Annotated in this window: 124 protein-coding genes and 1 pseudogene (2 of these 125 cut by a window edge); 21 read left to right on the forward strand and 104 right to left on the reverse strand. The window is 38.8% G+C overall.

The window, feature by feature from the left end; genetic code table 11:
• The 8 genes from TY15_RS01155 to TY15_RS01190 all read right to left on the reverse strand — a co-directional run.
• Window positions 1-504, reverse strand: the 5' portion of a protein-coding gene (locus tag TY15_RS01155) for a spore maturation protein (protein WP_040208284.1). Its footprint begins 33 nt before the window's first position; 504 of the gene's 537 nt are visible here — the first part of the coding sequence; the start codon lies at window positions 502-504; its stop codon lies beyond the left edge, outside the window.
• Between the two features lie 7 nt (window positions 505-511).
• Window positions 512-1,099, reverse strand: a complete 588-nt coding sequence (locus TY15_RS01160; RefSeq protein WP_040208282.1) for a nucleoside recognition domain-containing protein — start codon at window positions 1,097-1,099, stop codon at window positions 512-514.
• Window positions 1,092-2,237: a D-alanyl-D-alanine carboxypeptidase family protein gene (locus TY15_RS01165; RefSeq protein ID WP_096911899.1), complete on the reverse strand. Its 1,146-nt coding sequence runs from the start codon at window positions 2,235-2,237 to the stop codon at window positions 1,092-1,094. Before TY15_RS01165 ends, TY15_RS01160 begins: the two co-directional genes overlap by 8 nt.
• Before the next feature lie 162 nt (window positions 2,238-2,399).
• The gene (locus TY15_RS01170) at window positions 2,400-3,290 is read right to left on the reverse strand and encodes a superoxide dismutase (RefSeq protein ID WP_040208281.1); all 891 of its coding nucleotides are present in this window, start codon (window positions 3,288-3,290) and stop codon (window positions 2,400-2,402) included.
• A 169-nt stretch (window positions 3,291-3,459) separates the two neighbouring features.
• A complete protein-coding gene (locus TY15_RS01175) occupies window positions 3,460-3,948 on the reverse strand; it encodes a YpuI family protein (RefSeq protein ID WP_040208280.1) in 489 nt (162 codons plus the stop codon).
• A gap of 30 nt (window positions 3,949-3,978) precedes the next feature.
• The gene (locus TY15_RS01180) at window positions 3,979-4,398 is read right to left on the reverse strand and encodes a hypothetical protein (protein ID WP_040208278.1); all 420 of its coding nucleotides are present in this window, start codon (window positions 4,396-4,398) and stop codon (window positions 3,979-3,981) included.
• A gap of 104 nt (window positions 4,399-4,502) precedes the next feature.
• The gene (gene scpB / locus TY15_RS01185; protein ID WP_040208277.1) at window positions 4,503-5,090 is read right to left on the reverse strand and encodes an SMC-Scp complex subunit ScpB; all 588 of its coding nucleotides are present in this window, start codon (window positions 5,088-5,090) and stop codon (window positions 4,503-4,505) included.
• Window positions 5,077-5,847: a segregation/condensation protein A gene (locus tag TY15_RS01190; RefSeq protein WP_040208275.1), complete on the reverse strand. Its 771-nt coding sequence runs from the start codon at window positions 5,845-5,847 to the stop codon at window positions 5,077-5,079. The genes scpB and TY15_RS01190 overlap by 14 nt, the downstream gene beginning before the upstream one ends.
• A 207-nt stretch (window positions 5,848-6,054) precedes the next feature.
• On the opposite strand from TY15_RS01190, the gene TY15_RS01195 reads away from it, so the two are divergent.
• Together TY15_RS01195 and TY15_RS01200 are read left to right on the forward strand one after the other, a co-directional pair.
• Window positions 6,055-6,144: a YjcZ family sporulation protein gene (locus TY15_RS01195; RefSeq protein ID WP_040208273.1), complete on the forward strand. Its 90-nt coding sequence runs from the start codon at window positions 6,055-6,057 to the stop codon at window positions 6,142-6,144.
• A gap of 122 nt (window positions 6,145-6,266) precedes the next feature.
• The gene (locus TY15_RS01200; protein WP_040208271.1) at window positions 6,267-6,788 is read left to right on the forward strand and encodes a DUF309 domain-containing protein; all 522 of its coding nucleotides are present in this window, start codon (window positions 6,267-6,269) and stop codon (window positions 6,786-6,788) included.
• Window positions 6,789-6,810: 22 nt separating this feature from the next.
• On the opposite strand, the gene TY15_RS01205 is transcribed toward TY15_RS01200, so the two are convergent.
• Complete coding sequence (locus TY15_RS01205) at window positions 6,811-7,161, reverse strand: GNAT family N-acetyltransferase (RefSeq protein ID WP_040208269.1); 351 nt, start codon at window positions 7,159-7,161, stop codon at window positions 6,811-6,813.
• 480 nt (window positions 7,162-7,641) lie between these two features.
• Between TY15_RS01205 and TY15_RS01210 the strand changes: the two genes are divergently transcribed.
• Complete coding sequence (locus TY15_RS01210; protein WP_040208268.1) at window positions 7,642-8,505, forward strand: DUF1002 domain-containing protein; 864 nt, start codon at window positions 7,642-7,644, stop codon at window positions 8,503-8,505.
• A 55-nt stretch (window positions 8,506-8,560) separates the two neighbouring features.
• Here TY15_RS01210 and lysA read toward each other — a convergent pair whose 3' ends face one another.
• From lysA to TY15_RS01300, 18 genes are all read right to left on the reverse strand, one after another.
• Window positions 8,561-9,865 carry a diaminopimelate decarboxylase gene (lysA, locus tag TY15_RS01215; protein ID WP_040208267.1) on the reverse strand — a complete coding sequence of 435 codons (1,305 nt, stop codon included), beginning with the start codon at window positions 9,863-9,865 and terminating at the stop codon, window positions 8,561-8,563.
• Window positions 9,866-10,017: 152 nt separating this feature from the next.
• Window positions 10,018-11,508, reverse strand: coding sequence for a spore germination protein (locus tag TY15_RS01220; RefSeq protein WP_040208266.1), 1,491 nt, complete (start codon window positions 11,506-11,508; stop codon window positions 10,018-10,020).
• Complete coding sequence (gene spoVAEA, locus TY15_RS01225) at window positions 11,492-12,070, reverse strand: stage V sporulation protein SpoVABEA (protein ID WP_040208465.1); 579 nt, start codon at window positions 12,068-12,070, stop codon at window positions 11,492-11,494. The genes TY15_RS01220 and spoVAEA overlap by 17 nt, the downstream gene beginning before the upstream one ends.
• Window positions 12,071-12,188: 118 nt before the next feature.
• Window positions 12,189-12,611, reverse strand: a complete 423-nt coding sequence (locus TY15_RS01230; protein WP_040208264.1) for a stage V sporulation protein AB — start codon at window positions 12,609-12,611, stop codon at window positions 12,189-12,191.
• On the reverse strand, window positions 12,601-13,221 hold the full coding sequence (locus tag TY15_RS01235; protein ID WP_040208463.1) for a stage V sporulation protein AA: 621 nt from the start codon (window positions 13,219-13,221) through the stop codon (window positions 12,601-12,603). Before TY15_RS01235 ends, TY15_RS01230 begins: the two co-directional genes overlap by 11 nt.
• 94 nt (window positions 13,222-13,315) lie before the next feature.
• Window positions 13,316-14,074 carry an RNA polymerase sporulation sigma factor SigF gene (sigF, locus tag TY15_RS01240; RefSeq protein ID WP_040208262.1) on the reverse strand — a complete coding sequence of 253 codons (759 nt, stop codon included), beginning with the start codon at window positions 14,072-14,074 and terminating at the stop codon, window positions 13,316-13,318.
• Window positions 14,075-14,086: 12 nt separating this feature from the next.
• Entirely contained in the window at window positions 14,087-14,527 is a 441-nt protein-coding gene (spoIIAB, locus tag TY15_RS01245) for an anti-sigma F factor (protein ID WP_040208261.1), read from the reverse strand.
• Window positions 14,528-14,878 carry an anti-sigma F factor antagonist gene (spoIIAA, locus tag TY15_RS01250; protein WP_040208260.1) on the reverse strand — a complete coding sequence of 117 codons (351 nt, stop codon included), beginning with the start codon at window positions 14,876-14,878 and terminating at the stop codon, window positions 14,528-14,530.
• 147 nt (window positions 14,879-15,025) lie between these two features.
• Entirely contained in the window at window positions 15,026-16,198 is a 1,173-nt protein-coding gene (locus TY15_RS01255; RefSeq protein WP_040208257.1) for a D-alanyl-D-alanine carboxypeptidase family protein, read from the reverse strand.
• Between the two features lie 144 nt (window positions 16,199-16,342).
• On the reverse strand, window positions 16,343-17,647 hold the full coding sequence (locus TY15_RS01260; protein WP_040208256.1) for a pyrimidine-nucleoside phosphorylase: 1,305 nt from the start codon (window positions 17,645-17,647) through the stop codon (window positions 16,343-16,345).
• A 37-nt stretch (window positions 17,648-17,684) separates the two neighbouring features.
• Window positions 17,685-18,503, reverse strand: coding sequence for a purine-nucleoside phosphorylase (locus TY15_RS01265; protein WP_040208255.1), 819 nt, complete (start codon window positions 18,501-18,503; stop codon window positions 17,685-17,687).
• Between the two features lie 15 nt (window positions 18,504-18,518).
• A complete protein-coding gene (gene deoB / locus TY15_RS01270) occupies window positions 18,519-19,703 on the reverse strand; it encodes a phosphopentomutase (RefSeq protein ID WP_040208254.1) in 1,185 nt (394 codons plus the stop codon).
• A gap of 237 nt (window positions 19,704-19,940) precedes the next feature.
• A complete protein-coding gene (gene xerD / locus TY15_RS01275) occupies window positions 19,941-20,834 on the reverse strand; it encodes a site-specific tyrosine recombinase XerD (protein WP_040208253.1) in 894 nt (297 codons plus the stop codon).
• Between the two features lie 5 nt (window positions 20,835-20,839).
• Window positions 20,840-21,067: a YqzK family protein gene (locus TY15_RS01280; RefSeq protein WP_040208252.1), complete on the reverse strand. Its 228-nt coding sequence runs from the start codon at window positions 21,065-21,067 to the stop codon at window positions 20,840-20,842.
• Window positions 21,068-21,216: 149 nt separating this feature from the next.
• A complete protein-coding gene (gene fur, locus TY15_RS01285; protein ID WP_040208251.1) occupies window positions 21,217-21,675 on the reverse strand; it encodes a ferric iron uptake transcriptional regulator in 459 nt (152 codons plus the stop codon).
• A gap of 108 nt (window positions 21,676-21,783) precedes the next feature.
• A complete protein-coding gene (spoIIM, locus tag TY15_RS01290; RefSeq protein WP_040208249.1) occupies window positions 21,784-22,431 on the reverse strand; it encodes a stage II sporulation protein M in 648 nt (215 codons plus the stop codon).
• 140 nt (window positions 22,432-22,571) lie between these two features.
• Window positions 22,572-23,738 (reverse strand): endonuclease Q family protein, encoded by a 1,167-nt coding sequence (locus TY15_RS01295; protein ID WP_040208248.1) that lies wholly within the window; start codon window positions 23,736-23,738, stop codon window positions 22,572-22,574.
• Window positions 23,735-24,289 (reverse strand): NUDIX hydrolase, encoded by a 555-nt coding sequence (locus TY15_RS01300; protein WP_040208247.1) that lies wholly within the window; start codon window positions 24,287-24,289, stop codon window positions 23,735-23,737. The genes TY15_RS01295 and TY15_RS01300 overlap by 4 nt, the downstream gene beginning before the upstream one ends.
• A 74-nt stretch (window positions 24,290-24,363) precedes the next feature.
• On the opposite strand from TY15_RS01300, the gene mciZ reads away from it, so the two are divergent.
• The gene (mciZ, locus tag TY15_RS23390; RefSeq protein ID WP_074432755.1) at window positions 24,364-24,495 is read left to right on the forward strand and encodes a Z-ring formation inhibitor MciZ; all 132 of its coding nucleotides are present in this window, start codon (window positions 24,364-24,366) and stop codon (window positions 24,493-24,495) included.
• A gap of 64 nt (window positions 24,496-24,559) precedes the next feature.
• Window positions 24,560-25,471 carry an aldo/keto reductase gene (locus TY15_RS01305; RefSeq protein ID WP_040208245.1) on the forward strand — a complete coding sequence of 304 codons (912 nt, stop codon included), beginning with the start codon at window positions 24,560-24,562 and terminating at the stop codon, window positions 25,469-25,471.
• Between the two features lie 31 nt (window positions 25,472-25,502).
• Here TY15_RS01305 and TY15_RS01310 read toward each other — a convergent pair whose 3' ends face one another.
• The 3 genes from TY15_RS01310 to TY15_RS01320 all read right to left on the reverse strand — a co-directional run bounded on the left by TY15_RS01310 (window position 25,503) and on the right by TY15_RS01320 (window position 27,255).
• Window positions 25,503-25,757 (reverse strand): YqkE family protein, encoded by a 255-nt coding sequence (locus TY15_RS01310; protein WP_040208242.1) that lies wholly within the window; start codon window positions 25,755-25,757, stop codon window positions 25,503-25,505.
• Between the two features lie 118 nt (window positions 25,758-25,875).
• Entirely contained in the window at window positions 25,876-26,544 is a 669-nt protein-coding gene (locus TY15_RS01315; protein ID WP_040208240.1) for a 3-oxoacid CoA-transferase subunit B, read from the reverse strand.
• A 21-nt stretch (window positions 26,545-26,565) separates the two neighbouring features.
• Window positions 26,566-27,255: a CoA transferase subunit A gene (locus TY15_RS01320; RefSeq protein ID WP_040208239.1), complete on the reverse strand. Its 690-nt coding sequence runs from the start codon at window positions 27,253-27,255 to the stop codon at window positions 26,566-26,568.
• Between the two features lie 169 nt (window positions 27,256-27,424).
• Between TY15_RS01320 and TY15_RS01325 the strand changes: the two genes are divergently transcribed.
• From TY15_RS01325 to TY15_RS01330, 3 genes are all read left to right on the forward strand, one after another.
• A complete protein-coding gene (locus TY15_RS01325; RefSeq protein WP_040208237.1) occupies window positions 27,425-28,330 on the forward strand; it encodes a hydroxymethylglutaryl-CoA lyase in 906 nt (301 codons plus the stop codon).
• A gap of 78 nt (window positions 28,331-28,408) precedes the next feature.
• Window positions 28,409-28,549 carry a hypothetical protein gene (locus TY15_RS24580; RefSeq protein ID WP_179301835.1) on the forward strand — a complete coding sequence of 47 codons (141 nt, stop codon included), beginning with the start codon at window positions 28,409-28,411 and terminating at the stop codon, window positions 28,547-28,549.
• A gap of 132 nt (window positions 28,550-28,681) precedes the next feature.
• Window positions 28,682-29,602 (forward strand): alpha/beta hydrolase, encoded by a 921-nt coding sequence (locus TY15_RS01330; RefSeq protein WP_040208236.1) that lies wholly within the window; start codon window positions 28,682-28,684, stop codon window positions 29,600-29,602.
• 46 nt (window positions 29,603-29,648) lie between these two features.
• Here TY15_RS01330 and TY15_RS01335 read toward each other — a convergent pair whose 3' ends face one another.
• The 7 genes and pseudogenes from TY15_RS01335 to TY15_RS01365 all read right to left on the reverse strand — a co-directional run bounded on the left by TY15_RS01335 (window position 29,649) and on the right by TY15_RS01365 (window position 36,040).
• Window positions 29,649-29,981 (reverse strand): iron-sulfur cluster biosynthesis family protein, encoded by a 333-nt coding sequence (locus TY15_RS01335; protein WP_040208233.1) that lies wholly within the window; start codon window positions 29,979-29,981, stop codon window positions 29,649-29,651.
• A 43-nt stretch (window positions 29,982-30,024) separates the two neighbouring features.
• Entirely contained in the window at window positions 30,025-30,909 is an 885-nt protein-coding gene (locus tag TY15_RS01340) for a metal ABC transporter permease (RefSeq protein ID WP_040208232.1), read from the reverse strand.
• Window positions 30,846-31,562: a metal ABC transporter ATP-binding protein gene (locus tag TY15_RS01345; protein WP_040208231.1), complete on the reverse strand. Its 717-nt coding sequence runs from the start codon at window positions 31,560-31,562 to the stop codon at window positions 30,846-30,848. Before TY15_RS01345 ends, TY15_RS01340 begins: the two co-directional genes overlap by 64 nt.
• A gap of 128 nt (window positions 31,563-31,690) precedes the next feature.
• Window positions 31,691-32,677: a metal ABC transporter substrate-binding protein gene (locus TY15_RS01350; RefSeq protein WP_096911898.1), complete on the reverse strand. Its 987-nt coding sequence runs from the start codon at window positions 32,675-32,677 to the stop codon at window positions 31,691-31,693.
• Window positions 32,678-32,863: 186 nt separating this feature from the next.
• Window positions 32,864-33,420 (reverse strand): annotated as a pseudogene (locus tag TY15_RS01355) (CobW family GTP-binding protein); the annotation flags it as partial.
• A gap of 382 nt (window positions 33,421-33,802) precedes the next feature.
• Window positions 33,803-34,447, reverse strand: coding sequence for a YcnI family copper-binding membrane protein (locus tag TY15_RS01360; protein WP_040208229.1), 645 nt, complete (start codon window positions 34,445-34,447; stop codon window positions 33,803-33,805).
• Between the two features lie 18 nt (window positions 34,448-34,465).
• On the reverse strand, window positions 34,466-36,040 hold the full coding sequence (locus tag TY15_RS01365) for a copper resistance CopC/CopD family protein (protein ID WP_040208228.1): 1,575 nt from the start codon (window positions 36,038-36,040) through the stop codon (window positions 34,466-34,468).
• Window positions 36,041-36,223: 183 nt separating this feature from the next.
• Between TY15_RS01365 and TY15_RS01370 the strand changes: the two genes are divergently transcribed.
• Complete coding sequence (locus tag TY15_RS01370; protein WP_040208227.1) at window positions 36,224-37,015, forward strand: sensor histidine kinase; 792 nt, start codon at window positions 36,224-36,226, stop codon at window positions 37,013-37,015.
• Entirely contained in the window at window positions 37,015-37,659 is a 645-nt protein-coding gene (locus tag TY15_RS01375) for a response regulator (RefSeq protein ID WP_040208226.1), read from the forward strand. Before TY15_RS01370 ends, TY15_RS01375 begins: the two co-directional genes overlap by 1 nt.
• 112 nt (window positions 37,660-37,771) lie before the next feature.
• On the opposite strand, the gene TY15_RS01380 is transcribed toward TY15_RS01375, so the two are convergent.
• From TY15_RS01380 to TY15_RS01390, 3 genes are all read right to left on the reverse strand, one after another.
• Window positions 37,772-40,960 carry a DEAD/DEAH box helicase gene (locus TY15_RS01380; protein ID WP_040208225.1) on the reverse strand — a complete coding sequence of 1,063 codons (3,189 nt, stop codon included), beginning with the start codon at window positions 40,958-40,960 and terminating at the stop codon, window positions 37,772-37,774.
• 173 nt (window positions 40,961-41,133) lie between these two features.
• The gene (locus TY15_RS01385; protein WP_040208222.1) at window positions 41,134-41,931 is read right to left on the reverse strand and encodes an SDR family NAD(P)-dependent oxidoreductase; all 798 of its coding nucleotides are present in this window, start codon (window positions 41,929-41,931) and stop codon (window positions 41,134-41,136) included.
• Window positions 41,932-41,971: 40 nt separating this feature from the next.
• Complete coding sequence (locus TY15_RS01390; protein ID WP_040208220.1) at window positions 41,972-42,928, reverse strand: MBL fold metallo-hydrolase; 957 nt, start codon at window positions 42,926-42,928, stop codon at window positions 41,972-41,974.
• Between the two features lie 485 nt (window positions 42,929-43,413).
• Between TY15_RS01390 and proC the strand changes: the two genes are divergently transcribed.
• The 3 genes from proC (at window position 43,414) to namA (ending at window position 46,600) form a co-directional block, all read left to right on the forward strand.
• Window positions 43,414-44,256, forward strand: a complete 843-nt coding sequence (gene proC, locus TY15_RS01395) for a pyrroline-5-carboxylate reductase (RefSeq protein ID WP_040208459.1) — start codon at window positions 43,414-43,416, stop codon at window positions 44,254-44,256.
• 98 nt (window positions 44,257-44,354) lie between these two features.
• Window positions 44,355-45,503 carry a glycosyltransferase family 2 protein gene (locus TY15_RS01400; protein ID WP_040208219.1) on the forward strand — a complete coding sequence of 383 codons (1,149 nt, stop codon included), beginning with the start codon at window positions 44,355-44,357 and terminating at the stop codon, window positions 45,501-45,503.
• A 77-nt stretch (window positions 45,504-45,580) separates the two neighbouring features.
• Window positions 45,581-46,600, forward strand: a complete 1,020-nt coding sequence (gene namA / locus TY15_RS01405) for an NADPH dehydrogenase NamA (RefSeq protein ID WP_040208217.1) — start codon at window positions 45,581-45,583, stop codon at window positions 46,598-46,600.
• A gap of 56 nt (window positions 46,601-46,656) precedes the next feature.
• On the opposite strand, the gene rnz is transcribed toward namA, so the two are convergent.
• Window positions 46,657-47,580, reverse strand: coding sequence for a ribonuclease Z (gene rnz / locus TY15_RS01410; RefSeq protein WP_040208216.1), 924 nt, complete (start codon window positions 47,578-47,580; stop codon window positions 46,657-46,659).
• Window positions 47,581-47,825: 245 nt separating this feature from the next.
• Here rnz and zwf point away from each other — a divergent pair, with 245 nt between their 5' ends.
• On the forward strand, window positions 47,826-49,289 hold the full coding sequence (gene zwf, locus TY15_RS01415) for a glucose-6-phosphate dehydrogenase (RefSeq protein WP_040208458.1): 1,464 nt from the start codon (window positions 47,826-47,828) through the stop codon (window positions 49,287-49,289).
• A 110-nt stretch (window positions 49,290-49,399) separates the two neighbouring features.
• Here the strand turns inward: zwf and TY15_RS01420 are convergent, their stop codons facing one another.
• The 4 genes from TY15_RS01420 to mce all read right to left on the reverse strand — a co-directional run bounded on the left by TY15_RS01420 (window position 49,400) and on the right by mce (window position 53,945).
• A complete protein-coding gene (locus TY15_RS01420; RefSeq protein ID WP_040208215.1) occupies window positions 49,400-50,677 on the reverse strand; it encodes a DNA polymerase IV in 1,278 nt (425 codons plus the stop codon).
• Window positions 50,678-50,742: 65 nt separating this feature from the next.
• Window positions 50,743-51,864 carry a tripeptidase T gene (locus TY15_RS01425; protein WP_040208213.1) on the reverse strand — a complete coding sequence of 374 codons (1,122 nt, stop codon included), beginning with the start codon at window positions 51,862-51,864 and terminating at the stop codon, window positions 50,743-50,745.
• Between the two features lie 115 nt (window positions 51,865-51,979).
• The gene (locus tag TY15_RS01430; RefSeq protein WP_040208210.1) at window positions 51,980-53,530 is read right to left on the reverse strand and encodes an acyl-CoA carboxylase subunit beta; all 1,551 of its coding nucleotides are present in this window, start codon (window positions 53,528-53,530) and stop codon (window positions 51,980-51,982) included.
• A gap of 1 nt (window position 53,531) precedes the next feature.
• Window positions 53,532-53,945: a methylmalonyl-CoA epimerase gene (gene mce / locus TY15_RS01435; protein ID WP_040208209.1), complete on the reverse strand. Its 414-nt coding sequence runs from the start codon at window positions 53,943-53,945 to the stop codon at window positions 53,532-53,534.
• Window positions 53,946-54,106: 161 nt separating this feature from the next.
• Here mce and prli42 point away from each other — a divergent pair, with 161 nt between their 5' ends.
• Complete coding sequence (gene prli42 / locus TY15_RS25075) at window positions 54,107-54,205, forward strand: stressosome-associated protein Prli42 (protein ID WP_157042250.1); 99 nt, start codon at window positions 54,107-54,109, stop codon at window positions 54,203-54,205.
• A gap of 54 nt (window positions 54,206-54,259) precedes the next feature.
• On the opposite strand, the gene TY15_RS01440 is transcribed toward prli42, so the two are convergent.
• The 17 genes from TY15_RS01440 to TY15_RS01520 all read right to left on the reverse strand — a co-directional run bounded on the left by TY15_RS01440 (window position 54,260) and on the right by TY15_RS01520 (window position 74,589).
• The gene (locus tag TY15_RS01440) at window positions 54,260-54,772 is read right to left on the reverse strand and encodes a L,D-transpeptidase (protein WP_081799319.1); all 513 of its coding nucleotides are present in this window, start codon (window positions 54,770-54,772) and stop codon (window positions 54,260-54,262) included.
• A gap of 23 nt (window positions 54,773-54,795) precedes the next feature.
• Window positions 54,796-55,785 carry an aromatic acid exporter family protein gene (locus TY15_RS01445; protein WP_040208206.1) on the reverse strand — a complete coding sequence of 330 codons (990 nt, stop codon included), beginning with the start codon at window positions 55,783-55,785 and terminating at the stop codon, window positions 54,796-54,798.
• 63 nt (window positions 55,786-55,848) lie between these two features.
• The gene (locus tag TY15_RS01450; protein WP_040208204.1) at window positions 55,849-56,571 is read right to left on the reverse strand and encodes an amino acid ABC transporter ATP-binding protein; all 723 of its coding nucleotides are present in this window, start codon (window positions 56,569-56,571) and stop codon (window positions 55,849-55,851) included.
• Entirely contained in the window at window positions 56,564-57,223 is a 660-nt protein-coding gene (locus TY15_RS01455) for an amino acid ABC transporter permease (protein WP_040208203.1), read from the reverse strand. The genes TY15_RS01450 and TY15_RS01455 overlap by 8 nt, the downstream gene beginning before the upstream one ends.
• Before the next feature lie 119 nt (window positions 57,224-57,342).
• Window positions 57,343-58,125: a transporter substrate-binding domain-containing protein gene (locus TY15_RS01460; protein ID WP_040208201.1), complete on the reverse strand. Its 783-nt coding sequence runs from the start codon at window positions 58,123-58,125 to the stop codon at window positions 57,343-57,345.
• Between the two features lie 274 nt (window positions 58,126-58,399).
• Window positions 58,400-58,837: a BrxA/BrxB family bacilliredoxin gene (locus tag TY15_RS01465; protein WP_040208199.1), complete on the reverse strand. Its 438-nt coding sequence runs from the start codon at window positions 58,835-58,837 to the stop codon at window positions 58,400-58,402.
• A gap of 99 nt (window positions 58,838-58,936) precedes the next feature.
• The gene (gene meaB / locus TY15_RS01470) at window positions 58,937-60,052 is read right to left on the reverse strand and encodes a methylmalonyl Co-A mutase-associated GTPase MeaB (RefSeq protein WP_040208198.1); all 1,116 of its coding nucleotides are present in this window, start codon (window positions 60,050-60,052) and stop codon (window positions 58,937-58,939) included.
• Window positions 60,053-62,254 carry a methylmalonyl-CoA mutase gene (gene scpA / locus TY15_RS01475; protein ID WP_040208197.1) on the reverse strand — a complete coding sequence of 734 codons (2,202 nt, stop codon included), beginning with the start codon at window positions 62,252-62,254 and terminating at the stop codon, window positions 60,053-60,055.
• Window positions 62,235-64,124, reverse strand: coding sequence for a methylmalonyl-CoA mutase subunit beta (locus tag TY15_RS01480; protein WP_040208195.1), 1,890 nt, complete (start codon window positions 64,122-64,124; stop codon window positions 62,235-62,237). The genes scpA and TY15_RS01480 overlap by 20 nt, the downstream gene beginning before the upstream one ends.
• Window positions 64,125-64,256: 132 nt before the next feature.
• Window positions 64,257-65,555, reverse strand: a complete 1,299-nt coding sequence (locus TY15_RS01485) for a dihydrolipoamide acetyltransferase family protein (protein ID WP_040208193.1) — start codon at window positions 65,553-65,555, stop codon at window positions 64,257-64,259.
• A gap of 50 nt (window positions 65,556-65,605) precedes the next feature.
• On the reverse strand, window positions 65,606-66,589 hold the full coding sequence (locus TY15_RS01490; protein ID WP_040208191.1) for an alpha-ketoacid dehydrogenase subunit beta: 984 nt from the start codon (window positions 66,587-66,589) through the stop codon (window positions 65,606-65,608).
• A gap of 12 nt (window positions 66,590-66,601) precedes the next feature.
• A complete protein-coding gene (locus TY15_RS01495; protein ID WP_040208190.1) occupies window positions 66,602-67,597 on the reverse strand; it encodes a thiamine pyrophosphate-dependent dehydrogenase E1 component subunit alpha in 996 nt (331 codons plus the stop codon).
• Window positions 67,598-67,698: 101 nt separating this feature from the next.
• On the reverse strand, window positions 67,699-69,120 hold the full coding sequence (gene lpdA / locus TY15_RS01500) for a dihydrolipoyl dehydrogenase (protein ID WP_040208188.1): 1,422 nt from the start codon (window positions 69,118-69,120) through the stop codon (window positions 67,699-67,701).
• Between the two features lie 22 nt (window positions 69,121-69,142).
• Window positions 69,143-70,261, reverse strand: a complete 1,119-nt coding sequence (gene buk / locus TY15_RS01505; protein WP_179301833.1) for a butyrate kinase — start codon at window positions 70,259-70,261, stop codon at window positions 69,143-69,145.
• A gap of 81 nt (window positions 70,262-70,342) precedes the next feature.
• Window positions 70,343-71,446, reverse strand: coding sequence for a branched-chain amino acid dehydrogenase (bcd, locus tag TY15_RS01510; RefSeq protein ID WP_040208185.1), 1,104 nt, complete (start codon window positions 71,444-71,446; stop codon window positions 70,343-70,345).
• A 29-nt stretch (window positions 71,447-71,475) separates the two neighbouring features.
• Complete coding sequence (gene yqiS / locus TY15_RS01515) at window positions 71,476-72,381, reverse strand: phosphate butyryltransferase (RefSeq protein WP_040208182.1); 906 nt, start codon at window positions 72,379-72,381, stop codon at window positions 71,476-71,478.
• Between the two features lie 132 nt (window positions 72,382-72,513).
• The gene (locus TY15_RS01520) at window positions 72,514-74,589 is read right to left on the reverse strand and encodes a sigma-54 interaction domain-containing protein (protein WP_040208180.1); all 2,076 of its coding nucleotides are present in this window, start codon (window positions 74,587-74,589) and stop codon (window positions 72,514-72,516) included.
• A 200-nt stretch (window positions 74,590-74,789) separates the two neighbouring features.
• On the opposite strand from TY15_RS01520, the gene TY15_RS01525 reads away from it, so the two are divergent.
• A complete protein-coding gene (locus TY15_RS01525; protein WP_040208178.1) occupies window positions 74,790-75,026 on the forward strand; it encodes a DUF2627 domain-containing protein in 237 nt (78 codons plus the stop codon).
• A gap of 12 nt (window positions 75,027-75,038) precedes the next feature.
• Here TY15_RS01525 and TY15_RS01530 read toward each other — a convergent pair whose 3' ends face one another.
• Window positions 75,039-75,767 carry a glycerophosphodiester phosphodiesterase gene (locus TY15_RS01530; RefSeq protein ID WP_040208177.1) on the reverse strand — a complete coding sequence of 243 codons (729 nt, stop codon included), beginning with the start codon at window positions 75,765-75,767 and terminating at the stop codon, window positions 75,039-75,041.
• A 36-nt stretch (window positions 75,768-75,803) separates the two neighbouring features.
• Here TY15_RS01530 and TY15_RS23395 point away from each other — a divergent pair, with 36 nt between their 5' ends.
• Complete coding sequence (locus TY15_RS23395) at window positions 75,804-75,944, forward strand: YycC family protein (RefSeq protein WP_074432757.1); 141 nt, start codon at window positions 75,804-75,806, stop codon at window positions 75,942-75,944.
• Between the two features lie 75 nt (window positions 75,945-76,019).
• Here the strand turns inward: TY15_RS23395 and spo0A are convergent, their stop codons facing one another.
• From spo0A to spoIIIAA, 24 genes are all read right to left on the reverse strand, one after another.
• Complete coding sequence (gene spo0A / locus TY15_RS01535) at window positions 76,020-76,811, reverse strand: sporulation transcription factor Spo0A (RefSeq protein WP_040208175.1); 792 nt, start codon at window positions 76,809-76,811, stop codon at window positions 76,020-76,022.
• A 294-nt stretch (window positions 76,812-77,105) separates the two neighbouring features.
• Entirely contained in the window at window positions 77,106-78,395 is a 1,290-nt protein-coding gene (spoIVB, locus tag TY15_RS01540; protein ID WP_040208174.1) for a SpoIVB peptidase, read from the reverse strand.
• Between the two features lie 267 nt (window positions 78,396-78,662).
• Window positions 78,663-79,631, reverse strand: coding sequence for a peptidoglycan recognition protein family protein (locus TY15_RS01545; RefSeq protein WP_052353677.1), 969 nt, complete (start codon window positions 79,629-79,631; stop codon window positions 78,663-78,665).
• A gap of 208 nt (window positions 79,632-79,839) precedes the next feature.
• Entirely contained in the window at window positions 79,840-80,358 is a 519-nt protein-coding gene (locus TY15_RS01550; protein WP_096911897.1) for a hypothetical protein, read from the reverse strand.
• 220 nt (window positions 80,359-80,578) lie between these two features.
• Window positions 80,579-82,267 carry a DNA repair protein RecN gene (gene recN, locus TY15_RS01555; protein WP_040208172.1) on the reverse strand — a complete coding sequence of 563 codons (1,689 nt, stop codon included), beginning with the start codon at window positions 82,265-82,267 and terminating at the stop codon, window positions 80,579-80,581.
• 15 nt (window positions 82,268-82,282) lie between these two features.
• Entirely contained in the window at window positions 82,283-82,732 is a 450-nt protein-coding gene (gene ahrC / locus TY15_RS01560) for a transcriptional regulator AhrC/ArgR (RefSeq protein ID WP_040208171.1), read from the reverse strand.
• Window positions 82,733-82,901: 169 nt separating this feature from the next.
• Window positions 82,902-83,741: a TlyA family RNA methyltransferase gene (locus tag TY15_RS01565; protein ID WP_040208169.1), complete on the reverse strand. Its 840-nt coding sequence runs from the start codon at window positions 83,739-83,741 to the stop codon at window positions 82,902-82,904.
• 3 nt (window positions 83,742-83,744) lie between these two features.
• Window positions 83,745-85,640, reverse strand: a complete 1,896-nt coding sequence (gene dxs, locus TY15_RS01570) for a 1-deoxy-D-xylulose-5-phosphate synthase (protein ID WP_040208168.1) — start codon at window positions 85,638-85,640, stop codon at window positions 83,745-83,747.
• A 185-nt stretch (window positions 85,641-85,825) separates the two neighbouring features.
• The gene (locus TY15_RS01575; RefSeq protein ID WP_040208166.1) at window positions 85,826-86,719 is read right to left on the reverse strand and encodes a polyprenyl synthetase family protein; all 894 of its coding nucleotides are present in this window, start codon (window positions 86,717-86,719) and stop codon (window positions 85,826-85,828) included.
• A 2-nt stretch (window positions 86,720-86,721) separates the two neighbouring features.
• Window positions 86,722-86,952: an exodeoxyribonuclease VII small subunit gene (locus tag TY15_RS01580; RefSeq protein ID WP_040208164.1), complete on the reverse strand. Its 231-nt coding sequence runs from the start codon at window positions 86,950-86,952 to the stop codon at window positions 86,722-86,724.
• The gene (gene xseA, locus TY15_RS01585; RefSeq protein ID WP_040208453.1) at window positions 86,942-88,300 is read right to left on the reverse strand and encodes an exodeoxyribonuclease VII large subunit; all 1,359 of its coding nucleotides are present in this window, start codon (window positions 88,298-88,300) and stop codon (window positions 86,942-86,944) included. Before xseA ends, TY15_RS01580 begins: the two co-directional genes overlap by 11 nt.
• A 156-nt stretch (window positions 88,301-88,456) precedes the next feature.
• Window positions 88,457-89,314, reverse strand: coding sequence for a bifunctional methylenetetrahydrofolate dehydrogenase/methenyltetrahydrofolate cyclohydrolase FolD (gene folD / locus TY15_RS01590; protein WP_040208161.1), 858 nt, complete (start codon window positions 89,312-89,314; stop codon window positions 88,457-88,459).
• 35 nt (window positions 89,315-89,349) lie between these two features.
• Window positions 89,350-89,748 carry a transcription antitermination factor NusB gene (gene nusB / locus TY15_RS01595; RefSeq protein WP_040208159.1) on the reverse strand — a complete coding sequence of 133 codons (399 nt, stop codon included), beginning with the start codon at window positions 89,746-89,748 and terminating at the stop codon, window positions 89,350-89,352.
• Window positions 89,749-90,009: 261 nt separating this feature from the next.
• Window positions 90,010-90,417 carry an Asp23/Gls24 family envelope stress response protein gene (locus TY15_RS01600; RefSeq protein WP_040208157.1) on the reverse strand — a complete coding sequence of 136 codons (408 nt, stop codon included), beginning with the start codon at window positions 90,415-90,417 and terminating at the stop codon, window positions 90,010-90,012.
• Between the two features lie 18 nt (window positions 90,418-90,435).
• Window positions 90,436-91,791, reverse strand: coding sequence for an acetyl-CoA carboxylase biotin carboxylase subunit (gene accC / locus TY15_RS01605; RefSeq protein WP_040208154.1), 1,356 nt, complete (start codon window positions 91,789-91,791; stop codon window positions 90,436-90,438).
• Window positions 91,792-91,805: 14 nt separating this feature from the next.
• Window positions 91,806-92,318: an acetyl-CoA carboxylase biotin carboxyl carrier protein gene (gene accB, locus TY15_RS01610; RefSeq protein ID WP_040208152.1), complete on the reverse strand. Its 513-nt coding sequence runs from the start codon at window positions 92,316-92,318 to the stop codon at window positions 91,806-91,808.
• A 294-nt stretch (window positions 92,319-92,612) separates the two neighbouring features.
• On the reverse strand, window positions 92,613-93,164 hold the full coding sequence (locus TY15_RS01615) for a SpoIIIAH-like family protein (protein WP_040208150.1): 552 nt from the start codon (window positions 93,162-93,164) through the stop codon (window positions 92,613-92,615).
• Window positions 93,165-93,179: 15 nt separating this feature from the next.
• A complete protein-coding gene (spoIIIAG, locus tag TY15_RS01620; protein WP_040208149.1) occupies window positions 93,180-93,827 on the reverse strand; it encodes a stage III sporulation protein AG in 648 nt (215 codons plus the stop codon).
• Window positions 93,820-94,449 (reverse strand): stage III sporulation protein AF, encoded by a 630-nt coding sequence (gene spoIIIAF, locus TY15_RS01625; protein WP_040208148.1) that lies wholly within the window; start codon window positions 94,447-94,449, stop codon window positions 93,820-93,822. Before spoIIIAF ends, spoIIIAG begins: the two co-directional genes overlap by 8 nt.
• Window positions 94,450-94,461: 12 nt before the next feature.
• Window positions 94,462-95,661 carry a stage III sporulation protein AE gene (gene spoIIIAE / locus TY15_RS01630; RefSeq protein ID WP_040208147.1) on the reverse strand — a complete coding sequence of 400 codons (1,200 nt, stop codon included), beginning with the start codon at window positions 95,659-95,661 and terminating at the stop codon, window positions 94,462-94,464.
• Between the two features lie 25 nt (window positions 95,662-95,686).
• Window positions 95,687-96,076, reverse strand: coding sequence for a stage III sporulation protein AD (spoIIIAD, locus tag TY15_RS01635; RefSeq protein WP_179301891.1), 390 nt, complete (start codon window positions 96,074-96,076; stop codon window positions 95,687-95,689).
• 16 nt (window positions 96,077-96,092) lie between these two features.
• The gene (gene spoIIIAC / locus TY15_RS01640) at window positions 96,093-96,296 is read right to left on the reverse strand and encodes a stage III sporulation protein AC (RefSeq protein ID WP_040208144.1); all 204 of its coding nucleotides are present in this window, start codon (window positions 96,294-96,296) and stop codon (window positions 96,093-96,095) included.
• An 11-nt stretch (window positions 96,297-96,307) separates the two neighbouring features.
• Window positions 96,308-96,823 (reverse strand): stage III sporulation protein SpoIIIAB, encoded by a 516-nt coding sequence (gene spoIIIAB, locus TY15_RS01645; protein ID WP_040208142.1) that lies wholly within the window; start codon window positions 96,821-96,823, stop codon window positions 96,308-96,310.
• Complete coding sequence (gene spoIIIAA / locus TY15_RS01650; RefSeq protein WP_040208141.1) at window positions 96,824-97,747, reverse strand: stage III sporulation protein AA; 924 nt, start codon at window positions 97,745-97,747, stop codon at window positions 96,824-96,826.
• Between the two features lie 278 nt (window positions 97,748-98,025).
• On the opposite strand from spoIIIAA, the gene TY15_RS01655 reads away from it, so the two are divergent.
• Window positions 98,026-98,709, forward strand: coding sequence for an SIMPL domain-containing protein (locus tag TY15_RS01655; protein WP_040208140.1), 684 nt, complete (start codon window positions 98,026-98,028; stop codon window positions 98,707-98,709).
• Between the two features lie 57 nt (window positions 98,710-98,766).
• Here TY15_RS01655 and TY15_RS01660 read toward each other — a convergent pair whose 3' ends face one another.
• The 16 genes from TY15_RS01660 to TY15_RS01730 all read right to left on the reverse strand — a co-directional run bounded on the left by TY15_RS01660 (window position 98,767) and on the right by TY15_RS01730 (window position 110,972).
• Entirely contained in the window at window positions 98,767-99,279 is a 513-nt protein-coding gene (locus TY15_RS01660; RefSeq protein WP_244440865.1) for a TlpA family protein disulfide reductase, read from the reverse strand.
• 73 nt (window positions 99,280-99,352) lie between these two features.
• Window positions 99,353-99,484 (reverse strand): CcmD family protein, encoded by a 132-nt coding sequence (locus TY15_RS23400; RefSeq protein WP_081799322.1) that lies wholly within the window; start codon window positions 99,482-99,484, stop codon window positions 99,353-99,355.
• Window positions 99,485-99,496: 12 nt separating this feature from the next.
• A complete protein-coding gene (locus TY15_RS01665; protein WP_042373978.1) occupies window positions 99,497-100,258 on the reverse strand; it encodes a cytochrome c biogenesis protein in 762 nt (253 codons plus the stop codon).
• Window positions 100,259-100,261: 3 nt separating this feature from the next.
• Window positions 100,262-100,942 carry a heme exporter protein CcmB gene (locus TY15_RS01670; protein WP_040208137.1) on the reverse strand — a complete coding sequence of 227 codons (681 nt, stop codon included), beginning with the start codon at window positions 100,940-100,942 and terminating at the stop codon, window positions 100,262-100,264.
• The gene (locus TY15_RS01675; protein ID WP_040208136.1) at window positions 100,939-101,643 is read right to left on the reverse strand and encodes an ABC transporter ATP-binding protein; all 705 of its coding nucleotides are present in this window, start codon (window positions 101,641-101,643) and stop codon (window positions 100,939-100,941) included. Before TY15_RS01675 ends, TY15_RS01670 begins: the two co-directional genes overlap by 4 nt.
• 24 nt (window positions 101,644-101,667) lie before the next feature.
• Window positions 101,668-102,666, reverse strand: coding sequence for a hypothetical protein (locus tag TY15_RS01680; protein WP_040208135.1), 999 nt, complete (start codon window positions 102,664-102,666; stop codon window positions 101,668-101,670).
• Window positions 102,663-103,037 (reverse strand): hypothetical protein, encoded by a 375-nt coding sequence (locus TY15_RS01685; RefSeq protein ID WP_040208134.1) that lies wholly within the window; start codon window positions 103,035-103,037, stop codon window positions 102,663-102,665. The genes TY15_RS01680 and TY15_RS01685 overlap by 4 nt, the downstream gene beginning before the upstream one ends.
• A 12-nt stretch (window positions 103,038-103,049) precedes the next feature.
• Window positions 103,050-103,553, reverse strand: coding sequence for a cytochrome c-type biogenesis protein (locus TY15_RS01690; RefSeq protein ID WP_040208133.1), 504 nt, complete (start codon window positions 103,551-103,553; stop codon window positions 103,050-103,052).
• A gap of 1 nt (window position 103,554) precedes the next feature.
• Window positions 103,555-105,537, reverse strand: a complete 1,983-nt coding sequence (locus tag TY15_RS01695; protein WP_040208130.1) for a heme lyase CcmF/NrfE family subunit — start codon at window positions 105,535-105,537, stop codon at window positions 103,555-103,557.
• 26 nt (window positions 105,538-105,563) lie between these two features.
• Window positions 105,564-106,016, reverse strand: a complete 453-nt coding sequence (locus tag TY15_RS01700) for a cytochrome c maturation protein CcmE (RefSeq protein WP_040208128.1) — start codon at window positions 106,014-106,016, stop codon at window positions 105,564-105,566.
• Window positions 106,017-106,029: 13 nt separating this feature from the next.
• Window positions 106,030-107,085 (reverse strand): hypothetical protein, encoded by a 1,056-nt coding sequence (locus TY15_RS01705; RefSeq protein ID WP_040208127.1) that lies wholly within the window; start codon window positions 107,083-107,085, stop codon window positions 106,030-106,032.
• A gap of 323 nt (window positions 107,086-107,408) precedes the next feature.
• Window positions 107,409-108,092, reverse strand: a complete 684-nt coding sequence (locus TY15_RS01710) for a c-type cytochrome (RefSeq protein WP_040208125.1) — start codon at window positions 108,090-108,092, stop codon at window positions 107,409-107,411.
• A 10-nt stretch (window positions 108,093-108,102) separates the two neighbouring features.
• The gene (locus tag TY15_RS01715) at window positions 108,103-108,546 is read right to left on the reverse strand and encodes a PCYCGC motif-containing (lipo)protein (RefSeq protein WP_052353678.1); all 444 of its coding nucleotides are present in this window, start codon (window positions 108,544-108,546) and stop codon (window positions 108,103-108,105) included.
• A gap of 210 nt (window positions 108,547-108,756) precedes the next feature.
• Window positions 108,757-109,314, reverse strand: coding sequence for an elongation factor P (efp, locus tag TY15_RS01720; protein ID WP_040208123.1), 558 nt, complete (start codon window positions 109,312-109,314; stop codon window positions 108,757-108,759).
• A gap of 19 nt (window positions 109,315-109,333) precedes the next feature.
• Complete coding sequence (locus TY15_RS01725) at window positions 109,334-110,395, reverse strand: M24 family metallopeptidase (protein WP_040208122.1); 1,062 nt, start codon at window positions 110,393-110,395, stop codon at window positions 109,334-109,336.
• 79 nt (window positions 110,396-110,474) lie between these two features.
• Window positions 110,475-110,972: a YqhR family membrane protein gene (locus TY15_RS01730; protein ID WP_040208121.1), complete on the reverse strand. Its 498-nt coding sequence runs from the start codon at window positions 110,970-110,972 to the stop codon at window positions 110,475-110,477.
• Between the two features lie 271 nt (window positions 110,973-111,243).
• Between TY15_RS01730 and TY15_RS01735 the strand changes: the two genes are divergently transcribed.
• Window positions 111,244-112,188, forward strand: a complete 945-nt coding sequence (locus tag TY15_RS01735) for a DUF1385 domain-containing protein (RefSeq protein WP_040208120.1) — start codon at window positions 111,244-111,246, stop codon at window positions 112,186-112,188.
• Window positions 112,189-112,245: 57 nt separating this feature from the next.
• Window positions 112,246-112,638 (forward strand): SA1362 family protein, encoded by a 393-nt coding sequence (locus TY15_RS01740; protein WP_306454196.1) that lies wholly within the window; start codon window positions 112,246-112,248, stop codon window positions 112,636-112,638.
• Between the two features lie 63 nt (window positions 112,639-112,701).
• Here the strand turns inward: TY15_RS01740 and TY15_RS01745 are convergent, their stop codons facing one another.
• Window positions 112,702-113,586, reverse strand: a complete 885-nt coding sequence (locus TY15_RS01745; RefSeq protein WP_040208116.1) for a patatin-like phospholipase family protein — start codon at window positions 113,584-113,586, stop codon at window positions 112,702-112,704.
• Between the two features lie 238 nt (window positions 113,587-113,824).
• On the opposite strand from TY15_RS01745, the gene TY15_RS01750 reads away from it, so the two are divergent.
• Window positions 113,825-115,343: the 5' portion of an urease accessory protein UreH domain-containing protein gene (locus TY15_RS01750; RefSeq protein WP_040208115.1), read on the forward strand. Its footprint extends 278 nt past the window's final position; 1,519 of the gene's 1,797 nt are visible here — the first part of the coding sequence; its start codon is at window positions 113,825-113,827; its stop codon lies beyond the right edge, outside the window.

Genomic DNA, 115,343 nt, shown 5'->3' on the forward strand with positions numbered 1-115,343 from the left:
GATGGAAACGATGATACCAACTACGTCTGCAAGGAGTCCCACTTTTAAAGCATCGCCCATCTTTTTAATCCCAACTGCACCGAAGTAAACCGTTAGTACATAAAAAGTGGTATCCGTACTTCCCTGCAGGACTGACGCAAGCCTGCCAATAAAGGAATCAGGTCCATACACAGCAATTAAATCACTTGTCATCCCCAGAGCTGCCGTACCTGAAATTGGCCGAATGATTAGCAAAGGTACAATTTCAGCAGGGACACCAATTGACTTCATGATTGGTCTAATTGCATTCATTAATGCATCGAGAGCGCCTGATGCCCGAAAAATAGAGATTGCTACAAACATTCCGACGAGAAAGGGAATGATGGAGACTGCTATCTTAATTCCTTCTTTCCCACCTTCAACAAAGCTCTCATAGGTGGGCACTTTCTTAAAGGTGCCATATAAAAGTATAAATCCAATTAATAACGGAATAAAAGTTAACGAGATATAGGTGATTATCGCCATCCTCTCATCATCCTTTTCGGCTTCTACGATAATAAAAATAACGGTCGATCAGCATCGCCCCGATTGCTGAAAGGAGCGTAGCAATGATGGTGGGTACCACAATTTCAGTGGGAGATGCAGAATGATAATTCATTCTTATTGCAATAACAGTGGTTGGAATGATGGTAACACTAGCTGTGTTTATAGCCAAAAAGGTAACCATCGATCTACTTGCCTCTGTTTTACCACCATTTAACTTTTTTAATTCTTCCATAGCTTTGATCCCAAGTGGTGTAGCTGCATTCCCTAACCCAAACATGTTCGAAATCATGTTTGATAGAATGTAGCCCATTGCGGGATGATTAGCTGGTACGTCAGGAAATAATATTTTCACTAGTGGCCGAAATAATTTGGATAGCTTCTCAAGGAGTCCCGACTCCTCAGCAATCCGCATCATACCAAGCCAGAAAACAAGAACACTTATAAGACCAATACAAAGAGTAACCGCTTCTTTTGCTCCATCAAAAATTGCTATATTTACCTCATGCCAGGTACCGTTAATGACTGCAAATAGTAAACCAACAATCGTCATAAACACCCATATATAGTTAACCATCTGTACTCACACCTATAATTGAAAGGAAAATATCCTTTACAAAGTCAAACATACCCTTCTTCTTTTTAGTTTGGTTGTTTTCATAGTAGATAGGTGTTTCTAGGACAACTCTCCCATCCAGGTAAACAGCCGCCTTACCAACTTTTACCTCATTTTTGGAATCCTTTAAATCTTTAGTAGGCTTGCTTAACTTATACTTTACAGAGAACTTCTCCATTTCTTCATTTGTTGCTGGATATATTATTGATTTTTTCACGTATAAGTGATCCTTATAATATTTATTTTTTGATATATCTAACTTGCCCTTCGTCACTATTTCTGTCATATCAAACCCTTTAAACCCACCCTCATACATGGATATATGATCATTCCAATCATTTGGACCATTTAAGGTGACAGCGATTAAATTCATATCGCCTTTTGTAGCCGTGGTGACAAGTGTTCGTTTCGCTAGTTTCGTATAGCCCGTTTTTCCACCAGTCGTATATTTATATTTGGTTAATAATCGATTCTTGTTTTTCCATACCCGATCCCAATTTTCTGTTGGATTAGGGGCACGATATACCTTGGTTCCGGATATTTTTTGAAAGGTTTTATTTTGCATTGCATAACGCATAAGGATTGCCATGTCATAGGCAGTTGAATAATGGTCTTCATGATCATCAAGGCCGTGGGGATTGGCGAAATGGGTATCATACATTCCAATCTCCCTTGCCTTTTGATTCATTAAATAGGCAAACCCATCAATACTGCCACCTACATATTCAGCAATTGCTACTGCGGTATCATTCCCAGATCTAAGCATTAACCCATAGACCAGATCATTAAGTTTCAATTTTTCTCCTGGCTTCAAATAGACCGACGATCCTTCGGTATGTGTGGCTTTTTCACTCACTTTTACGAACTGGTCCATTTTTCCCGACTCAATGGCTAGAATGGCTGTCATAATTTTTGTGATGCTTGCAATTCTTCTTTTCGTATGGGCATCCTTCTCAAACAAGACCCGTCCAGATTTTTGCTCGATAAGAACAGCGCTCGCCGCACTAACTCCAAGGGAAGCATCAACCTTTTGAGGAATGTTTACGATTAGTAGTGAGACCATGAGGGAAAAAATTATTAGCTTTGAAATCATTCTCATCAGATTAACCTCGTCTCCTTCTTATCTCAACTTGTCTACATTTACGCTTTGTACAAGTCTATGCAAGTCCCCATCTGATATGACAAATAATTAGTAAAGCCAATGCTCCATGTTAGCAACGAAAAAAACTCGTCATTTGACGAGTTTGCTGGTGTAATACAATTAAACCGCAGGCCATTTTATATCTGCTGCTTTTTCAAACCTCATTTCAACATCATGCCAGTTTACAAGATTCCACCAATGATCCACATATTCTGCTCGGTTATTCCTGTATTGAAGATAGTAGGCATGCTCCCAGACGTCCAGTACAAGGAGCGGTATGGTGTCCCATTGAGTTAGCAACATATGTCGCTCAGATTGTAACACTTCCAAATGCCTTGCACGTGGTGACCAAACCAGCAGTGCCCAACCTACCCCCTCAACTTGCTTTGCAGCTTCAGAGAACTGTTTTTTAAAGGCATCAAAGCTGCCAAAATAACGTTCTATTTCTCCTTTTAAGAGACCCTCAGGACTTCCACCACCATTTGGGCTCATATTTCTCCAAAAAATAGTGTGAAGGTAATGGCCAGAACCATGAAAAGCAAGCTCTCGTGACCAATGCTTAATAAGTGAGAAATCATTGGTTTCCCTGGCCTTTTTTAGATTAAGTTCAGCCTTATTTAATCCCTCCACATAGGCACGATGATGTTTATCATGATGCAATATCATGATTTCCTCTGAGATATAGGGTTCTAAGGCATTATACGGATAGGGTAGTTCTGGTAATGAATGTCCTCCCGGTGAAAGCACCTTTTCTACCACCCAAACATTTCCTATTTCTTGTTTCCTTTTAAAATACTGTTCTAATTCCTCATGAATGAGCTCAGCCTTTGCCTGAAGACTTAGTAATTCTTCATTGGATAACTCTCGGTTTGTGCTTTCGATTAATTCAGTGAAATGATCAAGCTTTCCCCATAATTCAGAATCCTGGCCAACTTTTTCTGATTGCAGAAATTGTTTCATTTGCTCATTCCAAACAAATAATTCATTCACATAATGGCTAAACCGATCCATATCCTTCCCTCATTCCATCTTGCTTATTTAATTTTTTCTTCAAGTAATCCTCCTAAAAGGTATGAGGGAGTGCAGTTGTTAAGAACAAGAAAAGACTGCCAATATGGGCAGTCTTTCATTACTAATTTTCATTTTCATGTTACCTCAGTACGATATGTTACAACAGCATTTATTTTGATTGGATCATTTTTGTTCGATAATCTGTTTCATAATACTCTAGTTCTTCACGAATTCTTTGAAAATCACTTTCTAGACTCTTAATGAGCTGGACGACATTTTCTGAAACACTACGATAAAATTTAATCGAATTTCTTCCGGTATAAGCGGATCTGCTATCTTCAAACCAGGCATCATTCTTTGGAGAGAAAAACTCTTCAATACATTGATGATAGATTTTATATAGTGTTTTTTCAGCCGCTGCTTTTTGAAAAGGATCGTTTTGTAAAATAACAGCGCATGTCTCTAAACTTTCTTCACTATAGACAACTAACTTTCGTAAATTTGAAAAAATCAACTTATTATACAAACGCTCTTCATCTGTCGTTAAATTCAATTGTGCAATGGTCGTTTCATTTAAAAAATCCTCAAGTGTCGAAATGGCTTTCGCTAAAAAATCTTTTACGTCATTTAGTTGTGTTTTTACTAACGTATTCCCCATGGTTTCCTCCTACTTTATCCTAGTTTTTAATTATTGCGGCTGCTTGATGAACTCAAGTGGAGAACGAAGTTCAAATTCTTTCTTTTCCTTAAGCGTCAATAATATCTCTGGTAACTTATTGTAGTTTATATCTTGAAAATAGGAAGCAAAGTCATACTTAGAATTAATATATAGACGTTTACGGCTGCGAAGACCTGGATTTTTCAAAAGACAAACAAGTGCAACGATTTCTTTAAAGGTGACTTCCATTTCCGGCTGCAAAATAATCGGGTCTTGTTCATATGGAGTAAACTCATGAAGGAATTCGTCGAAATATCTTACATATAACACATGAAGTGTTTTTTCTTCTCCATCTTCCACGAAAGTAACTTCACTTCTGTTAAAAAAATCCTCAGAAGTATTTGATTTTTCTTTTTCTAATTCAAATCCCTTACACTCTTTAATTAGCAATGTAATCCCGCTCCTTATCCAACTGTTTAGTCCTTTTCGCATGACAAACTCATTCATTAAAGCGTATTTTTATTTTAGCATAAATTCCTACACAAGATTGTATTTTAGGAGTTAATCGTTTCCTGAAATTTCTCGAAAAATAAATCAGCTTCTTCTTGAATAAACTCTTCCTCATCCTTATCCGGAAGCTGTGGAAGTTCCTTTAGACTTTTCAGTCCAAAATAATCCAAAAATTCTTTAGTTGTTCCATATAAAATAGCCCTTCCTGTCCCCTCAGCTCGGCCAACTTCTTTTATCAATACCTTTGAAACAAGTGTATGTAGTGGTCGTTCCGTTTTTACTCCACGAATTTCTTCTATTTCAGTTCGGGTGATAGGCTGTTTATAGGCGATGATCGCTAATGTCTCTAATGCAGCCTGTGACAAGGTTGATGTATGTGGCGAATCAACTAACTTCTTTAAATAAGTGGCATTTTCCTTTTTCGTGGCAAGTTGAAATGTCCCAGCAAGCTGAACAATCATAATCCCCCTTTGATTATTCTGGTCATATTCTTGTCTTAAATTTTCAATGATTTCACTTGCCTTAAATTCATCGACTTCTAAAACTTCAGCTAATTGCTTAAGGGAAAGCCCTTCATCTCCTGCCGCAAACAAAAGGCTTTCAAGTATACTGTTCCAATTAATTATTTCCAACTACTTTCCCCTCTTCCTTAACAGCCTCAACAAAAATATCACCAAAGTTTTCTTTTTGTTCCACGTCAACCACTTTTCTTTTAATAAGTTCTAAAATAGCTAAAAAGGTCACCACGATATGATCTTTAGCCGGAAAAGGGAATAAATCATTAAAGTTTTTCCGTCCAGATAACTGTTTCAATTCATTCATGATTTCAGTCATTCTTTTCTCAATCGATATTTCCTGGCGAGCAATTTTTGTCGCCATTGGACGCTGCAACTTCTTTCTTCGTAACAATTTTTGAAAAGCTGCCAGCATATCATATAAGGAGACATTGCTCTCCGTTCTTTCTGGCTGTTTTTCTTTCGCAAAATCGGAAAGATCACTAGGCGGCTTCGTATACATGAGCCCTCGTTCTTCCTCCATTGCCTTTAGATCATGTGCTGCTTCTTTATATTTTCGATATTCAATCAAGCGCTCAACTAGCTCGTCCCGAGGATCCTCCTCATATGACATTTCATCATCTACCTCATCGTAAAGCTCTTCATGCTTTGGTAAGAGCATTTTACTCTTAATCACAAGCAATGTAGCTGCCATAACTAAAAACTCACTGGCAACATCCAACTGTAACTCATTCATCGTTTTAATATATATTAAATATTGCTCAGTAATTTCAGCAACGGGAATATCATATATATCAATCTCGAGCCGATTAATTAAATGAAGAAGTAAATCTAACGGCCCTTCAAAAGCATCAATCTTTACCTGGTACGGCATGTTTATTCACCAAAATCCTTAAAAATAAATTTCAATTATCATTCATTATGACTATTAATAGTATAGTGGATTCATGTGACGTTATCCAATAGAAAAATCAACCTTTATCTGCATTATTAACAAATCATGATGTTTGCCCATAGCAGTGGACAACTATCCTACATATGATGACAAGGTAAACAACATTAATTTTAGGAGGTCTTTATTATGTCAGAAGGTGGATTTGGAGCTGGTTTTGCTTTAATCGTCGTTCTATTCATTTTGTTAATTATCGTTGGTGCTTCTTGGGTTTACTAATTAAAAAATGAGAGCGAACTTTAGCGGTAGGAACCCGTCAATTATGACGGGTTTTTTTCTTCCTATTGGAGTTACCTTATTATGATAAAATAAAGATACATAGATCTGTTAGGGGTGATCATTTGTATCCTATCGAGTATATTCAATTTTTAGCCCATTTTCATGGTGATCGTGATTATTTTGAATGCCATGAGATACTCGAAGAATATTGGAAAGAAACAGATAGTCGGAACAAATCATCTATCTGGGTAGGTCTCATTTTACTTGCTGTTTCAACTTACCATCATCGCAGAGATAACTTTAGTGGTGCAATCAAAACATTAGAAAAAGCAGTGAAGATTTTCGAAGTGCAGTCGGATTCACTCACTTCACTCGGTTTGGACATAAATCAGATGAGAGATTTATTAAATGAACGTTTATCGTTAATAGCAAAAAATAAAGCCTACAAAAGCTTTATTTTACCTATTCGTGATCCAAACCTTGAAAAATTGGGCAAAAACTATTGTCAACAAAAAGGGTTTCAATGGGGAAAAGATAGTAATAACACTGATAATCATCTCATCCATCGTCATTTATTACGGGATCGATCCAGTGTGATTGAGGAAAGACAGCAATCTTTAAAAATAAGAAAAGGCAACGAATGAATTCGCTGCCTTTTTAGTCGAGCTAGCACACATCACATTTTTCGATGAATGCAGCCGTATTTTCATTTGAAATTATTTCTTTATCCGTATGCATTTCTCGCAGTGCCTTCACCATTTTTTTCCCAATTCCCTGAAAACGATGGGACGGGTTAACAGAAATATGCTGAATGACTAAAGTATTGGTATCATGTTCATCAATGACCCCTAACAAACCAATGATATCTTCTTCTTTCCAAAGAAAAAGCTGCCAATTCTCTTCTGTCTCATATTCCTTCATGGTTACCTGAAGCTTCTTTAAATCCTTTTCACTTGGCATAAAGGACAATAAGCCCATAGCTATTTTTTCGAATGTCTTCTTATAACGAATTAACATTTTGATCCCTCATTATATGAAATAAACCGACGTATATCTTGGTTTAGCAATAGTATATTTTTCAAAATTGATGAATAATAAACATGTATTCATTATATGTTGTCGCCCTTATTATGTTTCACTAAACACAATCATACATAAAAAATAGAAAATCATCAATTAAATTCGTCATTTTATCAGTGCACGATAAAAATCCAGTAGATTAATCCCCAAATAATAGAAAGACCAATCAGGATAGCAAATAAAATCCAGTTCCTTTTCATGAAAAAATTTCCCCCATACGAGTTCTTCCCTGTCCACCATTCTACACCAAATTACAAAAATAATCTATTTTCTCTTATAACTGTTACATATTCTCCACTAGAATTTCAAAACTATGAAACTTTCGGATGAAAAATTTCGTTTATATAAAAGGTTTCGGTTATATTATTAAATGAGCTTAAGTTTTTTTGGCGAACTTAGACATCAAGGAGGAAAAAAATGAAAAAAATACTCATACTTCTTCTATTAGCCTCTATTCTCTTCTATCCTGTCCGTAGCTTTGCTGACATGGCTGAAGGAGATATGATTGTCACACTAGGTGAAAATTTAACAGAAGAACAGAAAAATACCTTACTAGAAGAAATGGGCGCACCCACTGACGTTCAAATTGTCACCGTTACAAATGAAGAGGAGCATCAATATTTAGGTAAATACGTCTCGAAATCATTAATTGGAACTAAGGCCATCTCCTCTTCTGCCATTACCATCGCACCTGCGGGTTCTGGAATCAAAGTCAAGACCAAGAATATTAACTGGGTAACCGATGAAATGTATGTTAATGCCTTGATCACAGCAGGAGTCAAAGATGCCAACATTTATATCACTGCACCGATTTCCGTGTCTGGAACGGCTGCCTTAACAGGGATTATAAAGGCCTATGAAATCTCAGCGGATAAAACCATACCCGAAGAAGTGAAACAAGCAGCTAACCAGGAAATGGTTGAAACAGCTAAACTTGGTGATTCCATTGGAAATCAGAATGCCGCTGCCTTAATTGCCAAAGTAAAAGAAGAAATAGCCAAAAACAAGCCAAAAAATGATGAGGAACTGCGAAAGATTATCGAACAAGCTGCAAAAGAATTAAATGTTACTCTTACAGATGAACAAATGCAAAGGTTAATTGACTTTTTTAACAAGCTCAAGGATTTAAATATTGACTGGAACCAAGTTGGTGACCAGTTGAATAAAGCAAAAGACCGGATTTCTAAATTTCTTCAATCAGAAGAAGGACAAGGTTTTCTGGATAAAGTCAAACAATTTTTCATTTGGCTAATTGATGCTATAAAATCAATTTTTTCTTAAGCAGAGTAGAAAAAAAGCTATCGCACTTTTTTGCGACAGCTTTTTTTCTTAGCAATTATTTTAATGGTAAGTCTAATCTTACTAAGTCTTCATATGATTCTCTTTTTACCACCAGGGTCGAAATTCCATCTTCTACAAACACAACTGCTGGACGAGGAATCCTGTTATAGTTATTTGACATTGAATAGCCGTAGGCACCCGTACAAAATACAGCTAAAATATCCTCTTCTCCAGCTTCAGGGAGCGGTAAATCCCAAATCAACATATCCCCCGATTCACAGCACTTTCCAGCTATTGAAACAGTTTCACTGGCTTTTGCTAACGGTTTGTTGGCAAGAACTGCTTCATATTTTGCCTGATATAGGGCAGGACGAATATTATCACTCATTCCACCATCTACAGATAAATATTTCCTGACCCCTGGAACATCCTTTGAAGAGCCAACTTGATAAAGGGTAATTCCTGCATCACCAACAAGAGAGCGACCCGGTTCTATCCAAATTTCTGGCATTGTTAAGGTATATTGTTCCGTTAACTGTTTTACTTCAGTTATAATTTCACGTACATATTGCGATGGTGGAATGGGTTCATCCTCGTTTGTATAGCGAATCCCAAAGCCTCCTCCTAAGTTTAATACCTTTGCTTCAAAAGATAATTCAATCTTCCAGTGGACCATCTTTTCTACTATTTTCTTCGCCGCAAGTAGAAAACCTGTTGTTTCAAATATTTGTGAACCTATATGGCAATGAAGGCCAAGCACATCAAAATATTCAAATTGAATCGCTTCTTTTAGGGCTGCTTCCGCCTGTCCGTTTTGAAGGTCAAAACCAAATTTCGAATCTTCTTGCCCTGTTAAAATATAATCATGGGTATGGGCTTCAATTCCAGGAGTGACTCTTAATAGAATACTGACTATTACCTTTTTCTCTTGGCAAATTGTTTTTAATAATTCCATTTCCGTAAAATTATCTACTACAATACATCCGATTCTCTGGTCTAGGGCCATTTCTAATTCCTGTCGACTTTTATTATTTCCGTGAAAATGAATTCTTTCAACCGGAAATCCTGCTACTATGGCTGTATATAGTTCACCACCAGATACAACATCGAGGGATAATCCCTCTTCTTCTGCTAATTGAATCATCGCAATTGTCGAGAAGGCTTTACTCGCATAGGCCACTTGAGATTTAACCTGTAGATCATCAAATGTTTGTTTAAAACCCCTCGCTCTTTCTCTCATTAACGCAACATCATACACATACAAGGGGGTCCCAAATTGCCGTGTTAACTCAACTGCATCCACCCCACCAATTTCTAAATTCCCCTGTTTATTCACACCTGTTGACCCGTAAAAATACATTCGCTTTCCCTCTCTCCGAAGCAGCACATTATAGTTTATGTAGACCATTATAATAATAAATAGACAGAATCTACATAAGATACTGCCTATTTTAGATATTAGCCTGCTAATAGAATTAAAATCACTTTAGCATAACTAAAAAAAATCCGCAATCATTTCTCATTCTCCTTAGGCGGCTGTCGATAACGGTTTCGTGGGTGAACAATACTTGGTCTTAGCAAGGAACCAGGTATTGCCCGACGAACAACAATTTGCATAAATCCTTTTGGGTCAAAAGGAAGAAATGGCCAAAAGTAAGGCGTGTTAAGTGCCCTCATATGGACAACAAAAAGAAACATTACCGTACTGCCGATGATAAAGCCAGGCGTATGGAACATAGCTACCAATATAGTAAGGATAATTCTGGCAATTTTATTTGCTACCCCTAACTCGTAGCTCGGTGTTGTGAATGTTCCGATACCTGCCACTGCAACATAAAGTATGACCTCTGGCACAAAAAGACCAACATCAATGGCAATTTGTCCAATCAATACCGCGGCAATCAATCCCATGGCCGTGGATAATGGGGTAGGGGTATGTATGGCTGCCATTCTTAAAAATTCAAGTCCGAAATCAGCTAAAAGTAATTGAACGACAACCGGAATATTCGTTTGTTCATTCGGCCCTATAAAGGCAATCTCCTTAGGTAATAGGGATGGTTCCAACACAAAGAGGAGCCATAAAGGAAGTAGTAAAATGGACGCCAATACTCCCAAAAACCGGGTCCAGCGCACAAACGTACCCATCGCAGGCGATTCCCTGAATTCTTCGGCGTGCTGGACATGATGGAAGAAAGTGGTTGGCGTAATGATAACACTTGGTGAAGTATCACAATAAATTATGACATGTCCTTCTAAAATATGTGCTGCAGCTACATCCGCTCTTTCTGTATATCGAACCAATGGAAAGGGATTCCAGCCCTGTTTCAAAATAAATTCCTCAATCGTTTTATCCCCCATTGGGATCCCATCCGTCTTAATTGCTTTAACTTCTTTTCTCAGGATTTTAAGTAAGTCAGGGTCTGCTATGTCCTCTATATAACCCAGTGCAACATCCGTCTTCGATCTTTCTCCCACCTTTATCATTTCAAAGCGAAGGCGTTCGTCGCGAATTCTCCTTCTCGTTAAGGCCGTATTTAAAATGATATTCTCGACAAACCCGTCGCGTGCACCTCGAACCACTTTTTCAGTGTCAGGCTCCTGAGGAGACCGTCCTGGGTAACTCCTGACGTCCACTGCTAATGCCGTATGCTCACCCTCGATAACAACGACAATCTGTCCTGAAAGAACTAAATCTACAATTTCATCAAGTGTTTGAATCGGTTGAACAGATTGATTTAGCAAACGATTGTACACGAGTTGATACAGGTTGGTTGATTGTTTTTCATGATCATTAATTTGGACTAATTCTTCAATCAATTCAATAATAAAACGTGTATCACAAAGCCCATTACAGTAATAAATTTGGACATCCTTTTTGAGAACCTTCAGCTTTCTAACCCCTAAATCGAAGCTAATTCCGAGCCCTACCCTTTGTTTCATATAATTTTCTATTTCTTGAGTTGATTCAGGGATTGGCCATTTTTGTTCATTGCTTCTCGACATGAAAGCCACTCCTTTCAAGTATTAGTTCAACTGCCTTTTTGGTGATCGGCGCCCCAAGTTTGTATGAGTCACGTCTTGCCATTTTCCCAATATCACCCACCCCAACAATAATTGGGATCGTTAATTCATCTAGACAATATACGGTATCTCCATTTAATCTGCCAAGTTCATGTTCTTCTAAACCAAATTTATCTACCCCAAAGGGCGTCAAAACTCCATCACGATCAATACACACATCAACCCTTGTCCATTCTTCATGTCTTGACTTGGCGGCAACGGCAATGACCCCTAAAACTTCAATATCTTTGTGTGAGGCAACATATTTCAGTGCAGTTTCACCAGCACCTTCCCCCACTATGCCACTATCATCAAACATCACTAGGACCGGATCTTGTGGCGCCTTTTTTATTAGCTTGACGATCTCTGGTCCTGTTAGGGTTGATGGATTTCCATATGAACTAGAAATACAGCGTCCACCAATCTCTCTGGCTACGTGCTCAACAGCCCGTTTTGCATATTCATCACCGTCGGTAACTAATATGACGCGCCTCCGAATACTCATACTTTGATGTCCCTTCATTTAGAAAAGATTAACACCTAAAATCTGATTTTCCGTAAAAAATGAGTTCTTCTCCTTTATTCATGCGTGGCTTCCAAGGCTTTTTTTAAACAGTCCGATATTATTGATGAACAAAATAAAGCCATTGAAAGATTGATCCAAAAATTTTTCCCAATACAATAGCCATCACTAAGATGATTATTTGCCCATCTACACGAATTCTTTTAGCCAATATTGGGAAAACGTTCACTACTTCTGTTAAACCAGCAGCTAACATTCCAACGAACACTCCACCTGTGAGTCCAAGGGGGATTAAAATGTATGCTGAAATATGTAATAATGGGTCCCTTAGGCTTGCCCACACTCCAACGAGAACCCCACATACGACTGCCCATTCATAGTATTGAATCAACCCCATTGTTTTTGACAGTTGGGTCAGTCTCGGAATAACCCCAAGTACTGTTAAAAATGCAACAAAACCTGCCCCCACCGATAGTCCACTTGCTAAACCTATAAATAAAACTAATAGGATTTTAATCGTCATTTACTGGCTTCATACTTTCCTTATTTTCATGGATGACTACATAATTATCTAAATCTAGCTGATAATTAAATATTTCTACTTCAAGTGGACTTGGTTCTTCATTTAACCGCTTTTTGAAAACATGATTAAAAAATAGGATCATTCCGAGTCCTAGTCCGATCGAATAAGGGATTTGAAAGAGTAATGGTTTTGTTGCCTTTTTATCTGTAACAATGGTATATATCTTTTCTTGTACGCTCCTCATACTTACATCATCATGGAAATTCATAATTGTCATGGCCGAACCAAAAAACAATAAAAACCATATTAGAATAAAAAAAGCGATCGAAACCTTTTTTTTCTCAAAAATTACTTCTACTATCGTCTGAGCAGGACCAATGGATTGAACTTCTACATCTTCAAATTCGTTGATGATCTTTTTGATTACTTCCATGACATCAATTACGATGATATTTTGATCCCCTTCCGTTACCTGATGGATCATTAATGATCGTAAATTTGATAGGGCCGCTTCTGGAGCAATGATTTGGGCGACATCCTTTAATAAAATTTTTTCTTCTGGACGGACATGTGCACGGTGCCGCATGCGGATGTAGATTGTTTTTTCCAAAACATTCACTTCCCACACAATGATTTCCTCGTATGAGTAGTATGGATAATCTGGCGTTTTTTCATGTATTAAATCAACAAAAAGACCGTATGGATTAGAGATCCATACGGTCTTTCATTTGTTGTAAAATCTTCTTTTCCAGTCTTGAAACCTGTACCTGGGAAATCCCAAGCCTAACAGCTACTTCTGACTGGGTCTGATCTTTATAATATCTTAAATAAACAATAAGCCTCTCACGTTCATCCAATTCACGAATAGCTTCTTTCAGAGCTATTTTATCAAACCATTTTCCTTCATTACCGTCATCAATTTGGTCTAGTAAGGTAATCGGATCTCCATCGTTTTCATAAACTGTCTCATGTATGGACGAAGGGGTTCTGCTAGCTTCCTGAGCAAGGATCACATCCTCTGGTGAAAGCTCAAGATGGGCTGAAATCTCGTTAACAGTTGGGATTCTTCCAAACGTTTTCGATAATTCATCCTTTGCTTTCCGGATTTTATTTCCCATTTCTTTCAGTGATCGGCTCACCTTCACAGTACCATCATCTCTGATAAATCGTTGGATTTCACCGATGATCATTGGCACAGCATAGGTTGAAAACTTGACATCGTAGGATAGGTCAAATTTATCTACAGACTTTAATAATCCGATACATCCAATTTGAAACAAGTCATCTGGGTCATACCCTCTATTAAGAAACCGTTGGACAACAGACCAGACGAGACGCATATTTTTTTCGACAATTATATCTCTTGAGTCCTGGTCTCCTGCTTGGCTCTTTTTAATGAGCTCCTTCACTTCATGATCCTTTAAATACGTTTGACTTTTATCGTTCTTGACCTCCACATCCATCGGCAAGTCTCCTTAATTGCAAAGCATTTTGTTAAGTTTTAAATGCTTCAGTAATCTAACCTCGGTTCCTCGACCTGGCTGTGAATGAACCTCTACCTCATCCATGAAATTTTCCATGATGGTGAAACCCATACCGGATCTCTCTAAGTCCGGCTTCGTTGTAAATAATGGCTGACGAGCTTCCTCCACATCGACAATCCCCAAACCAACATCTTTTATGGTCATATCAATCAGACTATCTTCAATAGAAACTTGAATATACACAATACCATTTGGATCGTTCTCATAGCCATGAATAATGGCATTTGTCACGGCTTCTGACACGACGGTCTTAATTTCAGTCAGCTCATCCATTGTTGGATCTAGCTGAGCAATAAATGCAGCAACAGTGACACGGGCAAACGACTCATTTTGACTTAAAGCACTGAATTGAAGGTTCATCTGATTCTTCATTCAGGCCACCCCCAATCTTTGCAATGCAAATTCCTCAGTCGGTTCTAATTTGATAATTTTAAATAAACCAGACATATCGAATAGCCTTTGTATTGCAGGGGAAATTGCACAAACGACCATTTCACCGTGCACCTGTTTTATTTGTTTGTATCTCCCTAAAATAACTCCTAATCCAGAGCTATCCATAAAGGAAAGGTGTTCTAGATTTAAGACAATATGACGAATATCGTTTTTTTCAATCACTGCTGTCGCTCGCTCGCGAAGTTCATCCGCAGTATGGTGATCTAATTCACCGCCTAAGCGTATACATAAAACATCGTGTTTTGTTTCCATATCAATGCTAAGACTCACTATCCCGTCCTCCTTCATCTGGTATAGTGAGTCAATTCGCCTCTTAAAAGCTGATTTCCTTCTTTACATACAAAACTAGTCGTATTTCGCTAAAATTAGTAATGTAATGTAAAGTTTCGACACTACCTAGGCGTCGTTACACTTCTTTTATTTTCCTGCTTTTGTAAACATGCCGAAGGAACGCTTATAAAGGGTCCACCAGCCTGCTTCCTTAACAGCTTTATTAGCGACAAGCGGACTTTCAAGAATGACTTTTCCATTCTTAATAAACTTAAGACTCCCTACTTTATCCCCCTTTGAAATAGGGGCATTTAGCGTTTTTTCTAAGATTACCTTTTGTTTAACATCCTCAGTTTTTTCACCTTTTTTTGTTAGTAAGGAAAGTGGTTCACTTGTAACTGCATCAATAGATTTTAAGTTTCCTTTACTAACTTTGGCTTGAGCAATTGTTTGATTTCGTTTGTAGATTGGATGTGTTTGATATTGGGCAAAAGCAAAATTTAACATTTTGGTTACTTGAGCATTTCTTTCCTTTGATGTCGGGGCACCAAAGACGACAGCAATGACACGCATTCCGTCTTTTTGGGCTGTTGCTGTTAAACAATATTTTGCTTCCGCTGTAAAGCCTGTCTTTAGCCCATCCACTCCTGGATAAAACCGAACTAATTTATTTGTGTTGACAAGCCAGAATTTTTTATCTGTATTTTCACGAAGATATGCTTCATACAACCCTGTAAATTTAGTGATGTCTTCATACTTTAGTAACTCTTTTGCCATTACAGCCATATCTGCTGCTGAACTGTAATGTCCACTCACGGGTAGACCCGTTGTATTTTTAAAGAATGTATGCTTTAATCCTAATTCTTTAGCCTTTTTGTTCATCATATCAACAAATGCCTCTTCAGAGCCTGCAATTCTTTCAGCCATTGCAACAGATGCATCGTTTCCAGAACCAATGGCAATTCCTTTTAACATTTCTTTCGTCGTCATTTCTTCGCCAGGCTCAAGAAAAATTTGCGATCCTCCCATTGAGGCCGCATACTCGCTTGCCCGGATTTTTTCATCCCATGTCAGCTTCCCTTGATCCAGTGCTTCCATTATTAAGAGCATCGTCATAATTTTGGTCATACTAGCAGGGGGCAGCTGTTCATTACTATTTTTCTCATAGAGAACTGTTCCAGTATCACGTTCAATTAAAATGGCGGAACTTACATTGCTAACAATATCAGTACTCTGCTTTTCCTCTGCAGCAAACGCAGCAGGATTCAATAAACCGGTAAACATTAATAATGTCACTAAAATAGAAACAAAACGTTTCATTCGCATAACCCTCCATTCTTTATAATCTCCATTTTTTCCAATTTACATAACTTTATACAATTATTACCTCCAACCCCAAATAAAAAAGGTGTCAGGCACCATGTGAAAAATTCACATGGTGCCTGACACCCAATTTGTATAACTTTATTCAGTTATTTCTCCATGAACAAGGATCGGTGCCTCTACTTTGGTTGCTGAGATTTTGATACTTTCGTAAAGTTTGGCTTTTACTTCTTCTACATTTTCAAAGTTGCTATAGATGGTGACTAATGAATCGCCTTTTTTCACTTCATCGCCGATTTTCTTCCTTAATACAAGACCTACAGCTAGGTCAATGATGGATTCTTTCGTTGCTCTTCCTGCGCCTAGTATCATCGCAGCTGTTCCCACTTCATCCGCCACGATTTCCGCAACATATCCGTCTTCCTTCGCTTCAAGTTCGAAGGTATATTTTGCTTGTGGCATTTTTGATGGATCATCAACAACCGATGCATCTCCACCTTGAGAACTTAAAAATACTTTTAACTTTTCAAGTGCAGAACCATCTTTGATTACATTTTCAAGTAAGGTTCGGGCTTCTGCTAATGACCCAGCTTTTTCAGCTAGGTAAACCATATGGCTTCCAAGCGTTAAGCAAAGTTCTGTTAGGTCTTCTGGTCCCTCACCTTTTAAAGTATCAATCGCTTCTTTTACCTCAAGCGCATTTCCGATTGCGAAACCAAGCGGCTGGCTCATATCCGAAATAACAGCCATCGTTCTTCTACCGACATTATTTCCGATTCTAACCATCGCTTTAGCTAATTCTTTTGAATCGTCTAGCGTTTTCATAAAGGCACCAGCACCAGTTTTAACATCTAGAACAATTGCATCTGCCCCTGCTGCAATTTTTTTACTCATAATAGAGCTTGCAATAAGCGGTATGCTATCCACAGTGGCCGTAACATCTCTAAGCGCATACAGTTTTTTATCGGCAGGCGTTAAGTTCCCACTTTGCCCAATTACGGCAATCTTGTTTTTATTCACTAACTCAATAAATTCTTCATTCTTAATTTCAACGTGGAAGCCACTAACAGCTTCTAATTTATCAATGGTGCCTCCTGTATGACCTAAACCACGGCCAGACATCTTAGCAACAGGAACATCTAGTGCAGCCACTAGCGGCCCAAGAACCAAAGTAGTTGTATCTCCAACTCCGCCCGTTGAATGTTTATCCACTTTAATCCCTTTAATGCCTGACAAATCAATTTGATCGCCAGATTCAACCATCGCCATGGTTAAATCGGCTCTTTCTTTTTCTGTCATTCCCTTAAAATAGATCGCCATTGTGAATGCACTTACTTGATAGTCCGGAATTGAACCATCTGTATATCCGTTTATAATAAATTTAATTTCTTCGGTTGAAAGTTCTTGCCCATCTCTTTTTTTCTCTATTAAGTCAACCATTCTCATCCAATATCACCACTTTTTATTATTATGAAAAACTTTATTATGCAAAACTTTTAACAATTTCTTTAATATATCGTAGGAAATCTGCCTTCACTATTTCAGTTGTTTCAATTACTTCATCATGCGTTAATGGCTGGTCAAGAATACCCGCCGCCATATTGGAAATACAAGAAATCCCGAGAACCCTCATCCCACTATGTTGAGCAACAATGACCTCAGGTACAGTAGACATTCCAACAGCGTCACCGCCTAAGACACGTACCATTCTTATTTCTGCAGGTGTTTCATATACAGGTCCTGGATTCCCGAAATAGACTCCCTCTTGAACTTTAATGTTTAAGCGGGTCGCAATTTCTTTGGCCTTTATACGCAATTCCTTCGTATATGCTTCTGACATATCTGGAAAACGGACACCCAGTTTAGAATCATTTGGCCCAATTAACGGATTTGTGCCCATATTATTAATATGATCAGTAATAATCATCAAGTCTCCTGCAGAGAAGCTTTCATTTACACCACCAGCAGCATTGGTAACGATTAATATTTCAACACCTAGGTCTTTCATAACACGAACTGGGAAGGTTACTTTATCCATGCTGTATCCTTCATAGAAATGAAATCTCCCCTGCATGGCTACAACTTCTAGACCACTTAGTAACCCAAATACAAGTTGACCGGCATGCCCTTCAACTGTAGAAACTGGAAAATCTGGAATTTCATTGTATGGTATTTTTACAGCATTCTCGATTTCATCAGCTAAAACACCTAATCCAGAACCCAAAATCAGACCAATTCTTGGCGTGTTAGGATATTTTTCTTTTAAAAAACTAGCTGCATTGAAGATTTTTTCTACATTCATGCTTATTCCCCTTCCTTATTTCAACTCATTTAAGAAGCTTTTTCCGTAATTCGGCATTTTCACTTTAAAGTTATCTGAAACAGTTGCTCCTAGGTCTGCAAATGTTTCTCGCAATGGGAGTTCTTTCCCTTCATTGAACCTTTTTGAGTAAACCAATAATGGCACATATTCACGAGTATGGTCTGTACCTGGTGCAACTGGGTCATTTCCGTGATCTGCCGTAATCATTAGGAGATCATCCTCTTTCATCTTTGCAAACACTTCAGTCAGGCGTGCATCATATTCTTCTAGTGCCTTTCCATAACCTTCTGGGTCACGGCGATGTCCATATAAGGCATCAAAATCAACCAAATTTAAAAAGCTAATGCCTGTAAAATCCATATCTAATGTTTCCACTAATTTATCCATACCGTCCATATTGGAAACAGTTCGAAGTGATTTCGTTACGCCTTCTCCATCGTAAATATCAGAGATTTTGCCGATGGCGATGACATCAAATCCGGAGTCTTTTAATTCACTCATAACTGTGCGGTCAAATGGTTTTAAAGCATAATCATGTCGATTTGGTGTACGTTTAAAGTTCCCTGGTTCACCCAAGAACGGTCTGGCAATGACACGACCTACCATGTATTTTTCATCAAGCGTCATTTCACGGGCTATTTTACAAATGTGATAAAGTTCTTCTAGAGGAACAATTTCTTCGTGTGCTGCAATTTGGAGCACAGAATCTGCAGAGGTATAGACAATCAATGCCCCAGTTTTCATATGCTCTTCGCCTAGTTCATCAAGAATTTCTGTACCGCTTGCAGGTTTATTACCGATAATCTTTCGACCAGTACGTTTTTCTAATTCAGAAAGAAGCTCATCTGGAAACCCCTCTGGGAAAACGCGGAAAGGTGTTTGGATATTTAAGCCCATGATTTCCCAGTGGCCTGTCATTGTATCCTTACCGTTCGATGCTTCCTTCATTTTTGTATAGAAAGCTAATGGCTTTTCCGCTTTAGGAATCCCTTTTATTTCACGAATATTACTTAAACCTAAGGCTCCCATGTTTGGCATGTTTAGTCCGTTCATCTTTTCAGCAATATGTCCAAATGTATCGGCACCTTTATCACCAAATTTCTCAGCATCAGGTGCTTCCCCAATACCAACTGAATCCATTACGACAATAAAAATACGTTTATATGTATTTGTAGTCATACCATTTTCCCTCCTTCTATCATCAGAAAACGTTTGCAAATAAAGAACCAGATAATTATATAATGTCCGCATGTAATAAGATTATGAAATCTTACTTTTAATTTATTTGTCGGAAGTCTGACATCTCTATTTTACTAAAAGTTTATAAAAATACAAGAAAAAAGCCATCAATTTTATTGATGACTTTTTACATCTCTGTGAATTTTATATAAATGATAAGCAGAATCTATGATTCTATCATGCTCGTGGATGAAACTTACTATAAACATCCTTAATCTTCGTTTTTGTCACACTTGTATATATTTGTGTGGTTGAAATATCTGCATGTCCAAGCATCTCTTGGACGGACTTTAAATCAGCACCATTTTCCAGTAAATGTGTGGCAAAAGAATGTCGAAGTGTATGAGGCGTAAGCTCTTTTTGAATACCAGCCTCTTTGGCTAGCTTTTTTAATATTTTCCAAAATCCTTGTCTTGTTAAACGATGTCCTTGATGGTTTAAAAACAAGGCATTATCGCGATGCTTGGTTGTGACAAACTGAGACCTTCCGTTATCTAAATAATGCTTGATCGCCTCTAAAGCTGCCCTTCCAATTGGAAGAATTCGCTCTTTATTTCCCGTTCCCGAACAGCGAATAAATCCCATTGTTAGGTGAATATCCTCTATTTCAAGAGCTATTAATTCACTAACACGTATACCCGTTGCGTAAAGAAGCTCAATCATGGCCTTATCCCTTATCCCATAGTGGTCATCTAGATTAGGAGCATCTAATAGAACCTCTACTTCCTGTAAACTCAATACCTTAGGGAACGTTCTTTCCTGCTTAGGGGTATCAATTTGAACTGATGGATCTTGGTTTGTTGCTCGTTCCCGTAACAAAAACTGATGAAAGGCACGAATGGAAGCAATATGTCTTGCTAATGTTTTCGATGATTTCCCCTGTTCCTTTAAAAAATTTAAAAATTGTACAATATGAAACCGTTGCACTTCATTTAATGTGCCAATAGCTTCAATTTTGTTTAAGTAATTTAAATAGCTTTTTAAATCACGTTCATACGACATGATTGTATTTTTCGCTAGACCTTTTTCAATGATCAAGTATTGCATAAATTCCTTTAAGTGCTCTTCCATCGCCATTACTCCCCATTTAAATAAAACAACATCAGCCGATCTAACAAGGAAGAATTGTCTTCATTCGCTGCATTTGAAACTTTCAGTGCAGCTCCTTCCGGTCCATCGTAGCGATGATAATTTTGGTATTCTTCAGATACCCACATGATACCATAATAAAAGAGAATCGTGCACCCAGTGAATAAGATAAAAACCTTAAAGGTTTGCCATGCTATTTTAATAAAAGAGATCATCTAACTTCCCCCAATTGCCATTGTCTAGTAAAAGGTATGCCAAAAAGGACAAGTTTTATACCTATTCCTCGAGATTCGGGATATTTTTGTTTCTATAATATTGTATTAGACAAAGAAAAAAGCCCCTCGTTAAAAAGGACTTTCGTTTTTTATTCTGTTTTATCTTCTTCTTTGCCTTGGCAACGGTAACAGATTCCATGAAATGTAAGGCGATGGTCTTTTATTTTAAAATTCCATCTGCGTTCCACCACTGCTTCCACATCTTCAAGTAAATCTTCCTGAATCTCATCCACAGCACCACATTCGATGCAAACAAGATGATGATGAAAATGTACGGCACCTTCTTGGCGAAGGTCATAACGAGAAACACCGTCACCAAAATTTATTTTATCGACAATTTTCAACTCCGTAAGTAATTCCAATGTTCGATAAACAGTTGCTAAACCAATTTCAGGCGATTTTTCTTTTACGAGGAGGTACACATCTTCTGCACTTAAATGATCCTCTTCATTTTCAAGTAAAACTCGAACAGTTGCTTCGCGCTGGGGTGTTAATTTGTAACTCGCTGAATGCAAAAGTTTCTTTATTCTTTCAATTCTAGTTTCCATCCTGAATGCCCTCCCTCGCCACTGTTAGTTTTCATTATAACAGATGACAATAGAGATTCAAAATAAAATTATTATAAATAAGAGTCTATAGTTTATATTAAATAATAATTATTTTAAACTAGAACTACTAATAATCGTCTTCATTAACCATGGGGATAAATAGGCTTCCACTGCTGATGCTGCAGAAATAAAAATCACTGCCGCAAGCAAGGCAAAAATATAACGTTTAAAAAATGGCATAATCGGTTGGGCATATTTTTTCATAAATTGCTTTTTAATCATTCTTATTGAGAAGATTACCGAGAACGCAGCTATTAAGATAAACACCGGAATAATAATCAAATTCTGTGGCAAGATTGAAACAAAAGCTAATAGAAAACCATTCCAGCCCATTTGACTAACAAGGAAACCAACAGTAAAACCAACAACCATTCCTTTAACAAATAAGAGGATCAGAATGACTGGTAAGCCAATAATGGATATTCCTAGGATCCAGATAAGACCTATAAATTTACTGTTGTGAAAGAAGCTTTGCAAGAATAAATCATTGTCTTCTGCGACTTTATCATCAGAAACTTGGCCGAAAAATTGGGATAAATAATAGAATAAATCTTCCTTCTGTGTAATACTCATGGAATTGACCACAATCGCTCCAAAGATTACCCCCATTAAAAATAATACAACAATAAACAAAAATATTGAGGAATGCTCACGGAAATAACTAGCGGCATCTGACTGGTACAATCGTTTTTTCATTTGCGTTTCCTCCTACTCTTCTCAATCAGTTACTACAGTTTATGCCAATCTAGTTTTTCTATGACCAATTTAATAGATTTCAGATTACTAATTTTCACAAATAAATCCGGAGGCCTTTGGCTCTCCGAATTTGTTTAATTTTATGGATGTGCGATTTTTCCGTATTTTCCACCACCACCAGCTGCAAGATGAATCGTTCCTTCTCTTGCCTTCATGATGAACTCAGCAATTTTTACTGGGACAACTTCCTTTAATGCTTCAAATGAAACTTCATGCAAAATCGCCATTTCACTTCCGAAATGATTGACAAGTTTCTCAAGTATGCGTGGTCCTAAACCTGGAATAAATTCCAGCGGAACTTGATGAATATATGGCGGACGCCCCACTGGACTTAAATCTGAAGTCTTTAATTCAAGGATCCGGTCTGCCACTCCTTTAATGATCTTTTTATTCCCGCAAAGATTGCATAATTGATCATCGTTGTTTACAGGATTTAGACATTCCGTACAAACTGTCTTATGATATTTACCTAATAGAGGATCGAGACCATAGTTAGCGATAATCTGGCGCCCCTCTTCACCTTTTAATGCTTTTTGCAATTCCAAAAAGGTTGGTTCCTCCATGGCGATTACTTGATATTCACGGGCAATTTTGGCAAGTGAGTGTGCATCTGAGTTGGTGACAAATGTATAGTTATGTAACTCTTTTAATTGATCTGCCATGCTTGTATCTGAGCTTAGGCCTAATTCAATCCCATCAATTAATGCTGGGTCTAATACCTCTGTTAAAGACTTCTTAACCCCTTTGCCATATAAACTTTTAAACGGTGTGAATACATGAGCAGGAATGAAAATGCCCCCTAATTCCTTCACCTTTTTTTGCAATACAAGACCAGATACGTAAATCCTTTGCGAACTCAATTGGATATTTTTCAAATGACCTGACAGCCAGGAAGAAAACGTCCTCATAACAGAAAGATTCGGAAAATAACAAAGCAAATGAATCGGGCCATGGCAATTCTCATCATAAATTTCTAATTCTGAACCAGGGATAACGGTCAAATCTCCAAATACTATACCGCCATTCGGATGTTCAACCACTTCTCCACTCTGGATCAGACTTTCCATTTCGTCGATAACCTCTGGCGAGTGGCTATCGATAATCCCGACCATATTAAGACCTTTTTCATGTCTAGCATGTTCAATGATATTCGTAAACGTCAGTGATTTTGCACCAGTGATTTTGACGGGTTTCCCTGTCCAAGTCCTGCCAATATGAATGTGCAAATCTACATAGAACCGATTCATTTATGTTTCAACGCCTCTTGTAATTGTATATATTGAACAGCAAAAATAGTTTTTGCATCATAAATCTTTTGTTCAGAAATATATTGCTTTGCTTCATCGAGTGTAAGCTCTTCTAAATTTACAAATTCATCTTCGTCCAATGCTGCTGAATTTTCTTTTTTGGTTAACCCTTTTGCTAAAAATACATGGACAATTTCATCTGCAAATCCCGGAGATGTATAAAAGGAGGTTACTAATTCAAGACTTTTGCATTCATAACCCGTTTCCTCTTCTAATTCCCTCAGGGCACACGCAGCAGGTTCTTCCCCTTTTTCTAGTTTCCCCGCAGGAATCTCCACTATTGTTCTTTCTAGTGCTTTTCGATATTGTTCGACCATAACGATTTTATGATCGTCGGTAATGGCTAAAATTGCGACAGCCCCAGGATGCTTAATAATTTCCCGTTTCGCTTGTTTTCCATTGGGGAGTTCTACATCCTGTAAATGAAGACTAATTACTTTTCCTGAAAATAATTCCTCGCTATGAATTGTTTTTTCTTCAAGGTTTGTCATTCCTGTCAACTCCTGTTCTATTCCGTCAAGACCTTACGTATCATTTTACCATACTTTGATTGGAGGGGTATGGGATGAAGGTATCTGTACATGACAAAGGGATTATTCTTGTTGGTAAGGGCTGGGAAGTCGTTCAAAAACTAAAGGAGTTTCACAAGGAATATAAAACCATAGCCGAATGGGTCCAGCACGTTTCACCAAAGTAGTGCCTCTTTAGTTGTAGTCTGCCCCTTTCTTTTATAAAATTATAGAAAAAGATGGGGTGATGATTTGAAAAAAAGAAAACTTGGTCATTCAGATTTATTTGTTTCTGAATTAGGTCTTGGCTGTATGTCCATTGGGACAGAGGAGAAAGTTGCAAGAAACATTATCGAAGCTGCTCTTGAGGAAGGGATTAATTATTTTGATACCGCGGATTTATATGATTTTGGCGAAAATGAAGCAATTGTTGGGAAGGCCATAAAGGATATCCGTGAACAGGTGATTATCGCGACAAAAGTTGGCAACCGCTGGGATTCTGAAAAAACGGGTTGGAGCTGGGATCCATCTAAGTCCTATATAAAAGAAGAAGTAAAAAATAGTTTAAAGAGACTTGGCACTGACTATATTGATCTCTATCAATTACATGGTGGAACCATAGAAGACCCAATTGAAGAGACGATAGAGGCATTTGAAGAATTGAAAGCAGAGGGATTTATTCGCTATTATGGCATCTCCTCTATTCGTCCAAATGTGATTAGAGAATACGTTGAAAAATCAAATATCGTGTCCGTGATGATGCAATACAGCCTATTAGACCGCAGACCTGAAGAAGAAGTATTACCACTGCTTCAAAAACATGGGATTAGTGTTGTCACACGTGGTCCACTTGCGAAAGGACTTTTAAGTGATCGGTTATTAGAAAAGGCATCAGAAAAAGGCTATCTTGATTACACTTACGACGAATTACATGCCATTTTACCATTATTAAAAGAAAAAGTAGCTACTTCCCGTTCGTTCACTGAAGTTGCTCTTCATTATAATCTGACAAACCCTGCTGTTGCATCTGTTGTTGCTGGAGCAAGCAGTCCAGAGCAAATTAGAAGGAATGCAAAAGCGGTCAAAAGCAAGCCGTTTACTGAATTGGAAATTTCTATGATTAAATCATTAACAAAGGCAAGTAATTATCAGGATCATAGATAAAAGGAGAGCAGCCGCTCTCCTTTTTGAAAATTTATTTAAACTCTTTCCAGTTCATCCCACTCTCGTTTAATAGTTCTTCAAACGACTTGTTTTTTTCTTTCAGTTTGCGTTCGTCTCTTTTTCGTTGCTCTTCCGCCTCTTTTTTTCTTTCCTCTTCAACCTTAAGCTGGTCCTGCTGTTCTTTTAGCTGTTTCATTAAGTCCGGATTAATCAAATCTTTAAGCGTAACCGCTGATTCCTCTTTTTTTGGTTTAGATTGATGGTTTTGTCTCTTTTGCTTTTTCATTCTAAACTCCTCCATGATCAAAATCTCTATTCTATTATACCATTACACTCTATGGAATGATTAAAAAAAAGCAGGTCCCCTGCTGTTGATGGAACCTGCTCCCCTATTCATTTACTCATTAATAAGCTTCCAATTTAACATGATCATCCACATGCAAGGTTGCTTCTGTCGAACGTACCACTTCTTCGATCGTAAATCCTTTCGCTACTTCAACGAGTCTTAATCCAGAGTCAGTTACATCCATCACCGCACGCTCAGTGATAATCCGGTTTACTACTCCTTTGCCGGTCAACGGCAACGTGCATTTTTTTAATATTTTCGATTCGCCTTTTTTATTTACATGCTCCATAATGATAATAATTTTCTGTGCGCCATGGACAAGATCCATTGCACCGCCCATCCCTTTAATCATCTTGCCTGGAATCATCCAATTAGCCAAGTCTCCTGTTTCCGATACCTCCATACCCCCGAGAATCGCAACGTTCACATGGCCTCCACGAATCATCGCAAACGATTCTGCACTATCGAAATAGGCTGCACCATTTATGGCTGTCACCGTTTCTTTTCCGGCATTAATTAAATCGGGATCTACCTCTTCCTCCCCTGGATATGGCCCAATCCCTAGCAAACCATTTTCTGATTGCAAAACCACTTGTTTATGTTCAGTTATATAATTGGCAACGAGGGTCGGCATGCCAATCCCTAAATTAACATAAAAGCCGTTCTCTATTTCCTTCTCTGCTCTGATTGCAATTCTTTCTCTGACAGTGGCTTTATCATTTGACATCGTATTTCTCCCTTCCCCACTCTATTTTTTTATCGTTAATCTTTCAATCCGTTTTTCCTGCACTCCTTCAATAATCGCCTGAACATAAATACTTGGAGTATGGATACAATTAGCATCCAGTTCACCGATTTCATAAAGTGTTTCCACTTCGGCAATCGTCACCTTTCCTGCCGCTGCAATCATCGGATTGAAATTTCGCGCTGTTTTGTGATAAACAAGATTCCCCATCTTGTCGCCTTTCCATGCCCTAACTAGACTAAAATCGGCCGTCAATGCCTCTTCTAAAAGGTATTCTCTCCCATTGAACACTTTTATTTCTTTTCCTTCCGCTATAGGGGTCCCTACCCCGGCTGGAGTGTAAAAGGCTGGGATTCCAGCTCCACCAGCTCGGATCTTTTCCGCTAATGTACCTTGGGGGGTCAAATCCACTTCAAGCTCCCCTGTTAAAACCTGTCTCTCAAACTCTTTATTTTCCCCCACGTAGGAACCAATCATTTTTTTTATTTGTTTATTATTTAAGAGAAGACCTAAGCCCCACTCATCAATTCCACAGTTATTTGAAATAACGGTTAGATCCTTTACCCCTTTTTCTGCTAAGGCCAAAATCAAATTTTCAGGAATACCGCACAAACCGAATCCACCAACCATTAATGTTGCCCCGTCCTGAATCTCAGCTACGGCATCATGGAAGGATGTACAGATCTTCTTCATTTTTGCTCTCTCTCCCTCAATTTAAGTATTAGATTAATTCAACAACCTTTACCTTAACTATTTCTAAGTGTAATACTGGAATTCCTCTAATTTTGTCAAAATTTCATTTATTCTTGATTTTTAGAAATTAACACCACTACAATGAAAGTATGAACAATGAAGGGGGAAAATGATGTTTAATTTACCTGAAAAAGTGACGATGATCGAGGTAGGTCCACGTGACGGGCTACAAAATGAGAAATTATTTGTCCCAACTGAAATAAAAAAGCAATTTATTGTTGGCTTGAGAAATGCCGGACTTCAGGAAATGGAGCTGACTTCGTTCGTGTCACCGAAATGGGTGCCGCAAATGAGTGATGCGGCTGAAATTGTGGTCGATTGTCTTGACGGGAAGACTAGAAACATCGTCCTTGCCCCCAATAGAAAAGGGATTGATCGGCTCTATTCAAGCGATTGTCAGGCTGTTGCTGTCTTTGTAGGGGTCAGCAATAGCTTTAATATAAAAAATATCAACAAAACAACCTCAGATTGTTTGATGGAATTAAAGCCTCTCATCCGTGAACTAAAGGAAAAGAATTACTTTGTGCGTGCCTGTATTTCTACTGCCTTTTATTGTCCTTATGAAGGAAAAATAGTTGAAAGTGATACTATTAAACTTTGCCGTGAATTTGTATTAATAGGGGTCGATGAATTAAGCGTTGCCGATACAATTGGGATGGCTGCCCCTACTGAAGCATTTTCCCTATTTACCAAATTAAAAGCCGAATTCCCTGAAACCATGTTAACAGCTCATTTTCATGACACACGCAAACTTGCCCTTGCGAATATTTTGGCTTCCCTGCAAGCTGGAATCGTGCGATTTGATACGTCTGCAGGCGGGCTTGGTGGCTGCCCATTTGCTCCTGGCGCAGCTGGGAATGCAGCAACAGAGGATGTCGTTTATATGTTTGAACGGATGGGAATTGATACCGGTGTGAATCTTGCTAAGCTGATGGATGCAATCGAAGTGGTTCGCCCTCATCTTTCAAGGCAAATTGAAACCGGTTATTATCGACTACATGCCCAAACCATTTAGTTTCGATTTCTAATGAATAATCGGTGTTCTTGTAAACCATCTTAATCATTGAGACCAGTTTGAAGGGAGACTAAGATGATGAGTCAAAAACGTGATAGAGGTAATAGCCAAAGTGGAAAGAATTACGCAGACACTGCCGGTGGTGGCAAGCGGATGATTGCAGCCGAAGAAGTTGAAAAGGCTCTCCACCCCACCAAGCGGCAAAATGCAGAACAATAAATGATGACATTACTTAAAGCCGCTTCAGGGTGCTAGCGGCTTTTCTTGTGTTAAAATAAAATTTACCAATTTATCGGCAAAAGAACTTGTTTTACATATTTTATATCAACCACTACTTGGGGAGGTACCAATATGAAAAAAGCATTTCGAGCTTTGCTTGTATTCTTGTTTTTCTGGATATCTCTTGGCCTTTATTTTACAAACCGGTTAATGTATATGAAAAAGAAGGATGAGGAATTAATTTTAAGACGGGAAAAGGAAGCAGGCAGGTATAATCCCGATGAATTTGAATCTCTTCCAAAGCGGGAGGTGGATATTCCTTCTCCCTTTGGATACAAGATTAAAGGCCTTCTCGTTGAACCACACCAGACCAATCGCTATATCATTATTGCTCATGGTGTTACGGAAACAAAAATTAATTCGATTAAATACGCGAACCTATTTTTAGAGCGGGGGTTTAATACATTCATTTATGATCATCGCCGACACGGGGAATCTGGAGGAAAGACCACCAGCTTTGGTCATTATGAAAAATTCGATCTTAAAACAGTGGTTGATTGGCTAAAAAAAGAAAAAGGTCCGCAACTTGAACTTGGAATACACGGCGAATCAATGGGGGCTGCTACTATGCTTTTATACGCTGGGCTTCTTGAGGACGGTGCTGATTTTTATATTGCTGACTGCCCCTTTTCGGATTTTAAGGAGCAGCTTGCTTACCTTATTAAAAAGGATTTCAAGCTCGTCCCTGGCCTCTTACTACCGATTGGGGATGCCCTTTTACGCCTTCGCGACAAATATTCGATTCGAAATGTGTCTCCGATCTCAGTCATTGAAAATATTAAACATCCTGTACTGTTTATTCACAGCCAAAAGGATGATTTTATCCTTCCTACCATGACAAAGGATTTATTTGAGCAAAAAAAAGGTCCTAAAATGCTCTATTTGGCGGCTAATGGTCGGCATGCCCAGTCCTTTAATGAAAACCGGGCTGATTATGAACGCGTGGTCGATGAATTTTTGCAGAAATATGTTAATCAGGCCCTGCTTAGTTAAGTAAAGTACGCGCCACTTTTTCACTTAAACAAAAAACAGACTTGAATCAGTCTGTTTTTTGTTTAAGGATAAGACTCATCTGTCCGTTTAACATTTGCTGTGGACTTTTTAATTGAAACCAATTGGTTGCTTGTGAAAAATCAATTTTCATTTGCTCATCGAAAAAAACCAATTTTGATTTTTCTAAATAAACCGGTCTTTCATTCGTTTGAATCTCTACATCCATATGATCCAACTCTGACACAAACCACAGGGCTACTACTCCGTTGACAGCACAACCGCACCCATCGGTATCATATTTCAGTTTTAAAAAACCTTCTCGTCCTTCTATTCGCTCATTTATTTTATTAGCGGCTGCTTCCGTAATGTGTATTTCCATGTTTAAAGCTCCCCTCTTCTTTCATATGATGATTGTATCATAGTTATCGAGAGAGACTATTGTCAACAGATCTTTTTTCCGTAACACGAATAATTTTTCTATTCCTATTTTTTAGATTTCTAGTAAAATACAGAACCAGTTTTTGTACAAATAAGCCTACTAATAAAACAATGATTAAGAACAAGGTTATTGTCGCTCCTGGCGGAGTTCCTAATTCATACGAAGAAAAAAGGCCGGCAAAGATACTGACAATGGATGTTAGCATTGCCGTAACAATCACCATCTTAAAGCCCTTTGCAATTCTTATTCCAAAGGCTGCTGGTAAAACGAGGAGCGCAGAAACAAGCAATACGCCAATCATTGAAATGATCACAGAAATAGCCAAACCAGTTAAGATACTAAAGGAAATGGAAAGCAAATGAATATTAACACCAGCGGTATAAGCTGTATCCTCATCAAATGTCATTAAATACAATGGTCTTTTAAGTATTAGAAAGTAAAGGAAAATGAGTGCTGAAACCACGAATAATAAATATAACTGTAGTGTGCTTATCGTAACTAGTGAACCAAATAAGTATTGCTCCATACTTGTTGAGGTGCCGCCACTAATACTCATCAGGACTAATGCGAAAGAAAGGCCCGCCGCCATGAGGATCGCAATTGAGACTTCAGAATAGGTTTTATATGCCCGACGCATAAAATCTATGCCAATTGCACCTATTATTACAACTAGTATACTAGATAGTTGAATATTCACATGTATGAAGAAACCGATTGCCACTCCGGAAAGTGAAATATGTGATAGTGTATCTGCCATGAGTGCCTGACGTCTTAATATCAAAAATACTCCCAATAAAGGAGCAATTAATGCGATGACTCCCCCGGCCCAAAATGCCCGTTGCATGAATTCAAGATTAAACATTTCCATCCTTCCTGTTCCCTCCTTTCTAATTGAATTAATTTTGTTAAATAGGGTTCTGCTTCATCTTGGTTATGGGTAATCATGATTACTGTTCTTTCATGCTCCTCTACTTGATGTGCCAAAAATTCATAGAACTCTTTTCGACTTTCAGTATCCATTCCAGTTGTTGGCTCATCTAATACAAGTAAGTCGGGGTCAGATGCCAGAACTCGGGCAATACAGATTTTTTGTTTTTGCCCACCGGATAATGCCCCTATTTTATGATGACGAAATTCCCACATTCCGACCATCTTTAGTGCTCGTTCCATCATAGTCAAATCATAACTATCTAACCGCTTAAACCATTTCCCCCTTTTATATCTTCCTGACCTTACCAATTCCATTACTGTACTTGGAAACCCCGCATTAAAAGAGGCGATTTGTTGGGGGACATAGCCAATCGTTAGTCTTTCTCCATGTAGATTTTTCTTACTCCGCCATACAGTCCCTTCCCATGGTTTGAGTAATCCGAGCATCAGTTTAATCATCGTAGATTTAGATGCGCCATTTGGTCCAGTAATACCGACAAACTCTCCACTTTCGATGTCAAATGAAACATCATTTAGGGCTGGTACATGTGAATATCCAAAGATAACATTTTTTAGAGAAACTAGGAGCATATAAACACCTTCCTTTTTAATAGATTTTAGTGAATGTCACTTTTATTTTCTTTATCAAAATGTAAAAGTGTGCGCCATTTTCATTTCGCACACCTTTTCATTCTATTTAGAATTCCTTAGAATTCCTTTTATTCTGAGAGTGTTTCCACAAGGGATTTCAGATTATTCGTCATCTCTTCAATATAATTTAATCCCTTTGCCTGGTCCTCTTTGCTTAAACCTTCAAGTGTGTTTAAAACCTTTGTTTTTGCATCTAACTCACTCGCAAGTGCTTGAGCAACTTTAGGCGAAGCTAACTCTTCAAAATAAATCGTGTGCAGATTATGATCTAGAGCAAATGCTTTCAACTCTGCTAATCTTGATGGACTCGGTTCCTCTTCTGGAGACAAACCAGCAATTGGTATCTGTTTAAGACCGTATTCCTTAGCTAAATATCCAAATGCAGCATGTTGTGTAATAATTTCCTTCCCGGCAAATTTGTCAAGGCCTTCATGATACTGTTGATCCAGTTCCTGAAGTTGGTGAATATAGTCCTTACTATTTTTTTCGTAGACCTCTTTATTTTCAGGGTCCTTCTTTATAAGCGCTTGAGTAATATTGTCTACTTCCTTTTGGGCAAGTACTGGGCTAAGCCATACATGAGGATCCATTACATGCCCATCTTCATGTTCATGTGATTCTTCCTCGCCTTCCTCTTCCTCTGCTATTCCTTCCATTAATGAAATTCCATCACTTGCCTTAACAAACAACGGCTTCTTACTATCATTAATTGCTTCCTCCACTTTCGGCACCCATGTTTCCATATACTGGCTATTGTAAACAAAAACTTCAGCATTATTGATTTTTTCCATATCCTTTGGCGAAGGCTCCCACTCATGTGGTTCAATACTTGAAGGAATTAATAGTTCCACCTCTGCTTTATCACCTGCAATGTTCTTCGTAAATTCATACATTGGGTAGAAAGTTGTCACGATATGAATCTTTTCTTCTCCCGATGTCTTAACTTTTTCATTTGTTTCAGTAGAAGTTTTAGAGCTGCATCCGGAGATGATTGTTAAACACCCCAAAGCAACGATGCCAGTTTTGAAAATGGACTTAAATTTGTTATTTCTCATAATCATTCTCTCTCCCTCAATCATATTTCTCTTTTTTAAATCAAAATCATTACGATTTGAACTCTATACTAAATGACTATTTTTACATTTAGACTCATAGATCTATTTCCCTTTTATTACTTATCGTAATCGATGGACCAGCCTGAGAAACAAGACCAATCGTATTATACCTTGTTGCCAACCAGAAAGATCTACTTTATTTAATAATATGACATTGGCAAATTCTATTTGATCAATAAGTAAATCAACTACTTCTCTTGTGTCACTTTTATCCGTAGCTTGTTTCCGATCAATTAAACTTTCACCGGATGAAAAATCGTGCCAAAACCGATTAGCATCTACCACCGTCACCATGGTATCTAATCGACAGAACTTTGATAAATCTATACTTAAATTTTCATCGATATATGTAAAAGTCTGCGCTACAGGTACTGGTTCACTTATTCCTGTTGATTCTATTACAATATAATCAAGATCACTACTCCCCACTAGTTTTTCCACTTCGATAATCAAATCTTCCCTTAATGTACAGCATATACAGTCATTCTGCATCTCCACTAGCTTTTCATCTGTCCGAGAAAAACCACTTTGTTTTACGAGCAGTGCATCAATATTCACTTCACTCATATCATTGACTATGACAGCAACCCGTAGGCCCTTCGATTCTCCAAAATATGATTAAGCAATGTGGTTTTTCCTGAACCAAGATATCCGCTTAATACCGTAACAGGGACTTTATTTATTCCCACTTCACATCTCTCCTTTATTGTGATTTGCACATAAGTGAAGAAATTATTTAGAATCCATAACACGTAATCATTACGATTTAAACTACAAAAAAATTTCAAGGTAGTTTTACAATAATGAATTCCCTTTAGCACTTATATTGTAACTCACTTCAATATAATAAATCGAAATGATTACTATTTGCAAGTGTTTTCTCTAAAAAATAGAAAAACGTTACAAAATCATTGAACAGGATCGTAGTGAGTACTTCTTTCTACTCATCAAGTTCTATTGATGGGACCGAATAATGGGTTAAAGAAAGGAGAAGTAAATTCCTTACTTCCCCTTTACCTTGATTATGCTTAATTTTTGTTAGAAATTAGTTCATTTATTAGAGTTTTATTTCTTTTTTAATGAGATCCCTAAAGCGATGATTGCTGCTAGGAGCGCTGCGATGGCAAGGTACAGCGAAATATTGGATGAAGCAGCATCTTCCGCATTTTGATTGGTGTCGGTCGAAGCATCTGTCGTGTTATCTGTTTGGACAGCCTCATGACCGTGCCCAGTTTCACTTGAACTTGCCGGATGCACAACTGTTACGGAGGCTGGTTTTTCAGCATCTTCTGCCCCCACCCATTCTACAACACTGCCATCTTCGTAAGTTTGATAAGCCTTCCAGACAATCTTCTCGGCATTATCGCCTACTTTACCTGACATGTTAAACATCGTAAATTCTGTTGGTGATAATCCTTCGCCCTCTGCAGTCCAAGTAACGCTAGTAATTTTGCCTGATTCATCCTTTTGAAGCTCATATTTCCAGCCTGGTTTTGGTTCGAATCGCGTTACATCCACGTCCTCAGGAATTTTAACTTCAATCTTGGTTGTTGGAACCTGTTCATTCTCAGAAGGAACCTTAACTGTGAACACTTCATATTTGCCCTGGGATGTTTCATTTGGCTGCACAGTCACATGGGCACTAGCAGCACCCGCAAAAATCGTTAAAGCACCAATCATTGAAAGCATGAATGTAAAAATTTTTTTCATCATAAATCCTCCATTTTTTTAATAAACAACAAAATCTTTCCTGTACACCTTTTCATTATCCTCAGTATCCAAGATTCTGACCTCAGCGGTCCAGTTTCCCGCAAACGGCAGATAGCTGCCTTCTGTCATAAAATGTGCATAATCTCCTTGACCATACGCCTCTAGCGGCACATGAATAGGCGCCACATCAGGATTGTCCTTGTTAATTATATTTAGTTCAATTCGCTTGATGCCAAGTCCAACCTCATTTGAATTTGCCTCTACCATAAAGGCATTGGTGCCTGGTACCTTAGGTGAAATAGAGGTTGTAAAATCCATCCCCTCTGCTTTTTCATGCCAATCTAAGGGCTTATTTTCTGGAATCGGGATTAGAAATGTCAAAATCCCGACAATGCATGTAATGCTAAGCATAAGAATAAAATCAAGTTTTATCAGATTGCGAATGCTATTTTCGGTTCGCTTTTTCAGAAAAAACCTGATCGCCCCAGCAACGACTAACACCAGTAGCACGAGAGCCATTTTTATCAATAGCAAAGTTCCCCATTTTGTGACGAAAAGGTACTCGATTTTTGGCAAATACATAAAGGTCGAAATCAATCCTGATCCGATCAGCACCACCATACTGATTAGGGCTGAAAAAGAATATCGTCTCATAAAATTCCGTACATGTGCAGGGAATTTTTTTAGATACATTAATATGTAGAGTAGCCCTCCGGACCAAATGGATGCCGCCAGCAAATGAATAAAGTCCAAGGAAACGGTGATGACCTTGGGTTCAAAAGCAAACGCATGGCCATTTACACTCTTTGCCGCAAGCAGCAACAATAGCCAGACCCTATCCACCCAGGGACTCCTAAATAAAATAACAAAACTAAGTAATGATAAAATCATCGAGATGCTCCATGATTGACCGGCTGTTGTATCGGTGATTAGGGCGATTAAGCTACTCAGATTCCATTGTTCAAGATATCCTGATGCTATGATGGCGCCAAAGCCGATATTTGCAAGCAAAAAGGCCATTAACAAAAGGAAACCTTTATTTTTGTAGCTTTGCTTTAATTGTTCAGATTCCTCCAAATGCTTTCTTACCCATGCACCCCACCAAATCCATCCAGTGGTTAAAAGCAATGCTAGATAATAGATTATTCGTCCTATTGACGTTAACGGTGATCCTTGATTTTCTGTTTGAAATTCGACGACCTTGCTATTGCCGACAAATCCTGCTCCAACTGAAAAAATATAAGAACCCTTTACTGGATGCCCATCCGCAGAAATCACTTGATAGGACACGGTATAATTTCCATCTGTCAGTTTAGGTAAGGGGCGGCTCAGCTGTTTGTGATCAACACTAAGCTTAGCCTTATTCCCGCTGATTTCCTCCCCGCTCTCATCAAAAACCTTTATCGTGAAAAATTCACTTTCCAGCCTTTCATTAAACGTTAGCGTTATTTCCTTTGGGGAAGACTGTAAGTGACTATCCTGAACAGGTACCACTTTTTCCAGAACAGCATGAGCGAAAGCGGCCTGTGGAAATCCTAACGATAACAGTAGGATAAATAATAGGATATATCTAAATGGTTTAATAACTTTCACCTCTCTTTTCTCCTATTATATAGTTCCATATATAAATTAAGGTTTTTCATTCTCATTTAATATGACTCAAACGGGCTATTTTTTCAAAAAATGACTCAAAACTGTTCATAAAACTGTCATCGTGATGTATCGTTAAGGTAAATATTACTGAGTTGCTTGACTTTAAAGGAGAACTATTGCTCAATGTCGAACCGATTACTTATCTTTTTTACCGCTTTACTCCCGACTATTTTAATTGGAGGCTTTGAATTCTTCCGTCACAAAACCCTTCTCCATCGTTTATCGATGGAAACAGGAAACTATTTAATTACGATCTTAATCTTTCTAATTTCATATGCCTTCGCTGTGTGGATATTCCATATCATTGAAACCAAGAATCATCGAATTGCCGATGAAAGGGAAATGCGTGCCATTTATGAAGAAAGAGAAAGATTAGCAAAGGAATTACATGACAGTATTGCTCAAACTTTATTTTTATTAAAAGTGAATCTAAAAAAAAGAAAACTAGATGAGGCCGGAGCACTTATAAATTCAATCGATACCCAGCTTCGACAGGCCATTTTCAACCTACGGATGAACCCGGCAGAAGATATTTCTTTTTTAAAAAGAATCGAAAACTGGCTGGAAGATTGGAGCACAGTGTCTGGGATTAATATCGATTCGAACATTCAATTAATAGAAACTTGCTTCACTCCCGCTAAGGAAGTACAACTATTTGGCATTATCCAGGAAGCATTTACAAACATTCGAAAGCATTCACAAGCATCAAATGTTTCCTTTAAATTCCATCTCACTGAAAACGGGTGGGTTTTAGACATTGAAGATAATGGGGTCGGTTTTGAGATGACGGCCATTGGTCTCAAACAATACGGTTTAACGATGGTAAAAGAACGAGCAGACAGACTTGGTGCCACATGCGAAATTAATTCCCAAAAAGGACTTGGAACAAAAATAATCGTGAGAGGTAAGCTATAATGGACCATCCGTATCGTGTTTTAATTACAGACGATCATCCGCATGCACGTGAAGCCATTGCCACGATGCTTGAGGATGACCCTATTTTCCAAATAGTTGGGCAGGCCAAAAATGGAGAGGAAGCGATTGAGTTATGTCAAGTCCTTATCCCTGACATCGTATTGATGGATATTGAAATGCCTGGATTGAATGGCTTGGAAACCACAAAAATCATTAAAGAGAAATTCCATTATATAAAGGTCATCATTCTAAGTGTCTCAGACAATGTGGCTGATTTGTTTACGGCCATTCAATACGGTGCCCAAGGATACCTGTTGAAAAATATGGACCCTGACGATTGGCTGCAGTACCTTCACTCCATCATGGAAGGATCGAGTGAAGCTACACGAGGTATGGCAGGAAAGCTTCTTTATCAGTTCAGAGAGAAGGATTTACAGGATTCCTCTTTGTCAAAATCGTTAACCCCTCGTGAAAAAGAGATTCTTTTATTACTGACAAAGGGAATTACCAATAAACAAATCGCAGAGCAATTATTTATTGCAGAAAATACAGTAAAAAACCATATTAAAAATTTATTAGAAAAACTACAGCTGGAAAATCGCGTCCAGCTCGCTTCTTATGCTATTAAACATCTTAAAGCCTAAAAGTCTGTCTCATATGGGATCAACCCTCTTATGAGACAGACTTTTTATTTTTCTTAATTGAACAATGATGGCAAAACGGACTTTTTGCTTGTCCTCATAAATAGGTCCATTTTTAAGTAAGGATTTCTAAAATATCTTCTTCGCTTAAAACAGACGTAGTCACCACATCAGAATCGATGATTTCTTCAATCAAATGTTTCTTTTTGTCCTGTAGTTCACTGATTTTCTCTTCGATCGTCCCACGGGTAACAAGCTTAATCACCTGAACAACATTTTTTTGACCGATACGGTGCGCCCGGTCTGCCGCCTGCTCCTCAACCGCCGGATTCCACCAGAGGTCATATAGGATGACTGTATCGGCGCCCGTTAAGTTAAGACCTGTCCCGCCAGCCTTCAACGAGATAAGAAAGAAATCGTGTTCTCCTTCATTAAAGCGCTGGCAAATTTCTAGTCGCTCCTCAGACGGGGTTTGACCATCAAGGTAGAAAAAAGAAATCCCCTTCATGGCAAAATCCCTTCCAATTAGTTCAAGCATTTTTGTAAACTGAGAAAAAATCAGGACCCTGCGACCAGAAAGTCTAGATTCCTCAACGATTCTCATCAACATTTCAAATTTCGCCGATTTACCTTGATATCCATCCACAAACAGGCTCGGATGACAGCAAATTTGCCGTAATCTCGTCAATCCAGCGAGAATTTTAATCCGATTTTTCCCGATCGTATCTTTATCGAGATGCTTAAACGTATCCTCCCTTAGCTTTGCTAAATAAGCTGCATAAAGCCTCTTTTGCTCTGGAAAAAGTTCTGCAGATTCCACAAACTCCAATTTTTCAGGAAGCTCAGCAACAACATCCTCCTTTAATCTGCGCAGTAAAAAAGGACGCACTCTTCGGGCGATTTTCTTCCTTGTTAGATTACTAAATTCTTTTAAGCCCTTAAATAGTTCCGGAAATACGACATGAAAGAGTGACCACAGCTCTTCAGGGGCATTCTCCACTGGTGTTCCAGTTAGGGCAAAGCGATGGTGTGCCTGAAGCTTTTTGACCGAGCGTGCCGTTTGCGTCATTGGATTTTTAAAGGCTTGAGCTTCATCAAAAAATATTGTGTGAAAGCTTTGCTTCTCGTACCAATTAATGTCTCGACGCAGCAACGGATAGGACGTAATGATGACATCCATTTCCAGAGCTTCTTTTTGGAGATGATGCCGTTCTGTCTGCTGCCCATCCACCACAATAGTATGAATTTCCGGAGCAAATTTCATCAGTTCACTCAACCAGTTATATGTTAACGAGGACGGACAGACAATTAATACGGGCTGCTTCCTTTCACGAATCGTAGCAAGCTCAGATAAAATGAAAGTAATACTTTGTACTGTTTTACCAAGTCCCATATCATCGGCAAGAATCCCGCCAAAGCCATAAACAGCTAATGTCTTCATCCATTCAAAGCCTCGTTTTTGATAATCGCGCAAAACTGCCTCAAGACTTACGGGTACCTCAAATTTCAAACGGCCCGGATGTCGAAGATTTTCAAAAAACTGTCGGAAAGAGTCGTCCAATCTAAACACCGCATAATCATCCATCGTATCAAGAAGTGGCAGTCCCTCCAAAATTGATAGCTCATAGCTAGCCTCTTGATCTTTTTGAGGCAATGGAATTTCTGTTAAGAAGCGTTGGATTTCTGCAAATTCCCTTGTTTCTAATGAAAGGAGACTACCGTTACGGAGACGATAATATTTCCGTTTTTCCTCAAGCGCCTGCAGCACTTCTTTAATTTGCCGCTGTGGAATTCCATCCAGTTCAAACGAAAAATGCAGCCAATTAGTTCGTTCTTTTTTTAATCTAATCCTTAAAGAAGGTCGGGGATTCTCACGAGAGATCCGATTTCTGACAGCCGTTGTCGCATAAATTTGCAGCAGCTTCTGAAGCTTTGGAACAACATGGTATAGAAACTCATACTCCAATTCCTCATTGTGTAAAAAATAGCCACCGTCCGTCTTAGCAAAAGAACTATCATCCATTTGGTTTAAAATTTCCGCTTCTTTCTGTTCGTCCCTTATAACCTGTGATCCGGCAAGGATTTCCCTGTCCTGTAATGGATTGATGACGATATTACCATAGTGAAACTCTAGTCCAGCAAGAAGACGATTTTTGACGCGGTCTAAATATAGTTTAGCTATCAGCGGTGTTTTCATAAATTCTCTTCTAAGAGTCTCTGAAAGTTGTACGTGCCCCATTTTTTTTAAACCAGGAACTAATTTTTCCAGAAAATGATGGATCTGCTCTTGTGGAATAAGGATTTCGTTCGTTCCAGACGCCTCTAACATCTGTTTCAAATCGGCCAAGCGCTGAATATCCTCGTTCTTCATCCTGATTAACTTGCCTGCAGATAAAATAAGGTGATACAGCTCTAATACAACCATTCGGGCTAATCCAGCAACCTTTAATTGATAACCACCCTTCTCTGCCTCAGTAAAATGAAACTGTAAGGGTGGCAATTCCTCCGTTATCGTCAAGCCATTGTAGGTGCGATCATCATAAACGAGTTTCACTAGCGGTGCCCGTGTAAGGAAGGGCTCTAGTCGTTTCCAGGAGGACGGTGGAAGGATCAGCATCTCCTCCCTCTTAACATCAGCCTGATTGGACTGTGTGCTCTGATCATCTTGAACAATCTCGATGAGATGTTGAATCACGGGATCAGCATCCCTTTGAAAGCAATAATCGTTTGGATTGTACTTATACGTATCAGAAAGCAGAATGGCATCGCCGTGCTGAATCGCCGTTAAAAAGGTCCGGCAATTTTCCACTTTCATTTGTCCAATAACCAGCTCAATGCCAAGCATAAACTGACCCGGAACAGCCATGACTGGTTTACAAACAAACTCCACATCCAGCACTTGTCGATTCTCAAAATGAAGCAGATGTCCGCTCGAACGGACAGGATTATTATCGAAAATAGATAACAAATCCTCAGCCATGCCCCCGCGAACCTCCTCTGTCCCGAGTGGTTCCGATCCCTTCCGTTGATAGTCTTCAATCGCCAACAAAACGGCAGCAATATGCTGACAATCCTTTTGAAATGAGGCTAGTTTTGGACAACTACAGGTGGAGTGAAAGCGATGATCTCCAGCCCTTTCAATAGCAACGTGAAAATCCTCTGTTCCTGCTACAGTTGCCTTACACTGATCGGAACGATACTGTTGAAAGGTTACTTTATGAGCACGGAAAAAAGCCTCCCCTCTTTTGAAGGAGACCGTCCCGCACAATTCCTTAATGATCTTTTGATTTAGATTTATCTTCAAGCCCCTGGCTCCTTCCCCAAAGACAGTTTATTCTATTATTCAATGAATTAATCCATTATACCATTCCTGAAGAGATCATAGAAAAAGCTGCCCTCACGCTGGCAGCTTTTTCTCACTACTATTATCGTTTTATAAAATGGATGAACGACTTCTAGTCAAAATAATCTATTTTCCTATTTTGAAGGAAGCAGTCGTTTGCCAATCCGCTCATATAATCGAGGAAAAAGGACGTAGGCGACGCTCCCCATATTCATCCAACGTGGTAGATTAATCTCTCTTGTTTTCGTCAGCATACTGTTGACTACTTTTTGAGCAACATATTCAGGCTGCAGCATGAACCGCTGAACATTTTTTACATAGGTCCCCTGTTCATCTGCAATTGTAAAAAAGTTTGTCGCGATTGGGCCTGGATTCACCGAGGTCACTTGCACATTGTAATCATCAAGTTCCATTCTAAGTGAATTCGTGTACCCTAGTACGGCATGCTTCGTGGCAGAATAAACACTAGATTTTGGCGTAGCCAGCTTCCCAGCCTGTGAGGCAATATTGATAATATGACCATAGCGTCGAGTACGCATCCTAGGCAAGACCATACTCGTACACGCCATTAATCCCACCACATTAACGTTAAACATACCCTTGATTTCGTCCATGGTTGCTTCATGAGCTTCACGAAATACGCCAAAGCCGGCATTATTGACGAGGATATCTATTTGACCAATTTTCTCAAAAATTTGTTCAAAAACCTCTTTCACCTTTTCTGTATCCGATACATCGAGCTGAAACACATCAACCTTCACTTGATGATTTTGCTCCAGTCTCGTTTGCAGTTGTTCTAGCTTATCGATACTTCGTGCTAACAAGACAAGATTGGCTCCTCTCGCCGCAGATAGCTTGGCGATTTCCGCACCAATTCCACCTGATGCACCAGTAATCACAATATTTTTACCCTGTAATTGTTCCTTAACCATCCTTACACCTCATCGAGAGTTTGTCCCAGTCTATCTAAAGCTAGGCTTGATAGCGCTTGGGCATACTAACACTACTACTAATTTCCCCGATTGATGATAAATAGTCAAGTTGAGCTACTGTTTCAGAGATCGTTAGCATCAGTTCACGCTGATAAACGGTTGGAAACAATCGTTGGCAGATTTCAAATACGGTAAGGTCTTCTTCTTTGAGCCAGTTATACACAGTCATCGCCCGCTCATGCTGGCGTGTCAGTCTCTTCTCGATCAATTCTGACAACTGAATAATCTCTTCGCCGTGACCGGTATAAGCAGATTGGATAGGATAAGACAATAATTTATTCATCGAATCATTGTGCTGCAACAGTGGCTTCGGCCTTTCTAATTCACCAGGTGCCGGCGGCTCTAACAATGGATTGGGCGAAATATGTGCGAGAATTAAATCCCCGGCAATCAATATTCCGTCTTTTTCTCGAAAAAGGGCAATTTGACTTTGAGCATGTCCAGGCGTTTCTATCACTTGCCAGTCACTCAGTCCATGTGGTCGCATTCCTTCGACAAGATGACCCGTCAACGAACGATCGCAAGAATACTTTAGCGTCTTTCGGAGCTTAGACAATAAGGAGAAATATTCTGCTGGCACTCCAAACTCATGAAAATAGACTTTGAAAAATTCCTCTTGTTCTTGGAAAAATGTTTCTGTCGGGTGTATCCAACGTTCATTAAGGGGATGTCCATACACCTCTAACGAAGGGGGGAAAAAGTCAAGCATCCCAGCATGATCTGGATGATGATGAGTGAGCACCACCTGCTCAATATCCTTAGGACTCAACTGTAAATCAGCCATTTGTTCCGTAAGTGAATGCCAAGATTCTTCCGTTTTGGGTCCCACATCAACAAGTGTTAACCGCTCGCCTTGAATCAAATAGGCATTGACGTCTCCAACTGGAAATGGTGTCGGCAAGGTAATTTTGGCAATGCCATCTTTCCATTTTGTCATCTAAAAAACCCCTTACTATTTTTGTTGAATAAAGAAATTTAAGACGCAATCGTGAACATTATGTGTCAATCGGTATATAAAGTTAAGTTTAACGATTTTTTCCGCCATTGTCATTATTTTCACATAATTTTTTAGAAAAAATAAAAAATTCATACAATTACCTCTTGACAGACAAGCCAGTTTTCAAGGATAATCACTAGTAAAATTTACATTGTAAAGCGATGAGTAAGGCCAGTAAATGACAAATGGCGTAAGAGAGTGGAGTTCAGAAGGCTGAGAGACTTCACCGCCCTCTTTATCATTGAACCTACCTTATGAGCACTTAGGAAAACCTAACGTAGATCCGGCGTTATCGGAGTGGAGTGAACCCTTTTTGATTAACTAGTTAAAATCAGGGTAAATGAAGGTGGTACCGCGGAAGCTAACTTTCGTCCTTTATGGATGAAGGTTTTTTTGTGTTTACAGACATTAAGGGAGGAAGAAATATGAAAAAAATAGCAATTGTCGGAGCAGGCTCGATGGCCGAAGCCATCATCTCAGGTATTCTTGAAAATAACTTAATTGATAGGAAAAATGTCTGGGTGACCAACCATGCGAATCAAGAAAGATTAGCGAAATTAGAGGTTCGATATGGCATCAATCAGACGTATGATTTAAATTTGCTGTTTGACCAAGCTGACATTGTCATGCTTGCCATGAAACCAAAGGATGCCGCTACTGCAGTGGCGGGTATACATGAGTTTTTGACTGAGCAAATGCTGATCGTTTCCGTTTTGGCAGGCGTATCGATGGATACTATTGAAACACTAGCCAGAAAACCTCTTTCAATCGCTCGGTCGATGCCTAATACATCTGCAGCTGTCGGAAAATCGGCTACTGCTATTGCTGTAAATACCCGTGTCTCGAAAGAGCAGTTAGAAATAACGAAGAAGCTTTTCAACACCGTTGGATTAGCAAAATTTGTTAAAGAAGATCAACTGGACGCCGTTACAGGACTATCTGGAAGCGGACCAGCCTATATTTACTATCTGATTGAAGCCATGGAAAATAGTGCCGACGCGATTGGGCTCGATAAGCCGATCGCAAAAGAACTCATCGTGCAAACCTTAATTGGAGCCGCTGAAATGGTGAAAAACTCCTCCAAAACCGCAAGGCAATTGCGGCAGGAAGTAACTAGCCCTGGTGGAACTACAGAAGCAGGTATTCGAATTTTGGAGGAATTCAGCGTCCAGGAGGCGTTCATTTCATGCATCAAGGCCGCTGCCACTCAATCAAAAAAGATGGGCACTGCCTTATGCTCAGAACTTCAGGTAGGTAAGCACATATAAAAACGGTATGATTATTCCCAGTTACCTTAAACTAACGATATGCGTCAATGTAAATGGTATTTTCTCGCGACAAAGATCACATACAAAGGACTGGAAAAATGGATAGCCTATTAACCATTTTGTACACATTAGGCATACTTGTTTGGATTGTTTTTCTTCTCGATGCCTTCATTGGATTACGGAATGTTGATACCCTTGAAAATGAGGAAAATCTTGTTCCAGATCAGCTACTGTCTGTCATCGTGGCAGCAAGAAATGAAGCAAAACAAATCGAAGCAAGTATTTTAACTCAACTGAATCAAACATATAAAAATGTCGAGTGGCTTCTCATCAATGATCGTTCCTCCGATGAAACCGGTAAAATAATGGACGATTTAGCACACCAAGATCCACGCATAAGGGTTATTCATATCAGTGATTTACCAGAAGGCTGGCTTGGCAAGAATCACGCCTTATACAAAGGGGCATTGGAGGCTTCTGGAAAATGGTTTTTATTCACTGATGCCGATATAAAATTTGAAAAAGAGACCTTCGCTAAGGCACTCCATTATTTTAAACGTCATCAACTTGACCATTTAACGGCAGCACCTAATTTGCATGCAAGCCGCTTTTGGCTTAAATCCTTTGTGGCTTTTTTTCTATTCGGATTTTCCTATTTTAAACGTCCATGGATGGCAAATCATCCAAAATCTAAAATCGGAACTGGAATTGGAGCATTTAATCTTGTTTCCAAAACTGCCTATTACTCATTTGGGACCCATAAAAGAATCAAGATGAGACCAGATGATGACTTGCAGCTAGGAATGCAGATGAAAAAGTCCGGCTATCAGCAAAGATTTGTGACGGCCCTTCAATTAATTGAAGTGGAATGGTATGGGAGCCTTCACGAGGCTTTTGTAGGTTTAGAAAAAAACACATTTGCGGGATTAAATTATCGAACTAGCATGGTGTTTTTTTCTATCTTTGGCGTCTTTACCACCAATGTTCTTCCGTTTTTCACCATTTTTTCAGGGAACACCATCATTACTCTTTTGAGTCTAGGGAATATTGGTATTAGTGGCATTCTCTATGCCCTCATCATCAGGAGAATGACTGTTTTCTCGCCGGCTTTCTTCCTTGTCTTACCGATCACAGCCTTATTATTCATCTATTCAATTATTCGGGCGAGCTACCTCACCTTTAAACGTGGTGGCATTGTCTGGAGAGGGACAACCTACCGTTTAAGTGAATTACGAGACAAAGATTAAAAGCAGAACTTTATAGTATTTTCATGCCTTTTGCTATACTAAAAGTGGATTAACCATAAAAACAGGAGGCAAATCAAATGGAAGCAAAATTATTTTCTCCTTACACCATTAAGGGGGTAACACTAAAAAATCGGATCGTGATGTCACCGATGTGCATGTACTCTAGTCACAACGAGGACGGCCATGTGCAAAACTGGCATCAAACCCATTACACAAGCAGAGCAGTTGGTCAGGTTGGCCTAATCATCGTGGAGGCAACAGCTGTTACCGCACAGGGACGGATTTCTCCTCGAGACTTAGGAATCTGGAGTGATGACCATATTGAGGGCCTACAGGAGCTCGTTAATCTAATGAAGGAACAAGGTGCTAAAACTGGGATTCAACTCGCCCATGCTGGCCGGAAAGCCGTATTAGAAGGAGAAATTATTGCCCCATCAGCTATTGCCTTTAATGAAAAATCAAAAACACCGAAAGAAATGTCAAAAGAAGACATTTCTGAAACCATTGTGGCTTTTAAAAATGGGGCCAAACGGGCAGCAAAAGCAGGTTTTGATATTATTGAACTTCACGGGGCCCATGGATATTTACTAAATGAATTCCTTTCACCCTTGTCCAATAAACGAAGCGATGAATATGGCGGGTCTGTAGAAAATCGTTATCGACTCCTCCGTGAGGTCATTGATGCCGTTAAAACCGTTTGGATTGGACCATTATTTGTAAGGGTATCTGCTCATGATTATCATGATGAAGGGTTAACAGCAGAGGACTACATAACATTTGCCGCCTGGATGAAGGAACAAGGGGTCGATTTAATTGATGTGAGTTCAGGAGCTGTCGTTCCAGCCCATATAACGGTTTATCCGGGGTATCAAGTAAAATACGCTGAAACCATTAAGAATGGGGCCGACATTTCAACTGGTGCTGTAGGCTTAATTACTTCAGCCATTCAAGCTGAGGAAATATTACAAAATGACAGAGCGGATTTGGTATTGTTAGCACGTGAATTACTGCGGGACCCATACTGGCCACGAACAGCAGCAAAAGAGCTTGGAGTTCAAATTGAGTCTCCTCAGCAGTACGAACGAGGCTGGATGTAAAGACTAAGAAAACAGCACCAAAGGCACTTACCAAATTTAATGGTAAGTGCTTTTTCTTATTTAACTGGGATAGAAAATTCCTTAAAATCCTCAGCTATATCTGTATGTGGAAAGACTTCTTGGGCCTCTTCCACTAATTCACGCCAAGCAGTCCGGTCGTAACGAGAACTTATATGAGTAAGGCACAGCTGCTTACAATCAGCCTGTTTTGCAATTTCCGCTGCTTGATGGGTTGTAGAATGGAAATAATCAAAGGCAAGCTTTTCTTCTCCTTTCGAAAAGGTTGCTTCATGTATTAAAAAATCTGCATTTTGCGCTAAGCGCAACGAATTTTCGCACGATCTAGTGTCTCCAAGAATCGTAATAATTCGGCCTTTTTGGGCAGTTCCTAAAAACTTGCTTGGTTCAATCACCTTGCCATTCTCAAGCCTAACCGTTTCGCCATTTTTTATTTTTCGAAAAATCGGCCCCGGCTCCACCCCTGCCTCGATCAACTTGTCAGCGAGCAGTGTTCCGGGCCGATCCTTTTCAACAATCCGGTAGCCATAAGAGGGAATGCCGTGTTCAAGTAACCTTGCTTCCACTACAAACTGTTCATCTTCAAAAATAACCCCTTCAGTAATTTCGATAATATGTAATTGATATTTTAAATAAGTTTGACTTAGCGCAAGACTGACATGAATATATTCTCTAATTCCTTTTGGACCATAAACGGTTACCTCAGATTCCCCACCTTGAAAAGAACGGCTCGATAATAAACCAGGCAGGCCATAAATATGGTCGCCATGCAGATGAGTGATAAAGATTTTCTCGATCCGTCGCGGTTTAATCGCTGTATGTAATATTTGGTGCTGGGTAGCCTCCCCCACATCAAATAACCAAACCGCTCCCCTCTCTTCTAACAGTTTTAGGGCGATTGACGTTACATTTCGCAACTTCGCTGGCATTCCCGCTCCAGTCCCTAAGAAAAAAATATCCACAATAAAAAGCTCCCCTCTTCTCCGATCTTTCAATATGGATAATATATCATAAACCGTATTGAATTGCTCTTTCCTATCTTTTCTCCCTAACCAATTCATAATTTTTTTGGTACATGCAATTCAATATATTTGCGAAACCTAAAGAAAACAGCTAAATTTAATATTTGTAAAGAAAAAATCACATAAGCAGCCAGGCTTTAAGAAAAGAGGATATTACAGTGGAGCAAAATATGACTTCTTTAATTATGATTTTCGGAGCAACGGGTGACTTAGCAAAACGGAAGTTATTTCCTTCGCTTTACCGATTATTCTCACGGAATAGATTAGAAAAATTTGCCGTGATTGGAGTTGCGAGAAGATCACTTACGAATGATGAGTTCCAACAATCCGTGAAGGAATCCGTAAGATCTGCCTTAGGAAATAAGGATAATCTTGATGAATTCGTCTCCCATTTTTACTATCAATCCCATGATGTCGCGGATTCAAGCTCATACGTATCATTAAGAAAGTTTGCCAATCAAATTGATACGAATTATGATCTCGAAGGGAATCGTATTTTTTATTTAGCAATGGCTCCTGAATTTTTTGGTCCAATTGCCTTGCATTTAAAATCTGATGGCCTTACAGATGTAACAGGCTATAAACGACTTGTCATCGAGAAACCATTTGGTCATGATTTAGAGTCCGCTAAAGAGTTAAATAAACAAATTAGAAGTGCGTTTTCTGAAAAAGAAGTCTACCGAATCGATCACTATCTAGGGAAAGAGATGGTTCGAAACATTGAAGTAATTCGATTTGCGAATGCCATCTTTGAGCCACTTTGGAATAATCGCTATATCTCAAATATCCAAATTACTTCTAGTGAAACATTAGGTGTGGAGGAACGGGGCCGTTATTATGAAACAAGTGGAGCCTTACGGGATATGCTGCAAAATCATATGATGCAAATGGTCGCCTTGTTAGCAATGGAACCACCGATTAAGTTGACAACGGACGAAATCCGTTCTGAAAAGGTAAGAGTATTTAGAGCACTTCGAACGGTAGAAGGGGAAGAAGTAAATCAATATTTTGTTCGTGGACAATATGGTGAGGGAACCATTGATGATGTACAGGTGCCGAAATATCGCGATGAGCCAATGGTAGACGAGCAATCGAATACTGAAACCTTCGTGGCTGGGAAAATCATGATCGATAATTTCCGCTGGGCAGGAGTGCCTTTCTACATTCGTACAGGGAAAAGAATGGCAGCAAAATCCACAAAAATTGTCATTCAATTTAAAGATATTCCGATGAATTTATACTATCAAACCGATAAAATGTTAAATCCGAACCTGCTAGTCATCCATATTCAGCCAGAGGAGGGAATTACCCTTCATCTTAATGCAAAAAAAGCGGGCGGACATTTAGATGCTCAAGAAGTAAAGCTTAGCTTTGCCAACACTGGTATTCATGCAATGAACACACCAGAAGGCTATGAGAAGCTGCTATACGATTGCATGCGTGGAGATGCAACCAATTTCACTCATTGGGATGAGGTAGCCTACTCTTGGGCTTTTGTCGATAGAATTTCTGCTGCTTGGCAACAACCAATGGCAACCTTCCCAAATTATCCTGCTGGTTCAATGGGCCCTCAGGAAGCGGATGAACTATTAGAAAAGGACGGTTTCTTCTGGTGGCCTGTTTCAGACTTAGAAGTTGATGTTTGTTAAAAAGAAAAGCAATAGACTCCTGGTGCTGGACAATTCTCAAAATCGAAACATATAAATTCTAATATTAGAAGAAAAGCTCCACTTTGCGATTTTTAGCAAGGTGGAGCTTTTTAGTCTACTTCATGCTTTTTATCAGGAAAGGAACGGAGGAAATCTTTGTTAAAACTTGTCCCTGTTCCAACATTTTGGGAAGAATCAACATTGTGTGAAGCCGCCTTCTCAATTATACTTTTCCCGTATTTTTCCCGAAGACTAGCAAGGGTGTTCAGGAGCGGTTCCTTTTTTGCATCCTTTTCATAGGAAAATAAATCTAACTGCTTATAGGCATGGTCCTGTTCAACTAAATCATTTCCCGTTATTCCTAATAATCGAACCGGATCTCCATTCCACGACTTTAATAATAGCTGCTTTGCAAATGATGAAAGATCATCCTTATGATTAATCGGGTTAGGGAGTTTCTTACTTCTTGTAATCGTCTTCCGGTCTTTATAGCGGATCGTAATTCCTAAAGTCGAAGCGAGGACATTCTTTCGCTTTAATCTCACAGAAACAGTCTCCGCTAATGATTCCAGTACATGGAATAGCTCTTGTTGATTGCTAACGTCCCTAGGCAAAGTAGTCGAATTCCCAATGCTTTTAAATTCTGCCACTGATTCCGGATCTACTGGTCTTTGGTCGATTCCATTGGCTCGCTCTCTTATCCGAATCCCATTAATACCAAGCAGAGATTTAAGCTGTATCTCATTTCCCATTGCTAAATCACCAATCGTATGAATGCCTATTGTGGTCAGTTTCTCAGCCGTCTTCTTTCCTACTCCATGCATTTCATTAGTATTCATGGGCCAAAGAATCTTTGTAATATCGCGCTTGCGCAGGATAGTGATCCCCATTGGCTTTTTCATATCCGAAGCCATCTTGGCTAAAAACTTATTTGGAGCAATCCCAATACTACACGGCAAATCCAGCTGTTCAAGAACTCTTTTTTGAATACTTTCAGCAATTTCGATCGGACTTCCAAATTCGAAGCTCTCGGAAATATCCATATATCCCTCATCAATGGATACTGGTTCAACTAAATGTGTGTATTGTCTTAATATTTCAAACATCCCTAAGGAAGCTGCACGATAACGATCAAAATTGGGTTTCCTCACGACTAGCTGAGGGCATAGTTTTTTCGCTTCCCATAGTGGCATTGTTGTTTTAACCCCAAATTTCCTTGCCTCATAACTACACGTAACAATAATTCCCCGCCGCTCCTCGACATTTCCAGCAATTGCTAATGGTTTCCCTTTTAATGTTGGGTCATAGGCCATTTCAACCGAGGCAAAAAAACTATTCATATCCACATGTAAAATAACTCGGCCGTTTTTCGGATACATTTCCTTCATGATGATCACCCCATATAAATAAGTATATCAAAAAGGAGAGCCGTTTTGGCTCTCCCCTGATATCATTATTGATTTGTCACTTCATCGATAATCGCAATCGTCATTTCAGCTAGCTTATATAATTCTTCAACCGGCATGCGCTCGTTTGTTGTATGAATTTCCTCATAACCAACAGCAAGGTTTACGGTTGGAATGTTAAAACCATTAAAGACATTCGCATCACTGCCACCGCCGCTATGTTGAAGTTCACAGCTACGGCCGATTTTTGACGCTCCTTTGCGAGCGATTTCTACGACTGGATCCCCTTCACCAAATTTGAAGCCTGGATACATAACTTCAACTTCAACTTCTGCTCTGCCGCCCATTTCAGCAGCGACTGTTTCAAATGCTGCTTTCATCTTGCTAACCTGAGCTTCCATTTTTTCAGGAATAAGCGAACGTGCTTCCGCTAAAATATCAACTCGGTCACAAACAATATTGGTCGCCTGGCCACCTTCAAACCGACCAATATTTGCAGTCGTTTCATGGTCGATTCTTCCTAACGGCATCCTAGAAATGGATTTAGCCGCAATCGTAATGGCTGAAACGCCCTTTTCAGGTGCCACACCAGCATGTGCTGTTTTACCATAAATCACTGCTTTTACTTTTGCTTGTGTTGGAGCAGCGACCACAACGTTCCCCACAAGACCATCACTATCTAATGCATAACCGAACTTTGCTTTTAGCAATGATGGATCAAGCGCTTTTGCTCCATGTAATCCAGACTCTTCGCCCACAGAGATGACAAATTGAATCAAGCCATGTGGCAGATTTTGTTCCTTTAAGAGACGGATGGTTTCAAGCATAACAGCAATCCCCGTTTTATCATCGGCACCTAGGATGGTCGTACCATCAGTGACAACATAGCCATCTTTAATGGACGGCTTAACCCCTTTTGCAGGAGTAACGGTATCCATATGGCAAGAAAAATAAATAGGATCTACGCCTTCTTTTGTTGCAGGTAGCGTACAAACTAAGTTTCCAGCTCCATGGCCGGTTACAGCTGTTGTATCGTCTTCAAAAACATCAAGTCCTAAATCAGTAAATTTTTGCTTAAGTACCTTTGCAATTTCTGTCTCATATTTTGTTTCTGAGTCAATTTGAACAAGTTCTAAAAATTCATTCAAAAGACGCTCTTGATTAACCATTTTGTTACCCTCCAGTGTATGTACTGTATTCACTACATCAGTATACCTCTTTCCTCTTCCTCTCATCAAATGAAAGAGAATACAGACAGTTTATTTAACATAAAAGGAGTGGTTTTTAAAGTGGGATATTTCCATGTTTTTTATATGGACGTGTCTCTTTTTTGTTTCTCAGCATTTCCAAGGCTTGTATGATTTTGATTCTTGTTTCACGGGGATCGATGACATCATCGACCATGCCCCTACTTGCAGCTACATACGGATTGGCAAACTTTTCGCGGTATTCATCTATCTTTTGTTGTCTAATTAGCTCCGGATTATCGCTATTACTAATTTCCTTTGCAAAAATAATATTGGCTGCCCCTTGTGGCCCCATAACGGCAATTTCAGCATTTGGCCAGGCGAATACTAAATCAGCACCAATTGATTTACTATTTAAGGCCACATAGGCCCCACCATAGGCTTTTCTTAGAATAACGGTTAGCTTTGGTACGGTAGCTTCTGAATATGCGAATAAAATCTTTGCGCCATGACGAATGATTCCACCCAGTTCTTGTTTTACCCCAGGAAAGAAACCGGTTACATCTTCAAATGTGATGATAGGGATATTAAAACTATCACATGTTCGGATAAATCGAGCTGCTTTATCCGAGGAATCAATATCCAAGCCGCCGGCCATCACTTTGGGCTGATTACAAACAAGCCCCACTGTCTCTCCTTTAATCCGAGCAAATCCTACGACAATATTTTTAGCAAAGTCTTTTTGAATTTCCATAAACGAACTGGCATCGGTAACTTGTTCGATCACTTTTCGAACATCATAAGGACGAACCGCATCAAATGGTATGACATCGGTTAAATCTGGTCGATAATCGTTTTCCATCTCCACCTCTTGTCTCGGTGGTTTCTCTTCATTATTTTGCGGGAGATAACTCAGAAGACGGCGGACACTTTGTAATACCTCAGCTTCTGATTCTGATTGAAAATGAGCATTCCCACTAATCGAATTATGAACATTTGCCCCGCCAAGATCTTCTGCTGAAATTTTCTCACCCGTGACTGTTTCAATTACTTTTGGACCGGTAATGAACATTTGACTCGTCTTTTCGACCATGAAGACAAAATCAGTAATCGCCGGAGAATAAACGGCACCACCGGCACATGGCCCCAAAATAACAGAAATTTGCGGAATGACACCAGAATAAATGGCATTCCGATAAAAGATATGTCCGTAGCCGTCCAGTGATACGACCCCTTCTTGGATTCGCGCTCCACCTGAATCATTAAGACCAACAAAGGGCGTACCATTCTTTGCTGCTAAATCCATCACATTCGCGATTTTCTTTGCGTGCATCTCCCCTAATGCACCGCCAAAAACAGTAAAGTCTTGAGAAAATAAATAGATGGGACGCCCGTTTACTTTTCCGAATCCAGTTACCACGCCGTCACCAGGACCCTTTTGCTCATCTAGACCGAAGTCATTCGTTCGGTGTTCAATAAATGGGTTTAATTCGACAAAAGTACCTTCATCTACTAATAGCTCAATCCTTTCCCGAGCGGTCAATTTTCCTTTTTCATGCTGCTTATCGATACGCTCGTCCCCGCCGCCAAGCTCAACCTCGCGACGCTTATCATATAATTCATTAATTTTTTCATAGATGTCGATCATTTTACCCCTTCATCCCTTTCTTCTCACAAAGCTCATATAAGACGCCAGCGGTTGATTTTGGGTGCATAAAGGCAATCTGCGCTCCTCCTGCACCAGGTCTCGACTCGTTATCAATCATATTGATTCCCTTTTCCTTCATTTCAATAATTCTCTCTTCTATCGATTCAACACCGAGTGCCACATGATGAATCCCCTCACCACGTTTTTCGATAAATTTAGCAATTGAACTGTTCTCTGCTGTCGGCTCAAGTAACTCAATCTTGATTTCTCCTGCTCGTAAAAAGGCGACTTTTACTTTTTGACTATCTACCTCTTCAATCCCTATTAATTCCAATTTCAACACATCTGTATAAAAGGGCAAGGTTTCCTCAAGAGATTTGACAGCGATTCCGATATGGTCGACTTTTTTAATCATAAATACCCCTCTGTTTCAATATTAAAATTTATTCGACAATTACTGTATTCGGTAAAAAGTTCATAATTCCTTCCTAATTTGCATACTAGTTCCGTTGTCCATTCGAACTTTTCCCTGTACAATGTATGTAAAGTAGCTGAACGTTAAGGGAGGGATCTCTATTGAAAAAAAAGAAAACTAGGAAGATTATTGTTTATTTAATGCTTTTCGCTATGCTTGCATCAACTCTCCTAATTGGAATTGGTGCATTCTTATCTTAAATAACGAAAGGGACTATTCGAGTAGAATAGTCCCTTTCATATCGTAACCGCCCCTTAATTAATTGCTCCATTTTCTCGTGCTAGTGCTTCAAACGATTTTTTTGATGAGATCACTAAAATTTTTGTTCCAATTGGAATAATGGGAAAAAGAGAAGAAACTACTTCATTCTGGGTGCGGATACAACCCTGGGAAACATATTTTCCAATTGATGCAGGCTGATTGGTTCCATGAATCCCATAGGTTCGACCATCAGTCCCCTTTGCATCAAAACCAATCCATCTAGCTCCAAGCGGATTCCTTGGATCACCTCCAGGAATGTTCCCCTTGCGAAAATAGGGTTCTTTTGCCTTTACCGTAATCGTAAACAGTCCTTCTGGCGTAAGCTCTTGTGTCCTACCTGTACCAACACTGATAACGGTCTGGACTTTGTTATCATTAACAAAGGCTAATTCATTTTTACTTTTGTTGACAATCACAAATGGCTCTCCAGGTAATGGATTCGGGCCTAGTGGCCAGAGTGGTGAAATGAAAAAAGCAACCAGGATCGGTGATAAGATTTTTATCAAAGCAACCACCTGCCTTTTTTTTCCTAGTTTGCTTTGATTTTCTTTTTTTCATTCATGTTTGACCTATTTTCTTTTAATGAACTTTTTATAATGAGATAATCATTCATTTCATTAACAAGCTGTAATAATGCTGCCCGCGTTTCAAATTCCTCTCTTGTTCTAGGCAGCTCCATTTCTTCAAACTCTTTTTTCATTTCTCTCAATTTATCGATATAAATATGAGCGGTATTACCAGGATGGATATTCTCAGAAAGTTCCTCAAGAAATGCTGCTACCATTTTCCCTTGCTCTACAGTCCGTGTCAGTGACGTGACAATAGGTAAAACACGTTCCATTATTTCAAATTGTTTTTCTCTCATCTTAAAATAATGAAAATAAATGTTCTCTTCCCGTAAAAATCGATTTTCGACGTCCCTTACTGCCAACATTTTGGCCTCTTCAAGCAAATTGGCACTTTCTGTAATCTCACTTCCGTCCCAATCGCTATCTCCTGTTCTGAGGTAACGCACCATCTCACAGAAAATAATCTTAAAGTTTTCTTCAATTTTCACTTGATAGTCTCGCAGTTTTTGATCCACACTCGGCATATAAAGATTAATAAGTAGTGCGACTCCAATCCCAACTGTAATGACCCCAAGTTCATTGTAAATAAGTCCCCATGATATATTATGAGCCATATAGATGTGTAAAATAATTACGCTACTTGTTACAACGCCATCCTTTGCTTTTAACATTACAATCGTTGGAATAAAGACTAAGAGCATCATTCCGATGACGATCGGATGGTAAGCAATGCCTTCAAAGAAAACAGCTGAAAAAGGCATCGCTAATACACAAGCTAAAAATCGATCCCAGGCTGTTCGAAGCGATTTCCTTTTCGTTACCTGAATACATAAGATGGTTAAAATTCCTGCAGAGGCAAAATTGTTAAGACCTAATTGCTGCGCAATTAAGATGGAAATAGCTGTTCCTACAGCTGTTTTAATCGTACGGTATCCAATAGAAAATTTCATTTTTTATCATATCTCCCCAAAAATAAAAAGATGATCATTTAGACCATCTTTAGCATATCCTTATTAAAGCATCTTTTGCAAGAAATCTTGGGCTCGTTGACTCTTTGGATTGGCAAAGAATTCTTCAGGTGGTGAATCTTCAACAAGTACTCCTCCATCTAGGAATAGAACTCTATCGGCTACTTCTCTCGCAAACCCCATTTCATGTGTCACAATCGCCATAGTCATACCAGTATTGGCAAGTGTTTTCATCACTTCCAATACTTCTTTCACCATTTCAGGATCAAGAGCAGAGGTTGGTTCATCGAAAAGCATCACCTTGGGCTCCATTGCTAACGCTCGGGCAATGGCCACACGCTGTTTTTGACCACCAGATAGTCTTGTCGGATATTCACCAGCCTTTTCTGATAAACCAACTTGATTTAACAGCCCATATGCAATTTTTTCTGCACTGTCCCTTCCTAATCCTTTTACCTTCATTGGAGCGTAGGTAAGATTTTGCAACACGGTTTTATGTGGAAATAAATGAAAGTGTTGAAAGACCATCCCGACATTTTGCCGAACCTTCATAATGTTAGTCTTCTTATCTGTCACATCTTGATTTTCTATTAAAATCGTGCCGCTAGTTGGGGCTTCGAGTAAGTTTAGACAGCGGAGGAAAGTGGATTTCCCTGAACCTGATGGCCCGATAATGGCGACCACTTCTCCTGTCTGAATCGTCGTCGTTATTCCCTTTAGCACTTCTAGCTTTCCATAATTTTTATGCAAATTGTCCACTTTAATCACTGCGTCTCATTCTCCCTTCAAGTGCTTTTCCTAAGAAGGTCAAGGTCATTACCATTAAGTAATAGATTAGACCGGCAATTAATAACGGCTCAAAAAAGGAGTAATTTTCTGCTCCCACTTGGTAGGAACGGCGCATAATATCCATTACCCCAATGGTCGTCACAATCGCTGATTCTTTTGTGAGAGTAATGAATTCATTCATCAGGGCAGGGAGAATATTTTTCAATGCCTGTGGCAGAATGATATCCCACATCATTTTTCCATATGGAACGCCAAGAGCCATAGCTGCCTCCTGCTGGCCTTTATCAACAGCAAGAATCCCAGCCCGAATTATTTCTGAAATATAGGCTCCAGAATTTAGACCAAACGATAGAATCGCCGCAGTATATGGCTCAATTTGATAACCAATTATTTGAGGCGATCCATAATAAATCAACATCAATTGCAGGACTAATGGTGTTCCACGGAATATCGATGTATATAGATCAGCAATCCAATTAAGTATTTTTATATGACTAATTTTTAAAAGAGATAAAATAATTCCAAGTACAAATCCCAATACCCCTGCCAGAATAACGATCTGAAGGGTAACTAATATACCTTTTAAAATATATGGCATGGAGGGAATGAATTGAGTAAAATCCAGGTTCATTCAACTTCCGTCCTCTCTATCAAAAATGGGAGAGACGTTCAAGATCGAACGTCTCTAGTAAAATGAAAACTTATTCTGCATGAAATTCTGTGAAAGACAACCCGTATAGGATTCTAATCTTATTCTTCCCCGCCAAACCATTTCACAACCAATTTCTGCAATTCACCGTTTTCCTTCATTTTTTTCAGTTCCTTGTTAAATTTCTCAGTTAAATCGCTATTTTTTGGAAAGGCAATCGCAGAGCCTGCCTCTTTTGGATCATCACTGATCGTGAAGCCTTTGAAGTCCTGTTCCTTTTCAAAATACCCCTTCGCAACCGTGTCCTCAATAATTGCGGCATCAAAACGTCCTGACTTGATTTCTTGAATAAGATCTGGAATACGATTGCGGTTTTCAATTTTTATTGGCACTTGTTTATTAATTTCTTCCGCTTTCCCTTCTTGAATAGAACCTAGCTGAACACCAACCGTTTTACCTTTTAAATCTTCAACTTTTTCAATCCCACTATCCTTTTTAGAAACAACAAGGTGCTGGGCTGTATAATAAATATCACTGAAATCAACATTTTTCTTTCGCTTTTCGGTTGGGGTCATCCCAGCTAAAACAAAATCAGCTTGTCCTGATTTAAGAGATTGGACCAAGCCACTAAAATCCATATCCTTAATTTCTACTTTATAACCAAGGTTTTTAGCGATTGCTTTTGCCAAGTCCACATCAAAACCCTTAATTTCATCACTTTTGCCTGTTTCAACATATTCGAATGGTGGATAGTCAGCCGAAGTGGCCATCACGAGTACTTTCTTATCTCCACTTTTCTTGTTTGCTTTCTCAGTTGATCCACATGCTGCCAGTAACCCCACAGACATCATTATCGCTAAAAATACAATTATTGTCTTTTTCATTTGTTTTCCCCCTATAATTTTCTGAAAATTAGTATTAGTATTTTTCTTATAATTCCCTAATATTTTATTCCTAATTCTCATATTTATTAGTTTAATAATGTAATATTTATTCAACGTAATGAATTTTAACACATATTAATAATTATGCAAATATATTTTTAAAAATTCATTTATGTTTTTTGAGATAATTTTCTCGATAACCTAATGTATGATGATAAAATAGAAAAAGGGTCAACCTCCATCAATGGAGATTAACCCTTCTTTACTGCTGTTATTATACCTCTTCACAATATTGATCAAATTCACTTTGTAGCTTGGAAACGACTGTCGCAGGGTCGAAGCCCTCGATTTGATGTCTTTCCACCATGGAAAGAATTTTACCATCCTTCAATAACGCAAACGATGGTGAGGATGGCGGATAGCCTGTAAAATAGCTTCTTGCCGTTTCTGTTGCTTCCTTATCCTGACCAGCAAATACAGTAACAAAGTGGTCCGGGCGTTTATCATTGTGAAGCGCATGTGCTGCTGCAGGACGTGCAACTCCTCCAGCACAACCACAAACAGAATTAATCATAACTAAAGTTGTTCCTTTTTGTGTCAGTGCTTCTTCTACTTCTGCAGGTGTTCTAAGTTCTTTATATCCAGCAGACGCAATTTCTTGACGTGCTTGATTGACCACATCATTCATGAAAAAATTAAAATCCATGCTCATTAAAATCACTCCTTATCTTACGTACATACCTACATCATAACAGTTATAATGTGTTTTTTCCAAATGAAAAGAAATCCCCCTGTTGCTGAAGTGACTATTTTATTTTAAAAAGGTTTGAAATAATTGTTCAACTGCTGAAGCTACTGTTTTTCCCCCAGTCAACACTTCATTTTCAAGTTTAGGCAATAAGTTCCTTACGCCGTTATGATGATAAAAATGAAATTGAAGCTGATCTGTAATCATCGAATAGAGCCATTCTCTAGCTTGACTTTTCCGTCTTTCCTCAAAAACGCCTGATGTTTTCCCTGTTTTCTCGAAGGAGTCAATCATCTCCCATATTTCAGCGATCCCTTCATGGGTTACGGATGAGCAAGTATAAGCTCGCGTTCGCCACCCCTTAGTTGCGGGCTGCAAAAAGTGAAGTATCCGGTTGTACTCGATTCTTGTTTGTTCAGCCTTTTGTTTATTCTCACCATCAGCTTTATGAATCAAAATAGCATCGGCCAGTTCCATGATTCCTTTTTTCATTCCTTGTAGCTCATCTCCGGCACCAGTTAGAACGAGCAACATGAAAAAGTCGACCATTTCCCGGATCATGACTTCGCTTTGTCCAACGCCAACAGTTTCCACTAAGATGATATCAAAACCAGCAGCTTCACAAATTAGCATTGCTTCCCTAGTTTTACGGTGAACTCCTCCAAGCTTCCCGGCCGTTGGTGATGGGCGGATAAAGGCATTAGCGGTTTTTGACAGTTTTTCCATCCTTGTTTTATCACCGAGGATACTGCCGCCACTAACGCTTGAACTTGGATCAATGGCTAAAACGGCAACCTTATGACCTATGCTGCAAAGATACATACCAAAAGCCTCAATAAAGGTACTTTTCCCGGCACCTGGAACACCCGTTATGCCAATTCGGATGGATTTACTCGAATGGGGCTGGAGCCTTTGCAGCAATTGCTGTGCCTTATGAAAATGCTGTTCCGCATTACTTTCGATAAGCGTAATGGCTCTTGCCAGCAGTGTTCGATTTCCCTCAAGTACGCCAGAATACAAGTCATCTACTGACGGTTCAGAGGAGTTCCGTTTTTGAAAACGTAAATTTTTTTCTGTTGAGACTGTTTGACCTTCTATGTCCTGTCCCTTTCGTACGACACTTGAACAGCAATCGGGTTTATTTGGGTCACTCCATTCCGGTTTATGATCGGTGCCCATTTAGTGCCCCACTTCCTCATAACCGATTTGTCTATAAATCTCCTTAATTACCTTTTGGGCTGCTACAGGGATTATCGTTCCAGGCCCGAAGATCGCAGCCGCACCATGATCGTATAAAAATTGATAATCCTGTGCCGGTATGACCCCGCCAATGACAACCAAAATATCTTCTCGACCCAACTTTCTCAATTCTTCGACAAGTTGTGGCAGTAATGTTTTATGTCCTGCAGCAAGCGAACTCATTCCCACTACATGGACATCATTTTCCACTGCTTGAACGGCCGTTTCTTCTGGCGTTTGGAACAATGGACTAATATCGACATCGAATCCCAAATCAGCGAAGGCTGTGGCAATGACCTTTGCTCCACGGTCGTGACCATCCTGTCCCATTTTTGCAATGAGAATTCTCGGTCTTCTTCCTTCAGCCTCAAGGAATTCATCCGTCATTTGCTTCACTTCTAAAATTTCTTCCTCATTACTAAAAGCCGTACTATAAACACCACTAATTGAACGAATAACAGCTTTATGCCGACTAGCGACAATCTCAATGGCATCGGAAATTTCTCCAAGTGTTGCCCTCACTCTAGCTGCTTTAATCGCTAGTTCCAATAAGTTTTGTTCTCCTGTTTTCGCGGCAATCGTTAAGGCTTTAAGGGCTTCTTCCACTTTTTTTTCATCCCGGCTAGCTTTTAAAGTTGTTATTTTTTCGATTTGTTTTAAGCGAACAGCCGAATTATCAATATCTAAAATATCAATTGCTTCTTCCTTTTCTAGACGAAAGCGATTGACACCGATGATGGTTTCCTTACCAGAATCAATTTGGGCCTGTCTTCGAGCTGCTGCCTCTTCTATTCTCATTTTCGGAAGGCCTGTTTCAATTGCTTTGGCCATTCCACCCAAACCTTCAATCTCTTCTATATGCATCCAAGCTCTATTGACCAATTCATCTGTCAGTTTTTCAACATAGTAGGAGCCTGCCCACGGATCTATGACCCTCGTAATTCCGGTTTCCTCTTGTAAAAATAACTGCGTATTTCGGGCAATCCGCGCTGAGAAGTCCGTCGGCAGGGCAATCGCTTCATCCAGGGCATTGGTGTGTAAGGATTGGGTATGGCCCATTGCAGCTGCATGGGCTTCTACTAGGGTTCGAGTCACATTGTTAAAGGGATCCTGCTCCGTCAAACTCCAGCCAGAAGTCTGGCAATGGGTCCGTAATGCTAATGATTTTTCATTATTTGGATGAAATGATTTCATCATTTTGGCCCAAATCAATCGTGCCGCACGCATTTTCGCTACTTCCATAAAATAATTCATACCAATTGCCCAGAAAAACGACAACCTCGGGGCGAAGGAATCAATTTCGATTCCCGCTTTTAGTCCTGTCCGAACATATTCTAGCCCGTCCGCTAACGTGTATGCTAGTTCTATATCGGCAGGTGCCCCCGCCTCCTGCATATGGTAACCGGAAATACTTATACTATTAAACTTAGGCATATATTTGGATGTATACTCAAAGATATCCGCAATAATTTTCATCGACATTTCCGGTGGATAGATATAGGTGTTCCGCACCATATATTCCTTTAAAATGTCATTTTGGATCGTTCCTGACAATTTCTCTTGGCTTACTCCTTGTTCCTCGGCTGTCACAATGAAAAAAGCAAGAATTGGTAATACCGCCCCATTCATCGTCATTGAGACGGACATTTGGTCCAAGGGTATTCCATCAAAGAGTGTCTTCATATCGAGGATGGAGTCGATGGCAACCCCTGCTTTCCCCACATCCCCCACCACACGAGGATGGTCTGAGTCGTAGCCGCGATGGGTTGCTAAATCAAAGGCAACCGATAGTCCTTTTTGCCCCATTGCTAGATTACGCCGGTAAAAGGCATTACTTTCTTCAGCTGTTGAAAAGCCGGCATATTGTCTGACCGTCCACGGACGGTTCACATACATAGTTGGATATGGTCCTCTCGTAAATGGTGGTAAACCCGGTAAATCATCAATATGTTCTAAACCTTCTCGGTCCTCTTTTGTATAAATAGGCTTCAAACTGATTTGCTCATTTGTCTCAAATAGTAAATCATCTATGGAAGTCATTATTTCTTGGTTAACCTTCTCCTGCCACTTTTCTTTCGTTAGGAATTCTGCATCGTTATCAAAAAGCGATATTTTTTGGAAATCAGGCTTTTGTTTCTTCAATTGTGCTCGCCTCCAGATCACGAAGAATGGTTGAAAGGGTTTCGTAGCAATTTATATTCACATGAATAAACTGCCTTATCCCATTATTTTTCCACTTAGATTGCTTTTCTTGATCAGGTAGTCCCGCTAAATAAAAAATCCGCTCAGGATATTCAGCCTGTAAAATCAACAAAATATCATAGCCTAATTCTTCATATTGTTGATTTGTTCCACAAAGACAAACGTATTTACTCAGTGTTTCTTTCATAAATTGGCGTGCATTTTCAATCGTTAAGATGGGCTTACTTTCTATTGTTTTCAAACCACCAGCAGCAAGAAAGCCTTTCATAAAATCAAGTCTTGCCTTATACTGTGTTAATTCCCCCAAACAAATCATCCCTACTGCTGGGGAGATTCCTATTTTCTTTTCGAGATGATCTGCCTTAGAGCGCAATTCTTCAAATGATTCAGCTAATCTTCGCTTCGGGATTGCCTTGATTTTTATTACCGAGTCTATCTTACCTGCAAAGTTTGGTTTTTCTTCAGTTAATCCTTTATTTAAAACAATCTCATCTAAATTTGCATAGATATTAGTTCCAATAATACTCTGCTTTCTTGTCTGGCCGTCCATTTTTTTCTTTTCAAAAATCATTTCTATTTCCTGTTGCAGCCAATTGCTTTTTAATCCTTCCAAGATGCCACCCTCGGCTTCAATGTGCTGGAAGAATTCCCATGCTTTTTCAGCTAGCTGGTTTGTTAATTGTTCAACATACCAAGAACCTCCGGCAGGATCAATCACCTTTGTTAGCATTGCCTCTTCTTTCAATAGCAATTGTGTATTTCGTGCAATTCTCTCCGAAAATGGTGAAGCACCAGTTAGGCCATCAAATGGTTCAACGTGTAAGTATTGTACCCCACCCAAAATAGCAGCAAACGCTTCATTTCCTGCTCGAAGGAGATTCACATGCGGATCATAGACGGTTTTTGTGAAGGATGAGGTTTCTGCAGAAATAATCATTCCACGTGCGTCTTCTTTCGCATCATAAAGTCTTGTGACCCGATGCCAGAGGATTCTTGCTGCCCGGAATTTTGCTATTTCCATAAAAAAATTACTTCCAACCGAAAATTGAAAAACGATTTTCGCAAGAATTTGGTCAACTTCCATCCCCTCGTCTTGTAACTTTTCGAGATAGAATACCCCTTCCGCTATCGCGATCCCAAGCTCTTGAACTGAATTTGCCCCACCATTGTGAAAGGGAACCGTATCAATCAGAATGGTCCGAAGGTTAGGATACTTCTTATTTGTTTGGATAATCTTTTTTTGCCAATCACTGATCAATGGCTCAGAAACTTGCCCCGTTTCAGCAAAAAGTGCAATAAGATCGGCACCTAAATACCCTTTGATTTTGTCCGCTAGATCATTCGTTTCAACCCTTTTATCCAATGCCGCTAAAAATGGTGCAAACCAATCTCTTGCATTAATCGCCAGGGGAAATTGATAAATTACGTCTCCTAAAATACTGGATAGGTCTTCATTTGTTTCTAGTAAATCCTCAGCGATTTCAAATGAGATAGCTGATTGTCCCTTTTCAAGGGCATCAAGAAGTTTTATCTTCAACTCATCCGAGGTTTGGTAGGTTAGCCTCTGTGCCACCTTCCAGTCGTTTGTAATATAGCCGAGCGGATAGGTTCCTCTCCTAAAATCAGATCCTCCTGAATAATCTGGGACTGCTTGTTCATCTTCACGACTATAAAGCGGTTTCAAAATAATGTTTTCGTATGTAGACCTATTCAACGAGTCAATTGTTTTACTTTTTAGAGATCTCTCTGCTATAGTTGTCCAATCGGTTTTTGTTTTTGGTGGGAAAGATTGCTTCTTTACTGTATCCAAACGCTTAAACCCCCTTCAACATACAAATTGAAATAAAATTCAATTAATTCTACCTATTCCTATTTTATGGTACAAACACAAATCAAGCAATAAAAACAACCGCTCCTCTATATCGGAAGCGGTTGTTCGTGTTTAATAAATAGAAGTTGTAGATTTCGATGTATTTTCAAGTATTTCTTTAACCCTTTGTAAGAAACGGCCACATACAAGTCCATCTAATACTCTGTGATCAAGCGACATACATATGTTAACCATGTCACGAACAGCAATCATGTTATTATTCATCACAACAGGCCGTTTGACGATGGATTCCACTTGTAGAATAGCTGCCTGTGGGTAATTAATAATTCCCATTGATTGGACTGAGCCAAAGGAGCCGGTGTTATTGACCGTGAATGTTCCCCCTTGCATATCCTCTGATTTCAACTTTCCAGTTCTCACTTTTACGGCAAGTTCAGAGATCTCACGGGCAATTCCCTTGATTGTTTTTTCATCCGCATTTTTGATAACTGGAACGTAAAGAGCATCATCGGTAGCAACCGCAATGGAAATATTGATGTCTTTCTTTTGAATAATTTTTTCTCCAGCCCACATTGAATTAATTTGTGGAAATTCTTTCAGTGCCTGGGCAACTGCTTTTACAAAGAAGGCGAAGAACGTTAAATTGAATCCTTCTTTTTTCTTAAATTCGTCTTTAAGACTATTACGGTATTCTACCAAATTTGTTGCGTCAACCTCCATCATTGTCCAAGCATGTGGTGCTTCATGCTTGCTTCGGAGCATATTGGCCGCAATGGCTTTACGGATCCCAGTAACAGGAATCTCAATATCGCCAGCTGCGACAGGGATATTAACGGTCTGTGCCGGTGAAGCTGGCTTAGAGACTGACTGTATTTCATCTTGTTTAGTCATTTCTGTTGCAATTTTGGACTTCGGCGCATCCGCTGTTTTTCCAGCAACAGGAATATTTCCAGACTCAATTAATTTAAGAAGATCTTTCCTGGTAATGCGTCCACCCGCACCGGTGCCTGTCACCTGCATTAGATCAATGCCATGTTCTTGCGATATTTTGAGAACCGCAGGAGAATAACGAGCTTTGTTGGCTTGATCCACTTGAGTAGACGTATCTGTATTAACGTTTGTCGATGCAGGAGAAGTTGCTTCAGGGTTGCTATCTGGAGCGCCGCCTCCCTCTACTTCAATCGCACAAATGATTTCTCCAACCGCTAAGGTATCCCCTTCTTCAGCAATCAGCTCTTTAATGACTCCAGAAAATGAGGATGGGACCTCTGCGTTCACTTTATCAGTCATGACTTCAGCAAGGGGATCGTATTTATTTACATGGTCACCTACTGATACAAGCCACTTACTTATCGTACCCTCCGTTACACTTTCCCCTAACTGAGGCATTTTAATTTGTTCAATAGCCACTTCTCTAATCCTCCTATTTTCGCTTTTCGTTATCCAGCTTTTACTCTTGATTAATATTCAGCGAGCTCACGCATGGCCTTTTCAACTTTTTCTGGATTTACCATGAAAAATTTCTCCATCGTTGGTGCATATGGCATGGCCGGTACATCTGGTCCTGCTAAGCGTTTTATAGGAGCATCTAATTCAAACAAACAATTTTCAGCGATGATTGCCGAAACCTCGCTCATGATGCTGCCTTCTTTTGTGTCTTCTGTGACAAGTAAGACTTTACCTGTTTTCGATGCTGCTTCGATGATGGCCTCTTTATCAAGAGGATATACAGTTCGTAAATCCAAAATATGGGCTGAGAATCCATCACTAGCCAATTTCTCTGCTGCTTGAAGGGCGAAATGTACACATAGCCCGTAAGTTATAACGGTAATGTCTTCCCCTTCGCGTTTAATATCAGCCTTTCCAATTGGCAAAGTGTAATCATCAGTAGGAACTTCTCCCTTGATTAACCGATAGGCACGCTTGTGCTCGAAAAATAGAACAGGGTCATTGTCACGAACAGCCGCTTTTAACAGTCCTTTCGCATCATATGGAGTGGAAGGCATGACAATTTTCAGACCAGGCTGATTGGCAAATATCGCTTCAACCGATTGAGAATGATAGAGTGCACCATGAACTCCACCGCCGTATGGTGCCCGAATGACCATTGGACAACTCCAGTCATTATTGGAGCGATAGCGGATTTTAGCCGCTTCTGAGATAATTTGATTGATGGCCGGCATAATAAAATCGGCAAATTGCATTTCAGCTATTGGGCGCATTCCATACATGGCAGCACCAATTCCTACTCCCGCAATCGCTGATTCTGCAAGTGGCGTATCAATGACGCGCTCTTCACCAAATTGTTCATACAAACCTTGAGTGGCTTTAAACACGCCACCTTTTAATCCGACATCCTCACCAAGTACAAAAACCTTTGAATCCCGTTCCATTTCCTCACGAATGGCCATTGTTATTGCATCAATATATGAAATGATTGCCATCTAGCATCCCCCTTACATACCCTCGTAAACATATTTCATCGCAGATTCTGGTGCAGCATAAGGAGCATTCTCAGCATAATCAGTCGCCTCATTCACCAGCGTCATAACTAGGTCATTGATTTCTTTTTCCTTCTCGTCAGTCATGACACCTGTTTCCTTTAAGTAAGCACCGAATGTAATAATCGGATCTTGTGTTTTTGCTTTTGCCACCTCATCAGGTGCGCGGTAAGATCGGTCGTCATCATCAGAAGAATGTGGTGTTAGACGATAAGAAATGGTTTCAATCAAGGATGGACCTTCCCCACGTCTGCCACGGGCCGCTGCTTCTTTCACTACTTTATACACTTCTAATGGATCATTCCCATTGACAGTATATCCAGGCATACCATAACCGATCGCACGGTCAGAAACCTTTTCACAAGCTAACTGTTTTTCAATCGGAACTGAAATTGCGTATTTGTTATTTTCACACATGAAAATGACAGGAAGTTTATGGACCCCAGCAAAGTTTGCCCCCTCATGGAAATCTCCCTGATTCGAAGACCCTTCCCCAAAAGTAACAAACGTTACAAGGTCTTTCCTTTCCATTTTACCGGCAAGTGCAATGCCGACAGCATGTGGAACTTGCGTTGTCACTGGTGAAGAACCGGTGACAATTCGATTTTTCTTTTGGCCAAAGTGTCCTGGCATTTGTCGGCCGCCTGAATTCGGATCTTCTGCTTTGGCAAACCCTGATAACATAAGATCCTTTGGCGTCATACCAAAGGTTAACACCACGCCCATATCTCGATAGTAGGGCAGGACATAGTCTTTTTCGATATCAAGGGCAAATGCGGCTCCTACTTGAGCTGCCTCTTGACCTTGACAAGAAATGACGAATGGGATTTTCCCAGCACGGTTCAATAACCACATCCGTTCGTCGATACGACGGGCCAATAGCATTGTTTTATACATCTCTAGTACTTTCTCATCACTTAAATCTAAAGCATGATGACGGTTTTCTGCCATTTATTTTTTACCTCCCAATTGTTCGCTGTTCGAAAAGTGAGAGCGCCTTGTCACAGAGCTAGACACTAACACTTTACTCAAAGATATAAACTTCGCTTTGTTTAAGAATGGATTGCTTTGCCATCAACCGCTAATGCAGCTTCACCAATCGCTTCTGATAGGCTTGGATGTGGATGGATGGTATGGGCAATTTCCCATGGAGTTGCATCTAATACCATTGCAAGTCCTGCTTCAGAAATCATATCAGTTACGTGTGGACCAATCATATGGACCCCTAGGATGTCATCGGTCTCTTCATCAGCCACAATTTTCACAAATCCATCAGATTCACCAAAAACAAGGGCTTTACCAATTGCACGGAATGAGAACTTTCCTGCCTTTACTTTATGCCCCTTTTCCTTAGCCTGCTCCTCTGTCATCCCGACACTTGAAATCTCAGGGTTACTATAAATACATCTGGAGACAAGATTATAATCAAATGGAGAAGGCTTTTTTCCTGCAATATGCTCAACAGCCACGATTCCTTCATGTGAGGCCACATGAGCTAATTGTAAACCACCAATGACATCTCCGATGGCATAAATATGGGATTCTTTCGTTTGAAAAAATTCATTCGTTATGATAAAACCCTTGTCTACTTGTATTTCTGTATTGTCCAAGCCAATTCCTTCTGTATTTGCTTGGCGGCCTACAGAGATTAGCAGCTTTTCAGCCTTAAATTCTTTTAGGTCACCTTTCACTTCTGCAGAAATAGCAATACCCGATTCTTTAATTAATGTTTCAGGAAGCACTTTCGCACTCGTTACAAGTTTAATTCCTTTTTTCTTCATTAAGCGCTGCATTTCTTTTGAAATTTCTTTATCTTCTGTTGGAAGAATCCGATCAGCATACTCAATAACGGTGACATCCACCCCAAAATCCGACATCATCGATGCCCATTCAATCCCAATCACCCCGCCACCGACAATAACGATTGAACTTGGTATGGTCTGTAGCTGTAAAGCTTCATCTGAAGACATCACGTACTCACCATCTATCTCAAGACCAGGTAGCGACCTTGGTCTTGACCCAGTAGCAACAATTACATTTTTAGGAAGAAGCATTTCGTTTTCATTTCCATTGTTCATTTCAACAGATATTGTACCAGGCATTGGAGAAAAAATGGATGGCCCAAGGATCCGACCAAGCCCCTCATACACGTCAATCTTGCCTTGTTTCATTAAGTGCTGAACACCCTTATGTAATTGATCAATAATTTTAATCTTTCGTTCTTGTACTTTACCAAAATCTAACGAAACATTACCAGTAATAACGCCAAAGTCAGCACCATTTTTTGCTGTAGCAAAAACCTCGGCACTTCTGAGCAGAGCCTTACTTGGAATACATCCATTATGTAGGCATGTCCCACCTAGTTTTCCTTTTTCGACGATAGCTGTTTTTAAACCAAGCTGAGAAGCGCGAATAGCCGCGACATACCCGCCAGTTCCACCACCAAGAATGACCAAATCATATTCTTGTGCCACTTAAGTTTCCTCCCCGTATTCCTTAAATTTTTGCCGTTGTATAATGACCAGGATAAACCTTTACTTTTTCTTCACCACGTAAGACACGAAGTGCTCCCTCTGCAAGTGCCTGTAGTTCATTTTCACCAGCATGAACGATAACGTCTGCTATCCAATTAATCCTATCGGTAATTGATTTTACAAAGCCCTTACCATATGCAAGGCCACCTGTTAAGACGATCGCATCCACTTTGCCCGAAAGGACTGCACTGGCTGCTCCAATTTCTTTAGCGACCTGGTAGGCCATCGCCTCATAGATCAGCTCTGCCTGTTGATCACCCGCAGCAATTCTTTGTTCAACTTTCACCGCGTCATTCGTTCCAAGGTATCCTACAAGTCCGCCTTGGCCAACAAGTTTTTTCATTATTTCTTCTCGATAATGTTCCCCTGAAAAACAAAGGGCAATTAAATCACCTGCAGGGACTGTCCCTGCACGTTCAGGACTAAAAGGTCCGTCCCCGTGCAACCCGTTGTTCACATCAATGACCCTACCCTGTTTATGGACGCCTACAGTAATACCGCCTCCCATATGGGTAACAATAAGATTCAATTCATTATAAGGTTTCCCTAATTCCTTCGCTATTCTTCTTGCGACAGCCTTTTGATTTAAAGCGTGGAAAATACTTTTTCTTTCAATTAAGGAGAATCCAGAAATTCTTGCGAGTGGTTCCAGTTCATCTACGACAACTGGGTCAACAATAAAGGCTGGAATATTAAGGCCTGAAGCGATTTCATATGCAATGATCCCACCAAGATTGGAGGCATGCTGACCGGAAAAACCAGACCGTAAGTCCTTGAGCATCAAATCATTGACTGCATATGTCCCTCCTTCAATCGGGCGCAACAATCCGCCCCGCCCACAAACAGCCGATAATTTAGAAATATTTATTCCCTCATGATCCAGTGTTTCCAAAATAGTATCTTTTCTAAATTCATATTGATCAATTATATTTGCAAAGGAATTGATCTGTTCCGACTCATGGCGAATAGTTTTTTCAAAAATGGAAATTTCATTATCGAAGACTCCGATCTTGGTGGATGTTGAGCCTGGATTAATGATGAGAATCCGATTTGCTTTATCTTGCAAAGTAGTGACCTCCATTAACAAAAACATCTATTTAAAGGCAAATGCGCTGAATCTCTATTCAGCGCTTCGCCGTCTATATGGTAAGTTTTATTTCTTTTAACGTGAAATTCGATGGCTTAAAATATGGTGGCCATTTTGTAGAAATTGACTTCTTGAATTTCGAATTCTTTCAATTCGTTCTTCTGCCATTCGATCCGCAGCAACGTAAGTTGGAATACCATCACGTTTGGAAATTTCGATAACCTTTTCAATCGTCGCATACAGCTGTTCCACTTTTTTCATAGCACGCTCTTGATTATATCCGTAAAGCTCATCAGCCACATTAATGACTCCACCAGCATTTATCACATAATCCGGTGCGTACACGATACCCATCTCATGGATAATATCGCCATGACGAGTATCTTTTAATTGATTATTTGCAGAACCTGCAATGACTCTTGCTTTTAATTGCGGAATGGTTACATCATTAATGGTTGCACCTAAAGCACACGGAGCATAAATATCACAATCAACACCGTATATTTCATCTGGATCTACAGCACGTGCACCAAATGCCTCTACTGCCCGATTAACAGCCTCTTTGTTAATATCTGTTACAATGAGCTGAGCCCCTTCTTCATGCAAATACTCGCAAAGTGTATAAGCTACATTTCCAACTCCTTGAACAGCGACCACTTTCCCTTCAAGTGAATCCGTTCCGAAGGCTTCCTTAGCAGCTGCTTTCATGCCACGGTATACACCAAAAGCTGTTACTGGCGAAGGATTGCCTGATGATCCAAACGCTGGAGAAATTCCCGTAACAAAATCGGTCTCTTCATGAATTAGATCCATATCTGCAACAGTTGTCCCCACATCTTCTGCTGTAATATAGCGGCCATTCAGCCCTTGAATATAACGGCCAAAGGCTCTAAACATTGCTTCATTTTTATCTTTACGCGGATCTCCAATAATAACCGTTTTACCGCCGCCAAGGTTCAAGCCGGCTGCTGCATTTTTATATGTCATCCCTTTCGCAAGTCGCAGGGCATCTTCAATTGCTGCTTCTTCAGACGCATATGTCCACATACGAGTACCACCCAATGCTGGTCCTAATGTTGTATCGTGAATGGCAATAATCGCTTTTAAGCCTGACTGTTTATCTTGACAGAATACCACTTGCTCATAATCATATTTCTCTAAGTATTTAAAAAGTTCCATGTTTATTTTCCTCCTCAAATTTGAAATATCTATTTTTTTACACAAGATAACGCTAATGCCAAAGAATAAAGCTTGCTTTCAGCAGAATCAGCTCTGGAAGTTAACACAATCGGTGCTTTTGCTCCAGCTATCACAGCGCCCACCTTTGCCTTAGCAAAATAAATTAATGATTTATACAATACATTTCCAACTTCTATAGTAGGTACCAATAAAATATCGGCCTTCCCAGCAACTTCACTTGATATACCTTTATGCTGTGCAGCAAATTGTGAAACGGCATTATCTAAGCCAAGCGGTCCATCCACCATACATTCAGGTATTTGGCCGCGTTTATTCATCACCGTTAATAAAGCAGCATCAACAGTTGCCTGCATGGCTGGATTAACGACCTCAACTGCTGCGATTGGCGCAACTTTAGGCATTTCAATTCCAATCGACTTGGCAAGTGCGACTGTATTTTTAATTATTTGCACTTTTTGTTCTAAATCAGGGGCAATATTGATTGCCGCATCAGTAATAACGATAAGTTGATCAAAGCCAGGAATTTCAAAAAAAGCAGCATGTGATAAGACATTGCCTGTTCTAAGGCCATATTCCTTATTTAAAACTGTTTTTAACAGTACATTGGTCGGAATATTTCCTTTCATTAATACGTTTGCCTCATGTTTTGAAACAGCCTTCACAGCTAATTCTGCCGCTTCGTTAACTGAATCAGTGTGAATAATTTTTACAAATTCGGGGGTAAGTGGTTCATACTTGTTCATTCCCATGAGTGAAGTAATTTTGTCTTTATCACCGAACAGGATGAAACGAGCAAGCTTTCGATCTAATGCATCCATTACAGCTTCAATGATTTTATCATCTTCTGCAGCTGCAACGGCAACCGTATAAATTTCTTCTTGGGTTGCTTTATCAATTAGTGTATCTAGTAACAAGTTGTCTTCAACCCTTTCTCCTATTACTGCAACTCCCATCTAGTAACTTGCAAGAATTGTGCCAAAGTAATTCTTATGAAAACGCTTTATTCACAGTATCAATGGTACGCAATAAATTTCATAGTATGAAATTTATTGCAGGCCATTTTTTTCAATATTATATTTATCCAGCTTATAATATAAATTTCTAACAGACAACCCCAGTTTTTTTGCCGTTACTGTTTTATTCCCATTAACAAACAGTAGTGTTTGTTGAATAATTTTTGATTCGTACTCTTCCATCATTTCAGATAAAGATTTTTCCATTGCGATGATTTCACTCGTATGTGCACTCGAAGTCTCAATTTCCAACTTTTTATTTTTTAACTCAGGTAAGTGTTGAACATCAATTACTGTTTCATAAAGGTTCATAAATATAATGGCTCTGCCAAGAATATTTTCCAGTTCTCGTACATTCCCGGGCCAATCATAACCCATTAACTGAAGGATTGCTGCTTGGGAAACTCCTTCTACATTACGGCCATAATCACGATTTATTTTTTGAATCAATCTTTTACTTAAACCAGGAATCTCCTCTTTCCGCTTTCTTAATGGCGGAATATGGATGGGCATCCGATTTAAACGATAATATAAGTCTTCCCTAAAGGAACCTTTAGCAATACCCTTTTCCAAATTTACGTTGGTAGCGGCAATGATTCGAACATTGATAGTAATGGGTTTCGTTCCACCGACTCGAATGATTTCTCGCTCTTGCAATACCCGCAATAATTTTGCTTGGGTATTCGCAGAAAGTTCACCAATCTCATCCAGAAAAATACTCCCATTATTCGCTTCTTCAAAAAGACCACGCTTTCCTCCTCGCATGGCTCCAGAAAAGGCGCCTTCTTCGTAGCCAAACAGTTCACTTTCTAACAATGACTCAGAAATGGCTGCACAATTAACTCGAATAAATTTGTTATATTTCCGATCACTAGCATTATGTATAGCATGGGCAAACAACTCTTTACCAGTTCCAGATTCGCCGCGCAGGAGAACCGTTGCGGGAGTTTTTGCGCCTAATTTTGCCTGTTCGATGGCTAACAGCATTTCTTCAGATGTGCCAATAATATCTTCGAAGGTGTACTTTGCCTCGAGGGTCCGAATAATCTGCCTTGCTCGACTTAATTCTCTGCTTAAGGATTTCATTTCTGACACATCATGAATAACACCAACACTACCTTTTAATTTCCCCTTTACAATAATTGGCGCAACATTCACAACTACTTCCCGTTTGTTTGGCCCCACTCTCATAGGTACTCCTCGAACAGCTCTTCTCGTTTGGAGCACTTTCATATGCATGCTTTCGCCCTCTGAAATATCGGCAGTAGCGGGCTTGCCGATCACCTGCTCTTGTGTAAGTCCTGTAAGACGCGTATAGGCTGGATTAATTAGGATTCCTCTCCCATGCTCATCAACAACGGAAATTGCATCATCACTCGAATGAATAATAGCCTGTAGCATCGTTTGGATTTCCTTTAAATCCGTAATCTCCTCGGCCAAGTTAACAACCTCTGTTATATCTTTAAAGACCGCAAAGGCACCCATTAATGTTCCATTCTCTTCTATGATGGGAATACGGGTTGTAATGATTTTCCTATCATTAGATAATACCATTTCTTGGTTTGACTCGATTCTTCTTGTTTCCAAAATGAAAGGGAGCCTGCTTGTTGGAATCACTTTAACTACTGCTTTACCAATTGCCACTTCTTTTTTTACACCCATTATTTCTTCTGCACGTTTGTTAAACAAAATGACTTTTCCTTTATTATCAATCACGACCATCCCATCATTGGTGGCATTAAAAATCATTTCCTGTTGATAAGAATCATTTTGGTGTTTTGTAACGAGTTCTTCTTTTTCTTCCATCAGCTTTGAAACTAAAAAGGCTACACTTCCTGGAATTAATACCGTTTTTTTATTCTTGGCATCGCGGATTTCTTGAAATACTTCTGCACTCCCAGTCACTTCAATAATGATATCAATATTTTCGGTTAGAAACGGCTGCCAACTTGTCCCCGTCTTAATACCCTCAGCTTTCGCTAATAAAACGCCTGGTGCATCGATGTTTCGATCAATAACAACCTCAACCTGAAGCACTTCAGATTCTTTTAATATTTTTAAGATTGCCGCTCCACCTTGTCCAGCGCCAACAATCATTACGGTTTGCATTTTTTCTACCCCTTTTTAATAAGGAATTTTTATTCATATGTACAAGGATATTCATGCAATTTTATTCATATTTAATTTTATATCGAAATCCAGGCCATGACAATTTTCATCTATGTATTAATATTTTTTTGAGCTATAATGGGATAAGAAAAGTAGAAACTATTTTATCTTTTTAAAATTAGAAATTGGAAGGATTTATTATGATACGGATTATTGCCCTCATCATATTAGTGATTCCAGGTGCGTTAGCAGCCTTGGGAATTAAATTAATGCGTGATATGACATTCGGAATACTTCAAGCACCGTTTCCCAATTTGGGGCTACAATTTCTCGTCGGATTGATTTTTTTCATCGGAGGACTTGGGTTTGTAGCAGGGTTTATTTTTCATCGCGATCGTAAAAGGAACAAAGTTCAGACAAAATACAGAAAGTACTAAAGAGACCACTAGCTACGGTCTCTTTTCATATTGTTTCCTTATTCGTACTGCTTTAACGGGGTCGTCAGTTATAATGGCAGTACAATTTATATTAAAAAATCTGTGCATATCCATATCCTTGTTCACAGTATAGGGACGCACTGCTATCCCACTATCCATTGTATTTATGATAATATTATCTGACATAGCTGAATGCTTCGGATGAATGCCCTTTGCGCGAATCGATTGAGCATAAATCCATGGCATATAGATTCCCTCAATAAACAGCGGGGCTGTTTCTATTTCAGGTGCCATCCGGTAACTATCGACGATACTATAGTGATTAAAAGAAGAAATGATAATTCTGTCCATCAAATCATATTTCCGGACAAGCCGAATTACCTTTTCTTCCATTCCTTCATAAGGAACGAGCCCGTTTTTTAGTTCAATATTACAGCGTAACTTGTTTGTATTCATCCATTCTAATACCTCAATTAAGGATGGAACTGGTTCCTTTTTAATTCCTTTTACATTTGCATTTAGTTTTCTAATTTCCTTGAATAATAAATCTTTTACAAACCCGGTTCCACTCGTTGTTCGATCAACTTTTTCATCATGGATCACCACAATTTCACCGTCTTTTGTTAATTGAACATCGAGTTCTACCCCATCCGCACCAGCCTTCTCCGCTTCAAGGAAGGCTCCCATGGTATTTTCAGCATAAGAAGCCGAGTATCCGCGATGAGCAAAAATTAATGTCATATTTTCACATCCTAACTATGAAATGGAGACTGACAAGTGAGACCTTTACAATTATCACCAGAAACCGCCATAATGCTTTCGAAAAAGTTAAATGTTCCCCTAGAACAGCTTATGCATATGCCCCAGCATATTCTCATTCAAAAATTAATGGAAGTAGAGAAGGGAAAAGACAATTAATACACAAAAAATGCATAATAAAGTAAAAAGCCTTCATTCACTTTAATGAAGGCCTCTACTCGTTTACTGATCATTTCATGAAGCTTTATGTTCAAGTCGCAATTTATCGGCTACCATAGCGATAAATTCACTATTGGTAGGCTTAGCTTTAGACATACTCACCGTATAACCGAATAAAGATGAGATTGAATCAATATTGCCTCGGCTCCATGCAACTTCAATAGCATGGCGGATTGCTCGTTCCACTCGGCTAGCTGTCGTGTTATATTTCTTAGCAATGTCTGGATATAATACCTTCGTGATAGAACCTAGCAGCTCTATATCGTTATAGACCATTGAAATAGCTTCACGTAAGTATAAATACCCCTTAATATGTGCTGGTACACCAATTTCATGAATGATGCTTGTTATACTTGCATCTAAATTTTTAGGTTTTTGTTCTGACTGAGAACGGTAACTAGTTGTGGTTGACTTTCGTGAAAAGGAATTAGCATTACCACTTACCTGACGAATATGGTTACCCAGGTTTTCCATATCAAACGGTTTTAAAATAAAATAGGAGGCACCTAGTTCAACTGCTTTTTTTGTTACATCTTCCTGACCAAAGGCTGTTAGCATAATAACATTAGGAAGTGTCCCTTTCTTTAGTTCACGCAGGCGTTCTAGGACTGCCAGCCCGTCTAGATGTGGCATAATAATGTCTAATACCAGAACATCTGGGTCAGTCGTTGCTAACATATCTAAGCACTCTTGACCATTATGTGCAATTCCTACAACTTCCATATCATCTTGGGACGAGATATAGTCCTCTAATAACCCAACTAACTCCCTATTATCATCTACAACACACACTTTTATCTTCTTCAATTCCAGTTCCTCCTCATTCAAATCAAAGCTCTATTTTCATCTTTACATTCAAATAATCTGGTATCTCTTAATTCTATTCTAAATTAGAAATTCGACAATGCAACAAAAATTCCTCTGATTTTTTTAATATTTCTTAAATTAGTGATAAAATCTTATTTTTTCTTTGTTTTCCTCTCCTTTTCGACTATATTCGCACATTTCTCAGATTATAGAAGATTATTGTCGAAAACTCTCTTTTTAATAAAATAAGCAAAATAAGGGTATCCCCCTATTTTGCTTATCTTATTCTTCATTTTAGCTTGCCTTGTTTTTAGGGGTATCGTATATATTAATTCCAGCTTCATTTAACATCCATTCAATATGAACCCCATACCCTGAGGTAGGATCGTTAACAAAGACATGGGTAACAGCGCCGATCAGCTTACCATTTTGGATAATCGGACTTCCACTCATTCCTTGAACAATCCCTCCTGTCTTTTCAAGGAGTCTTGGGTCGGTTACTTTAATAACCATGCCTTTTGTAGCTGGAAACTTTTGCGGAATTGTGCTGACAATTTCGATATCAAATTCTTCTACGCGGTCATCGTTCACGACAGTTAATATTTTTGCCGGTCCTTCTTTTACCTGATGGGATAATGCGATCGGAAGCGGTTTATCTAATACACCGTTTTTTAAATCTTTATTTAGTTCTCCAAAAATTCCAAACGGGCTATTCTTTTGAATATTTCCTACTATTTCACGATCTGAAGAAAAGCGAGCAAGTTTTTCGCCTGGGTCGCCATTACTTCCTTTTTCAATGGAGGTAACGGTTGAACGGACAATTTGACCATCTTCAACAACAATCGGCTTTTTGGTATCCATGTCTGAAATAACATGTCCTAGGGCACCATATTTTTTAGATTGTGGATGGACAAAGGTCATCGTTCCAATTCCAGCTGCTGAATCCCTAATATATAAACCAAGTTTATAGGTTTTTTCACCTTTATCTTTTAATGGGGTGAGTTTTGTGGTAAATTTGCCACTTTCTCGACTAATCACCATATCAAGTGATTTACCATCTTGGCCTGCATTTTGAACAAATGGTGCTACATCTGTCATTTTTTCAATTTTGTTTCCATTAATTTCCGTAATGATATCTCCTATTTTGATCCCTGCAATTTCACCCGGAGATTTTTTTCCGTTGTCTGTATTAATCAAATGGTGTCCAACTACTAATACGCCTACCGTATTTAACTTTACACCAATTGATTGACCGCCAGGAATTACTCGAAAATCTTTTAAAACATGAACATCGACCTTTTTAATGGGGATTCCAGCAAATTCTAATAGCATTTCATTACTGCCCTTTTTATTTGCTTTAATGGACACTGCATGTTTTTCCTGATCAAGTGTGATATTGGATTCATGTGAAGCTAAAGTGGCTGATACCGGTGCAGCCTTTTGAACCGTGTAATCCTGTCCTTCAAAAACAGTAATTGATTTTGGCATGGCAATGTATTGTTGTATAGGTTGAAAAAAAATCAGGCTAATTAATGAAACAAGGAGAATTCCACCAATAATCTTTCTAATTATGTCTAACTTCAAATTCTTCACTCTCCTCGCTTCTTTTCATTACTCCAATAAAAATGGCTACACCTTTAATTTTGCCTCCTTAACAAGCATTTATAACTTCGTTCAATATAAAAAAGCTACCCAATTTGGATAGGAATAACAATTTGACTTAATATGATTATTTACTTTTTAATCGTGCTTAATCATAAATACACTATTTTTCTACAGAATAAACCACGCACCTACCATCTTTTACATTAATATGCCCCTATCTCGGCAGAGACAGGGGCTTTTATTCATTTAAAACATGACTGACCAAGTTTGCGGTCCAACAATACCGTCAGCTGCTAAGCCATGACGAGATTGGTAAGCCTTAACGGCTCTCTCAGTAGCAGGACCAAAATCACCGTCCGCTGTTACACCTACTGCACGTTGGACACGTTGCACATCTGTGCCCTTGCTGCCTCTTTTTATTGAATGCCCAGGGTAAGGTACCACAGATGCCCCTGTAGCAGGCGAGCTTAGCACTTCTGCAAGTTTCGCTAATGTTTCGGGTCCTGCTATTCCATCCACAGATAATCCGTGTCGAGCTTGGAATGCTTTTGTTGCCACTTCAGTTTCTTCGCCAAAGTCTCCGTCCACTCCATACCTTGGGAGTTTTTCTCCCGCTTTTATTAAATCCTGCTGATACTTTTTAACTGCTTCACCTGTAGAACCTTTTTTTAATAGGTTGGATGGGGATGACTTTGTTACAGGTTGTACTGGAGTCTGAGCAACTTTTATTCCCTGAACCATTCCAATATAGTCAGACCAGCTAATGCCCCAATCCCCCGCTCTCAAGTGTCGGGGGCAGTTTTTGCCGCTCCAATGATTATGTTGGACAACGTTTGCAATCGGAATATTAAACTGCACCATTAATTGTCTTGTTACTTCTGCAGTGTTCTGTACAGCTTTCTTAAAATCTCCATCTGAGTTAACACAGGTTTCAATATGAATGGATAGCTTATTACCTGGACCATTTTCGCCATCGCCTGCTGCCCACGCGACTTCATCAAACGGAATAGATTGAATGGCTTCATGATCATCGATTTGAAGGTGCCAAGATGCTGTACGATCATTACCTCTTTCCTGAAGTCGCGCGTGTGCATCTGCATCTGCACCAGGGCTTGGATTATCAGTTTCGTGGATGGTAATGTACTTAGGAACCATTTTAATTCCTGAACGAGTATCTTTGTTTGACGCAGGAATAAAGCGTTGAACAATATTCATACACATATCATCTCCTTTATTATATATATAATGAAAATTATTTATTTTTGACATGGACAAATGGGTAAACATTTAATTAGGTCCTGGGCATTTAAACTTCTAGGGGAGTGCAATAAAAAAAGCACCGTCCGGATGACAGTGCCATTGTCTAAGCTTTTCATTACCCTTCAATAAAAAAAGAGCCTTGAAGACTCATTTTAATTTTTAATTAAGGGATATATTCTTCAATATTATTTCGATTCAACTGAATGTCTCCAATTCTTTTCCGTTGAACAACTTCTTTTAGGATTTGAAAAAGGTATAAAATCGTAGCTAGAACAGTAAAAACATACATCAATTGAATTTTTTTCATTCGAACCAAAGATGCGATTCCGAATTTTGTTAAATAAGGCACCACAATATAAGTAAATATCGAATCCATGATTAAATTCAATATCATATATCTAAAAAATTTGCCGTACGTCCATTTTAATATCCACATTGAACCAACAAAGAACGGTCCTAACATGAAGGGAATTACTCCCGATAAATTTGGATGGAAAGGTTCATACCACCACCACCATTTGCCTTTTTTTGCAATTATATTTACAATTCTCACCATTAGAGAAATAAATACCCCTGCTGGTAAAAACCTCTTAAAAGCACTTTTCCCTAACAATGGTGTAGTACCCCAAGGAAGTATCATCACTAATAGTAATAACAACTTCGAGTACTTCAAAATTTTCACCAGACCACCTCCTGTTCAATCCATTAGGAATAACATTCCCTAGAATTATCAAGATATAGCGATTTGGAACAAAAAAATACTCGGAATTCTAAATTTGATCCTAAAAAAATTTATTAAAAAGCCTAGAAATACAAGAAAAAACCTTAAACATTGATATCTCAATCATTTAAGGTTTTCTTTTTTATCTTCTAATTTAAAGCTACCCAATTTGGATAGCTTTTCAATTTAGCTTTGTTTTTACAGCTAATTGCAATAATTCCTCTGCATGCTTTTTCGTTAAATCGGTTATTTCAGCCCCTGAAATCATCCGGCCAATTTCTTTGATTTTCTCTTCAGTTTTCAACGGGTTAACCGATGTTTTCGTCCTTCCCCCTTTAATCATCTTCGCTATAAACAAGTGGGTATCAGCCATCGCAGCAACTTGTGGTAAGTGAGAAATACATAAAACCTGCGAATCATATGCCACTTTATAAATTTTTTCTGCAATCGACTGGGCTACTCTACCACTAACCCCCGTATCTACTTCATCAAAAATAATCGAGGTAACACCTTGGTGCTTGGAAAAAATACTCTTTAAGGCCAACATAATTCGTGATAATTCTCCACCCGATGCAACCCTAGAGAGCGGCTTTAATGGTTCCCCCGGATTTGTAGAAATAAAAAACTCAATATGATCAACACCATTTTTCGAAAAATGTTCTAGATCGGATTCAAATCGGATCTCAAAAATGGTTTTGGCCATATATAATTCTTTCAGTTCTTTGTGAATTAATTTTGTGAGCTTTTCAGCCCATTTATGACGGATTTCAGTTAATTGTTGAGCTTCAAGAGTTAAGTCCTTTTTAATCGAGGTTAGTTCTTTTTCCAGTTCTTCAATATGTGTTTCTTTATTTTGTAGTGTTTCGATTTCTTCTTCAATCATCGCGGAATATTCTACAATTTCATCAATTGATTTACCATATTTACGTTTCAACTGATTAATTTCATTCAAACGATCTTCAATTTCATTTAACCTTTGGGGATCGTATTCCAATAAATCCAATTCATTTCGTAATGTATGGGCAGCATCCTCTAATTGATAAAAGCTATTGGAGACGGATTCAAATAGCTCCTTATAGGTTGAATCCAATGTGGCAGCATCCTCAATATGCCCCATGACCATCCCAATCCAATCTAGCCCCTTCTGTTCCCCGTGGAGGGCATTATAACCTGATTGAATGGCTTCAAATACTCGTTCAAAATTCCCCAATTTTCTTTTTTCCTCGAAAAGTTCTTCATCTTCACGAGGTTTTAGATTAGCATTTTGTATTTCATCAAATTGAAATTGTATTAAATCTAACCGGTGAGCAGTTTGTTGATCATTTTCACTTAATAATTTTAATTTATGTAAAGTGTGTTCATATCGGCGGAATACTTCAGTATATTCATTTTGTGAAGGAAGTATTTCCTCAGCCCCGAATTGATCAAGTAAAGGTAAGTGTCTCGTTTCATCCATGAGTTCTTGATGTTCATGTTGACCATGAATATCAACAAGTGTTGATCCAATTTCACGCAATGTTGATATTGTTACCAATTTCCCATTCACTCGGCAAACGCTTTTACCTGATTTAGAAATGTCACGGCGTAAAACAACCATTCCTTCTTCGATGTCGATCCCAAATTCTAATGACCTCATTATAACTGGATGGCTAGGATCATCCAGTTGGAATAGACCTTCGATTTCGGCCTTATCTTCCCCGTGACGTACAAATTCTGCCGATCCTCTACCGCCTACTAGTAAGTGTATGGCATCGATAATAATTGATTTTCCTGCACCTGTCTCCCCTGTTAAAACGGTTAATCCCTTTTCAAATGAAATGGATAAGGCTTCAATAATAGCGAAATTTTTTATTGATAGTTCTGCTAACAAGAAACTCTCCCCCAATTAAAGCATGTCAAGGAATCGGTTTGTGATGATTTCCGTGTCTTCAGGAGTACGGCAAATAATTAACATTGTATCATCACCACAAATCGTTCCTAATATTTCTTCCCAATCGAGATTATCGATAAGTGCCCCGATCGCCATTGCATTCCCTGGTAAACATTTCATTACCAATAAATGTCCGGCCGAATCAATCCTTACAAATGCATCGATTAATGACCTTTTTAATTTCTGTAAAGGGTTAAATCGTTGGTCAGCTGGCAAACTGTATTTATACCGTCCATCCGTTAAAGGTACTTTGACAAGGTGTAATTCTTTAATATCCCTTGATACAGTTGCCTGTGTAATATTATATCCTGCACTTTTTAATTCATCTACCAACTCATCTTGTGTCTCAATATCATTGCTGGCAATAATTTCTCTTATTTTTATATGGCGTTGACCTTTATTCATTTTTTCACCCCATAATCATTGAAAACATCAGTTGTATCTACCCATATGTTAGCCGATTTTTGCAAACTTGTACAATTATTCTTAAAGCTATTACTAAGTCCAGTTTGCTATTCACTTACCTAATAAAATCCATAGATAAAAAGTAAAACATAAAAGGATAAGCATCTGCCTATCCTTCTGGATTTTGTTTCGTTTTGAATTCTTGATGTGAGGCCTTCACCACTTCATCAGGACTGACAGGTAAAAGATTGCTTCCTGCTTCTCGTTCACCTTCCCATGTAAGATGTAACAAAAATTCAATATTGCCGTCACCGCCAGTAATCGGAGAAAAAGATAAATTGCTTACTGTATAGGATTCCTTTATAGCAAAATTCACAATTTTGTCAATTACTTGTAGATGAACCTTTTCATCGCGTACAATCCCTTTTTTACCAACCTGGTCACGCCCTGCTTCGAATTGTGGCTTTACCAGGGCGACAATATCACTGCCAGGAATTAGAAGAGTTTTTAATACAGGCAAAATTAATGTTAAAGAAATAAACGATACATCAATCGATGCAAAGTTTGGCATTTCACCATGAAGGTCCGCAGGAGTCACATAACGAAAATTAGTTCTTTCCATTACCACAACCCGTTCGTCTTGTCTAAGTTTCCAGGCGAGCTGATTGTAGCCTACATCAAGGGCATACGACATTTTTGCCCCATTTTGCAGCGCACAATCGGTGAATCCTCCGGTTGAAGCACCAATATCTAATAAAACCTTTCCCAAGACATTCACATCAAAAACTTTTAAGGCCTTTTCTAGCTTTAATCCCCCCCTGCTTACATAGGGAAGCATTTTTCCTTTAATATTCAGAGGAATATCGACTTTTACTTTCTCACCAGGTTTATCTAAACGTTCTTCGTTCGTATAAACTAACCCAGCCATGATCGCCCTTTTTGCTTTTTCGCGTGTCTCAATTAGACCTCGTTCAACAAGTAAAACATCTAAACGTTCTTTATTTTTCATATTTTATGCCCTTTGTTGTTTTTTCCTAGCCAAAACGGAAATCCTTTTCATTACTTCATCAGTTGTTAAGCCAATCTCTTCCAGCAAGGAGTTAACATCTCCATGTTCAATAAATTGATCAGGTATTCCCATCCGATCAATTTGTGCATGATTGAAACCTTTAGTTTGGGCAAACTCAAGAACAGCGCTCCCAAATCCCCCCTGTAATACTGCTTCCTCAATTGTGAGAACCGGAATATTATTATCTAACAGATTGGTTAACATTTGTTCATCCATTGGTTTAATAAATCTTGCATTCACAACGGACACTGAGATCCCTTGTTCCTCAAGAGCGGCGGCTGCCTCCATTGCCATTGGAATCGTCGTACCGAAGGTTAAAATAGCAGCATCATCGCCTTCTTTTAATACCTCCCAAGTCCCAATCGGTATAGTTTGGAATTCTTCATCCATTTGTACACCAACTCCATTCCCACGAGGATACCTCATCGCGATTGGACCATCATCATACCGTAAAGCCGTATAGACCATATGTTGTCCTTCATTCTCATCTTTCGGCATCATCAGGACGATGTTAGGAATATGCCTTAGAAAGGCAATATCAAATACCCCCTGATGTGTTTCCCCATCGGCACCTACTAAACCAGCACGATCAATTCCAATAAAAACATTTAAGTTTTGACGGCAAATATCATGTAAAACCTGGTCATATGCTCGTTGCAAAAAGGTTGAATAAATCGCTAAAAATGGCTTCATATTTTGAGTTGCTAAACCTGCTGCAACCGTGGCAGCATGCTGTTCGGCAATTCCTACATCATACATTCGCTTAGGAAACTCACTGGCAAACCCTTCTAGTTTAGAGCCTACTGGCATCGCTGGAGTAATGGCCACTATTCGCTCATCACTACGTGCCAGTTTTCGAACGGTTTCGCTTACAAGACTACTCCAAGCAGGCGGCTGTTTTTGTGTAGGTTTAACAAAATCACCCGTGTCCATCTTGTAAGGGCCAGTTCCGTGCCAAGTACCTATTTTATCGCTCTCTGCCGGTTTATACCCTTTTCCCTTCTTGGTAATAACATGCAGGAGAACTGGGCCTTCTGTTTTCTTAGCATAAGCCAGATTTTCAAATAAATTTTCAAAATTATGGCCATCGATTGGGCCTAAATACGTAAAGCCTAGTTCTTCAAAAAACATGCCTGAAACAACTAAATACTTAAGACTATCCTTGATTCGTTCAGCTGTTGCTGCAAGTTTCCCGCCGACAGCAGGCACTTTCTTCAACAAGACTTCAAGTTCATCTTTGACCCATTGATACTTTCCAGCGGTCCGCAATTGACCAAGGATATTGTGAACAGCACCGACATTCGGGGCAATGGACATCTCATTATCATTCAAAATGACAATCATGTTTTTCTTTTCATGACCAATATGATTTAAAGCTTCTAAAGCCATTCCACCCGTTAATGCCCCATCCCCAATAACTGGGATAACAAAGGATTTCTCCTTTTTCAAATCCCTAGCAATAGCCATTCCCATTGCAGCTGATAGTGATGTAGAGCTGTGCCCTGTCTCCCACACATCATGCTCACTTTCGATCCGTTTCGGGAAACCACATAGTCCTTTAAACTGTCTTAAGGTGTCAAATTCACTGGCTCTCCCTGTTAATATTTTATGAACATAGGATTGATGACCTACATCCCAGAGAATTTTATCCTTAGGACTATTAAAACATTTATGTAAAGCAATCGTTAATTCAATAACCCCTAAATTCGGTCCGATATGCCCACCCGTCACAGACAGTTTTTCAATTAAGAATTGGCGAATGTCTTGACTTAAAGCCTCCAACTCTTTATTCGACATCCCTTTTAAAAAGGATGGGTCCTTTATTGATAATAAATCCATTTTGGGACCACTCACTTTCATACATTTTCTTTCTAGATTATTGCAAACAAATTAGATTTATCTTTGTTAGGTTTTCACGAATTCTGTAAAAATAGCCGCTAACACATAAGTGATAACGGCATGAACAACGCTCTCTTATTGAGACGATTATAACATACTAAATTCAATGCCTCAAACCCCTCATTTTAATGGTCCCTTGAAGCAACTAAATCCGTTATTTCCCTAAGCAAGTTAGTATTTAAGTCGGTCTTAATCAGATATTCCTTTGCTTGCAAAATCTGATTATGTAGTGCAGCTTTTGCGCCCTCAAGTGATAAAAGCTGTGGGTAGGTACTTTTTTGATTGGTAGTATCACTTCCAACTGGTTTCCCTATTATCTCTTGATTGCCAACCTGATCAAGAATATCATCCTGTATTTGAAATGCAAGGCCAAGGTGATGAGCAAAAGCTGAGAGGTTGTCTAGTTGAGATGGGTTCGCTCCAGCTAAAATTGCCGCAGCGACCACGCTAAACCTAAGCAGTTTACCCGTTTTATGAATATGTATATATTCTAGTTCTTCAAGGGATAGTACTTTCCCCTCCCCTTCCATATCGGCAACTTGACCACCAACCATTCCTTCCGTACCGGCAGCTTTTGCCATTTCCACCACTAACCTTAACTTTGTATCAGCTGAGGCAAAGTCTTTTGTTAGTAACCCGATAACCTCAAAACTGTAGGTTAACAACGCATCACCAGCTAAAATGGCAATGGCATCCCCAAAAATTTTATGATTCGTCGGTTTTCCTCTTCTTAAGTCATCATTATCCATACTTGGCAGGTCGTCATGGATTAAGGAATATGTATGAACCATCTCAATAGCGGCCGCAGCAGGAATTCCTTTTTTGGGGTCTATTCCAAACGCATCTAAGGTGGCAAATAAAAGGAGTGGGCGGATTCTTTTCCCGCCTGCTTCAAGGGAATAAATCATGGATTCCTTGATTACTAAAGGGGCATCCAGCTTTTCAACTAGCACTCTTAGCTCCGATTCAAGTAGCTTTTTGTATTCTTGTGCAAATGCGTCTAATAACCCAGTTTCCAAGTTTATTCCTCCTCAATAGAAAAACTCTCCGTTCGTCCATCCTCCGTAATGATTTGTGTCAGTTGTTCCTCGACATTTTTTAATTTATCATGACAAAGTTTGGAAAGCTCCATACCATCCTTATAGAAAAGAATTGCTTCTTCCAATGGAACGTCTCCTTCTTCCAGCTTATCAACGATTTGTTCAAGCTTCGTCATTGCTTCTTCAAAGGTTATTGTTTTTTCATTCGTCACTCTTTTCACTCTCCTTTATGGAATTCACATTGCAGATAAGGCTACCGTCGGTTAATTGAATCTGAACTTTTTCATTCACAACTACGTGATGGACACTTTTCACAAGGCGATTATCCTTAGAATAGGCCAAACTATAGCCTCGTTCCATTATTTTCAATGGACTTAATGCTTGCAGGGTTGACAGGATTCGATCGAATTCCGTTTGCTTTTTCCCTAGTATCTGTTGCATGAAGCGATTCATATCTTTTTGCGTCCGTTCAAGTCGCTTTTTTGCCTCCATCACTGCTTCGTTAGGGTGGTTTCGTTGTAATCTTTTAAACAGGGTATCATGCTGATTTTTTTTCAATGTAGATAATCTGGACGTCCCTCGGACAAGCAATTCAGTTAATTTGTCAAGCTGTTCTATCTTTTGTTCGTAGAGGCGATGAGGATAACGAAAGGCATACGATCTTTGAACACGATTTAACCTTTCTCGTTCGAACTGAAACTTTCCATTCATAGCTCGGAGCATACGGGTTTGCCGCTGGAAAATCCGCTCCACTAACTCGTCAATATGAGGGACTGCTAACTCTGCTGCACCTGTTGGCGTTGGTGCTCGCAAGTCCGCTACAAAATCGGCAATTGTAAAGTCTGTTTCATGCCCAACTGCTGAAATAATGGGAATCTTGGAGGCAAAAATCGCACGTGCAGTTAGTTCCTCGTTGAATGCCCATAACTCTTCAATCGACCCTCCACCACGTCCGACAATTAAAACATCGATATCATTCATACTATTTGCTTTTTCAATCGCCTTGACAATCGAGGGTGCAGCATTGTCCCCTTGCACAAGCGCAGGAAGAACAAGAATGTTGGCAATGGGATAACGTCGTTTTATTGTCGTAATGACATCCCGAATAGCTGCACCTGTTGGCGATGTAATAACACCAATTGTCCTTGGATAAAGTGGAATAGCTTTTTTTATTTCAGATGCAAATAGACCTTCATACTCCAATTTCTGTTTTAGCTGTTCATAAGCTAAAAACAATTCTCCAATGCCGTCGGGCTGCATTTCTTTGATATATATTTGGTATTGACCACTTGGTTCATATACAGAGACATCACCTTTTACAATTACCTTCATCCCGTTCTCAGGTGAAAATTTCATGAAACGAGATTGTTTTGAAAACATCACAGCCAGAATCCGGGCTTTTTCATCCTTTAATGTAAAATACATATGTCCGCTCGAATGCTGTTTGAAATTTGATATTTCTCCTCTTACATGAACTTCTCGAAGATGAGGATCCACATCAAATTTTCTTTTTATATATTTAGTTAAAGCATTCACAGATAAATATCTTTGTTCTTCCATAAGAAACTCCTTTTTGACCAAAAAAGTAATTGGCGATGTATGCCGTTTCCCAATAAGAATAAAACTGTCCTTATCCATTTTAAATTTAGCTCCTTCTATTGTCTGTAAAAAACAATAAGAGCTAAAAATAGAAATAAGATAAGGACAAGATCCAACTTAATCGCGGTCAAGACTTTCAGCTGCTGATTTTAAGGTGTTATACATAAGCATCGTAATCGTCATAGGGCCAACTCCCTTTGGTACAGGAGTGATAAATCCAGCCTTCTCACTCACTTCATCAAAGGCCACATCCCCACAAAGCTTGCCAGCTTCATTTCGATTAATTCCTACATCAATAACAACTGCACCTTCTTTAACATGCTCAGCTTTTATAAAGTTTGGAATACCCACAGCAGCCACAAGGATATCCGCTTGATTCGTATGTAATGATAAATCTTTTGTTCTGGAATGGCAGTATGTCACCGTTGCATGCTGATTGAGAAATAATTGCCCAACAGGCTTACCGACAATATTACTTCTCCCCACAACCACTACATTTTTTCCTGCAATCGAAATACCCGTTTCCTCAAGTAATACCATAATTCCGTATGGAGTACATGGCAGAAAGGCATTTTGTCCTGTCATCATCCTACCAATATTAATCGGATGGAAGCCATCGACATCCTTTAAAGGTGAAATGGTTTCAATTACCTTTTTCTCGTCGATATGCTTTGGTAATGGCAGTTGAACCAAAATACCATGAATAGCTGAATCCCTATTTAATTCATCAATTTTCCCAAGTAATTCTTCTTCGGAAACTTTTTCATCCATTTCAATCAACAATGAATACATTCCAAGTTCTTTACATGTTTTTTCTTTATTATTCACATAAGTCTGTGATGCATGGTCACGTCCCACGAGAATAACAGCTAACCCCGGAGTAATCCCCTGTGTTTTAAGTCTCGCTACTTCTTCGGCAATTTCTAATTTTTTTTTCGCAGCAATTTCTTTTCCATTAATAATTTGAGCAGTCATAACCATCTCTCCCTTGTTCGTTAGGACTTTATTAATTAATCGGTAAGAAGCTTTTGTTTTACTTTTGAAAGAACACCATTAATAAACTTGCTTGATTGATCATCCCCGAATATTTTAGCGATTTCAATAGCTTCATCTAAAACAACATTCTCAGGAACTTCCGTTTTGCAGTATTTCAATTCATAAGTAGCCATTCTTAATAAATTTCGATCTACTGTTGCTAGTCTGTCTAAAGTCCATTTTTCGAGGTTTTCAGTGATTAATTGATCAATTTCTGATTTTTGTTCAACAACGCCTTCTACCAATTTTGATAGATATTCGTCACTTGACTCCCCTTCCAAGACATGTTCAATTGCTATTGCTGGTTCCGCACTACTTACGTCGATTTGAAAAAGAGCCTGTAGCGCTTTTTCCCTTGCTGTTCTTCTTTTCATTATACCGTTAACTCCTTTAGATATATTAAATAATTTTTGTCTATTTTCATACATAACTATTGGAAAAACACATTTAAGATAGCTTGCACATAAAAAGATAATAGCATAACTAAAATGGATTCGCACGGTATGGATGAAATTTATTAAAAAGGGAAGTATTCCTCCATAGGCCAAGAGTCACTTATAGGCAGGCACCCTCAGTTTTTTTCTATGGTTAAAAGTAGAAAAACCAAAGGTATGATCACCTTTGGTTTTCTTAGGCTATATCTCTGAATCAATCTCAGTCTCAATCTTTTGGTTTTCGAATTGAATACCAACCACGTGAATATTAACTTCTTCTGTCTCTAACGCTGTCATATTTAACAACGCCTGACGAATATTATCTTGTATTTTACCGGCAACTGTTGGAATTGAAGTGCCGAACTTCATTAAGCAATAGACATCAACTTTGATTCCAGTTTCAGTTAGCTCCACTTTAACGCCCTTACCGTGATTTTTTTTCCCTAAGCGTTCTACAACGCCAGTGGCAAAATTACCACGCATACCAGCTACGCCCTCTACTTCAGAAGCAGCAATCCCCGCAATAACCTCGATTACTTCAGGGGCAATTTCAATTTTCCCATGGCCATTATTCCCCTGTTCCATTTCCAAGACATTATACTCGCTCATCTAAGACACCTCCATCTATTAAATAGACTTCATCACATCGTGCAACTCTAAGAATTTCGTATTAAAGTTGCCTTCAACAAATTTTTCATGTTCTAGCAATTTTAAATGAAACGGAATGGTTGTATGAATGCCTTCTACTACAAACTCACTTAACGCCCGTTTCATTCTCGATATTGCTTCTTCCCTACTGCTGCCATAAGTGATGACCTTCGCAATCATGGAATCATAGTAAGGAGGAATGGTGTATCCTGGATATGCTGCTGAATCAATACGGACACCTAATCCACCAGGTGGTAAATACATTTTAATTTTTCCAGCAGAAGGTAAAAAGTTCTTTTCAGGATTTTCTGCATTGATCCGACATTCAATGGCCCATCCGGTGAAAGTAACATCTTTCTGATTTAAGGTTAGTTTTTCGCCGCTTGCCACTCGAATCTGTTCTTTAATAAGATCAATTCCAGTGACCATTTCTGTTACAGGATGTTCCACCTGAATCCTTGTATTCATTTCCATAAAATAAAATTTGCGATTGCGGTAGTCATATATAAATTCTACCGTGCCGGCACCAGAATAATCAACTGCTTTTGCAGCTTTTACTGCTGCATTCCCCATTTCGGCACGAATTTCTCCGTCTAGAGCAGGTGAAGGAGTTTCTTCAAGGAGCTTTTGCAGTCTCCGTTGGATTGAGCAATCCCTTTCGCCTAAATGAATCGTGTTTCCATATGAATCACCAAGTACCTGAATCTCAACATGACGAAAATCCTCAATATATTTTTCGATATATACACCAGGATTACCAAATGCAGTCAATGCTTCCTGCTGTGTTATGGTTATTCCCTTAATTAATTCTTGCTCATTTTTGGCTACGCGAATACCTTTACCGCCTCCGCCTGCTGTAGCTTTTATGATGACTGGATATTCAATCACTTTTACAAGCTCAAGTGCTTCATCAATATCATTAATAATTCCTGTTGAGCCTGGAACAATTGGAACCCCTGCTTCTCGCATGGTTTCCCTTGCGATATCCTTTGTCCCCATTTTTGTAATCGCTTCTGGGCTTGGCCCTACAAATGTAATTTTGCATTCTCGGCACAGCTCCGCGAAATCAGCATTTTCTGCGAGGAACCCATAACCGGGATGGATCGCATCACAGGCAGTTAGCTTTGCTACACTAATAATATTTGTTACGTTTAAATAACTGTCTTTTGAGGATGTAGGTCCGATACAATAGGCCTCATCTGCCAGTTGAACATGAAGTGCCTCACGATCTGCTTCTGAGAAAACGGCAACTGATTCAATTCCCATATCCCTACAGGCGCGAATAATCCTTACTGCAATTTCTCCTCTGTTTGCAATTAACAGTTTTTTTATCATCCTGTTACCGCTCCTTACTCAGGCTTTACTATAAATAAAGGCTGTCCATATTCTACTAATTGTCCATTTTTAGCGAGAACTTCAATAATTTCTCCGTTAACTTCGGCTTCAATTTCATTAAACAACTTCATTGCTTCAACAATGCAAACGATGGAATCCTTTGAAACCCTTGACCCCGCTTTAACATATTCGTCTGCATCTGGGGTTGGAGACGCATAAAAGGTCCCTACCATCGGTGACGTAATTTTGTGCAAGTTCGCTGTGTCTGCTTGAGTACTTACCTCTGGTTTTGCCGCTTCCTGAACTATTTCCTGGACAGATGCCGATACTGCTTGTTTGGCAGGTGCCTGTTGGATTGCCGGCACTAACTCAACTTCAGGTGAAATACGACTAACTTGCGAAACAACCGTAGTGGCGGAATTTTTCTTCATTTTGATCTTTGATCCATCAATTTCATATACAAATTCATCAATGCTCGATTGGTCAACCAATTTAATCAATTCGCGGATTTCTTGTACTTTTAACATTGAGTAACACTCCTTGTACAACTTTTATTAGTACTAACTACTAATACTATACGATAATATCTAGTAAAAGTTCAATAATCTAAATTAAAGTGCAGAACATTTCACCAAACATATCCTTTATACATCTTAATATTAATTTTATGAAAAAGGAATTTTTACAGGCTGATTGGAGTTCAAATGATTATTATTCCCCATTCTAATGGGAATAGACCAAAAAAAAAGGAAAGTCCTAGACCTTCCCATTGCTAAACTCTAAAATGGTTATTCGTTGCGTTCTGCTTCTATTCCGTCCGATTATTTAGCTGGTTGATATTCAACTGCTACATAATTGGTTTCATCAATTTCTTTTTTGACCTCAAGCATAATTTTATTTGCATCAGAGGCAGATGGCTTTTTCTTTGCTTTAACCGTCACGATTACCTTTTCTCCATCGGCTCTAACAAGGACATCATCATAGCCCATTGTTTTAATAAAGGTTTCAAGTAATTGTTCACTTTGGGCAATTTGATTCAATTTATCCATTTGATCTTTTACTTTACTTTTTTCGTCTGGTGATAGATCCGTTGATGCCAATTGTGTTGTCAAGTCTTCTTGTTGTTCACTGCGCAGGTCTTCTAGCTTCATCCGGAGTTCTTCAAATGCAACATCTCCAGCCAAGCTAGAGACGACTGTTTTACCATCTTTGGCCTCTGTCTTCGTTTTACCAAGATTTTGGTCCTTTGCATTTTGTTGAACTGCTGCTAGGTCACTATTCTTTAGCTCAGGAGAAGTAATGTAATAAACCGATAACACGACGACTAGACTTAACATTGTTAATAACCAAACCGTTTGTTTTTTCAAAAGCATTTGAAAATCCCCCTTTTATTTTTTAGGCATGACAGCAACTCGGTGGCTCGGTACTCCCAAAGCCCTTGTAACTGCTTCCTTAATCCATTTTTTCACTTCAATATTATCTGCACCCTTGGCGACTACTAGGACACCGCGGATGTCTGGCTTTTTCGTTTCTACCACGATGGGAACCTCTTTTTCACCTTCACGGATAATCACGAGTTGTTCATCAGTCGAGGAATCGACAACTTTACGCTGTCCTCCTTCACGGTCTGTTTCATCGGTTGTTTGCGATTTTGTCACTCGATTTTTTTCGAGAACTTTCTTATCCGTTGAATCAATCGTCACCACAACTGTAACATCATCTACCCCCAACATTTCCTGTAAGGCTTTCTTCATTTGGTCCTCGTACTTTTCCTCATATTCTGCAATTGCCTTATTTTCTGTACTCTTTTTCACTCCAAAAGTCGGAACATCTTCTTCCGCCTTTTCATTCGTTGAGGCGGGTAGTGCCGAAGAACTTGTTTCATTTTTAAACACGATATTTCCAACTAGCATGAAGGCTGCACCGATGCAAAGAACAAGAATCATATACTGGTATTTACCAGGTTTTTTCTCACCCTTTTCATCGAGTCTGAGTATTTTTTTGAGCCATGATAATGGTCCCTTATTGTTATCCATTTTTCTTTTTATTCCCCCCTTCAATCGAAACTTCCACTGTTTCTTCGGTTACATTCCATTTCTGTGAGAGAAATGAGGCAATTTTTTCTGTTTCTTCGGTAGATCCTTCAGAAGGAAGAGGTTGTTCAGTGTTAATTTCGATTTGTTTTACCGCTTCGACTGTCTTCAAGCCATCTTCTGGTTGTTTTAGAAGAACCATTACCTTTTGGAGGTTTTCAGGAAATGCTTGGTCACTTTTTTCATTTATGGCCAGGTCAATTTTTTCTATCTCCATTCCGTATTGCTCCATCAACTCCTCCTTAACACCCTTTTTTAGCTGGACAGCCAATTCTTCTAAAATATATGCATGTTGGGAGGCTTGTATTTCTTTTTTCTTTAAATCTATTAAATTTTCCATATTTTTTTCTCCTGGGGCTTGATAAGAAGGGATGGAACCAAGTGCTGATTCAAAATCCTTTGAGATTAATTTAAAGATAGGAGTAAGAATAATCGCGATTAAGAGCAGCCCTGTAACCATCTTGGAGTATTTTTGCATACTTGAGTTGGGTAGGAGCATATCAATGACTGTCGCCAGTAGGATAAAAAGGATTATATTAGTTACCCACTCTTTCAAAAAGTCCATTTAGTTTCCCTCCTATCTCATCATCATCGTTAAATTCCCCGCTGCCACAATGACAGTTATACTTAAAAAGAACATGAGCGATACAATTCCTAATGCAGCAAACACGTAGATCACGCTTTTGCTGATAATATCAAGACATTTAATCACGGGCCCCCCCCCTAATGGCTGAAGGATAGCTGCCGCAAATTTATAGATAAAGGAAATCATTAATATTTTTATCGCTGGGAATGCCACAATAATTAACAATATCGCAACCCCTGCAATCCCAACGGTATTTTTTAAGAGTACAGATGCGCTAACAACAGTATCTGTAGCATCGGTAAACATTCTCCCAATAACAGGTATGAAATTGCCTGTCACGAATTTAGCTGTTCTGATTGCCACACCGTCTGTAACAGCCGCTGATGCCCCTTGGACTGAAATAACCCCAAGAAATACGGTTAAGAAAAGTCCCATCAAGCCAATCGACCAGTTGCGTAAAAGTGCTGCTAATTGTGTCACCTTGTATTGGTCTGACATCGTACTGACGATACTAAGTAAAGTAGCTAAAAAGAGAAGTGGAAGGATAATATATTGCATAAATAATCCGCTCATATTCATTAAGAATAGAATAACAGGGTGAAAGAAGGCAGCGGATACGAGACCCCCAGAGGCCGCGATAAGCGCCAGGAGCAGTGGAACTAGTGAAAGAACAAAAGAGATCATCGTCCCGATCGCTTCGTTTGTATAACTGATAGCTATATGAAAACTATTTAGGGCCAGGATAACCAGTACCATATATACTATTGAATAAGCGATCTTGCTTATGGTACTTTTCTCGAAAGCGTTTTGCATGGATTGAAGAAACATACTAAAAATGGTTAACATAATTAATGACCCTAATAATTTCCCATTTGCGACAAATTCATGAAAGGCAAATTTTAAAACACCTTGTCCCCATTGTTTAAAGGAAAATTTTTTATCACCCTTTACAAATTCATATAGACTGCCTTTTTGACTTTCTGGAAGGAAACCGCCGTATTTAATCGTAATATCCTCCCAAAATTGTTTTAGTTCGGTAAGATCCAAGGTTTCTAGCTGAGCATCTACAAGTTCTTGTGGTGAAAGAGGATTTGCTGTGTCTTTAATCTCTTCAGAGGCTTGGACATTAGGACTAAATAAAAAAAAGAAGAAGAGAATCATAATAGGAAAAATCTGCAACCGCTGCTTCATTTCTACACCTCTTTTAAGGACTTCATTAGCTCGGGATTAGTTTTATTATGGTTTCAATCAATACAGTAAGAATCGGGATTGCCATGGCGAGAATGATGATTTTTCCTGCTAATTCAATTTTGGAGGCAATCGCCCCCTGACCGGCATCCTTGGTTATTTGCGTAGCGAATTCGGCAATATATGCAATGCCAATAATTTTAAGAATGGTTTCTACATAGACCATATTTACTTTTGCATTGACAGCTAATTTTTCAAGCATATGGATAATTTCAAAAATTTTATCCACTAAAAAGAGAAAGATGACACAGCCAACAAAAACAACTAAGAGAAAGGCGAAATTAGGTTTTTGCTCTTTAATGATCAAGGCTAAAAATGTTGCAGTAAGAGCTAGGCCGACTATTTTGATGATTTCAATGGCAGAGCCCCCCTTTCTATTGAAACAAGAACACTGATTTTATTTTCTGGAAAAGATCACCCACGATGGAAGCTACTTGGAATAAAATATAGATAAAACCGAATAGCGTCACCCATTGGGCATATTCTTTTTTACCGACCTGATCTAAAACTGTGTGCAAAAAAGCAACCACAATTCCCACACCGGCAATTTTAAAAATAATATCCACTTCTAACCCCATTGCTCTTCCCCCTAAAATAATAAAATAATCAGTAATAATCCTGATAAGAATCCTAGACTTTTGACCATTTTTTCATATTTTGCCTGTCGGTCGATGGCGTCTGCTTCTTCTCTCTCCAGATGTGCAAGAGTTAGCATGATGTGTTTTTGCTGGGAAATGCGATCATGGCGACCAAGGGTTTCCCCAAATTGCTTCATAATTTCAAATTCTCCTTGTTTTAATGCAGTAGATTTCCAAACATCTTTTAGACTCGTTTCCCAAGCATCCTTAACGGTTGTTTCAGTATCGGTAAGCTTTTTTGCAAAGGCTTCAAAAAAGGTAGAGAGCGGCTTAGATAGCTGTGCAGCTAACCGTCTTGCTGCTTCATGCAAGGGGGTGTGGCTATACATAATTTCAGCCTCAAGCGATTGCAATGCTGACCTTAACGCTCTAAGTTGTTTCGGTCGTTCACTAAAACTTCTTGCTGCCTCAAATCCCGTCCAAGTAGTTGCAACGATAATGATAATAGCACCAATTAACTTAAACATTTATGTCACTCTCACTTTTTGGGTCATTTCGTGTCCGTTTGCATCAAGTATCTGAGTAATCGTTCCTGGCCCTGATGCCCGATTAAGAATCACAAAACGGTCAAAAATATTTTGGTCCATAATATCCTTTAAGGTTGGGCGCTTTTTAATTTCCTCTAGATTTGAACCGTGTGTTGTCATGATAAGTTTTATTCCAGCATTTACAGCCTCTTGAATGGCTTCGGCATCCTCTTTGCGACCGATTTCATCGACAATCAAAACATCCGGACTCATTGAACGGATCATCATCATCATTCCCTCTGCCTTTGGACAGGCATCTAACACATCCACACGATAGCCGAAGGTCAATTGCGGAACACCGTTCACACAACCCGCAATTTCACTCCGTTCATCAACAATCCCTACTTTACTTGCTTGCAGATTTTTAGGACTGAACCCTGAAGAGATTATTCTTGCAATATCTCGTAACAAGGTGGTTTTTCCTGTTTGCGGTGGTCCAATGAGCATGGTATGCAACCAATTCCCTTGAAAGATAAAAGGAATGATTGGTTCGGCAATCCCAACCTTCTCACGAGCAATTCTTATGTTAAAGGAGGAGATATCTCTTATCGCCTTGACCTTTCCTTCCTCAAGAATGACTTTGCCTGCAAGTCCAATGCGATGTCCTCCAGAAACCGTTATATATCCCCGCTTAAGTTCTTCCTCGAGGGTATAAATGGAGAATTGACTTATCTTATTCATGAGGTGGAAAGCATCTTCAGGCTGAATGATATACGATATAAATCTGGGAAACCCCTTAAGTGTCAATTCAATAGGCCGATTTATCCGTATCCGTATTTCCTCTAAATCTTCTTTTTGGTTAGGAGGGATTTTATTGATTTGGTCGGCAATATTTTTGGGTAAAAAGTTTAGAATCGTTTCCACATATGGTTCCTCCTTGATAGATATGCATTAACTTCTGGTAAACGATCTCCAGAAAGAACGGTAGTAACTTCCAGTGATAAGATCTTGTACTAATTAAAATGTATGCCTGCTTGGACACAATATGACTTTCAAATCTGTTAATACATTTCTATTTTTTTGCTGAGAATGATAGAACACATTATGAAAGATATAAAAGAATAGATTCGTAAATAGGAACATTTAATGAGAATGATCAATATTTTAAGATGAGTGATGAAATAAAAAGGAGGAAAAATTCATTGTATAATTACCTGCCGCCCAATCGTGATGGCGTACATCATAAGGGGCATTTAATTAAAGTAACAGGTGAGGGAGAACTCGCTGTTCCACCCGATACAGCTTCGGTAAACCTAGGAGTCATAACTGAGACTAGACAATTGATTGCTGCCCAGCAACAGAACTCAGTTGAGACCACTAAAGTAATCAATGCTCTCCATGCACTCGGAATTCCACAGAATCAGATCCAAACATTTGATTACCGTATTGAATCAGATTACGATTATGATCAAGGGAAACAAATCTTTCGCGGATATAAAATCACTCATCTTCTACAAGTGAAAATAGAAGACTTATCGATGGTAGGGACAGTAGTGGATACAGGCGTCCAAAACGGGGTGAACTATGTCTCAAACATTCAATTTACAGCGAAGAACAGAGATTCATACTATCAGCAAGCATTAGTTCTTGCCCTAACCAACGCAAAGGAAAAAGCTAAAACCATTGCGTCCACGATTAATGTTACACTCATTCCGACACCAAGTTTAGTTATCGAATCAGGTAGCATGGTAGAGCCTTTATTTCATCAAGCCGTCCCTCTTGTGAAAGGAGTCAGCACGACGCAATTTGAACCAGGACAAATCAAGGTAAAAGCTAGTATATCAACTGAATTTCATTATCAAGTTTCTTATCAAAAACCTTTATAATCTATTGAAAAAGGATTGAACCTCATTACAAGGCTCAATCCTTTCTAGTTTAACTAACTATTTGTCATACTTTTTTGCCCAGTTATATAACTGCATTTCCGTAACAGGTCCATTAAAGTGCTCTCTGATTACTCCTTGTTTATCAATCACAAAGGTTTCAGGCTGGCCAGTAACATTATACAATTTTGAAACCTTGGCATTATAATCGAATAAATAGTTCATTCCAGATTTATTTTTCTCGGTTACCTTATTAATTTTATCCTTAGTTTCACCACGATTAATCATGAGAAGGTTATATTGATCACCATATTCTTTTTGAAAGGCCTCCAATTCTGGGAGCTCTTCTTTACATGGTGCACACCAGCTTGCAAAATAATTCAATATTACAACCTTGCCCTTATAATCGGTCAGCTTAGTATTCGATCCATCTAAATTCGGTAATTCGAAATTATATGCCTTATCTCCAACATCCGTATGTTTGCCTTTAGACACTAAACTATAGCCAAAAAAGCCAAACATTCCTACAATAAGAATCAATACGAGTAATTTGATGACTCGCTGGTTCATCATGTTTCCCCCTGACACCAGTAAGGTTTTGTACAAAAGGCCTGCAAATGCTTTACAGGCCCTCAACTAATACTAGCTATTTATCTAGTTGCTTTAAAAATTCAATTTCCTTTTTTAGCTTTGTATGTCTTTTTCCAATAATTAACACATAACCGAAGATAACAACCCAAGCTACTGAATATGCACCATACATATATTCAAAACCCATGATAAACTCCTCCTATTTATCCAAATCTTCTCTTAATTTTTCTTTATAGCGTTCAACCTTAATCTTCATATTTTCAAACGATACTCCCTTATATAGGAAATAAGAGTATAGGATCGTGAATGCCGCAAGTGAAACAAACAATGCTGTCAGCATAGTACCTTCGATTCCCCCACCTGATTGTGATGGGCCATCACCGAACACAATTGGGTGGAACTTGGTTTGCCACCAGCGAATGGCGAAAAATACGATCGGAACGTCAGCAAAACCGATGATGCCAAAAACAGCTGCTAGACGTGCTTTTTTATCCCAAACTCCATCCATTTGTCGAATCATAATATAAGCAACGTAAATGAAGAATAAAATTAATGTTGTAATTAACCGTGGTTCCCATACCCACCATGTATTCCATGAAGATTTTGCCCATATCGGACCAGTTGTTAAAACAATAATAGTAAAGACGACACCAATTTCTGCTGAAACATAAGCGTAGGTATCAAAAATTCTTTTCCTTTTGATTAAGAAAAGGATACTACATACAAAAGTGACAAAAAACGCCATGAAGGCTAACCATGCTGAGCTAACATGAAAATAAAAGATTTTTTGAGCAGCTCCCATCGTTTTTTCTTCGGCAGCATAGATAAAGATAAAATATAAGGCAACTAACATGGAAATGACTGTACCAACATACAAAATACTCGAAAGATTTAGTTTCTTAGTTTCAGCCAATTGAGATCCAACAAGTACCTCTTTCTCTCGTTCGAGATTCATACTCATACCTTAAACCTCCAATACATAATCAATTAATAAGAAACAAACAACAAAAAATATGACATCATACGCAGTAACTAACTGGATCCACGCTAATGCACTCGAAAACTTCTCCATATTCGTTAAAATAATTCGAGTTGCCTGGACAACCCCGATCAAAATGGGGGTTGTTATCGGAAATAACAGGAGTGGCAAAAGCATTTCACTGCTTTTTGAATTAGCTGCCAAAGCTGCTAGGAAAGTCCCAATCGCAATAAATCCAAAGCTTCCTAAAAATATTACTAGAATAAAATAGGGAATGCTGCCAAGAAATTTAAAATCAAATAATAAGAATAAAAACGGGATCGAAACCAATTCTACTATTAGCATCATTGTAAAGTTTGCTAAAAACTTTCCTAAATAAATGCTGGTTGCCTCCATTGGTGCTACCAATAAACCTTGGATTGTATCATTCCTCTGCTCTGATATAAATGACCTATTAAGCCCCAAAATACCAGAAAAAACAATGATAACCCAGATAACTCCAGGAATGACAGCCTTTGTTGTATTATTTGCTGGGTCAAAAGCAAAGCTAAAAACAACAATGACTAGTGCGGCAAAAATAATTTGCGTGACTAAAATCTGTTTGGTTTTTAGTTCTGAATATAAATCCTTTTTAGCTAGAAAGAGGGCTGTTCGCATCTGATTCATGAAATCCCCTCCACTTGCAACTCGTATTTTTCAGAAACAAATGTTAGATTGTGATCTTCAATCACAAAATCATCTACAATCTTTCCATTTTTCACAATGATAATCCTGTCGCAGATTTCTGCAGCTTGTTTGAAATCATGGGTCACCATTAAGGTGGTTGCACCTTTTTCCTTCATGGAAAGAATGACATTGTTTAGAATCGAAATAGCTCCTTGATCCAATCCTGTGTGTGGTTCATCCAAAAGGAGTATTTCTGGGTCATGGACGATCGCCCGTGCAATCGCGATCCGCTGAATCATCCCACGGGAGAAGTTCTTGACTGGCTCATTCAAAAAGAAAGATAAACCAACATCTTTTACTAGTTTAATAGCTTTTTCTTCGACCTTATTAACCCCATAAATATTCCCAAAGAAAATGAGATTTTCCAATGGAGAATAATGATCGTAAAGCAAGCTGGAATGGGGTAAATAACCTAATAATTTTTTTATAGAGATCGCATTCTTTTTCAAATCCAAACCATTAATCACGACCTGCCCAGAAGTAGGTTTTATTAGGGTTGCTAGCACCTTTAAAAGTGTACTTTTCCCTGCACCATTTGGGCCTAAAATCGCTACCGTTTCCCCTTTTTTTATCGAGAGGTCTACACTACGTAAGATTAGCTTATTATCAGCTTGCTTCGTCAGCTTTTTTATTTCTATCATTTGCAGTCCCTCCCATCCCAGCTGCTACTCTATAAAATTACGTAAGCTTAATTTAACCTGGACTAAATGCTGTTTATAGGCAGCTAACTTTGCCTGATACTCATCTTCAGAGAGTTTACCATCTCCATAGTTTTCTTCTAAATCAATAATTCCATCCATGATGGCTTTTTGCTTCGTCATTAGTTGTTTAAAGGCCTTCTCTTCCTTATCGGCTCCAAGTCGCGCCTCTTCCAATCTTGCTTTCCGCCTAAAATAAGCAAAATAGGAGATCCCAGCAATTATAATGGCTCCAATAATGATCAAAAAGATATGTGGGTTAAAGCTATGCAATGGTGACTGTGCCCACATTCTTAAATGTCCAGGATTATGAAAGGCTGGCGATGCTGAATGGGTAACTGAACTATCCTTTCCACTTTCTGTTGATGTTTGTGTCTTTTGTGATTCATCAGCAACAGGCTGTTTGTCTTTGTCATAAGAAAGTTTGAAAGTTTGGTTTTCTGTTAATCCCTCAATGCTATATCCAAAGTAATTTTGGTCATCGAATTTAAAGAGACCTTGACTCGTTGCTTCTGCCCCTTCAACCTCAATGCTTCCCATTCCTTCAGGAACAAGAATTTGCATCATTTGAACCGAATAATTAACAGATAAATCGATAGACTTCCCCTTATCCATTCTATAGCTATATGGTAGGACTACTGTTTGATTTCCTGGAACTGGAGTTGTGGTGATAAAGCCTTTATCAACCTCTTTAAAAGCAATGGTATTATCTAAAAAATTTAGATCCTTTGCTCCTTCTGGCAGGGTTACATTTAAAACCGCCTCGCCTTTTCCATCCCCTTTGTATTCCTCAGCAGCAGTATTCGTATAATTCACCATATTCATCAAGTTCGTTGAACCATCCTCAGCAGGACTGACAACGATGTAATGCATATCAACGGTAATCTTTGAATCTGTTGCTGCTAAGCTATGGAATGGCAGTAACAGCATGAATCCGAGGAAGAAGACTGTGATTTTTTTGATCACTTTCCTTCCCCCTTTTTCACATTATAACTTTTCATTTGAGCTTCAATTTCTTTTTCTACTTCTGCCAATAAATCTTGATCCACGCCTGTTTCCACCATTTGTTCCTCTTCCTTCATAATGATGGAAACTTCTTTTTCGTATTGTTTCTTTAAAACATTGTAATCAGCGTGTGAAATTTTATCCATTTTGTATTCAAACTCTATTTCATTTAGCGTGGACAACAAAGCTTCCTTCGTCGTCGCCAAATCTTGACTTTTTGAATTGCCTTGTAAATATGAATCCCACTTAAATAACGGTGATAATATTAAAAATAAACACACAAGCGCAAATGCCGCAGTAAAAATCATCGAAATGATGGAGATATCATGCATTTTGTTCACATCCTAAAGATACTTTTTGCGTTCCTCATCAATCATGGAAGAAAAGATTTCACTTTCTACTTCTTCGTCAGTATTTTCGTAACCAGTGACGATCTCTTCCGTTCCTTTTTTCTTCACCCATTTACGGATAATAAAATACAAAGCAATAGCAGCTGCACCTAATACAACAAACGGTAGAACCCAGGCGGTAAGGCTAAAACCACTTTTCTCAGGAGAAGTTAGTATTTCCTCGCCGTAAATATTGACGTAATATTCACGGATTTTATCCTTATCCCAGCCTTTATTCATCATTTCTACAAGATCTGCTTTGAACTCAGTGGTTAAATTACATGTATTGGGATCACATTCATAATGATCTTGACCACAGCCACAAGTACAGGCGAATTGTTGGGCAACTGCTTTAAATTCAGGTGATTTATAGTCAATTTGCTTGGCATCCACATGAATGAATGAACCTTGAAAAATAAACGCAATGACAAGGAGTCCAAGATAAAGTTTATTTTTCATTCTATGACACCTCTTTACGTACTCCTGTGTATCTCGGAGTGACATTACCATATTTTCCATTCCAAACTGCAAACAGCGCACCAATCACAATCATAAAGGAACCTATCCATAACCAATTCATCATTGGATTAACTTTTACTACAAATGTAGCTTTACCATCATCTTCCCATGCACTTAAGACAATGTATAAGTCTTCCTTAAGCGAGGAAATGATTGCAACTTCAGAAGAAGGTTGCTCCCAATTTCCATAAAAAACTTTTTCTGGCTGATAAGTACCTAATTTCTTTCCGTTTCTAAAAACTGTTACATCGGCATAGACAATGTCGTTAATTCCTTCTTTTTTCTGATCCAGTCGCTCATAGTTAATTCGATAATCTTGTAAATCAATCGATTGCCCTAATGAGACTGTTTTCATAGTTTGTAAATCATAGTTTTGTGAACCAATAATCCCCATCGTAATGAATGCGATTCCAAGGTGGACAATATAGCCACCATATCGACGACGATTTCGAATCATGAGGCGATATAAGGCTACAATCGGTGTTTCCTTTGTCATCTTTCTTCTTGCTTTGACCCCTCTATAAAACTCTAAGAAATGGGTAATCAATAATAGAATAATAACGCCATAACCTATGACTGCCCATGCTTTTTGGATACCTAGCACAACCATCAACACCATGCCAATTACAGCAAGAACAGCTGGAATCGTGAAGTTTTTCCGTAAATTTTTAACGGTCGATCGCTGCCATGCAAGCATTGGACAAACTGCCATTACAAACATCATTGATAAGAGGATCGGCGCTTCTACTTTATTAAAGAATGGAAGACCAACTGTTACTTTTGTGCCACGAACTGCTTCAGATACTAACGGGAAGATAGTCCCCCAAAATACAGCGAATGCAGCACCAACTAATAATAAATTGTTGACTAGAAAACTACTTTCTTTTGAAACAAAGGAATTAAATTGCCCTGCACTTCGTTTCAACAGATTATAGCGGCTCATTAAGACATATAATGCTAGAATTACCGCAATGCCCATAAAGATTAAGAAGTATAATCCTAAATTAGAATTGGCAAATGCATGTACTGATGTAAGTACACCGCTTCGTACCAGGAAAGTCCCAAATAGTGTTAGCGCGTACGATACGATAATTAAGCTGATATTCCATATTTTCAACATGTTTTTGCGCTCTTGAATCATCACTGAATGCAAGAAAGCAGTGGCCGTTAGCCATGGCATAAAGGAGGCATTTTCTACAGGATCCCATGCCCAATAACCACCCCAACCTAGTTCTACATAGGCCCATTGACCACCAAAGATATTGCCAAGACTTAAAAACAACCAAGCAATAATCGTCCAGCGTCTTGTCATTTTGATCCAGAAATCATCTACATTTTTCAAAATCAAGGCTGCCATTGCAAATGCAAATGGGATAGCAAGGCCAACATAGCCAAGATAAAGTGTAACCGGATGGATGATCATTCCAGGATTTTGAAGCATTGGATTTAGCCCTTTACCTTCTAATGGGACAGTATCTAGTAAAATAAAGGGTTTCGCTACAAATCCTAAGATAAAGAAGAAGAAAACCCCGTTAGCCATCAGAATAGCTGAAATATAAGGAACCATTGGGTTACCTTTCATCTTCCTTGAAAAAGCAATCATAATCATATAAAGAGTTAGGAAGAAGGTCCATAATAACAAAGACCCTGCATTCCCTGCCCAAAGAGCGGTAAGTTTATAAATGATTGGTAGTTCACTGCTAGTATAGTCGTTAACATATTCATATTGGAATTGCGATGTCGCTAATAGATAGAATAAGGAGATCATTGCCAATGAGGCACAAACAAATAATGCAATCATTCCACCTTTTCCGCTATTAATCAGTTTTTGGTTTTTTGTACTAATCCCAAATGTAATAATGAGTAGTGAATAAATTGCAATAGCTAATCCAATATAAATGGTTGCGTTAGCAAATAAAAACATTCCGTCACCTTCTTATGTTTGCTTTGTTATTCTTCTTTCGGTGGTTGATCTAACTTTGCTTTATGTGTTTCTGGATCATAATCTTTCATGTCTTTTCCTTCATACTTGGATGGACATCTTGTTTTCACTGTTTCAGCAACAAATGTATCTTTTTTCGTTGGTGCACCTTGAAGGATTGTAATAACCCCTTCTGAAAAATTATCTGGTTTTGTTCCATTATGGATGACATGCATGAGGTTGCCATCATTGTCTTTGACATCAAATTTTAATTCAATTTTATCTGCATCCCATTTAATCGAATCCTCAATTAATAACCCTTCAACCGTTACATAGTCGTCCTGATGTTGATTTTGCGTGGCCAAAAGTTCCTTCATCGTCAATTCAACTCCACTCGAACCTGGGGTTGCAGCCATAAGGAGAAAGACAATTGCACCAGCAATAATGAAGCCCCCAAGCATCACAATCGTATTTTTTTTCATTCAACTCACCTCATTAAATTAATTTTTTCATTTCCTCTTCGTACATTTCCTGATCAATCTTTCCTGTTAACAATTTTTTGCGTAACTCTTTCTTTTCATCTGCAAAATCAGCAGTTATGTCTTTTTCTTTTTTGCGATTTCCATGATTTGATTGTAATTTATGTTTTGTACCCTTTGAAGATTTCCGACGTGTGTAGGCATTCCCCTTGATACCTAGGTAGATAAACAATCCTGCGATGATGATAGCTATACCGATAATAGATGCTCCACCAACGCCAATAATAGGACGTTTTGAATTATCAGTTCCACTCTTCTCCACTTGATCGGTAGCAGATACACCACTATGGGTTTCATCATCAGGCGGCTGTTGCTTGTTGATTGCCTCCATGGTAGATTCTGTTCCGTCTTTCTTATAAGAGAATGAATACTTTGGGTTTTCCCCAGCTTTAACATTTTTATATTCATAATAATAAAGCTCTTCACCATACTCGTTTTTCGTATTATTTTCTGTCTTAGGCTCAAGCTTAATTTCCTTTGCATCCATTGGTGCGTAGAAAACAACATCTAGTTGATCGATTTCTGCATTATTAATCAATTGATATGTAAAACTCTTTGTGTCTTTAACTTCGATCGATTTTGTATAGTATTCGATGACGAATTGGTATGTCTCGTTATTCTTGATCGTCTTTGCCGGCTTCCATGTTACAATTCCTTTTTCTTTATCAACATCATAAGGACGTTGTACTTCTGGCTTATTTTCCTCTGGAAACTCTGCTACTAAATACGCTTCAAAGCCGTTTTCCATAGCGGGAACAGGAATTTCTATTTTCCCATCATAGTCTTGACCGCTCTTATTTGTAATCGTTCCATATTGGCCTACTAGTAATGAGGGCACATCCTTTGATTCCCAATCTTCTGGGTAATCAAACTCTGGCATTACTTGGACCTGCATTTCCTTAAACGGAAACTTCTCTGCTTGGAAAGCCGTTTCAGCACTAGCTTTTGTAGTGATAAAACTTGTTAAAAATAATCCAATAACGAATAATGCTATCCACTTTTTTATAACCATGCTTATCCTCCTTGACATAGAAAACTCCCTCAGTTGAATATAAGATTTTTCACTATAGTCCTCTTTGAAATAAATATAATCGTTCTTTATCCCTATTTGTTGAATCACTCATGAACATTTTGTTAAAGGATATAAATCGTTATGATTTCGTCAAATAATAACCACAGAATGTTCACAAATCAAAAAAAATCCAGCACACAATGGTGCTGGCGAGAGGATAGATTATAGTCAGGATTATGATTCTAGTATCAATCCACAAGGGTGTAACCATCATAATATTTCTCTCAACCAGTCAATGGAAATAGGTCAAAAAAACTATTTGTTTACGGCTCAAGGTAATCATTTTGTGGTTGATCTTTAGGCTTTAATGTACGAATATAGCTGACAATATCGGCAATATCGGCCCTACTTAACTGACGAGCCCCTTCAAGACCTTTTAAGGATGGGCCCATCCGTGTATCTTCGCGACCATATGCAGCCGCTATCCAAATTTGTTTATCTGTCGTATATTTCAAATATTGAGGGTTAGAAAGAACTGTTCCCATCTTTGGTTTCCCCTCGCCTGCATCACCATGGCAATTGAGACAATATAAGTTATATTGCTCCATCCCATGTACCGGATCACCTGAAACTGTTACAGGTGCTTCAAACTCTATTTCTTTCGTTTGCCAGTCCCTCATAAAAGCAACTAAGTTTTTTAACTCAGTCTCAGAAAACCTAGGTCCATAGGCAGGCATCGCCGTATTCTCACGGCCATATTTCACGTAATTATAAAGGTCTTTATCTGATACTGAGCTTAAAAAATGCTGATTATTAAGAGCAGTCCCAACATTTGCTGCCTCCCCTTTTCCTGTTTCACCATGACAGGAAAGACAATTTTCCGTATATATTTTTTCTCCAGCGGCTACTGCCTTAGAATTTTCACTTCCAAAAATATCACTGTTACTAATACAGATAAAAATCCCGACAATGACCAAAAGATAGAATCCGATTAATATTTTTTTCATGGATTACTCCTTAATTCGGCTCTGGTGTTGGAGTTGGTTCCCCCAAATCTTCATATTTTTTCTGTATCAGGTCATATATTTTTTTCGTATCTTTTCCATCAAGATGCATTTCTACGGCATCTCTAGCAATATCAATACAGGTGTCACAAGAAACTCCATGATCATCCCAAGCCGTTACAGAATTTCCATCTCCAATTTGACCGACAAAACAGTCCAAATTACTCTTGTGTCCTCCTGCAGTACAACCGCAATAACAAGGCACAGATGAGACAATTTCTGGGTATGTAGCAGCTAAAATATATGTTTCTTTAACTTTTTCTGAAGAATTCAAAACATAATCAGGTAGTGGTGCATGCTTCTTATCAAGTTTCACATTTTCAATTTTTGAGCTGCAACCTGCAGCCACTATCGCTGCTAAAGTGAAAAGGAATAATAGTAACGTAATTCGTTTCATATTCTGTTTCACCCCTTCCTTTTATTTATATGATCTAGTTCATTTTAACAAAAAGAGAATCGACAAATAGTTCCTAATTCTTACTATTTAGTGAAGTTTTCAAGCTTGTAAAAGTAAAAATACATGACTATGGAAATAGAAATGATCATGTGAAAAGAAGTTAAAAAAAGCCTTAGTCCCGCTTTCTAAGGACTAAGGCTTGCAAATATATTAAGCTCTTGATACATATGATGAATCAGTTGTATTGATAATTAACTTATCACCTTGGTTTACAAAGAATGGAACTTGAACCATTAATCCTGTTTCCAATGTTGCTGATTTAGTTCCGCCGGAAGATGTATCACCTTTGATACCAGGTTCGGTTTCGGCAACTTCTAAAACAACATTGTTTGGTAATTCCACGCCAAGGGTTTCATGATTAAACATCATAATGTGTACTTCCATGTTTTCTTTTAAAAACTTTAGCTCATACTCAATATTACTGCCTGGAAGTTCCACTTGTTCGTAAGATTCCATATCCATGAATACATGAGAATCACCGCTTGCATATAAATATTGCATTTTGCGGTTATCAATTTGTGCTTTTTCTACCTTTTCACCCGCACGGAAGGTTTTTTCTTGAATAGCACCATTACGTAAGTTACGTAGTTTAGAACGAACAAACGCTGCTCCTTTTCCTGGCTTTACATGCTGGAAATCAAGGACACGCCAAAGTCCACCGTCCACTTCAATAGTTAATCCTGTTTTAAAATCGTTAACAGATATCATGATAATTCCTCCTAAATCCTTACAATATAATTAAATCTTTTGTAGAATGAGTGAGAGCTTCGTTATGATCAGTTGTTACCAAGGTATCATCCTCGATTCGAACGCCCCCCAGTCCTGCAATATAGATGCCCGGTTCACATGTTACCACCATTCCAGGCTCTAAAATAACATCAGACTTCATCGATAAAGCTGGACCCTCGTGAACCTCAAGTCCGATGCCATGCCCGGTTGAATGACCAAAGTATTCTCCATAACCTTTTTCAGTTATGTAATTTCTTGTTAATGCGTCTGCTTCCTTACCTGACATACCTGGTTTAATACCAGCCATACCTTTTAGCTGCGCTTCAAGAACAACCTCATAAATTTCTTTTAGCTTTGCATCTGGCTCACCAATCGCAACTGTTCTAGTCATATCTGAAACATAGCCATTATAATAACAACCAAAGTCCAATGTCACCATATCTCCGGTTTCTATTACTTTATCACTTGCGACACCGTGTGGTAATGCAGAACGATATCCCGAAGCCACGATCGTATCAAAAGAGGAGGAAGTTGCCCCTGCCCTTCTCATAAAGAACTCTAATTCATTCGAAACTTCTAATTCCGTTTTTCCTGGACGAATGAAGTCTAAGATATGCTTAAATGCGGCATCTGCAATATCAGCTGCCACCTTTAATATCTTAATCTCTGCGTCAGTCTTTATCAAGCGTAACTTTTCAATTACACCTGAAATGGGGACTAGCTGTGCAGAGATTTCTTTATCATATTGTTTAAAGGAAGCGAAGGTTAAATAATCCTCCTCAAATCCAAGCTTTTGAATATTCAATTCTTTCACAAGACGTGCAATTTCTTCTGGAATGGAACTAGAAAATTTAATAATGTCAAACCCTTGGCATTGTTTGGTTGCTTGTTCAATATAGCGAAAATCTGTAATAAATTGTGCCCGATCGGCACTGATTAAAACAACCCCTGCTGATCCGGTAAAATTAGATATGTAACGGCGATTAAATGGACTGGTGATCAAAATCCCATCAATGCCTTGTGTTGAAAAAGTTGATCTTAGTTTTTCAATTTTCCCCATCAGTTCCCACTCTCCCTTTCAATCCATATCTGGACAAAAATATTTTATCACAACCTGGTACAATCCGACTAATTGATTCTTAGCTTGAAGCCTCTTTCACTTGAACTTTATTAAGTTCAAACTCATAATTAATGGAATAACCGATAAAGATTCCATATAACATATATAAACAAATGGATGTTATGATCGTATCCCTGCTTAACTCAAAAAATGGTTTGATCCCTGGAAAAATGGGATTTAGAATAAGAAAGACTACTAAGAATAAAGCAATTCCATACCCAAGACCAAACCACATACCTTTAAGTTTTCTTAAAGTCAAATAGTAGACAAAGGCAGCACCAACAGAAATAGCCCCAATAATAAAGATCGAAATAACTTTTCCTAGCCATCCATTTTTCCATTCTCCTAATGTCCAAGGTTCAATTATGACTTGCGGGCTAATTTCGGTAAAATTAAAAAAATAAGCTACGTACCCAATCACACCCCAAAAAACCCCTCCGAATAAGCCTGTCCAAAAAACCATAGCAGGAAAAGACATGGGTTTTGGATAATTTTTTATATTTTGATCATTTGCCATTATTACTACCTCCGTTTGATTCAAGTTTATGTTAGAAGTGCTTTTACCTAATTCCAGATCATAATCATAGAATTTCAACTATGCTAAATTCCATGATTATTATGCCCCTAGAAATTCAATCTTTACATATAAAAAATTTTTTATTGATTTTAATGGAAATATTATGTCATCCTAGAGGTTTTTTCATTTTTCTAGTAGAATACTTGTAAGTACAAACAGATTTTTTATTTCTGCTATTGTGCAACTTTGATATAGGTTGGTGTTAATAATTATGTCCAATTCTCAAAAGCCCGTTTATGGCGGCCAAGCGGTTGTTGAAGGGGTCATGTTTGGCGGGAAACATCATTATGTTACCGCAATTCGCAGAAATGATCGTTCTGTTGACTACTTTCATGTACCACGAAAAACAAATTCAGCTTTTACTGTTCTAAAAAAAATTCCTTTCATTCGCGGAATAATTTCCATTATTGAAGCTAGTGCTAATGGATCGAAGCACTTAAACTTCTCCACTGAAAGATTTGATGTTGATCCGAAAGACGATGAAACGTTAAAAGAAAAGGAAGTTCCAAAATTATCTGTGTATTTAGGGGTAGCCGTTATAGGAGTTCTCTCGTTTTTATTTGGAAAGTTTGCTCTTACGTTAATACCTATCTTTTTAGCAGTACTAACAAAGCCCATTTTCCCAACTGATTTTGCTCAAGTTTTAGTAGAAGGCTTTTTTAAACTTATACTGCTCCTTTCATATATATATTTTGTATCGCTCACACCACTAATAAAAAGAGTGTTTCAATATCATGGTGCTGAGCATAAAGTAATAAACACCTTTGAGGCCGGAGTCGAACTTACGGTTGAAAATGTTCAGGCGCACTCTCGTCTCCACTATCGCTGTGGCAGTAGTTTTATCCTGTTTACGGTTGTTGTTGGAGTCTTTGTCTACATGCTTGTTCCCACATCACCACTTTGGTTACGAATTGTTGATCGTCTCTTGTTAATACCAGTGGTATTAGGAATTGCATTTGAAGTTCTCCAAGTCACTAACAAACTGCGTAATGTTCCCGTGTTAAAGTACTTAGGACTTCCTGGACTTTGGCTTCAATTATTAACGACAAAAGAACCAAATAATGATCAAGTAGAAGTGGCGATCCTTTCTTTTAACGAATTGTTAAGAAGAGAACAGGAAACAGAGTTTGGAATAGAAAGTGAAGAAATTGTCTAAATCTTTTTATTATCGTGTTTAAAAGACTAAAAAAATGCTTAAGATGCTCTTAGGGAGGTGGCTTTCTTGAAAAATCGGACATCTACTATTATTGTTGGGGTACTTATTATTCTTGCATTACTGGGCATTTATGGGTCTTTTTCAGCTAATCCTGCCGGTTTCATTCAGGGTATAGCTGTCATAGCATTAATCGGGTTGGTGATTTATTTCCTTGTTCGAAAATTTTCAACTTCCAGCCCTCAGAAAAAAGAGCAGCGGGCATTTCTTAAAGCAGCAAAAAAATCAAAAAAACGATTACAGCATAAGAGCGGAGAGACAAATTCTAAAACCTCTTCTCTTGGGACGTTCACATCACTTAAGAAGAGCAACAAGACAAAAAAGAAATCTCCTGCTCATTTAACTGTCATTGATGGAAAAAAGGGTAAAAAGAAAAATCGAGCGTCTTTATAGACACTCGATTTTTTTTTAGGAAACAGAAGTTGACCTAAGTAAGCAAATTAAAAAAACAAATCTTTAAAAACCCCAACTGTTCAAAAACTTCTTTGCCTGTTCTCTGCCAATATCAAATAATTTTCGTTTTTTATCATCCGTTAATTCAAATTCCGTTAAGGATACCCCTTCTGCTTTAATAAAAATGATGTTATTGACATGCTTTTTTGAGATATATCGTTGATCATGCGCATCCTTCATCGTCTCAAATAAGGCAGCAAATAATTGAATCCCGTTTTTTATGGTATGTTTTTCGTGTTCATATTCACTTGGACTCAACTTTATCCCTAATACAGGTCTAACTTTTTTAACATTGTCCTTATCGAAAAGCCACATAGGAAAATTACTAAGTACGCCACCGTCCACCAGTATATTCACCCCATCTATCGATCTTAATTTAACAGGCTCAAAAAAATAGGGAATACTGCAACTCATCCTTATGGCTTTTGCAACCGAAAACGAAGCTGGGGGTATTCCATATTTTTCTAAATCATCAGGCAATACGACCATTCGACCATTTGATAGGTCAGAGGCGATTACTCGAAGTGCATGTGGCGGAAGATCTGAAAAGGTTCTTATCCCCTTCGCTTCTAATTTCTCCTTCATCCATTTTTCAAGTTCATTTCCCTTATATAGGCCAAGTTTCCAGTAGACATACAACCATTTCGCAATCGCAAAGGGAACGATGCTTTTTCTGCTATCAAGCATTTTAGGAAGGTCAAACTCATCTACCAATTGATAGATTTCTTTACTCGTATAACCGGCCGCAATTAAGGCAGCCACGATAGATCCTGCACTTGTTCCTGCGACCCTTACAAACTGAAACCCCCTGCTTTCAATTTCTTCATATGCCCCAATTAGCGCAAAGCCTCTAATTCCCCCTCCAGAAAAAACGCCGTCTATTTTCATGGCAGCCACTCCTATCGATAACTCATTGATACATCTTTAAGCAGCGGAATTCAAAAATAGTACGGTGGACAAGAAGAATATTTTCCCACTCAAAATACATCGTTTCATTAATTAGGAAAGTTTTATCCACATTTTGTTCACGATAGTCCTTTCTTTCTTCATATCATCAACATATCTATTTCATAAACTTTATTCATGATTAAATCATTCTAATTAATAGGTAAAGGTAGTGAACCATATGGGTATTAAAAGAGAAAGAATCAAGGTGTACGATATGACCTGTACATCTTGTGAAAAGCGAATTGAAAGAACGGTCAAAAAGTTGGATGGAGTGATCGATGTTAAAGCAAATTTTAGCGGACAATTTGCTGATCTTGAATTTAACGATGAGGAATGTAGTATAAACCAAATAAAAGCTGCCATTAATCGGGTCGGCTACAGTACAGAAAACGGAAAGAGCTTTAAATTCATTGGCATTCTAATCGTGGCCGTTGCCATTTTGCTGCTTGGAATAAATTCCGGCAATTTTAATATGGAAGATAAACTCAAAAATGCTACTTATGCTGTTTTATTTGTTGTCGGCGTGATATCTTCCCTTCATTGTGTTGGGATGTGCGGGGGAATCATGCTTTCTCAAACGATAGGAAAAGAAAGTAAGAACAAATTTGAAGCAATGAAACCAGCGATTTTGTATAATCTTGGAAGAGTTATATCTTATACCATACTTGGAGGAATTGTTGGAGCAATTGGTTCCGTATTTGCCCTTTCAATCACAACAAAAGCAGCACTGCAAATGATTGCTGGCGTATTCATGATTATGATGGGCTTTAATATGGCCGGCTTTAAATTTTTTAGAAAGTTTCAACTAAAGTTACCAACACCTGTTTGTAAAATGATTAATACCCCTCGAGCAAAAGCACCATTTTTTGTTGGTTTGCTAAATGGATTCATGCCATGCGGTCCATTGCAAACTATGCAAATCTATGCATTAGGAACTGGCAGTGCCATCAGTGGTGCACTTTCAATGTTCATGTTTGCTGCTGGAACAGTACCATTAATGCTAACCTTTGGAGCATTATCAAGTCTTTTAAGTAAAGGCTATACAAAGAAAATTCTTAAATTCAGCGGAATTCTTATTGTTGTTCTTGGATTGATTATGAGTAATAGGGGAATGGCACTGGCAGGGATGAATATTAATCCTGCTTCTATGTTGGCAAATATCGGAGGATTAGGCGAAAATTCAGCTTCTGCAACTAATGCTACCAAAGCGACCATTAAGGATGGGATTCAGGTTCTAGATATGTCTGTTAAATATAGCGGTTATACTCCAAATACGCTATATGTAAAAAAAGGGATACCTGTTAAGTGGGTTATCAATGCAGAGGAGCTTTCAAGCTGTAATAGTACGATTGTTGTCCCAGATATGAATATAGAACAAAGGCTTGAAGACGGTAAAAACATTCTCGAGTTTACGCCTGGTAATGAGGATATTCCTTTTAGCTGTTCGATGGGCATGAAACGAGGAATGATCAAGGTGGTTGATGATCTTAACGATGTTAAAGCATCAAGCAGTAATGCGTCAGGGGTGGATTCATCCACCACATCTACCGCTACTGCAGCTCAGCATATGACACCAAGTATTTATGGCGAGGATATCAGCAAAGTGGCTACTGATCGATTAGTAAAAAAGGTGCAGATTGTAAATAACGAACAAACGATTGTAGTCAAAGGATCTGGCTATGAATTAGAACCACTTA

The sequence above is a fragment of the Neobacillus jeddahensis genome (assembly GCF_000612625.1).
Classification (GTDB): Bacteria; Bacillota; Bacilli; order Bacillales; family Cytobacillaceae; genus Neobacillus; species Neobacillus jeddahensis.

Bases quoted from the DNA above. Each gene is read 5' to 3' on its own strand.
- TY15_RS01160 (WP_040208282.1), bottom strand. From the start codon at position 1,099: ATGGTTAACTATATATGGGTGTTTATGACGATTGTTGGTTTACTATTT.
- TY15_RS01165 (WP_096911899.1), bottom strand. From the start codon at position 2,237: ATGAGAATGATTTCAAAGCTAATAATTTTTTCCCTCATGGTCTCACTA.
- TY15_RS01170 (WP_040208281.1), bottom strand. From the start codon at position 3,290: ATGGATCGGTTTAGCCATTATGTGAATGAATTATTTGTTTGGAATGAG.
- TY15_RS01175 (WP_040208280.1), bottom strand. From the start codon at position 3,948: ATGGGGAATACGTTAGTAAAAACACAACTAAATGACGTAAAAGATTTT.
- TY15_RS01190 (WP_040208275.1), bottom strand. From the start codon at position 5,847: ATGCCGTACCAGGTAAAGATTGATGCTTTTGAAGGGCCGTTAGATTTA.
- TY15_RS01195 (WP_040208273.1), top strand. From the start codon at position 6,055: ATGTCAGAAGGTGGATTTGGAGCTGGTTTTGCTTTAATCGTCGTTCTA.
- TY15_RS01205 (WP_040208269.1), bottom strand. From the start codon at position 7,161: ATGTTAATTCGTTATAAGAAGACATTCGAAAAAATAGCTATGGGCTTA.
- TY15_RS01210 (WP_040208268.1), top strand. From the start codon at position 7,642: ATGAAAAAAATACTCATACTTCTTCTATTAGCCTCTATTCTCTTCTAT.
- lysA (WP_040208267.1), bottom strand. From the start codon at position 9,865: ATGTATTTTTACGGGTCAACAGGTGTGAATAAACAGGGGAATTTAGAA.
- TY15_RS01220 (WP_040208266.1), bottom strand. From the start codon at position 11,508: ATGTCGAGAAGCAATGAACAAAAATGGCCAATCCCTGAATCAACTCAA.
- spoVAEA (WP_040208465.1), bottom strand. From the start codon at position 12,070: ATGAGTATTCGGAGGCGCGTCATATTAGTTACCGACGGTGATGAATAT.
- TY15_RS01230 (WP_040208264.1), bottom strand. From the start codon at position 12,611: ATGACGATTAAAATCCTATTAGTTTTATTTATAGGTTTAGCAAGTGGA.
- sigF (WP_040208262.1), bottom strand. From the start codon at position 14,074: ATGGATGTGGAGGTCAAGAACGATAAAAGTCAAACGTATTTAAAGGAT.
- spoIIAB (WP_040208261.1), bottom strand. From the start codon at position 14,527: ATGAAGAATCAGATGAACCTTCAATTCAGTGCTTTAAGTCAAAATGAG.
- TY15_RS01255 (WP_040208257.1), bottom strand. From the start codon at position 16,198: ATGAAACGTTTTGTTTCTATTTTAGTGACATTATTAATGTTTACCGGT.
- TY15_RS01260 (WP_040208256.1), bottom strand. From the start codon at position 17,647: ATGAGAATGGTTGACTTAATAGAGAAAAAAAGAGATGGGCAAGAACTT.
- TY15_RS01265 (WP_040208255.1), bottom strand. From the start codon at position 18,503: ATGAATGTAGAAAAAATCTTCAATGCAGCTAGTTTTTTAAAAGAAAAA.
- deoB (WP_040208254.1), bottom strand. From the start codon at position 19,703: ATGACTACAAATACATATAAACGTATTTTTATTGTCGTAATGGATTCA.
- xerD (WP_040208253.1), bottom strand. From the start codon at position 20,834: ATGGAAGAGCACTTAAAGGAATTTATGCAATACTTGATCATTGAAAAA.
- TY15_RS01280 (WP_040208252.1), bottom strand. From the start codon at position 21,067: ATGATCTCTTTTATTAAAATAGCATGGCAAACCTTTAAGGTTTTTATC.
- fur (WP_040208251.1), bottom strand. From the start codon at position 21,675: ATGGAAACTAGAATTGAAAGAATAAAGAAACTTTTGCATTCAGCGAGT.
- spoIIM (WP_040208249.1), bottom strand. From the start codon at position 22,431: ATGAAAAAACGATTGTACCAGTCAGATGCCGCTAGTTATTTCCGTGAG.
- TY15_RS01295 (WP_040208248.1), bottom strand. From the start codon at position 23,738: ATGAATCGGTTCTATGTAGATTTGCACATTCATATTGGCAGGACTTGG.
- TY15_RS01300 (WP_040208247.1), bottom strand. From the start codon at position 24,289: ATGACAAACCTTGAAGAAAAAACAATTCATAGCGAGGAATTATTTTCA.
- mciZ (WP_074432755.1), top strand. From the start codon at position 24,364: ATGAAGGTATCTGTACATGACAAAGGGATTATTCTTGTTGGTAAGGGC.
- TY15_RS01310 (WP_040208242.1), bottom strand. From the start codon at position 25,757: ATGAAAAAGCAAAAGAGACAAAACCATCAATCTAAACCAAAAAAAGAG.
- TY15_RS01315 (WP_040208240.1), bottom strand. From the start codon at position 26,544: ATGTCAAATGATAAAGCCACTGTCAGAGAAAGAATTGCAATCAGAGCA.
- TY15_RS01320 (WP_040208239.1), bottom strand. From the start codon at position 27,255: ATGAAGAAGATCTGTACATCCTTCCATGATGCCGTAGCTGAGATTCAG.
- TY15_RS01325 (WP_040208237.1), top strand. From the start codon at position 27,425: ATGATGTTTAATTTACCTGAAAAAGTGACGATGATCGAGGTAGGTCCA.
- TY15_RS24580 (WP_179301835.1), top strand. From the start codon at position 28,409: ATGAGTCAAAAACGTGATAGAGGTAATAGCCAAAGTGGAAAGAATTAC.
- TY15_RS01330 (WP_040208236.1), top strand. From the start codon at position 28,682: ATGAAAAAAGCATTTCGAGCTTTGCTTGTATTCTTGTTTTTCTGGATA.
- TY15_RS01335 (WP_040208233.1), bottom strand. From the start codon at position 29,981: ATGGAAATACACATTACGGAAGCAGCCGCTAATAAAATAAATGAGCGA.
- TY15_RS01340 (WP_040208232.1), bottom strand. From the start codon at position 30,909: ATGGAAATGTTTAATCTTGAATTCATGCAACGGGCATTTTGGGCCGGG.
- TY15_RS01345 (WP_040208231.1), bottom strand. From the start codon at position 31,562: ATGCTCCTAGTTTCTCTAAAAAATGTTATCTTTGGATATTCACATGTA.
- TY15_RS01350 (WP_096911898.1), bottom strand. From the start codon at position 32,677: ATGAGAAATAACAAATTTAAGTCCATTTTCAAAACTGGCATCGTTGCT.
- TY15_RS01360 (WP_040208229.1), bottom strand. From the start codon at position 34,447: ATGAAAAAAATTTTTACATTCATGCTTTCAATGATTGGTGCTTTAACG.
- TY15_RS01370 (WP_040208227.1), top strand. From the start codon at position 36,224: ATGTCGAACCGATTACTTATCTTTTTTACCGCTTTACTCCCGACTATT.
- TY15_RS01375 (WP_040208226.1), top strand. From the start codon at position 37,015: ATGGACCATCCGTATCGTGTTTTAATTACAGACGATCATCCGCATGCA.
- TY15_RS01385 (WP_040208222.1), bottom strand. From the start codon at position 41,931: ATGGTTAAGGAACAATTACAGGGTAAAAATATTGTGATTACTGGTGCA.
- TY15_RS01390 (WP_040208220.1), bottom strand. From the start codon at position 42,928: ATGACAAAATGGAAAGATGGCATTGCCAAAATTACCTTGCCGACACCA.
- proC (WP_040208459.1), top strand. From the start codon at position 43,414: ATGAAAAAAATAGCAATTGTCGGAGCAGGCTCGATGGCCGAAGCCATC.
- TY15_RS01400 (WP_040208219.1), top strand. From the start codon at position 44,355: ATGGATAGCCTATTAACCATTTTGTACACATTAGGCATACTTGTTTGG.
- namA (WP_040208217.1), top strand. From the start codon at position 45,581: ATGGAAGCAAAATTATTTTCTCCTTACACCATTAAGGGGGTAACACTA.
- zwf (WP_040208458.1), top strand. From the start codon at position 47,826: ATGATTTTCGGAGCAACGGGTGACTTAGCAAAACGGAAGTTATTTCCT.
- TY15_RS01420 (WP_040208215.1), bottom strand. From the start codon at position 50,677: ATGAAGGAAATGTATCCGAAAAACGGCCGAGTTATTTTACATGTGGAT.
- TY15_RS01425 (WP_040208213.1), bottom strand. From the start codon at position 51,864: ATGGTTAATCAAGAGCGTCTTTTGAATGAATTTTTAGAACTTGTTCAA.
- TY15_RS01430 (WP_040208210.1), bottom strand. From the start codon at position 53,530: ATGATCGACATCTATGAAAAAATTAATGAATTATATGATAAGCGTCGC.
- mce (WP_040208209.1), bottom strand. From the start codon at position 53,945: ATGATTAAAAAAGTCGACCATATCGGAATCGCTGTCAAATCTCTTGAG.
- TY15_RS01445 (WP_040208206.1), bottom strand. From the start codon at position 55,785: ATGAAATTTTCTATTGGATACCGTACGATTAAAACAGCTGTAGGAACA.
- TY15_RS01455 (WP_040208203.1), bottom strand. From the start codon at position 57,223: ATGAACCTGGATTTTACTCAATTCATTCCCTCCATGCCATATATTTTA.
- TY15_RS01460 (WP_040208201.1), bottom strand. From the start codon at position 58,125: ATGAAAAAGACAATAATTGTATTTTTAGCGATAATGATGTCTGTGGGG.
- TY15_RS01465 (WP_040208199.1), bottom strand. From the start codon at position 58,837: ATGAGCATGGATTTTAATTTTTTCATGAATGATGTGGTCAATCAAGCA.
- meaB (WP_040208198.1), bottom strand. From the start codon at position 60,052: ATGGGCACCGATCATAAACCGGAATGGAGTGACCCAAATAAACCCGAT.
- TY15_RS01490 (WP_040208191.1), bottom strand. From the start codon at position 66,589: ATGGCAATCATTTCATATATTGATGCAATAACAATGGCCATTCGTGAG.
- TY15_RS01495 (WP_040208190.1), bottom strand. From the start codon at position 67,597: ATGGCAGAAAACCGTCATCATGCTTTAGATTTAAGTGATGAGAAAGTA.
- buk (WP_179301833.1), bottom strand. From the start codon at position 70,261: ATGGAGGTCACTACTTTGCAAGATAAAGCAAATCGGATTCTCATCATT.
- bcd (WP_040208185.1), bottom strand. From the start codon at position 71,446: ATGGAACTTTTTAAATACTTAGAGAAATATGATTATGAGCAAGTGGTA.
- TY15_RS01520 (WP_040208180.1), bottom strand. From the start codon at position 74,589: ATGCAAACCGTAATGATTGTTGGCGCTGGACAAGGTGGAGCGGCAATC.
- TY15_RS01525 (WP_040208178.1), top strand. From the start codon at position 74,790: ATGATACGGATTATTGCCCTCATCATATTAGTGATTCCAGGTGCGTTA.
- TY15_RS01530 (WP_040208177.1), bottom strand. From the start codon at position 75,767: ATGACATTAATTTTTGCTCATCGCGGATACTCGGCTTCTTATGCTGAA.
- TY15_RS01545 (WP_052353677.1), bottom strand. From the start codon at position 79,631: ATGAATATTGTTCAACGCTTTATTCCTGCGTCAAACAAAGATACTCGT.
- ahrC (WP_040208171.1), bottom strand. From the start codon at position 82,732: ATGAATAAAGGTCAACGCCATATAAAAATAAGAGAAATTATTGCCAGC.
- TY15_RS01565 (WP_040208169.1), bottom strand. From the start codon at position 83,741: ATGAAAAATAAAGAACGTTTAGATGTTTTACTTGTTGAACGAGGTCTA.
- dxs (WP_040208168.1), bottom strand. From the start codon at position 85,640: ATGGATTTATTATCAATAAAGGACCCATCCTTTTTAAAAGGGATGTCG.
- xseA (WP_040208453.1), bottom strand. From the start codon at position 88,300: ATGGAAGAACAAAGATATTTATCTGTGAATGCTTTAACTAAATATATA.
- folD (WP_040208161.1), bottom strand. From the start codon at position 89,314: ATGACTGCTCAAATTATTAATGGAAAAGAAATTGCTGCGAAAAAAAAA.
- nusB (WP_040208159.1), bottom strand. From the start codon at position 89,748: ATGAAAAGAAGAACAGCAAGGGAAAAAGCGCTACAGGCTCTTTTTCAA.
- TY15_RS01600 (WP_040208157.1), bottom strand. From the start codon at position 90,417: ATGAGCGAGTATAATGTCTTGGAAATGGAACAGGGGAATAATGGCCAT.
- accC (WP_040208154.1), bottom strand. From the start codon at position 91,791: ATGATAAAAAAACTGTTAATTGCAAACAGAGGAGAAATTGCAGTAAGG.
- accB (WP_040208152.1), bottom strand. From the start codon at position 92,318: ATGTTAAAAGTACAAGAAATCCGCGAATTGATTAAATTGGTTGACCAA.
- TY15_RS01615 (WP_040208150.1), bottom strand. From the start codon at position 93,164: ATGCTTTTGAAAAAACAAACGGTTTGGTTATTAACAATGTTAAGTCTA.
- spoIIIAG (WP_040208149.1), bottom strand. From the start codon at position 93,827: ATGGATAACAATAAGGGACCATTATCATGGCTCAAAAAAATACTCAGA.
- spoIIIAF (WP_040208148.1), bottom strand. From the start codon at position 94,449: ATGGACTTTTTGAAAGAGTGGGTAACTAATATAATCCTTTTTATCCTA.
- spoIIIAE (WP_040208147.1), bottom strand. From the start codon at position 95,661: ATGAAGCAGCGGTTGCAGATTTTTCCTATTATGATTCTCTTCTTCTTT.
- spoIIIAC (WP_040208144.1), bottom strand. From the start codon at position 96,296: ATGGGGTTAGAAGTGGATATTATTTTTAAAATTGCCGGTGTGGGAATT.
- spoIIIAB (WP_040208142.1), bottom strand. From the start codon at position 96,823: ATGTTTAAGTTAATTGGTGCTATTATCATTATCGTTGCAACTACTTGG.
- TY15_RS01660 (WP_244440865.1), bottom strand. From the start codon at position 99,279: ATGATGAACCAGCGAGTCATCAAATTACTCGTATTGATTCTTATTGTA.
- TY15_RS23400 (WP_081799322.1), bottom strand. From the start codon at position 99,484: ATGGGTTTTGAATATATGTATGGTGCATATTCAGTAGCTTGGGTTGTT.
- TY15_RS01665 (WP_042373978.1), bottom strand. From the start codon at position 100,258: ATGAGTATGAATCTCGAACGAGAGAAAGAGGTACTTGTTGGATCTCAA.
- TY15_RS01670 (WP_040208137.1), bottom strand. From the start codon at position 100,942: ATGAATCAGATGCGAACAGCCCTCTTTCTAGCTAAAAAGGATTTATAT.
- TY15_RS01675 (WP_040208136.1), bottom strand. From the start codon at position 101,643: ATGATAGAAATAAAAAAGCTGACGAAGCAAGCTGATAATAAGCTAATC.
- TY15_RS01685 (WP_040208134.1), bottom strand. From the start codon at position 103,037: ATGCATGATATCTCCATCATTTCGATGATTTTTACTGCGGCATTTGCG.
- TY15_RS01690 (WP_040208133.1), bottom strand. From the start codon at position 103,553: ATGAAAAATAAACTTTATCTTGGACTCCTTGTCATTGCGTTTATTTTT.
- TY15_RS01695 (WP_040208130.1), bottom strand. From the start codon at position 105,537: ATGTTTTTATTTGCTAACGCAACCATTTATATTGGATTAGCTATTGCA.
- TY15_RS01700 (WP_040208128.1), bottom strand. From the start codon at position 106,016: ATGAAAAAAAATACGATTGTGATGCTTGGGGGCTTCATTATTGCTGGT.
- TY15_RS01705 (WP_040208127.1), bottom strand. From the start codon at position 107,085: ATGGTTATAAAAAAGTGGATAGCATTATTCGTTATTGGATTATTTTTA.
- TY15_RS01710 (WP_040208125.1), bottom strand. From the start codon at position 108,092: ATGAAAAAAATATTAATCGGATTCTATCTTTTGGTCATTGTCGGGATT.
- TY15_RS01715 (WP_052353678.1), bottom strand. From the start codon at position 108,546: ATGAAACGAATTACGTTACTATTATTCCTTTTCACTTTAGCAGCGATA.
- efp (WP_040208123.1), bottom strand. From the start codon at position 109,314: ATGATATCTGTTAACGATTTTAAAACAGGATTAACTATTGAAGTGGAC.
- TY15_RS01725 (WP_040208122.1), bottom strand. From the start codon at position 110,395: ATGGGGAAAATTGAAAAACTAAGATCAACTTTTTCAACACAAGGCATT.
- TY15_RS01730 (WP_040208121.1), bottom strand. From the start codon at position 110,972: ATGGCAAATGATCAAAATATAAAAAATTATCCAAAACCCATGTCTTTT.
- TY15_RS01735 (WP_040208120.1), top strand. From the start codon at position 111,244: ATGTCCAATTCTCAAAAGCCCGTTTATGGCGGCCAAGCGGTTGTTGAA.
- TY15_RS01745 (WP_040208116.1), bottom strand. From the start codon at position 113,586: ATGAAAATAGACGGCGTTTTTTCTGGAGGGGGAATTAGAGGCTTTGCG.